Origin of the sequence: Puia sp., assembly GCF_036500295.1 — a bacterium.
Taxonomy (GTDB): domain Bacteria; phylum Bacteroidota; class Bacteroidia; order Chitinophagales; family Chitinophagaceae; genus Puia.
The window spans coordinates 1-97,560 of the sequence record NZ_DASYCH010000094.1 but is presented as its reverse complement, the minus strand read 5'-3'; the positions used below and the strand labels follow the sequence as shown (position 1 = coordinate 97,560).

General features: G+C 56.6%; 80 protein-coding genes and 1 pseudogene. 48 read left to right on the top strand and 33 right to left on the bottom strand.

The window, feature by feature from the left end; all coding sequences use genetic code 11:
* The first annotated feature begins 219 nt into the window (after window positions 1–219).
* Together VGM48_RS18890 and VGM48_RS18885 are read left to right on the top strand one after the other, a co-directional pair.
* On the top strand, window positions 220–1,038 hold the full coding sequence (locus VGM48_RS18890; RefSeq protein WP_331581985.1) for a HipA family kinase: 819 nt from the start codon (window positions 220–222) through the stop codon (window positions 1,036–1,038).
* On the top strand, window positions 1,016–1,399 hold the full coding sequence (locus VGM48_RS18885) for a DUF3037 domain-containing protein (protein WP_331581984.1): 384 nt from the start codon (window positions 1,016–1,018) through the stop codon (window positions 1,397–1,399). Before VGM48_RS18890 ends, VGM48_RS18885 begins: the two co-directional genes overlap by 23 nt.
* A 65-nt stretch (window positions 1,400–1,464) precedes the next feature.
* Here the strand turns inward: VGM48_RS18885 and VGM48_RS18880 are convergent, their stop codons facing one another.
* Window positions 1,465–2,100, bottom strand: a complete 636-nt coding sequence (locus VGM48_RS18880; protein ID WP_331581983.1) for a DUF4412 domain-containing protein — start codon at window positions 2,098–2,100, stop codon at window positions 1,465–1,467.
* 220 nt (window positions 2,101–2,320) lie between these two features.
* Here VGM48_RS18880 and VGM48_RS18875 point away from each other — a divergent pair, with 220 nt between their 5' ends.
* A complete protein-coding gene (locus VGM48_RS18875; protein WP_331581982.1) occupies window positions 2,321–5,173 on the top strand; it encodes a TonB-dependent receptor in 2,853 nt (950 codons plus the stop codon).
* A 29-nt stretch (window positions 5,174–5,202) separates the two neighbouring features.
* Here VGM48_RS18875 and VGM48_RS18870 read toward each other — a convergent pair whose 3' ends face one another.
* A complete protein-coding gene (locus VGM48_RS18870; RefSeq protein WP_331581981.1) occupies window positions 5,203–5,730 on the bottom strand; it encodes a hypothetical protein in 528 nt (175 codons plus the stop codon).
* Window positions 5,731–5,815: 85 nt separating this feature from the next.
* Window positions 5,816–6,229: a nuclear transport factor 2 family protein gene (locus tag VGM48_RS18865; protein WP_331581980.1), complete on the bottom strand. Its 414-nt coding sequence runs from the start codon at window positions 6,227–6,229 to the stop codon at window positions 5,816–5,818.
* A 123-nt stretch (window positions 6,230–6,352) separates the two neighbouring features.
* Between VGM48_RS18865 and VGM48_RS18860 the strand changes: the two genes are divergently transcribed.
* Both VGM48_RS18860 and VGM48_RS18855 read left to right on the top strand, forming a co-directional pair.
* Window positions 6,353–7,762: an amidohydrolase family protein gene (locus VGM48_RS18860; protein WP_331581979.1), complete on the top strand. Its 1,410-nt coding sequence runs from the start codon at window positions 6,353–6,355 to the stop codon at window positions 7,760–7,762.
* Window positions 7,763–7,862: 100 nt separating this feature from the next.
* Complete coding sequence (locus tag VGM48_RS18855; RefSeq protein ID WP_331581978.1) at window positions 7,863–8,936, top strand: alpha/beta fold hydrolase; 1,074 nt, start codon at window positions 7,863–7,865, stop codon at window positions 8,934–8,936.
* Between the two features lie 30 nt (window positions 8,937–8,966).
* On the opposite strand, the gene VGM48_RS18850 is transcribed toward VGM48_RS18855, so the two are convergent.
* Window positions 8,967–9,653: a hypothetical protein gene (locus VGM48_RS18850; RefSeq protein WP_331581977.1), complete on the bottom strand. Its 687-nt coding sequence runs from the start codon at window positions 9,651–9,653 to the stop codon at window positions 8,967–8,969.
* 149 nt (window positions 9,654–9,802) lie between these two features.
* On the opposite strand from VGM48_RS18850, the gene VGM48_RS18845 reads away from it, so the two are divergent.
* Window positions 9,803–11,419: a hypothetical protein gene (locus tag VGM48_RS18845; protein WP_331581976.1), complete on the top strand. Its 1,617-nt coding sequence runs from the start codon at window positions 9,803–9,805 to the stop codon at window positions 11,417–11,419.
* A gap of 4 nt (window positions 11,420–11,423) precedes the next feature.
* Window positions 11,424–12,314, top strand: a complete 891-nt coding sequence (locus VGM48_RS18840) for a YihY/virulence factor BrkB family protein (protein WP_331581975.1) — start codon at window positions 11,424–11,426, stop codon at window positions 12,312–12,314.
* Between the two features lie 25 nt (window positions 12,315–12,339).
* On the opposite strand, the gene VGM48_RS18835 is transcribed toward VGM48_RS18840, so the two are convergent.
* Window positions 12,340–13,320, bottom strand: a complete 981-nt coding sequence (locus tag VGM48_RS18835) for an aldo/keto reductase (protein ID WP_331581974.1) — start codon at window positions 13,318–13,320, stop codon at window positions 12,340–12,342.
* Between the two features lie 115 nt (window positions 13,321–13,435).
* Here VGM48_RS18835 and VGM48_RS18830 point away from each other — a divergent pair, with 115 nt between their 5' ends.
* Complete coding sequence (locus VGM48_RS18830; RefSeq protein ID WP_331581973.1) at window positions 13,436–13,855, top strand: VOC family protein; 420 nt, start codon at window positions 13,436–13,438, stop codon at window positions 13,853–13,855.
* A 3-nt stretch (window positions 13,856–13,858) separates the two neighbouring features.
* Here VGM48_RS18830 and VGM48_RS18825 read toward each other — a convergent pair whose 3' ends face one another.
* Both VGM48_RS18825 and VGM48_RS18820 read right to left on the bottom strand, forming a co-directional pair.
* A complete protein-coding gene (locus VGM48_RS18825) occupies window positions 13,859–16,240 on the bottom strand; it encodes an ABC transporter permease (RefSeq protein WP_331581972.1) in 2,382 nt (793 codons plus the stop codon).
* Window positions 16,241–16,280: 40 nt separating this feature from the next.
* The gene (locus VGM48_RS18820; RefSeq protein WP_331581971.1) at window positions 16,281–18,728 is read right to left on the bottom strand and encodes an ABC transporter permease; all 2,448 of its coding nucleotides are present in this window, start codon (window positions 18,726–18,728) and stop codon (window positions 16,281–16,283) included.
* A 243-nt stretch (window positions 18,729–18,971) separates the two neighbouring features.
* Between VGM48_RS18820 and VGM48_RS25560 the strand changes: the two genes are divergently transcribed.
* Window positions 18,972–19,265, top strand: coding sequence for an antibiotic biosynthesis monooxygenase (locus VGM48_RS25560; protein ID WP_349257098.1), 294 nt, complete (start codon window positions 18,972–18,974; stop codon window positions 19,263–19,265).
* A 27-nt stretch (window positions 19,266–19,292) separates the two neighbouring features.
* On the opposite strand, the gene VGM48_RS18810 is transcribed toward VGM48_RS25560, so the two are convergent.
* The 3 genes and pseudogenes from VGM48_RS18810 to VGM48_RS18805 form a co-directional block, all read right to left on the bottom strand.
* Window positions 19,293–19,739 carry a hypothetical protein gene (locus VGM48_RS18810; protein WP_331581969.1) on the bottom strand — a complete coding sequence of 149 codons (447 nt, stop codon included), beginning with the start codon at window positions 19,737–19,739 and terminating at the stop codon, window positions 19,293–19,295.
* Between the two features lie 34 nt (window positions 19,740–19,773).
* Window positions 19,774–19,830, bottom strand: a pseudogene (locus VGM48_RS25625) (hypothetical protein); the annotation flags it as partial.
* A 115-nt stretch (window positions 19,831–19,945) separates the two neighbouring features.
* Window positions 19,946–20,530: a GNAT family N-acetyltransferase gene (locus VGM48_RS18805; protein ID WP_331581968.1), complete on the bottom strand. Its 585-nt coding sequence runs from the start codon at window positions 20,528–20,530 to the stop codon at window positions 19,946–19,948.
* Window positions 20,531–20,675: 145 nt separating this feature from the next.
* Between VGM48_RS18805 and VGM48_RS18800 the strand changes: the two genes are divergently transcribed.
* The 5 genes from VGM48_RS18800 to VGM48_RS18780 all read left to right on the top strand — a co-directional run bounded on the left by VGM48_RS18800 (window position 20,676) and on the right by VGM48_RS18780 (window position 24,420).
* Window positions 20,676–21,041: a DUF2007 domain-containing protein gene (locus tag VGM48_RS18800; RefSeq protein WP_331581967.1), complete on the top strand. Its 366-nt coding sequence runs from the start codon at window positions 20,676–20,678 to the stop codon at window positions 21,039–21,041.
* A 201-nt stretch (window positions 21,042–21,242) separates the two neighbouring features.
* Entirely contained in the window at window positions 21,243–22,142 is a 900-nt protein-coding gene (locus tag VGM48_RS18795; RefSeq protein ID WP_331581966.1) for a sigma-70 family RNA polymerase sigma factor, read from the top strand.
* Window positions 22,143–22,166: 24 nt separating this feature from the next.
* A complete protein-coding gene (locus VGM48_RS18790; RefSeq protein WP_331581965.1) occupies window positions 22,167–22,640 on the top strand; it encodes a hypothetical protein in 474 nt (157 codons plus the stop codon).
* Window positions 22,641–22,643: 3 nt separating this feature from the next.
* Entirely contained in the window at window positions 22,644–23,294 is a 651-nt protein-coding gene (locus VGM48_RS18785) for an NAD(P)-dependent oxidoreductase (protein ID WP_331581964.1), read from the top strand.
* Window positions 23,295–23,586: 292 nt separating this feature from the next.
* A complete protein-coding gene (locus VGM48_RS18780) occupies window positions 23,587–24,420 on the top strand; it encodes a lytic transglycosylase domain-containing protein (RefSeq protein WP_331581963.1) in 834 nt (277 codons plus the stop codon).
* A 21-nt stretch (window positions 24,421–24,441) separates the two neighbouring features.
* Here VGM48_RS18780 and VGM48_RS18775 read toward each other — a convergent pair whose 3' ends face one another.
* The 4 genes from VGM48_RS18775 to VGM48_RS18760 form a co-directional block, all read right to left on the bottom strand.
* Window positions 24,442–25,743, bottom strand: a complete 1,302-nt coding sequence (locus VGM48_RS18775; RefSeq protein ID WP_331581962.1) for a RagB/SusD family nutrient uptake outer membrane protein — start codon at window positions 25,741–25,743, stop codon at window positions 24,442–24,444.
* 21 nt (window positions 25,744–25,764) lie between these two features.
* Window positions 25,765–28,857, bottom strand: coding sequence for a SusC/RagA family TonB-linked outer membrane protein (locus VGM48_RS18770; protein ID WP_331581961.1), 3,093 nt, complete (start codon window positions 28,855–28,857; stop codon window positions 25,765–25,767).
* Between the two features lie 300 nt (window positions 28,858–29,157).
* Window positions 29,158–31,161, bottom strand: coding sequence for a glycoside hydrolase family 97 protein (locus VGM48_RS18765; RefSeq protein WP_331581960.1), 2,004 nt, complete (start codon window positions 31,159–31,161; stop codon window positions 29,158–29,160).
* Between the two features lie 13 nt (window positions 31,162–31,174).
* Window positions 31,175–33,520, bottom strand: a complete 2,346-nt coding sequence (locus tag VGM48_RS18760) for a M20/M25/M40 family metallo-hydrolase (protein WP_331581958.1) — start codon at window positions 33,518–33,520, stop codon at window positions 31,175–31,177.
* Between the two features lie 164 nt (window positions 33,521–33,684).
* Between VGM48_RS18760 and xth the strand changes: the two genes are divergently transcribed.
* The gene (xth, locus tag VGM48_RS18755; protein ID WP_331581957.1) at window positions 33,685–34,458 is read left to right on the top strand and encodes an exodeoxyribonuclease III; all 774 of its coding nucleotides are present in this window, start codon (window positions 33,685–33,687) and stop codon (window positions 34,456–34,458) included.
* 40 nt (window positions 34,459–34,498) lie between these two features.
* Here the strand turns inward: xth and VGM48_RS18750 are convergent, their stop codons facing one another.
* Together VGM48_RS18750 and VGM48_RS18745 are read right to left on the bottom strand one after the other, a co-directional pair.
* Window positions 34,499–35,749 carry a metallophosphoesterase gene (locus tag VGM48_RS18750; RefSeq protein WP_331581956.1) on the bottom strand — a complete coding sequence of 417 codons (1,251 nt, stop codon included), beginning with the start codon at window positions 35,747–35,749 and terminating at the stop codon, window positions 34,499–34,501.
* A 29-nt stretch (window positions 35,750–35,778) separates the two neighbouring features.
* Window positions 35,779–37,623, bottom strand: a complete 1,845-nt coding sequence (locus tag VGM48_RS18745) for a carboxypeptidase-like regulatory domain-containing protein (RefSeq protein WP_331581955.1) — start codon at window positions 37,621–37,623, stop codon at window positions 35,779–35,781.
* Between the two features lie 385 nt (window positions 37,624–38,008).
* Between VGM48_RS18745 and VGM48_RS18740 the strand changes: the two genes are divergently transcribed.
* Entirely contained in the window at window positions 38,009–39,115 is a 1,107-nt protein-coding gene (locus VGM48_RS18740; protein WP_331581953.1) for an SPFH domain-containing protein, read from the top strand.
* 14 nt (window positions 39,116–39,129) lie between these two features.
* A complete protein-coding gene (locus VGM48_RS18735) occupies window positions 39,130–40,236 on the top strand; it encodes a hypothetical protein (protein WP_331581952.1) in 1,107 nt (368 codons plus the stop codon).
* Window positions 40,237–40,248: 12 nt separating this feature from the next.
* Here VGM48_RS18735 and VGM48_RS18730 read toward each other — a convergent pair whose 3' ends face one another.
* The 6 genes from VGM48_RS18730 to allB are packed head-to-tail and all read right to left on the bottom strand — an operon-like array spanning window position 40,249 to window position 45,906.
* Complete coding sequence (locus VGM48_RS18730) at window positions 40,249–41,682, bottom strand: DUF6986 family protein (protein ID WP_331581950.1); 1,434 nt, start codon at window positions 41,680–41,682, stop codon at window positions 40,249–40,251.
* Between the two features lie 11 nt (window positions 41,683–41,693).
* Complete coding sequence (uraH, locus tag VGM48_RS18725) at window positions 41,694–42,059, bottom strand: hydroxyisourate hydrolase (RefSeq protein WP_331581948.1); 366 nt, start codon at window positions 42,057–42,059, stop codon at window positions 41,694–41,696.
* Window positions 42,056–42,535 (bottom strand): 2-oxo-4-hydroxy-4-carboxy-5-ureidoimidazoline decarboxylase, encoded by a 480-nt coding sequence (gene uraD, locus VGM48_RS18720; protein ID WP_331581986.1) that lies wholly within the window; start codon window positions 42,533–42,535, stop codon window positions 42,056–42,058. Before uraD ends, uraH begins: the two co-directional genes overlap by 4 nt.
* A complete protein-coding gene (gene allE / locus VGM48_RS18715) occupies window positions 42,535–43,275 on the bottom strand; it encodes a (S)-ureidoglycine aminohydrolase (RefSeq protein ID WP_331581947.1) in 741 nt (246 codons plus the stop codon). Before allE ends, uraD begins: the two co-directional genes overlap by 1 nt.
* Window positions 43,241–44,521, bottom strand: coding sequence for an allantoate amidohydrolase (locus VGM48_RS18710; protein ID WP_331581946.1), 1,281 nt, complete (start codon window positions 44,519–44,521; stop codon window positions 43,241–43,243). The genes allE and VGM48_RS18710 overlap by 35 nt, the downstream gene beginning before the upstream one ends.
* Window positions 44,518–45,906 (bottom strand): allantoinase AllB, encoded by a 1,389-nt coding sequence (allB, locus tag VGM48_RS18705; RefSeq protein ID WP_331581945.1) that lies wholly within the window; start codon window positions 45,904–45,906, stop codon window positions 44,518–44,520. Before allB ends, VGM48_RS18710 begins: the two co-directional genes overlap by 4 nt.
* Window positions 45,907–45,944: 38 nt before the next feature.
* On the opposite strand from allB, the gene pucL reads away from it, so the two are divergent.
* Window positions 45,945–46,790 (top strand): factor-independent urate hydroxylase, encoded by an 846-nt coding sequence (gene pucL / locus VGM48_RS18700; protein ID WP_331581944.1) that lies wholly within the window; start codon window positions 45,945–45,947, stop codon window positions 46,788–46,790.
* 22 nt (window positions 46,791–46,812) lie between these two features.
* Here the strand turns inward: pucL and VGM48_RS18695 are convergent, their stop codons facing one another.
* Genes VGM48_RS18695 through VGM48_RS18685 form a run of 3 tightly spaced genes read right to left on the bottom strand, consistent with a single transcriptional unit; the run spans window position 46,813 to window position 51,489 of the window.
* The gene (locus VGM48_RS18695) at window positions 46,813–47,778 is read right to left on the bottom strand and encodes an XdhC family protein (protein WP_331581943.1); all 966 of its coding nucleotides are present in this window, start codon (window positions 47,776–47,778) and stop codon (window positions 46,813–46,815) included.
* Window positions 47,765–50,053, bottom strand: coding sequence for a xanthine dehydrogenase molybdopterin binding subunit (locus tag VGM48_RS18690; RefSeq protein ID WP_331581942.1), 2,289 nt, complete (start codon window positions 50,051–50,053; stop codon window positions 47,765–47,767). The genes VGM48_RS18695 and VGM48_RS18690 overlap by 14 nt, the downstream gene beginning before the upstream one ends.
* Window positions 50,044–51,489: an FAD binding domain-containing protein gene (locus VGM48_RS18685; protein ID WP_331581940.1), complete on the bottom strand. Its 1,446-nt coding sequence runs from the start codon at window positions 51,487–51,489 to the stop codon at window positions 50,044–50,046. Before VGM48_RS18685 ends, VGM48_RS18690 begins: the two co-directional genes overlap by 10 nt.
* A 128-nt stretch (window positions 51,490–51,617) precedes the next feature.
* Here VGM48_RS18685 and VGM48_RS18680 point away from each other — a divergent pair, with 128 nt between their 5' ends.
* Window positions 51,618–54,827, top strand: coding sequence for a TonB-dependent receptor (locus VGM48_RS18680; RefSeq protein ID WP_331581938.1), 3,210 nt, complete (start codon window positions 51,618–51,620; stop codon window positions 54,825–54,827).
* On the opposite strand, the gene VGM48_RS18675 is transcribed toward VGM48_RS18680, so the two are convergent.
* Both VGM48_RS18675 and VGM48_RS18670 read right to left on the bottom strand, forming a co-directional pair.
* The gene (locus VGM48_RS18675) at window positions 54,824–55,438 is read right to left on the bottom strand and encodes a hypothetical protein (protein WP_331581937.1); all 615 of its coding nucleotides are present in this window, start codon (window positions 55,436–55,438) and stop codon (window positions 54,824–54,826) included. The genes VGM48_RS18680 and VGM48_RS18675 overlap by 4 nt on opposite strands.
* Window positions 55,439–55,715: 277 nt before the next feature.
* Complete coding sequence (locus VGM48_RS18670; protein WP_331581936.1) at window positions 55,716–56,060, bottom strand: helix-turn-helix domain-containing protein; 345 nt, start codon at window positions 56,058–56,060, stop codon at window positions 55,716–55,718.
* A gap of 130 nt (window positions 56,061–56,190) precedes the next feature.
* Between VGM48_RS18670 and VGM48_RS18665 the strand changes: the two genes are divergently transcribed.
* Both VGM48_RS18665 and VGM48_RS18660 read left to right on the top strand, forming a co-directional pair.
* Complete coding sequence (locus VGM48_RS18665) at window positions 56,191–56,580, top strand: carboxymuconolactone decarboxylase family protein (RefSeq protein ID WP_331581935.1); 390 nt, start codon at window positions 56,191–56,193, stop codon at window positions 56,578–56,580.
* Complete coding sequence (locus tag VGM48_RS18660; protein WP_331581934.1) at window positions 56,577–57,173, top strand: short chain dehydrogenase; 597 nt, start codon at window positions 56,577–56,579, stop codon at window positions 57,171–57,173. The genes VGM48_RS18665 and VGM48_RS18660 overlap by 4 nt, the downstream gene beginning before the upstream one ends.
* Window positions 57,174–57,184: 11 nt before the next feature.
* Here VGM48_RS18660 and VGM48_RS18655 read toward each other — a convergent pair whose 3' ends face one another.
* Window positions 57,185–57,451: a hypothetical protein gene (locus tag VGM48_RS18655; RefSeq protein WP_331581933.1), complete on the bottom strand. Its 267-nt coding sequence runs from the start codon at window positions 57,449–57,451 to the stop codon at window positions 57,185–57,187.
* A 32-nt stretch (window positions 57,452–57,483) separates the two neighbouring features.
* Window positions 57,484–58,446, bottom strand: a complete 963-nt coding sequence (locus VGM48_RS18650; protein WP_331581932.1) for a hypothetical protein — start codon at window positions 58,444–58,446, stop codon at window positions 57,484–57,486.
* A gap of 271 nt (window positions 58,447–58,717) precedes the next feature.
* Here VGM48_RS18650 and VGM48_RS18645 point away from each other — a divergent pair, with 271 nt between their 5' ends.
* The 17 genes from VGM48_RS18645 (at window position 58,718) to VGM48_RS18565 (ending at window position 81,128) form a co-directional block, all read left to right on the top strand.
* Entirely contained in the window at window positions 58,718–59,206 is a 489-nt protein-coding gene (locus tag VGM48_RS18645) for a GPW/gp25 family protein (protein ID WP_331581931.1), read from the top strand.
* A gap of 97 nt (window positions 59,207–59,303) precedes the next feature.
* The gene (locus tag VGM48_RS18640) at window positions 59,304–61,187 is read left to right on the top strand and encodes a hypothetical protein (RefSeq protein ID WP_331581930.1); all 1,884 of its coding nucleotides are present in this window, start codon (window positions 59,304–59,306) and stop codon (window positions 61,185–61,187) included.
* Entirely contained in the window at window positions 61,174–62,133 is a 960-nt protein-coding gene (locus tag VGM48_RS18635) for a type VI secretion system baseplate subunit TssG (RefSeq protein ID WP_331581929.1), read from the top strand. The genes VGM48_RS18640 and VGM48_RS18635 overlap by 14 nt, the downstream gene beginning before the upstream one ends.
* Before the next feature lie 14 nt (window positions 62,134–62,147).
* Entirely contained in the window at window positions 62,148–63,017 is an 870-nt protein-coding gene (locus VGM48_RS18630; protein WP_331581928.1) for a TssN family type VI secretion system protein, read from the top strand.
* Window positions 62,986–64,179 carry a type VI secretion system baseplate subunit TssK gene (gene tssK, locus VGM48_RS18625; protein ID WP_331581927.1) on the top strand — a complete coding sequence of 398 codons (1,194 nt, stop codon included), beginning with the start codon at window positions 62,986–62,988 and terminating at the stop codon, window positions 64,177–64,179. The genes VGM48_RS18630 and tssK overlap by 32 nt, the downstream gene beginning before the upstream one ends.
* A gap of 79 nt (window positions 64,180–64,258) precedes the next feature.
* The gene (gene tssO / locus VGM48_RS18620; protein ID WP_331581926.1) at window positions 64,259–64,789 is read left to right on the top strand and encodes a type VI secretion system TssO; all 531 of its coding nucleotides are present in this window, start codon (window positions 64,259–64,261) and stop codon (window positions 64,787–64,789) included.
* A gap of 127 nt (window positions 64,790–64,916) precedes the next feature.
* On the top strand, window positions 64,917–65,951 hold the full coding sequence (locus VGM48_RS18615) for a PKD domain-containing protein (RefSeq protein ID WP_331581925.1): 1,035 nt from the start codon (window positions 64,917–64,919) through the stop codon (window positions 65,949–65,951).
* A gap of 2 nt (window positions 65,952–65,953) precedes the next feature.
* Window positions 65,954–68,416, top strand: coding sequence for an ATP-dependent Clp protease ATP-binding subunit (locus VGM48_RS18610; RefSeq protein WP_331581924.1), 2,463 nt, complete (start codon window positions 65,954–65,956; stop codon window positions 68,414–68,416).
* A gap of 10 nt (window positions 68,417–68,426) precedes the next feature.
* The gene (locus VGM48_RS18605; RefSeq protein WP_331581923.1) at window positions 68,427–68,879 is read left to right on the top strand and encodes a hypothetical protein; all 453 of its coding nucleotides are present in this window, start codon (window positions 68,427–68,429) and stop codon (window positions 68,877–68,879) included.
* A 50-nt stretch (window positions 68,880–68,929) separates the two neighbouring features.
* A complete protein-coding gene (locus tag VGM48_RS18600) occupies window positions 68,930–70,306 on the top strand; it encodes a DUF5458 family protein (RefSeq protein ID WP_331581922.1) in 1,377 nt (458 codons plus the stop codon).
* Window positions 70,307–70,635: 329 nt separating this feature from the next.
* Window positions 70,636–71,028 (top strand): type VI secretion system tube protein TssD, encoded by a 393-nt coding sequence (gene tssD / locus VGM48_RS18595; protein ID WP_331581921.1) that lies wholly within the window; start codon window positions 70,636–70,638, stop codon window positions 71,026–71,028.
* Between the two features lie 54 nt (window positions 71,029–71,082).
* A complete protein-coding gene (tssD, locus tag VGM48_RS18590; protein WP_331581920.1) occupies window positions 71,083–71,472 on the top strand; it encodes a type VI secretion system tube protein TssD in 390 nt (129 codons plus the stop codon).
* A gap of 12 nt (window positions 71,473–71,484) precedes the next feature.
* Complete coding sequence (locus tag VGM48_RS18585; protein ID WP_331581919.1) at window positions 71,485–73,302, top strand: type VI secretion system Vgr family protein; 1,818 nt, start codon at window positions 71,485–71,487, stop codon at window positions 73,300–73,302.
* 12 nt (window positions 73,303–73,314) lie between these two features.
* Window positions 73,315–77,436 carry an RHS repeat-associated core domain-containing protein gene (locus tag VGM48_RS18580; protein WP_331581918.1) on the top strand — a complete coding sequence of 1,374 codons (4,122 nt, stop codon included), beginning with the start codon at window positions 73,315–73,317 and terminating at the stop codon, window positions 77,434–77,436.
* A complete protein-coding gene (locus VGM48_RS18575) occupies window positions 77,427–78,038 on the top strand; it encodes a hypothetical protein (protein ID WP_331581917.1) in 612 nt (203 codons plus the stop codon). Before VGM48_RS18580 ends, VGM48_RS18575 begins: the two co-directional genes overlap by 10 nt.
* The gene (locus VGM48_RS18570; protein ID WP_331581916.1) at window positions 78,035–79,408 is read left to right on the top strand and encodes a hypothetical protein; all 1,374 of its coding nucleotides are present in this window, start codon (window positions 78,035–78,037) and stop codon (window positions 79,406–79,408) included. Before VGM48_RS18575 ends, VGM48_RS18570 begins: the two co-directional genes overlap by 4 nt.
* A gap of 19 nt (window positions 79,409–79,427) precedes the next feature.
* Window positions 79,428–81,128, top strand: a complete 1,701-nt coding sequence (locus VGM48_RS18565) for a hypothetical protein (protein ID WP_331581915.1) — start codon at window positions 79,428–79,430, stop codon at window positions 81,126–81,128.
* A gap of 4 nt (window positions 81,129–81,132) precedes the next feature.
* Here VGM48_RS18565 and VGM48_RS18560 read toward each other — a convergent pair whose 3' ends face one another.
* Complete coding sequence (locus tag VGM48_RS18560; RefSeq protein WP_331581914.1) at window positions 81,133–83,073, bottom strand: KUP/HAK/KT family potassium transporter; 1,941 nt, start codon at window positions 83,071–83,073, stop codon at window positions 81,133–81,135.
* A 16-nt stretch (window positions 83,074–83,089) separates the two neighbouring features.
* Window positions 83,090–83,782: an START domain-containing protein gene (locus VGM48_RS18555; RefSeq protein WP_331581913.1), complete on the bottom strand. Its 693-nt coding sequence runs from the start codon at window positions 83,780–83,782 to the stop codon at window positions 83,090–83,092.
* Between the two features lie 73 nt (window positions 83,783–83,855).
* On the opposite strand from VGM48_RS18555, the gene VGM48_RS18550 reads away from it, so the two are divergent.
* The 8 genes from VGM48_RS18550 to VGM48_RS18515 all read left to right on the top strand — a co-directional run bounded on the left by VGM48_RS18550 (window position 83,856) and on the right by VGM48_RS18515 (window position 93,831).
* Window positions 83,856–84,095, top strand: coding sequence for a hypothetical protein (locus VGM48_RS18550; RefSeq protein ID WP_331581912.1), 240 nt, complete (start codon window positions 83,856–83,858; stop codon window positions 84,093–84,095).
* A gap of 62 nt (window positions 84,096–84,157) precedes the next feature.
* A complete protein-coding gene (locus VGM48_RS18545) occupies window positions 84,158–89,131 on the top strand; it encodes a PKD domain-containing protein (protein WP_331581911.1) in 4,974 nt (1,657 codons plus the stop codon).
* A gap of 140 nt (window positions 89,132–89,271) precedes the next feature.
* Complete coding sequence (locus VGM48_RS18540; protein ID WP_331581910.1) at window positions 89,272–89,631, top strand: YciI family protein; 360 nt, start codon at window positions 89,272–89,274, stop codon at window positions 89,629–89,631.
* Entirely contained in the window at window positions 89,631–90,920 is a 1,290-nt protein-coding gene (locus tag VGM48_RS18535) for an RNA polymerase sigma factor (protein WP_331581909.1), read from the top strand. Before VGM48_RS18540 ends, VGM48_RS18535 begins: the two co-directional genes overlap by 1 nt.
* Window positions 90,921–90,973: 53 nt before the next feature.
* Window positions 90,974–91,762: a helix-turn-helix transcriptional regulator gene (locus tag VGM48_RS18530; protein WP_331581908.1), complete on the top strand. Its 789-nt coding sequence runs from the start codon at window positions 90,974–90,976 to the stop codon at window positions 91,760–91,762.
* A 122-nt stretch (window positions 91,763–91,884) separates the two neighbouring features.
* Entirely contained in the window at window positions 91,885–92,442 is a 558-nt protein-coding gene (locus VGM48_RS18525) for a dihydrofolate reductase family protein (protein ID WP_331581907.1), read from the top strand.
* Window positions 92,443–92,533: 91 nt separating this feature from the next.
* Window positions 92,534–92,872, top strand: coding sequence for a hypothetical protein (locus VGM48_RS18520; protein WP_331581906.1), 339 nt, complete (start codon window positions 92,534–92,536; stop codon window positions 92,870–92,872).
* Window positions 92,873–92,928: 56 nt separating this feature from the next.
* Window positions 92,929–93,831: an OmpA/MotB family protein gene (locus VGM48_RS18515; RefSeq protein ID WP_331581905.1), complete on the top strand. Its 903-nt coding sequence runs from the start codon at window positions 92,929–92,931 to the stop codon at window positions 93,829–93,831.
* A gap of 48 nt (window positions 93,832–93,879) precedes the next feature.
* On the opposite strand, the gene VGM48_RS18510 is transcribed toward VGM48_RS18515, so the two are convergent.
* On the bottom strand, window positions 93,880–95,454 hold the full coding sequence (locus VGM48_RS18510; RefSeq protein WP_331581904.1) for a hypothetical protein: 1,575 nt from the start codon (window positions 95,452–95,454) through the stop codon (window positions 93,880–93,882).
* 83 nt (window positions 95,455–95,537) lie between these two features.
* Here VGM48_RS18510 and VGM48_RS18505 point away from each other — a divergent pair, with 83 nt between their 5' ends.
* Complete coding sequence (locus tag VGM48_RS18505) at window positions 95,538–95,750, top strand: hypothetical protein (protein WP_331581902.1); 213 nt, start codon at window positions 95,538–95,540, stop codon at window positions 95,748–95,750.
* An 84-nt stretch (window positions 95,751–95,834) separates the two neighbouring features.
* On the opposite strand, the gene VGM48_RS18500 is transcribed toward VGM48_RS18505, so the two are convergent.
* Entirely contained in the window at window positions 95,835–96,299 is a 465-nt protein-coding gene (locus VGM48_RS18500) for an ankyrin repeat domain-containing protein (protein WP_331581900.1), read from the bottom strand.
* Between the two features lie 519 nt (window positions 96,300–96,818).
* Between VGM48_RS18500 and VGM48_RS18495 the strand changes: the two genes are divergently transcribed.
* A partial coding sequence (locus VGM48_RS18495) for a sulfite exporter TauE/SafE family protein (RefSeq protein WP_331581898.1) occupies window positions 96,819–97,560 on the top strand: 742 nt, incomplete at its 3' end.

The window sequence follows — 97,560 nt, the reverse complement described above, 5'->3', positions numbered from 1 at the left end:
AAAGCATCCGTATTATGTAAAAGACGACGGGAAAAGGGGCGAAAGCTCTTTTAGCTATTTGTTTTGTTTACCGCAAGACAAGGGTAAGGTTGTCCATTTTGAGATTATGTCATTTCATTACGACAAATAGTTTAACGTTTTTTCTCCAACCTATTAAGGCCATTGTGTGGCGTTGACAGCCTTTTTTGACGAAAAAAGCGCTTATCTTGCCGCTTCGTTATGAGCAAGGTTATGCAGGAATTGAGGCAGGTGGCCGTCACACGGTATGTCACCCCGTTGCGGGAAGGCGGTTCGCTGCCGGCTATCGCGGAGGGTGATGACGGGTTTCTTTATGTGCTGAAGTTTCGCGGCGCGGGGCAGGGAGTGAAGTCGCTGATCGCGGAGCTGATCGGCGGGGAGATAGCGCGGCTACTGGGATTGCGGGTGCCGGAGATCGTGTTTGCGTCGCTGGACGCGGCCTTTGGCCGGAGTGAGCCGGATGAGGAGATACAGGATCTGCTGAAGGCCAGCGTGGGGTTGAACCTGGGGCTGCATTATCTGCAGGGGTCGATCACCTTCGATCCGGTGGTCAACCAGGTGGATTCGCTGACGGCTTCGCGGATCGTCTGGCTGGATGCGCTGCTGACGAATGTGGACCGGACGGTGCGCAATACGAATATGCTGGTCTGGAACAAAGAGCTATGGCTGATCGACCATGGTGCGGCGTTATATTTTCATCACAGCTGGGATGGATGGGAGGAGATGGCCGTTCGGCCGTTTGCACCGGTGAAAGATCATGTGTTGTTGCCGATGGCCTCGCGATTGGAGGAAGTGGATGCCGATTTTCGCGCGGTGCTGACGCCCGAGCTGATCAGGCAAGTGGTGGGAATGGTGCCGGATGCGTGGTTGACGACGCGGACGACGGGGACGACGACGGGGACCTGGACGGAGTCGCCGGAGGAAGTCCGGCGGGTGTACAGCGAGTTTTTGATAAGACGTTTACAGCATTCCGCTACATTTATAAACGAAGCCCTGCATGCAAGAAAAGCAATTGTTTGAGTATGCCATCATCCGGGTCATGCCGCGGGTGGACCGGGAGGAGTTCCTCAATGTAGGGGTGATCGTCTATTGCCACGCGTTGCGGTGGCTGGGGATGCGGTATGCGGTGGATGAAGACCGGCTGCGGGCCCTGGACCCCAAGCTGGATATTGCCGAGGTGCTGGCGCATTTGAAGGGGTTTGAGGAGATTGTCGCCGGTTCGAAGGCCGGGGGGCCGATTGGTCAACTGGACAAGGCTTCGCGGTTTCGCTGGCTGACGGCGACGAGGAGTACGATCATCCAGGCTTCGAAAGTGCATCCGGGGTTTTGCGGGGATATGGAAGGGGAGCTGCAGCGGCTTTATCAAACGATGGTATTATAGCCGGGAGGCGAGGATGCCATTGACGCGGGCTATGACGATTTTTGGAAGCTAAAGAGGAATCCGGCTTAGGGCTTGAGGCCGGGGATCTCGAAATAAGACGGAGGAACGGTCTTTACCTGGGCGCTGGTGAGGTTGACGATGACGTCGCCCTGTTTTGACCGGACCACGATGCCGTCGCCGCCGGCGGCTTTCAATTTATCATAGAGGATCGACCCGGCGGGATAATAATCGAATTGGGAGAGGATGATGACAGAGGACGCGCCGAGGTCTTTTGTGATCCAGAGATCGACATCGGTGTTCCTTATTTTTATCGTGAAGTGCTGGCAGCTCCAGGCGTCGATCTTTTCGGGGCCGACGAGGGTGACGGCGATATCTTCTTCCTTTGCTCTATCGTTGTGATCGTTTGTCACGGGGACGAGGTCGGAGGTGACCACTTCGTGATGTCTGGCGCCGACGCGGGTGGCTTTTTTCTTTTCAAAATCAAATAAGATGGGATCCTGTTCCTTTGCATCCTTGATGTTGGCGATGCCCGCCTTCATCGGGTAGATCTTTGCTTCCACCAGGACCCTGGATTTGGCTTCATAGAGCGTGGTGAGGGTCTTATTCTTGATGGTACAGTCATAGGTGAGTACTCCCTCGAATTGCGCGAAAGTTGCTGTAGCGATGCTTGTGATCAAGGCCAGAATGGTTAGCTTTTTCATATATTTGTTTGCCCCTATATTATTTAATGTCTGTGCGCTTTGCGCACGACCGGGCCCCGCCCGGTCCGGCAAGTTAAGGAGTTTCGTCCATCCACCGATAAAGAGTCGCTATTCGCCTGAAATGGCTGCCCGGGGTTAAACTTACGTTTACCTTCGTAGTCAATCCGGCCCCGGAGATAACGGCCATGTGGCCGTGTCCGATGGGGCAATCCTCCAGCTTATGGGCAAGCCAATTTTTTTGATGGCGCTTCTTTTTTTCGCTTATGCCTTTCCCGGATATTCTCAGGTCAGGGTTCGGGGAACGGTTCGCGGTATTGTTGCGGATACGGCCGGCAAATCGCCGATGAGCGATGCGACAGTGAGTATTGCGCCGGAGCGGGACACCTCCGATGCACAGTTTGCGATCACGGATAAACGAGGGGTGTTCTCCTTTAAAGGACTTGATCCGGGTCCGTATCACGTGATCATTACCTTTCAAGGCTACCGGCATATCCGCAAGGATCTTGTGCTCACCGCGGCGAACGCGAACCTGGACTTCGGGACGGTGCTGATGCAGCGGGCACCGGATATCCTGGCGGAGGTGGTGATCCAGCGGCCGCCGATGCAGATAAAAGGGGATTCGATCGAATACAATGCGGAGAGCTTTGCCACCAAGCCCAATGCCGTGGCGGAAGACCAACTGAAGAAACTACCCGGAGTGCAGGTGGATGCGAGCGGGAATATCACGGCGCAGGGTGAAAAGGTGCAGCGGGTGCTGGTGAACGGCAAACGGTTTTTTGGGAACGATCCGAAACTGGCGACCCGCAATATTCCGCCGGAGATCATCGAGAAGTACCAGATCTTCGATGACCTCGACGATCAGAGTAAATTCTCGGGTTTTGACGACGGCACCCGGATCAAGACGATCAATATCGTGACCCGGAGGGACCGGCGCCAGGGATACTTCGGGCGGGCGATCGCGGGAGCGGGTTCGGATCAAACGTATAATGAGAGTGTGGCGGTGCATCATTTCGACAACGAACGACAGGTGTCGTTGCTGGAGGAGGGGAATGATATCAATAAGCAAAATTTTACGGTTCAGGACGTGTTAGGGGGGAGCGGGAGCAGGCGGGGTAGCGGGGGCGGACCGTCGGCTGCGGCCAATCCCAGTGCGGCAGGGATTACGACGGTTTGGGCAGGTGGACTTAACTATAGAGACACCTGGGGGAAGTTTGATGGGTATGGGAGTTATTTTTACAATTTCATGCATGTGTCGACGAATACGTCCAGTCTGACGCAGAAGTTTTTCACCAATGCCGATGACACGTCCAATATCACCAGCCGGACGAGCCCGGCTATTTCCCGCAGCACCAACCAGCGGATCAATTTCAACTTCGAGAATAAGAGTGACAGCGGCAACTCGCTTGTCTTCCGGCCGAATTTCACCTGGCAGCATACGAGTCCGAACAGCAGCAGCGACGCGTCGACGGTGGATCAGGACGGGCGGAAGGTAAGCAGCAGCGTGGGAAATTCGAACAGCAGCAATGACGGGTTCAATATCAATGGGTCAAATCTGACGTTGCGGCATAAGTTCAAGAAACCGTACCGGACCATCTCCCTGGACGTGACCGGAACGGTGAATGTCAATGACGGGAGCGGCTACTATAATTCTGCGAATAATTTTTACAAGCTGGATTCCTTTCAGAACCTGAAACAGTATTATAACGACTCGCTGCATTCGGTGAACCTCTCCCCTACCCTCTCCTATACCGAGCCTTTGTCGAAGCATTCGATCATCGAACTCAACTATAGCCACACCTATAACCGGAGCCGGACGATCAACAACACGTATGATTACAATGCCACCGCGAAGGGGTATACGGCGTTTGACAGCCTGTTCAGCAATTCCTACCGGTTTGAAAGCAATAGCGACCGGTTTAGCTTAAGTTACCGGCTGCAGTATGCGAAGCTGAATGTGAATATCGGTAGCGGGCTGCAATTCATGAACTTCGACAGCAGGAATACGACGAAGGGCATCGAGGTGTCACACAATTTTGTCAATTTCACCCCGACCGTGAACTTCACCTATTCCTTCACCAACCGGCAGCGATTGCGCTTTTACTACACGGGACGGACGGGGACGCCGACGGCCAGTCAGTTGCAACCCCTTACCACGACCAACGACGATATCAACTATACGGTGGGGAATCCCGCGCTCAAGCCGCAGTTCACACACAGCATGCGGATGTTGTATTCCTCCTACAATCCGTCGACGCAGAATGTCGTCTTTGCCACCATCAATGCGAGTACGACGGTGAATGATATTCAAAGCGAGATCGTGCCGAACGACAAGGGCGGGCAGACGACAACCTACGTGAACCTCAACGGGACCTGGAGTGTGGCGGGGTATTTTGATTATGGGTTCTCGCTGAAGCGGCCCAAATCGAATTTGAACCTGATCTCCAATATCAATTATTCCCAGAGTCAGACGCTGGTGGATTCGACGCGGGTGCCGGGTAGTTTCCAGCACGACTATGCACGGAATACGGCGTTGTCGGAGACGGTGTCATGGACAACGAATATCAAGAAGAACTTCGATATGAACCTGAGTTCGGCGTTGAACTATACCATCGCGCGCAACTCGCTGCGGCCGAAATCGGATTTCGATTATTTCTCGGAGGTGGTGAATGCCGAGTTTACGGCTTATACGAACAGCGGCTGGCTGGCGGCGGCGGATTTTACCTATACGTATACCGATAACCATACTCCGGGGTATAATGCGAGTATCCCGTTGTTGAGCCCGTCGATTGCCAAGCAGTTATTTGCCAAGAAGCAGGGAGAGTTGCGACTGACGGTGTTTGATGTGTTGAATCAGAATACGATGGTGAGTAAGCAGGTTTCGTTGAACCAGGTGAGCGATAGCCGGACGACGACGCTGACGAGGTATGTGATGCTGACGTTTACGTATAACCTGAACAATTTCGGGCAGAACCGGCAGCGGCGCGGGCCGGGGATGATGCCGCAGGGCGGAAGGTTCCGGGGTGGCGGCGGAGGTGGTGGGTTTGGCGGAGGGCGCAGAGGGGGAGGGGGATAGAGGTGCGGGGGGGTGCGGGGGGGGTGCGATCAGCGCTTTGTGTTGTCGGTGGTTCGCGTGGGGTAAACGGGATAGCTGCCTCTTTCCATCCAGACGCTGCCGGAGATGGAGAAGGTATGCGCGTCATTTGTGTAGATGAGGCCGCCGCCTACCGCGGCATTGATGCCGAGGCCATAGCCGTTGGAAAAGTTGTTGGCGGGATTGAAGCGTGGCATGCCATAGAGGCTGTTGACACTAAAGATCAGGGGTGTTGCGGAGACGCCGGCAAAGGCGGTGACATTGTTTGTCAGGGGACGGTACAGGGTGAGGCCGAGTGGTGCGGACAGGTAGGAGATGCCGCCGTTGAGAAAGATATATCCCGCGGAGAGACCGGCATAGGGCCGCAGTTGCCATTTCTTGCCGAAGTTGAGGTTGCCCGGCTGGGTATTCAGGGGCAGGGTCTGCCATTGCGGAGAGCCCAACCCCCAGGTGCCGATCGGCAGGTGCGTCTGGGCGCTTGTACCAAGGCTTGCGCCAAGGAAGGTAATCGAGATCAATATCGCCAGGAGTGTCCGCATATCGCCGGGTTGTGTATTAAAGTTACGGATTCCCCGTCGCCGGGGGGCGTTTTTTATGGGTGCTCCGCCCATTTTAATGCCTTTTTTATACCAGTTTCCGGTCTTTTTCGGCGATGGGAAGGTCGTTGATGCTGGCGAAGCGTCTGCGCATGAGTCCGTGCTCATCGAATTCCCACATTTCGTTACCATAACTGCGGTACCACTGGCCGGCCTGATCATGCCATTCGTATTCGAAGCGGACGGCCATGCGGTTCTCGCGAAAGCCCCAGAGTTCTTTCTTTAACCGGTAGTCGAGTTCGGTGGCCCATTTCCTGCGAAGGAAGGCTTTTACTTCCTCCCGGCCATTGATAAACTCGGTTCGGTTGCGCCATTCGGTATCCACGGTATAGGCCAGACAGACCTTTTCGGGGTCGCGGCTATTCCAGGCATCTTCGGCTTTCTGTACTTTTTCGAGGGCCGTTTCGAGTGTGAACGGCGGGAAGGGTGGGCGTTGTTCCATACGAGGATAAACATTAAAGCCAGAGGTATTGTTGACCGCCGGCGCTATGATTTTTGTTAGCGACGGCGGGAACGCCCGATTGATCATAGATTAATTATCTTTAGATGAACCAAGAATACTGCTATGCGGCGATATCTTCTTCTTTGCCTGTTGCCGGTGACGGCGTTTGCACAACATTTTACGGCGGATGTACAAAAGTATATCGATTATCCCGGCGGGACGATCGCGATCACGGATGTGACGGTGATCGACGGGACGGGGGCGGCGCCGAGGGGGCATCAGACGATCGTGATGGAGGGGGGACGGATCAGCGCGGTGGGCGCGGCGGCGAACGTGCGTGTGCCGGCGGGGGCGACGATGATCGCGGGGAGCGGGAAGACGGTGATCCCGGGGCTGGTGATGCTGCACGAACACCTTTACTACACCATACCGATCGACGGATTTTTTAATGTGGCGGAGATGCCGGGGTCGTTTCCGCGGATGTACCTGGCGGGCGGGGTGACGACATCGCGCACGGGGGGCAGCATCGAGCCGCAGACGGATCTGGCGCTGCGCCGGATGATCGGCGAGGGGAAGATGATCGGCCCGGACATGGACATCACGGCGCCGTATATCGAGCGGCCGGGTTTTGATATTCCCTCCATCAATATGATCCGGGATTCGGCGCAGGCCGCGCGGGAAGTGGCGCACTGGGCGGACAAAGGCTGCACTTCCATCAAAATGTATATGCACATCACGCGGGGCGATATGATGGCCACGGTACGCGAGGCGCACCAGCGCGGCATGAAGGTGACCGGGCATCTTTGTACGGTGACCTATCGCGAAGCCGCGGAGATCGGCATCGACGACCTTGAACACGGATTCATGGCCTCCTCCGATTTTGACGAGGGTCGCGTGGCCGATTCCTTTGACTATCCGAAAGCCCACCAGGCGTTGCAGCAGCTGCCGGTGAACAGCCCGAAGATGAAGGAGCTGATCGGGTTGCTGATCCGGAAGAAAGTGGCGGTGACCTCCACCTTGCCGGTATTCGAGCCGTACACGGGACATGAAGTCATCCTCGGCGGCGGCGGCGACGCGGTGCTGCCCGTCGTGTACGACAGGGTGAAAGCGGGTTGGGACCGGGCGCAGGGACATGATTCGCTGTCGGCCGACCTTTTCCGGCGGGAGCAGGCGTGGGAGAAACAGTTTTTCGACGGCGGCGGTCTGCTTGTCGCGGGCACGGATCCGACAGGCGCCGGCCGGACGATCGCGGGATATTCGGACTGGCGCGAGATCGAGTTGCTGGTGGAAGGCGGGTTTTCGATCCCGCAGGCGATACAGGTCTGTACGCTTAATGGCGCCCGTTACCTGGGCCGGGACAAAGAGATCGGGACCGTCGCCGCGGGGAAGCGGGCGGATCTCGTGCTGATCGACGGAGATCTTGGCGCGGATGTGAAGACGATTCGCAAGATGGCGGTGGTGTTCAAGGGCGGGGTCGGGTTCGATACGCAAAAGATCCTGGCGAGCGTAAAAGGGCGCGTAGGGCTGAATTAGCGGGGCTGCGACGACGGGGCACGCGATGAGGCTGCGACGGCGGGGCACGCGATGAGGCTGCGACGGCGGGGGGAGAGACGGCGAATAAATTTTCCTACATATGAGATTGTTTTTTTTGTGGCTGCTGGCAGCGCCGGCGGCGGTGTTTGCGCAGACGAAAGACGTTGCGGACGTACATACCTATGTGATCGGGAATTTCCGAACGGAGAGCGGCGTGGTGCTGCCGAAGGCGATGGTCGTATACGGCACCTATGGACGGCTGAACGCGGCGCACGACAATGCGGTGTTGCTACCTTCGCATTATATGGCGACCCATCGGGGATATGAATGGCTGATCGGCCCGGGTAAGGCGCTGGACACGACGAAGCTGTTCCTGGTGGCCACCGAACTTTTCGGCAATGGCCATTCGTCTTCGCCGAGCAATACGCCGGAGCCTTTCCATGGGCCGCGGTTTCCGGTGATGACGATCCGCGACAATGTGAACGCTGTGGAAGACTTGCTGGTGCGGGGCCTCGGGATACGGCACCTGAAAGCCATTATCGGGTTCAGCATGGGTGCGGAGCAGGCTTTTCAGTGGGCGGTGAGCTATCCCGATTTCGCGGATAAGATCGTGGCGACGTCGGGCACGGCGAAGTGCTGGCCGCATGGCTGGGTAAGACTGGAGGGGCAGATCACGGCGATCACCAACGACCCGGCATTCGCCGGTGGTGATTATACGGCGGAGCCGGAAAAGGGTTTGGAGACGTTTGGGATGGTGTGGGCCGGATGGTTGTATTCGCAGGAGTGGTGGCGGAAAGAGTTGTGGAAGACGACGGCGCCGGCGGGAACGACCTTTGAGATGGTGATGGCGCGGTTTCATCATTTTATCCCGGGGGCGGATGCGAATGATCTGATCCTGCAATGCCGGACGTGGGAGAGACATGATGTGGGCGGGACGCCGGGGTTTGGAGGGGATGTGGTGAAGGCATTGAAGTCGGTACGAGTTCCTTTTTTGTACATGCCGTCGGAGACTGACCTTTATTTTCCGCTAGAAGATGCCCGTTATGAGGCGGGGTTTATGTCAACGGTGGTGTTCAAGCCGATTCCTTCCCTGTGGGGGCATACGGCGGGTGCCGCGAGTAACCCGGCGGATGCGAAATTTCTGAATGAGACGATCGGAAGCTTTTTAAAATAATGGGGGCACGACTTGCGGAGGAGTGGGCGGCTATTGCAGTTTTGCGCCGTGGATGGGGCAGTAGTTCCAGTTGCCTTGCATGGGTTCGTTGTCGACGGGGCAGTATTTGGGCGGCAGGACGGAGGTCAGCGGGAGGGCCCATTTTGCGGTGGCGCCATCCCAGGTAAGCAGGAAGCGGTTGGGTTTGTCGACGTCGAAGGCGGGTTTGCCGTTGCCCGCGGTGCCATCGAAGAGGAATACATGCATGCCGTCACCAAACTGCCCGAGGAGTTTGGCCATGATGGGTTGGAACTGATTGACCATCTTCAGCGCAAGGGGCGAGATGTCCTTGTCGGCAAGCGGCAGATAGACATGCTTCGAGGAGTCGACGAGTTTTAGTGTGGGCCGGATGTCTTCGGCGGATTTGAAGGTCATCCGGGAACCTTCCATCGTATAGTCCACTACACAAAACATCATATAGGGAGACATTTCCCGAACGATGGAGTTGACCTGATCGGGAGCGATCTTCATCTGCTGGCCGACGATCTCCCAGAAACGGGCCGGGATCCAGAGAGACATTTCCTTGTGAGGGACCTCGCCGGTGGATTTCATGCAATCCATGATAAAGTCGTGTGTGGAAGGGATCACGGGAAAGTTGGTGGCTGTGGAGTGAGCAGGCTGCGCCATTGCGGTCATGAGCATGACCAGGCAAAGCAAGGTTGTTAAAAGGGGTTTCATATTCTATTGGTATTGGTCAGGTGGTACGCTAATGTAGGTGAATTCCCTGACAATGCCATGCAGAATAGGACTGTGGCAAATATTGCTCAATTCCGCAGTGGCACAATATTTACCCCTATTCCTATATGCCCATCCGAAAAAGAACCAGATTGCTCCTGCTGTCCGGGCTGGCCGTCCTCGTGCTGCTTGTCGTTGGCTGGCAGGTGTACAAATACTATTTCGTTCAGCGGAAATTAGCCCAGGTCGTGGCCGAAAAGACGAAGGGCCTTTATATTCTACATTACGATCAGCTGGCGTTCGACGAGGTCGCCGGCATGCTCCATGTAAAGAATATCGATATCGAACCCGACACCGCGGTTTATCAACAAATGGTCAGGGAAAACAAGGACCCGCCGCTACTCCTGCGAATACAGGTCGATGCCCTCGATATCGCCCGGGTCAAGACGCCAAAGGCCCTTCTCACCAAAGAGCTGGAAGGGGGAAAGGTGGAAGTGACCCGTGCACGGATCAGGATCATGGTCCAACACTTCAAAAAGGACTCCGCCGTCTACAACCCTACGCCGGACCTGACGAAACAATTGCTGGGCCGGTTGCTGAAAATAGCCATCGACAGCGTAGAGATAAAGGATGCATCGATCGTCGTCGGAAGCCTGGACAGCAGCGAAAACTATTTTCGCGGAAATAATGTATCGCTGTTGCTGGCGCATTTTTTCATCGACAGCAGCGCCCTAAAGGACAGCACTACCCTTCTTTTCTCCCGCGGGCTGACGCTTACCTGTAAAGAGCTCGATCTGCCCTCCGGCAACAAAAAATATACGATCGGAACAGATAGTCTTCGGTTTACCAGCACGGACAACACCCTACGCGTGGCACAGGTAAAGATCAGGCCCCGGCTTTCGGAGACGGCTTTTGCCGCCTCTTTTCCGATCCAAAAGGACAGATATGATTTTTCACTGAAAGACATCGTGCTCCACCATATCGACCGAAAGGCATTATGGCAAAAGGGCATCCGGGCCGATAGCCTCGTCATCGGCGAAAGTGCGTTCCGGATATACCGGGATATCTCGCGCCCACCCGACACTACCAGCAAGGTCGGAAAATATCCACAACAGCTATTGATGCATGTGCCCTTCCCGCTTTCCATCGGTAAGATCATCTTCGCCCACTCCTTCATCGAATACAAAGAAAAGAACGGCAAGAGTAACCGCAGCGGCAGGGTTCAATTCCATGACGCGCGGGCCAGCATTCAAAATGTCACCAACAGACGGGAAGATGTGAAAAACGATCATCGCTGCATTGTGGACTTTCATGCCCGATTCCTGAACAAGGCTCCGATCAACGCAAGGCTCGACCTGCTTCTGAAGGACCCAAAGGGCAGGTTTACCATCGAAGGCGACATCGGCAGCCTCGACGCCCCATCCCTTAATCCACTGACCGAGCCGATGGCGTTGACGAGGCTGGAACGAGGGAAGATAAACCATCTGCGATTCGCCATTCGCGGCACCGATTCCGCCGGCTACGGTCAGGTCACTTTATCCTACGAGGACATCAAGGTCTCGCTATTAAAAAAAGACGAGGGCGACGCCGGATTCGATAAAAAGGACCTTGCCAGCTTTCTCGCTAACCTGGTGGTTAAGAATTCCAGCAAGTCGGGCAAGCCGGCTATGAAAGAAGTTGATTTTCAGCGTATCCTGAACAAGTCGTTCTTCAATCTTATCTGGAAGACCCTGTTCACCGGGATCAAAGAATCGGTAGGAATGAAATAGATCAATGGATATCAAGAAAAACAAATTGACGATCGCGACCTCCGCGTGGCAGGTGCTACCGGCGGCGTGGCAGGTGATACGGGCAGCCTATCAGCTGTTCCGGCAAAACGATCCGCTCCGCATGGCGGCGGCCACTTCTTTTTTCGTCAGTTTTGCCCTGCCGCCCATTCTTTACATCCTCATTGTCGTATTTGGATTTTTGGGCGACGCGCAGACCATCCGTCATGATCTCTTTCAGCAATTGAGCGTCGGGGTGGACAAGAACATCGCATTACAGATACGCGATATCGTTAGGAATATCCACCGGCTGCCTCTAAATTCCGGTATGCGCATAGCAGGATTTATTTTTCTGCTGTTCGTAGCCACCACTCTTTTCGAGATTATCAAGAATTCGATAAACCAGCTGTGGAAGATCCGGCTAAAAGCGCATCAGGGACCCGGCTTCGTCCTCGTCGACCGGCTGCGCTCGGTCGGGATCATTCTCATGGCAGGTATCCTGTTCTCCATCGGCCTGTTGGGCGATGTAGGTGGCTGGCTCCTGCCCTTGCAGGTCAATACCTTTTGGTACCGGCTCATCATGCTGCTGGCCGTGACCATTTGGTTCTTCGTGATCCTGAAATATCTTTCCTATGGCCGGCCCAGCGCAAAAATAGCCTGGGCCGGCGCATCTTTTACAGGTGTCTGCTTTATTGCCGGGCAACTGTTGCTGCAACGCCTTTTGAACTATGACGCCATGAGGGTGATCTATGGCACATCGACCGCCCTGGCGCTGCTGCTGCTGTTCGTATTCTACTGCTCCTTCCTGTTCTATTTCGGAGCCTGCTTCACCTGGGCCCTGGGGCAACATACCGGACGTCCTATCCTACCTTCCCGTCGCGCGGAAACATTGGACTGAGGCCGGCGACCGTTGGAATACACGACTATGAATGACCGAGCACGGGGTGCGGCTGATAGGGTGACTCGAGTTCTTTCACTTCTTCGGGGGTGAGGTGGATGTCGAGGGCGGCGACGGCGTCTTCGAGATGGCCGGGTTTGCTGGCGCCGATGATGGGCGCGGTGATGACCGGTTTGCCGAGGAGCCAGGCGAGCGCGACCTGCGCGTTGGGAATGCCGCGTTTTTCGGCGACGCCGGTCACCTTATTGACAATCTCGAAATCAGCATCCGATTTATAGATACTTTTTGCGAAGGCGTCGGTGGCCGCGCGGTGGGTCTCGTTGCCGCCCATGACGCGCCGGGCGGTGAGCAGGCCGCGGGCGAGCGGTGACCAGGGGATGACGCCGATCTTCTGATCTTCACAGAAGGGCAGCATCTCGCGTTCTTCCTCCCGATAGATCAGATTGTAATGCGGCTGCATGGAGACGAAGCGGGTCCAGCCATGAAGGTCGGCGGTGTATTGCGCCTTTGCGAACTGCCAGGAGTACATCGACGAAGCGCCGATGTAGCGGGCCTTGCCGGCCTTAACAACATCGTGGAGCGCCTCCATCGTCTCTTCGATGGGGGTATTGTAGTCCCAGCGATGGATCTGGTAGAGGTCGACATAGTCTGTACCGAGGCGACGGAGGCTCGCATCGATGGCGCTTAGGATATGCTTGCGCGAGAGGCCTTTGTCATTGGGGCCGGCGCCCATGGGGTTGAAGACCTTGGTAGCGAGGACGACCTCATCGCGGCGGGCGAAGTCTTTGAGGGCGCGGCCGACGACCTCTTCCGAGGCGCCGTCGGCATAGACATCCGCGGTGTCGTAGAAGTTGATGCCGAGTTGGAGCGCTTCTTTTATAAAAGGACGGGATTGTTCTTCGTTGAGGGCCCAGGGCCAGCGTTCTGTAGGTTTGCCGTAGGTCATTGTGCCGAGACAGATGCGGGAAACAGTGAGGCCGGTGTTTCCGAGACGGATGTATTGCATGTGCGTTTTTTTGCAAGGTACGAAGAAGGGGAAAACAGGGGGGACTAAGGAATTTTTGAGCGGGATTTCAGCGGGCGGCTCACATGAAGTATATTTCCTCTCAAATCTTTTGCTTATGGATGCCGTTGATGTGCGGGGGCAGGCACCCCTGCTGAAGGTATACGATATGGGCGTGTCGATCCGCTGGTATTGCGAGGTGCTGGGCTTCGCGCTTGTGGCGACGGGTGGGCCGGAGTCTTTTTTGCATTGGGCGATGGTCCGGCTGAATGACGTCGAGATCATGCTGGAGCCGTACTATCCGGAGGCGGTGCGGCCGCCGGCGCCGGACCCGGTGCGGGTGGATTGTCATGGGGATACGGTGATCTATTTTGGCTGCCGGGAGCTGGACGCGGCGTATGAACGGGTGAAGGCTCATGGGGTTTTGGTTGAGCCGCCGGTGATCACGGGGTATGGGTTTCGGGCTTTGTATCTAAAGGATCCCGATGGGTTTGCGTTGGCGTTTCACTGGCCGTTGGAGGGGAAATCGTTTTTATAGGGCTTATTCACTTCGCAGGGCATGGACCGGATTGGCGAGGGCGGCCTTTACCGCCTGGAAGCTGACAGTGAGCAGGGTGATCAGCAGGGCGCCGAGGCCGGTGGCAGCGAAGATCCACGGCGCGAGGGCGGCATGATAGGTATAGTTCTGAAGCCATCCATGCATGAACCATGCGGCGACAGGGATGGCGATGAGCAGGGAGATGCCGACGAGGACGACGAATTCGCGGGAGAGGAGCTGCCAGAGATTGAGCACGGAGGCGCCGAGGACCTTGCGGACACCGATCTCCTTTGTGCGCTGCTCGGCGACGAAAGAGGCCATGCCGAAGAGGCCGAGACAGGAGATGAAGATGGCGAGGGCGGCGAAGAAGCCGGCGAGCTTGCCGATTCGTTGTTCGTCACCAAATTTCTTTGCGTATTCTTCGTCGGCGAAATGGTAGTTGAAGGGTTGCGTGGGATCATATTGCCTGTAGACTTTGGCGATTGTCGCCAGGGATTGTTTTGCGCCGGCGTTGGGATTGAGCCGGAGGATGGTGGTGCCGCGGGAATAATCATAGATGTAATAGAAAAAAGGCTGGATCGACTGGTAGGGAGATTCGATGACCATATCCTTCACGACGCCGACGACATGATAGGGCCGGTTGAACCAGCGGATGGTTTGGCCGATGGGGTTTTTGAGGCCCATGAAGCGCACGGCGGCTTCGTTGATAATAAAAGCGGCGGTGTCGGTGGGATAGTCGCGGGAGAAGTCGCGGCCCTGCGTCAGTTGCCAGCCGATGGTCTTGCCGTAATCATATGCTACGGCGGAGGTGGGAAAGCTTGTTGTCAACGCGGGGTCCTTGCCTTCCCAGACAAAATCGCTGCTGCCGGCGCCATAGCCGGTAGTAAAACTTTCGCCTTCGGTCATGCCCGTGATGGCCCCAGCCTTTATCAGGTCGTTGCGTACGGCGTCGAGGTGGTCATGAATGCCATCGGAGATCATGGGGATCATGACGAGACCGTTGCTATTATAACCAAGGGGGCGATCCTGTGCATATTGGATCTGTCGAAAGACGACGATCGTGCCGATAATGAGGACTATAGAGACGGTGAATTGCAGTACGGTGAGTACACGGCGGGGAATGGCCGCGGCGGGCCCCGCTTTGAAAACGCCTTTCAACACTTTTACGGGTCGGAAAGAAGAGAGATAGAGCGCGGGGTAACTACCGGCGATCAGGCCGGTGAGGATCGTGAACCCCAGGGATGCAGCCCAGAAAAAAGGTTGGGTCCAGGGCATGATCATCTGCTTGCTCGCTATCTCGTTGAAGAAGGGCAGCAATACACTGACGAGGAGGATGGCGGCCAAAAAGGCTATGCCCGCGGTGAGCAGGGATTCGCTGAGAAATTGGACGATCAACTGACGGCGCAGGGAACCGACTGCTTTGCGGATGCCGACTTCGCGGGCGCGCTTCTCGCTGCGGGCCGTGCTGAGATTCATAAAATTGATACAGGCCAGGAGGAGGACGAAGATGCCAATGATGGTGAAGAGATAAACAAATCTTATGGTTCCACCGACGGTGACGCCATTTTTGAAATCGGAATGAAGCCGCCAGGCGTTCATCGGATGGAGCCAGAACTGCGGATGAGCCAGCGCGTCGGGTCCCGACACGTGTTTTAGTTTAGCGTCTTTGATGCGGGCGGATGCCGTGTGGATATCGACGTTATCATTGAGTACTACGATCGTATTGAAAGCATTCATGCGCCAGGGATTCGGGCGGTGTTCGAAATGCCAGGCGTTATAGAGCAGCTGCCAGGCAGCGATATAGGTAAGATCGGCATAGCTGGTGTTGGCCGGCAGGTCCGCGTATACCCCGGCGACGCGAACCAGCATGTCCTTGTCGATGTGCATGGCCTTGCCTACCGGATCGGCGTCACCGAAGTAAACTTTTGCCACCGAGGCGGAGAGCAGGATGGCGTCGGGGTCTTTCAGGGCGTCGCGGGTGCCATGGATCATCTGCAGGCTGAGAAGATCGGGCAGCCCCGGCTCCCACCAGGCACCGGATTGGATGATGACCTTGTTGTCGATGCTCAGCACGTGACGGCTGGTTCGGGAACCCATGACGACCTGTTTGAAGTTATTGGAATAACGGGTACGAAGTTCGTTAGCGGTGGGGAAGGGAGTCCCTCCGCCGGTGAAGATGGTGCCGTTGCCTGCCATATTCTGCATGACCTGGGCGATGCGGTCGTGCTGGGGGATGGAGTGATCGAAGGAAAGCTCATCCCAGATCCAGAGACCGATAAGCATGGCGACGGCCATCCCGACGGCGAGGCCGGAGATATTGATGATGCCGTGGGCTTTGTTGGCGGTGAGGTTGCGGACGGCAATCCTGAAATAGTTTTTTATCATATGGTTGGGTTGTTCGGTTGGCGTCTTATGGCTGAGCCAGCTACTCGCTGCGGAGCGATTCGATCGGGTTGGAGACTGCGGCTTTTATGGATTGAAAACTGATGGTTATTATGGTGCAGAGAAAGAGGCCGGCGCCGGCGATGAGGAAGGTGCCGATGCCGAGCGGTTGACGATAGGCGAAGTTGTCCAGCCAGCGGCTCATCAGCCAGGCGGAGAGGGGGAAGGCGATGAGGAGAGCGATGCCGATGAGCTTGAGGAAATCGGCCGAGAGGAGGACGACGAGGTTTTGCAAGGAAGCGCCGATCACTTTGCGGATGCCGATCTCTTTGCGCCGGCGTTCGGCGGAGAAGGCGGTGAGGCCGAAGAGTCCCAAACAGGAGATGCCGATCGCAATAGCAGCGAAGTAGCGGGAGAGCAGGGAGAGGCGCTGTTCGTCCTTGTAGAGGGCTTGATAGTCCTCGCTGACGAAACTGTATTCGAAGGGAAGGCCGGGATTGTATTTCTTGTAAAGCGCCGTGATGCCGGCGAGCGTGGCTGTTGTCGCGTTTGCCCGGATGCGGACAACCAGGTTGGCGGGGTTTCTTTCAAACGCGATGAAGAAGGGGCCGATGGGTTTATACAGGGACTCGTAATGAAAATCTTTTACGATGCCGATGATCCGTTTTTTGGCACCCCACATCGTTACGGTCTTGCCGATAGGGTCTTTCAGATGCATGGCGGCGATGGCCGTTTCGTTGAAGATAACCGAGCCTGCGAAGGTTACGGGCGAGGAGGAGCGAGGCGAAGCAGCTCCGACGAATGCACTGGCGGCGGTATCGGCGCCGTAGTCTCTTGACATGCCGCGGCCTTCTTTTAACTGGAGGCCCATGGTCTCCAAAAAGTCATAGCCGGTATATGCGCCGCTGAATTCGACGCGGCCGGTTTTGCCGGGCCAGTCGATGCCGCCGCCCCCACTGTGATTGCCGAGGAGATCGCCTTCCATTTCCGTGGCGCGAACGACGCCGGGAATGGTTCGGAGTTCGGCGAGGAAGGCCTGCTGGGAGCCACCGATGGCGCCTTCATTGGGAAAGTGGATGAGATGATCGCGGTCGTAGCCGAGGTTGTGGGTTTGGATCAGCGACATTTGATTATAGATGACGAGCACCGAAACGATGAAACCCGCGGCGATGGTAAATTGGAAGACAACGAGGCCTTTGCGGATGAGCGAGGAGCGGTTGTTGCCGGGTAAAGTGTTTTTAAAGATGGACATGGGGCTGAATCGGGAGAGGAAGAGCGCGGGATAACTGCCGGCGAGCAGACCGGTGAACAACGTGATCCCGATGATGGCGGCGACCGTTGCAGGAGTTAACCGGAAGGCCAGGGTTTTCCCGGTGATGGCTTCTATTCCGGGGCGAAGGAATGCGATGAGCAGGATGGCGAGCCCCAGGGCCAGTATCGTCATGAGCAACGCCTCCCCGAGGTATTGGAGGATGAGCGTGGTGCGGCGGGCGCCCACGACTTTTTGGATGCCGACCTCTTTTATCCGGGTCAGGGCTTTTGCCGTGCTGAGGTTCATGAAATTGATGCAGGCGATGACCAATACGAAAATGGCGATGAGGGAGAAGAGGCGGACATATTCGATGCGGCCGCCAGCGGGGCGACCATTCTCATACCGGTTGTAGAGATAACGATCTTTTACGCGTTGGGCGATAAGCTGGCCGACCCATTTCCATTCCTGTGAACCGGATTTGAATTTGTTGCGGATGAAGTCTTTTATCTTGTTGTTAAAGGCGTCGGGGTCGACGTCGGGCTTGAGGAGGACGAAGGTAGCGGGGTTGCTGCTGAACCAGCTGATGTCATGGCCGGGCTTTGCTGCATAGATCGAGTGCGGGAAGATACAATCGAAGGATTGGGAGGCGTTATCCGGGGCGTCGGCATAGACCGCGGCGACGGTGAACGTTCCATTCCAGTTCCCGGAGGCACCGCGATCCCAGCTGATCGGTTGACCGAGAGGGTTATTGTCGTGAAAAAGTTTTTTTGCGAGTGTGGCGGAGAGAAGGATATGGTTACCGGGGGCAAAAGCCTGGTCGAGATTGCCCTGGACGAGCCGGCCGCCGAACAGGGAGAAAAAATTCTTTGTGACATAGCCCTCGCGGGCCTTGAGACTGTTGGCTGCCGCGGTGACGATGCCTGTGGCGTTGCCATCGAGGTCGGGGGACTTTACCACGGCAACATCGGCTATCTCCGGAAATTCCGCTTTCAGAGCCGGTGCGAGGAGGTCGGGGGTGTATCCCGTTGTCCATATTTTGCCGTCGTCCTGAGTGCCATTTTGGAGTACCTGATAGAGGCGTGGGTTGAGAAAGGCGTCGACCCTTCTCTCCTCGCCCGTCCACCAGAAGATGGTGATGGCGCTGCCGAGGCCGATGGCGAGACCGGCGAGATTCAAGAGCGTGAACTGACGGTTTTTTACCAGATGACGCCAGGCGATGTTCCAGCAATGTTTCAACATGGACGCGGGTAGTTTTGTTGGGTTTGTTGTTCATAATCGATGCCGGGTTTGCAGCGGGCTGGTTATCAGTCGATTTTCACGCCGGGAGGAACGGATTACTGTTCGGTTCCGAACAGTTTTTGTATCGAATGCGGACCGGCGGTAGCGGTGCGGCCGTTTTGGGTGTTAGCAACTGAGGGCCGGAGATTTGCGTTTGTAACTCTTTATTACAATAAACAGTTATCATTACCACAAACATTTATCATGGTCAAATTTGCACTCCTGGCCCGGCTGGAAGCCAAGGCTGGAAAAGAAAAAGAATTAGCGGATTTTTTGAAGAGCGCATTGCCGTTGGCTGAGGCCGAAACCGGCACGGTCCATTGGTTCGCACTGCAGATCGGCCCTTCGACCTTTGGCATTTTCGATACGTTTGAAACGGAAGAGGGTCGAAAGGCGCATTTGGCGGGGCAGATCGCCGCGGCATTGATGGCCAAGGCGCCGGAGTTGTTGGCGACGCAGCCGGTGATCGAACAGGTTGATCTGCTGGCGGTGAAATAAAAGGCGGGAAGGTTCCCGCCTTGTTGATTATTTGACTAACGCCTTTTGCCTGACTTTTTTTGGGGCTTTTCGAGACTGTCTTATCACTTCTCCGTGCACGGCTATCCGAATCTGAAGCAGGTCTCTACCCAGATCGTGAATAGCATCTTCTATTGCGAGCGCCCGTTCGTGAGAGGGGAACTTATTGCCGGAAGCATATTGCGCCATCAGCGAACGATTAATTCCCAATTTCTGAGCGACAACGGAAAGATTCAGATAGGGTTTTTCGCTAAATACCGCGGTAAGATCGTGTGCCAGTTCAAATTCTATCGTTGCCGGATTCATACCGTGAAAATCCTGCAGGTTTTTTCTGAATTTCTTTTGCAGGGATTCCAGGGATTTGGCGGAATCGACGAGCAGGTCGTCGTTGAGGGTTACGCGCCCCCAGAGGTGCTTGTCGGCGCCTTTTTCGACTATCAACGGGATCTTTTCCATAGACATTTTTTAATTGCTTGTGACTTCCTTTTTGCGTCTTCAAAACCCAGCCATGTTTTTGCAAAAGGCGAATGACCTGGAAGGCATTCATATTTTACATGATTGGATGATGGGGGGAAATGGGAAAAAAATTGGGAGTTTTTTTTAGATTGAGCGCACATAAGAGCGGCTCGCGGGCGAAATCAGGTTGGACTTTGCGGGAGCTATCAGGCCGGAATGGGCTTTTCGAGGACGGCGAGTTCGAGTTTTTGCTTTTGGATGCCGAATTTTTCGCCGGCGTGGAAGGGTTCGATCTCGCCGGTGCGGCGGTAGCCGTGGCGTTCGTACCAGGTGAGGAGTTCGGTGCGGGCGGAGATGACGGTGATGTGAATGTGGGTGCAGCGGTGTTGGCGGGCGTAGTCATCGGCGGCGGCGAGGAATTGTTTGCCGATGCCGGCGTTTTGGTGCGAGGGGAGGACGCTGAGGAGGCCCAGGTATAATCTTTCTTCCTGAGTCTGGAGATAGACACAGCCAAGGAGGGTTCCGTCGGAGCCGGTATATTTGAGAATAAGCGCGCCGGGGTTTTGCAGCAGTTCTTCGATGCCGGCGGCGGTTGTCCGGGCGCCGGACAGGAGATGGGATTCGTTGGTCCAGCCTTGCTCGCCGGCTTCGCCGCGATAGGCGCGGTTGACGAGGGGAACGAGGGCCGCGATGTCGGCGGGGGTTGCGGAAGAAATAATGGGGGATGCGGAAGATTGCGAGCCCGATGCGGAGGCGTTGTTGAGCGAAGAAGCAGAACCGGTGCTGGACATAGATGCGATTTTGGTAAAGATAGAGGGATCGGGCGATTGTTGGTGCCTGGGGATTCGCTGCGGATCGGGCGATCGTTGGCGGACGGGCGATTGTTGGTGATCGGGCGGGTTTTCGTATTTTTGCGGCCACAAAACAGATGAACCCATGGATTCTTCCTTTCTGACCTTTCAACGATTTAATGATCCCGCCGAGGCAGAGGCTATTGCCGAAAAGTTAAAAGAGAACGGTATCGAGTGCCGGATCCTGGACGATTCCGGGCCGGTTTCCGACTCTATCATGCCGGTCAATGCGGTGCCGAGTGTGAGTTTGCTATTGCCGGAGAATGAGTTTGCACGGGCAGAGGGGATCCTCGAAACCTATTTCCAGACTCAGCTGACCGATATCGATCCGGAATACTTCCTTTTTTCTTTTACGGATGCGGAGTTGACGGATGTCGTCGCTAAACCGGATGAATGGGGACCGTTTAATCATGCGCTGGCTAAAAAGATACTTGCCGACCGGGGGAAATGAAAAGTTTCCGGGGACATAAAATCCGGGGGACATAAAAGAAAGGGAGACATTACTGGCTCCCTTTTTTATTCTAGAGAAGGGGCTTTCCGTTATGGTGACCGATTTGAGTAAATAGGATAGCCTTCGGCGGCATCCGTATGTTAGGATCGAAAGTTTGGGGACCCTGTCACAAACAACCTGTGTATTTTGTCTTAATAGAGTATGGAACCCAATGCCAAATTATTTCTCGAGTACAAGGGACTTTTGTTCTCCATCGCATATAATATGCTGGGGAATATCGATGCCGCGGAGGATATCGTCCAGGATGTCTTCCTTAAATGGATAGAAGCCGGTGGCGAATCGGTCCGAAACCGTAAGGCTTTTCTCGTACGGATGGTGACTAATGCCAGTATCAATCAACTGAGCAGCGCGCGGGCCAGGCGAGAGCAATATGTCGGGATCTGGTTGCCCGAACCGCTGGCCGATGCCGGGGCACCGACGGCGATCCCCCGTATCGAGAGCTATCATGCGCTGTCGATCGGGTTGCTGGTCCTGCTGGAGAAGTTAACACCGCAGGAACGGGCTATTTTCCTGCTGAAGGAGGTGTTTTCTTATGACTATGATGAGTTGGCCGAGATCTTCGATAAGACGACCGCGAGCTGCCGGCAGCTTTTTAAGCGGGCAAAGGAGCATCTGGGTAAGGATACACGCCGGTTCACCGCGGATATGCGGGTACACGAGCGGATCCTGCATAATTTCCTGGAAGCCATTTCAGCCGGCAGCATGGATGGGTTGATCCACCTGCTCAAGGAGGATATCCGGTTGTTCGCCGATGGCGCCGGTGCGGTGTTTGTGATCCAACGGCAACGGATCACGGCCTTCCCGAAACCGATCGAAGGCCGGGAGAATATCGGCCGGCTATTACTCACGCTTGTCCCTAAATTTCGCCAGTCCGTCCCGGACTACAATCAACACACCACGCTTGTCAACGGCATGCCTACCCTGCTTGTCTACTCGGGCGACCGGCCCATGAGCCTCGTGGCGCTCGAGACCGAGGGAGACCTGGTGAGAAACATCTACGTACAGACGAATCCCGACAAATTGAAGCATTTCCAGAAATAAAGACCGGAACAAAACCATTCAATCATGAATACTGAGACTTTTATCCAGGTGGACCTTGTTTTGCATATCACAGGTTTTACGATGATGGCCGGGATCATCCTCGCGGAATTGGCCGTTAACCAAAGGGTGAACCGGTATTTGCTTACCGATAAGGCCCGGGCTGCCGGCATCCTGGACAGTGCAGCCGGATTTCCGCGGTTGATCGGGATCGGCGCAGCCTTACTGATCGTGACGGGCATTGCGATGCTTTCCGTGTTCAAGGAGTCCGTTGCGGGCATGCTCTGGTTCAAGATCAAGATGGTGATCGTGTTGCTGATCCTTATCAATGGAGTCGTGGTCCTGCGGCGGAACAGCAATCGCCTGCAAGCGCTTTTGGAGAAGGCCGATCCGCGGGAAGATGCCACCCTCCTGCTGGTCAAACGGCGGCTGGGTGTCGCGCTTGGGATCGAACTGTTGCTGTTCCTCATCGTTTTTTTTCTTAGCATTTTTAGATTTTAGTCTATGGAGGGTACATTTTTAGTCATTGGCGCGGCCGGCGGGATCGGCCAACAGGTTGTGGAGACGGCGTTGTCGCAGGGGTGGCGGGTGATCGCGGTGTTACGGACCCCGGCGAAACTATCGCTTACCCATCCTTTGCTGACGGTTGTAAAAGGCGATGTTCTGCAGCCTGCCACCTATGAAACGTATTTGACCGAGAGCACGGTTGTCCTCTCGGCGATCGGGATCACCCGGGGGGTTTTCCGGGATGAAGCGACCACGCTTTATTCCGAGGGCGCCCGGCAGATCCTTGGAGCCATGCAGCGGCGCGGGGCAAGGAGGGCTTACTTTATTTCGGCTTCGGCCGTGGAGATCAGTCCGGTATTACCCGCGTTTGTGCGATGGGTGGCGAAGCATATCGTGCAAAAGCTGTTGCGACAGATGTATGCCGATCTGCGAATCATGGAAGGCCTTGTAAAAGAGAGCGGCCTTGACTGGACGATCGTGCGCCCGCCGCGGCTGACCGATAAGAAACTAACGGGGAAGTACCGGTATGCGGTGAACAGTTTCCTGCGTAATGCGCTGAGTATCTCGAGGGCGGATGTCGCGCATTTTATGGTTCATCATGCCAGCGACAGGGGGACCTACCAAGGGGTCGTGGAATTGGGTTATTGAGAAATTACGCACGCTATTATTGCAGTGTTGGAAAGAGGTCGCGCCACAAAAGCTTGTGGACGAATACAATGGGCGAACGTCAAATTGACATCGTAATTCTCCCAGGACGAATCCCTGGCTTTTCCGAAGGGCAATGGCTATATTTGCGTCGTCTGTTGCAGTCTTCCGCAAATGAAAAACCCTAATCGTACCGTACCCACGGAAAGACTGCAATTCTTGCCAATATTCTATGTCTCACTATTAAATTGATCCATTCCTGGGGCCGGCATTGTTTTACCCAAAAATTAAAACGATGTTGAAGTCACCAATGCCTGTGTGTTTTTACAGTCTTGCCCTGATCGTAGCAACCCCTACCGCGGCAAACCCTGACCGGCACTCCCATACGGAGTCGTCTACGACGGTGCATTACAATAGCACCAAAAATTCCCATTCTCCAAAGATGGCTTTTGCCGCCCCTGACAAGAAGGGGCTGAAGTTCGTCAATCGTTATATCCGAAACAACGACGAATGCCTGACCGTCGTCAGGGAGCGGAGCGAGCTGCCTTTCAGGTCGATCGATTCCGTGCTGACGCGTTACCGGTTGCCGTTGGAATTGAAATATCTGGCGGTGATCGAGTCGGAGCTCAAGCCGACGGCCGTCTCCCGGGTGGGCGCCAAAGGCACCTGGCAGCTGATGCGGGGCACGGCCCATGAATTGGGGCTGAAGGTAAATCGCCAAACGGATGAACGCAAGGACCTTGTCAAGAGTACGCGGGCTGCCGCCAAATATCTGCGCGATCTGCATCATCAATTCGGGGACTGGCTGCTGGTGCTTGCCGCTTACAATGGCGGACCGGTGCCTGTGATCCGGGCCATGCATAAGGCACACAGCCGGAATTTTTGGGCGCTGCAGCAATATCTGCCCGCCGAATCGCGGATGCATGTGAAGAAATTTATCGCTACCGTCTGGTATTTCGAGCGCGATAACGTGAAGCCACAGGCGCAGGTGACTGCGCTGGTGATTGCCCGCCCGGCAGCGAATGAATCGGCCGACCAAAAGTTCAGCCGACTGATGAGGGAATCGGCCAGTGCGTTGAATTCGTCGAATTCGCTGTTGGAGCCTGCCCATCCGGCAAGTGAAAAATAGTCCGGCGGTTGCCGACGGCGATCAAAAAGTCGGGTCTGCCGGCGTATTGGCATTTCCATTTCGTTCCACAAAGGGAAAGGGCAGGAAGCTGCGTTTGCGTTCGGTGACCGGCCTGCTAAAGCGGCGCTGATCGGCCAGCCGCAGTCCACCCATAAACAGCTCGATACATCTGTGTTTGTAGATCTGGTTCAGCAGGTCGTTCTGCCCGGTATAGGTGACCGGGGTGGAAAGGCCAGCGCCTACTCCGAAGGGATCTTTCGCAGGTTGTTTCAACACGACGCTGTCCAGCCAATTCGCGCCGCTGACCAGGTTGCCCTGCCGGGTATAGCACTCGGCCATGATCAGCATCATTTCTCCCGGAAGATAGACGGGGATCGGGGCATTGGTGGCGTTGAAGAAGCCGCTGATGCGATAGCGTGGGTTGGCACCGATCGCAATATAGAAGGGCTCCCGTTTGTCGCCCGCATCGGGTTGCAACCCGGCGGGCAGACCCATCGCAGAGTCGACGGGCTGATAGATATTGTTCGTCGAGGTAGCCAGGGTGAAGATGGGGTTGGTCACGACGGTGTTGTAGCCAAAAACCGATTTTACCGTTAGATTCACCTGTTGGGCTGCGGCAAGTGCATCCGCATAATTACCGGCGAAGAGGGAATACCGGGCCTTCAACGCGTAGAGCGTGTTGGGGATATCGATGCTGTTGGGGGTATTCACCAGGAAAGAACTGCCGATAGGATTGGCGCCGATCGTTGTCAGTGCGTCGTTGATGACCGTGAGGGCGTTCAAGTAACCCTGGGGTGCAGTTTCGAAGCCGACATTCGACGCACCGAGGGTGTCCGCTATGCCGGTGGGCACCTGATCCCAGAAGGTCGCCAGATCCCCGATGGCCATCGCCTTGAAGACCGAGGCGTAGGCGATGAGTCCGCTGGCATAGTTTTTATCGGTGACGATCTTCGGGGTCTGGGCGAGGACAAGATTCGCGTCATAGATGATCTTGTTGGAGACGCCCCAGAGTCCGGTGACAACGCCGTTTGTATTTTGTACGGCGCCGCCGCCGGTGCCGAGTTGAGCCTCGTCGGTGTTACCGGCGTTAACCACATAGAGCTGGTTGGTCAGGATGCCATCCGCCGTGATGGTATTGTAAACAAGGCCACCCCGGCCGGCCGTATACCAGTTCTGGAGGCCGACGGCCACATCGGTGAGGGCGTTTGGCGAATTGAAAGCCTGGGAGGAGGAAGGGCCCGAGGTGTCCGTATAGTCTTTTTTACAGGAAGCAAGGGCGACCCCGAGCAGGATGGCGATATATGAAAGAGTTCGCTTGTTCATGATTGTTGTTATTTGAGGATTTTAGAATTTGGCACGAAGGGTAGCGCTAAAGGTCCTGGGAATGGGGATGGCGCCGAAATCGATGCCCCTGAGCAGGGTACTCTGGCCAGCGGAATTGATCTCCGGGTCATATCCGTTATAGCTATCCCAGGAAACCAGGTTCCTTCCGCCGAGGCTGAAGCTAAGGTCCTTCAGGCCCTTGATCCCAGTGCCGAAGTCATAACTGAGCGACACTTCCCTAAGCTTTACATAGGAGCCATTGTCTACCCGCCATTGCTGGATGGCATAGATCCCGGCGATATAGCCCCGGGGCAGTTGGCCCAGGTCTTCCTGCTGGGCTACGGTGCCGTTGTCTACCCCCTGGCGTGTCCTGAAGTCCGCGTTGAACACGTCGACCCCGTGGACAGCATCCACCTGTATATGGAGCCCGAGTTTTTTGTACGAGAGATCGGTGGTGATGGTGGAGGTGTATTTTGGGTTCGGATTGCCGATGATCTTTTGCAGGGCGGTGCCGGTGGGCAAGCCGGTAGCCTGGCTGCGTTGGGGGGTATAGCTCAGCGGGCTGTTCTGGATGCCGGATTCCGTCTGGGGGATGCCGGCGGGATTCTTCACTTGCTTACCATCTGCACCGGTGGCGAAGAAGGTGCCGTAGAAGATACCGATCGGCTGTCCGCCGATGATCGCGACGGGGGCGCCGCTGGTGGTGTTGAACAGCAGGAGGGACTGGCCGATGTCGAGCGCCTTGTTCTCGTTGTGGTTATAGATGGCGGTGATATCCCAGGTAAAGTCCTTTGTCTTTACAGGCTCGAAGTTGAGCACGATCTCATAGCCTTTGTTCTCCAGGGCGCCGATATTGTCCGTGAGGCTGGAATAGCCATTGGTCGGGGCGATGAGGCGGCTGATCAGGAGATCATTTACACGTTTACGATAATAGTTAAAGCTCAGGCCGATGCGGTTGCCGAGGAAGGACATGTCCGTACCGAATTCAAGTTCCTTTTGCCTTTCCGGTTTGATGTCGGGGTTTGTGTAGGTGGTCTGGCCTGTGAAAGACGAGGCGCCGATGAAGGCGGAGGCGATGTAGGTATTGAAGCGGCCATAGGCGGGAATGCCCGTCAGGTTACCCGATTCGCCATAGGCTGCCCGAAGTTTGAACAAATCCCACCATTTGGCGATACCCAGGCTTCCCCAGTAGTCGGTGCCGGAAAGAATATAACTGCCGCTGAGTTTTGAATACACCTGGTTTCGCTGGCTGGACCCGAAGACGGAGGAGCCGTCGTTGCGCAGGGCGCCGGTGATAAAGAGCTGATTCCTGTATTTGAAATTCTGCTGGATGAATTCCCCGGAGATGGACAGTTCGGTCCGTTGATCGACGCCGGGGATGGCGGTGCTGGCGCCGCTGACGGTCTGCACATAGGGCGGCAGTCCGCGTCCCTGCTGGAGGGAGTAGTGCATTTTTTGATACTGTTGGGAATAGCCCACCTGGGTAACGGAGCTAAGATTATCGGAGATCTTCCAGTTATAGGTAAGATTGAGATCGTGGTTGATGAGGAAGGACGTGTTTGTGCCGGTGCTCGCGTAGCCATTCTGCGTCGGGTCGAGGCTGGGGCCGCCTCCGAAGAAGGCCAGGCTGACATTGTAGGCGTAGGGCGGGATGAAGGTGGTGCCGTCCTGGTTGTAGTTGTCGATCCCCATGTGGTAATCCACCGTGAGGTTCTTTATCGGGGTGAGGGTGACTCCGGCGCCGGAGATGATCCGATTTGTCTGTTGTTGTTGTCGGAAGTCTTCGATAACGGAGGCGGGGTTTGCACGGCCGCGTTCGCCGACAGCCAGCAGGTTGCCCAAGGCATCCCGTTGCCGAATATTGTAATAGTTGCCGATGATGGTGACGGAATTGGTGGGCGAGAAGAAGCTGTTGCCGTCCGGCTTTTCGTTTGTCTTGTCGTAGATGTAATTCATGGTGACGTTGAAGCTGGCCCAATTGTTCAGCACCTGATCCAGATTTAGGCGGAAGCTATAGCGGGAGAAATTGGTATTGCGGACGATCCCGCCATTGTAGAGATAGGATGCAGAGGTATAGTATTTCGTCTTATCCCTGCCGCCGCTTACGGAAACGGTATTATCGGTGCCCATGGCGGTGCGGAAGATATAGTCCTGGTAATTGTAGCGGGTGACGGGGCTGGTGTTGGTGATCGTGGGCGTAAGGATGGTTTGCGTCTGGGTAGCTGGGGAGCCGCCGAATTTCACGGGGGCGGTGTTGACGGGGAGTTTTTTTCGAAGCTGGTTGAGGTTGGCCGAGGTGGTGAAGTTGACTATGGGGGCTCCGGTGCTGCCTTTTTTTGTGAAGATCTGGACGACGCCGGCGTTTGCGCGGGAGCCGTAGATGGCCGCGGCGGCGGCCCCGTTGAGAACTTCGATGCGTTCGATATCGTTGGGGTTGATGTCCACCAGCCTGTTTTGACCGATGCTGCCCACGAAATTACCGCCGGCATAGGTGGCATCGGTGTTGGTCACGCGCGTGGTGGAATTGTCGACGATGACCCCGTCGATGATATAGAGGGGGTCGGAGGAACCGGAGATGGTGCTGATCCCGCGCAGTTTGACGGAGATGCCGCCCGCGGGGTCGCCGGAATTTTGGGTTACCTGCGCACCGGCGGTCTTGCCTTGCAGGGCGGCGAGGACATTGCCGGTGGAGCCCTTTGTAAGATCGTCCGCCTTTACGCTGCTGATATAGCTTCCGAGTTGTCGCCGGGTGGTTCCGGCGGAGGTGCCGGTGACGACCACTTCATCGAGGCTAAGGGAGGAGGATTCGAGTTGGGCGTCGATGGTGTAGCTGGAGGCATTGCCGACAGTGACCAGCCGATCCAGAGTTTTGTATCCTACGCCGGAGAAGACGAGGACATAACTGCCCGGGTTGAGGGTGGGGCTGAGGGTATATACTCCGTTGTCGCCGGTGGAAGTGCCGGTGTTGGTGCCTTTGACCTGGACGGTAACGGAAGGAAGCGGTTTACCGGCGCCGTCGGTGACGGTTCCGGTGAACCTGACCTGGGCGCCGGCGCTGAGCGCGGCCAGGCAGGTCAGCCCGAAGACACATAGTGTTAGCTGAATTTTCTTCATAAGTCAATGAGTTGAGTTACGTGAATGATAACATGACCTTGATCCCTTTTTTCACATAGAGCCGCAGAGGTTCTGCGTTGGGGATGGGCTCGGAGATAAGGACGTCGGTGGCGTTGACGCGGAGCCCGGTGATAAGGATGTCGATGGGGAATGGACTTGTAAGCTAAAAATAGGCATAAAAACGCATATAATTTATTTATATACTGTTATATTTAGCCTATAGGAGGGCCTGCCCGGAGATTGGGTGGAGAGGGGACTTTCCTTGCTGTATTGTCTTTTGAACGGGTGGATATGCGCGCGCTAGTACGGCCGGATATGCGCAACCCATCCTCCGCCGGGGGCGAGCCGGATACTTAGCTTGTCGCCGCGCTTGAGGCGGATGGTTTCCTTTTTATAGTCGGTTGCGTCGCGACCCGCGTTGACCCCGTCCCGGAAGATCTCGGCCTCGTATGTTCCTTCGGGTAAAAAGGAGCAGTCGATGGTCATTTCGCGGGGTGTCCAGTCGGTCATTGCCCCTACGAACCAGTCCTTCCCTTTCCGCCGGGCGAGCGCGAGATATGCGCCGACCTTTCCATCGAGTGGCACCGTTTCATCAAAGGTGGTGGGGATCTGTGTGATGAAGTCGGTGCATTCCTGTTCCTTTTTATAGATGGTGGGATTGTCCGCGAGCATCTGCAGCGGGGCGTCGAAAACGATGTATTCCGCGAGCTGCTGGCAGCGGGTACCCTTTGCCATGGGGTCGTTGTTGACGGCGCGGAAGGTGGCTTTTGTCGCATTGCGCATGGCGCCGGGGGTATAGTCCATCGGACCGGCCAGCATGCGGATAAACGGGATGCTGACGACATAATGCGGCTGGTCTTCGTCGGCCCATTTGAAGTTTTCGAGGCCGCGTACCCCTTCGTAGCCTATGACGTTGGGCCAGGTGCGGGGGAGGCCGGTGGGTTTGGAGGTACCGTGGTAGTCTACCAGGAGTTTGTATTGCGCCGCTTTTTGCGCGATGGCATAGGTGGAGGCGATGGCGACCTGGTCGTCGCGGTCGATGAAGTCAATTTTGAATCCTTTGACGCCCATGCCTGCATATTTCGGGAAGACCGTATCCATTTGTTTATTGACGGCATACCAGGTGGCCCAGAGGATGACGCCGACGTCCTTTTGTTTGCCGTAGTCGATGATCTGCTGCAGGTCGATAACGGGTCTTATTTTGAGCAGATCGAGATCGTTGGACCAGCCTTCATCCATGATGATATATTGGAGGTGATTGGCGGCGGCGAAGTCGATATAGTATTTGTATGTTTCTGTGTTGATGCCGGCCTTGAAGTCGACGTGGGTGATGTTCCAGTTGTTCCACCAGTCCCAGGCCACCTGGCCGGGTTTGATCCAGGAGATGTCGGTGAGTTTTGACGGCATGGAAAGCTTCTGGACGATATCCTGGTCTAGCAGTTGTTTATCCTGTCGGCTGATAGCGATGACGCGCCAGGGGAAACTGCGGGTGCCGGTGGTCTTTGCGATATAATCGGCGCGGTTGCCGGGAATATAGTTGATGCTTGCGAGCGAGGCGTCGAGGGGATAAGGGGCGTAGACACCGCTGAGACCCCATCGGCCGGAGTCCGATCCCTGCATGCCCCCATGGGTTTCGTTGCCGTGGAGATACATTCCCGGGTAGTCATCGAGGTCGGCTTCGGTGATCACGACCTTTTTATTCTGACCGATATCGACGAGGAGGGGCAGGAAGGCCAGCGAGTCTTTTGGGAACCGGCTTAACGTTATCTCGTGATAGAGGGCTTCGAAGGAGGAGTTGAAATTCTTATCGCGGCGATATTCATGCTGGATCGGAACAAAGGCGTTGTCGTCAGCGGCGAAGTTGAAGTTGGCGTCTTCGTTCTTTACGATCAGCTCGCCTTTTCTTTTTGTGACGAAGCGATAGGCGGCCGCGTCGTTGTAGACGCGAAAGACGAGGCTATAGTCGCCCTTGCAGTTGAGCGTGAGTTCGGTGCATTGGTCGGTTATCGTGGATCGTTTGTAGTTGACGGGGTTAAATTGGGTATTGATGTGCTGGGTTTGGGCCGAGCTGATCTTTGCGTTGGCGCCGAGGGTTTCGCCGGTTTCGAGGTGGAGGGCGATGGTGGAGGGAAGGATGACGGGCTGGCCGTCCTGTTCGGCTGACCATTGGATCTGGCCGGTGGTGGTGATGTGGACGATGAGGGTGCCGTCGGGGGATTTGATGTCATAGACGACGGGGACGGGTTTGTTGGCGAGGAGGGTGCTGGTGAGGAAACAGGCGATCGTCAGGAGAGCTGTGCGCATGGTAGCGAATTATTTAAGGTGCAGCAAAGATAAATCTTTTCGCCACTAGTGTTACGTTGCTGTAATTACCGGGACCGGGGATGATCCCGGGAGGATAGCCCTGGAATCCCGCCAATACGGGCAAGCCGATGGAGCGGCTGAGGGCGTCGACCGAAAACGGTGATCTGGCATTCACGCGGAGTTGGAAGTCGACCCCTTCTTCGGGGATCCCTTTATAATCGAGCCAGTAGTACCCCATTTGGCGGTTATTGTCCGGCGGGGTGTTGGAATGGATATCCTTTTCGAAGACGATATCAACGGGTCGGTTATCGCTTCCGAAGGTAAGGCGGACGGAGTTTGCGCCCGGCGCCTCATAGTGCAGGGTCAGCAGGCGTTGCCCATTGATGCTGGTGTCTTTCCGGATGGTGAGGGTTGGGGCCAGAGTGTTCTCAAGAGGCGCTTCGTTTGTCAGTATCGAGGAGAGCCCGTAAAGGCCACCGGGGAATACGGTAGGGGTAGGCAGGTATTGGGGGTTGGGGAAGAGTTTTTTGTTCCAATGATCGGGTTTTGGCGCCAGGGAGACCCAGCGGGCTTTCCCTTCATCGGCGTTGATGGCGTATAGCAGATTCGTTTTAAACGGTTGTTCCAGGGTGTAGCGGTTGTCCAACAAACCGAGGGTCAGCAGGAGGAGAAAGACGGCGAAGGCGCTGCCCGGAAGAAGCCAGCGGGATTCGCGGAAAACGGCGGCCAGCAAGGGAAGGGCCATTCCCAGCAGAAGGCCGGTAAGGGCAGGGACGGCGGCGGAGGTGGGTTGCAGGTCGAAGGCCACGTAGAACATATAGTAGATAGGGGTCAGCAGGAGGAGGGCGGGGAGCAGCAGGATGAGGGTGAGGAAGGGGGATGGGTTGGTAGGACGGGAGCCGGATTCGGGAGCGCGGCGGAAGAAGGTGAAGGGTGCGGCGCCGAGGAGGACGAGGAGGGGAAGGCAAAGAAAATAGATGGCGGTGGGCATAATGGTGTAGACGCCGTCAAGCAGGGCCACCAGGAAGAACAGCGTTCCCGCGTAAAGGGAGGGCAGTGAAAAGCGACCGAGCAGCCAGCGATAGCCGATTGTAAATAGGGCGATGCCGAGACCCGTGAGGGCGAGGAAAAAACTGCCGGGGTGGTAGGCATTCGAGTAATAGTCTTCATACAAGGGCACGGCCTTACGGATCCCGGCGAGGGTCCAGTCGCTGATAAAATACAGGAGGACGAGCATCAATGGGAAGGCGAGGAAGCCGGAGGCCATGCCGGGAAGACGAATTTGTTTCCCGGTGAAACCGATGCCGAGGCTAACCAGCAACAGCACGTTGACGAGGACGAGAAAGACGAGATTCAGCGATGCGGGGTAATGGACGAACCAGCCGCCGATGATATTGAAAAAGGTGAGATCGGGGGCTTTCGTGTTGCGGATGTCCTGGTTACCGAAATACCGGGCCAGGGCCAGCATGTTGTCGCCTTCTTCCTGGAGGGTGTTGGGATCGAGGTTACGGGGGATATCGGTCATGCTATGATAATGGACGAAGCCATCGATAAAGGCGTTGTTGAGGCCGGCGATGCCGATTGCCTTGAAGGGTGTATAGTCGGTATTGTTGGGGAGGCGTTTGTAGACCTCGTAGTTGAGGGAGGAAGCGTTGTGATGGGCGCCGCTGCGAGCGTAGCCGTCGATGACCCAGCCGTTTTCGGGGTTTGTCTCGGAGAGGAGGTTGGCGCCGGCGGCGCCGCGGGCGTCGAAGTTGAGCATGATGCCGATATCCTTTACGAGGGGGTTTTCCCGGACAAAGGCTTCGGCGCCGAGCAGGCCATCTTCTTCGCTATCGGTGAAGAGGAAGAGGACATCGTTCCTGAGGGGGCGGCCAGCTTTGAGGGCGCGGGCCGTTTCGAGCATGGCGGCGCAACCGGAGCCGTCGTCACCAGAGCCGCCGGCGTTGGGCTGGGAGTCGTAGTGGGCGGTGATGAGTACGGTCCTGCCGCCGGGCGTGCCTTTCAGCCGGGCGATGACATTATAGATATTGGACGCCACTACCCCACCCCGTTGCCTGCTGATGCCGGTAGTATGCTGGATGGAAGTGTCGAGGCCGAGGGCGGCGCAGGTGCTGAGGATATAGTTGCGTGCGGCGAAATTCGCGGCGGTGCCGGTGCTATGGGGAACCGCGATGCGAGAACCATTGTGAGCTCTTGTTATTTCCTGCAGATGAAAATTCGCGTAGGCCTCGGAGAACTCGCTTTCGGTGGGGCTGAGAACCACGCGGGTGGGCGTGGTATCGAGATGGATGCAGAGCCATGCGATGATCAAAAACAAGAGGAGGCAAGTGACCGCAGATAAACGGGTTCTTTTCATAAAATAAGCGTTTTTATTTAAGGCTGCCGCCCGATGACGCCGGTTTCCAGATCGTTTTGGGGGTTGGAGGGTTGACTGACAAATTAGGATATTCCGGCGGGAAATACAAGGGGGCCGGGTCGATGGCCGATAGCTTGTTGTTTTTCTTTGCGTAGCTTTATATCATGAGAATTGCTACCTATAACGTGAATGGCATCGGCGCACGGCTGCCGGTGCTGCTGCGCTGGCTCGGCGAGACGAAGCCGGATATCGTTTGTCTGCAGGAGCTGAAAGCGCCACAGGAGAAATTTCCCGAGCCGGCCATCACGGAGGCCGGTTATCATGCCATCTGGCATGGGCAGAAAAGCTGGAATGGGGTGGCCATCCTTGCGCGCAGTGGGAAACCGCTGGAGGTGCGGCGGGGATTGCCGGGGGATGATGAAGATACTCATAGCCGGTATATCGAAGCCACGGTTGATGGGATCGTCGTCGGATGTTTATATCTGCCGAACGGGAATCCGGCGCCCGGACCCAAGTTTGATTATAAGCTACGCTGGTTCGAACGGCTGACGCTGCATGCGGCTTCGCTGTTTGATTCGGGGAAACCTGTAGTGCTGACCGGCGATTACAATGTGATGCCGACCGAGAAGGATGTCTATAAACCGGAGAGATGGGTCGACGATGCCCTGTTCCGGCCCGAAGTTCGTGCGGCTTTTCACAAGCTGGCGGCGCAGGGATGGACGGATGCGGTGCGGCATTTGCATCCGAACGAGACGATCTATACGTTTTGGGATTACTTCCGGAATGCGTATGCCCGGAATGCGGGGCTGCGGATAGATCATTTTTTGCTGTCGCCGTCCGTGGCGAAGCGGCTGAGGGCTGTGGGCGTGGATAAGGATGTCCGCGGATGGGAGAAATCGAGCGATCATGCGCCCGTTTGGGTGGAGCTTGCGGGTTAGGCCTTGTGGATATTGGGCTTAGCGGGGCAGAACTTGCGGGTTAGGCCTTGCGCTTTAGGGTGATGACGGTGACCTCGGGCCAGATGCCGAGGCGGCCGGAGAAGGCAAGGAAGCCGAAGCCGCGGTTGACGTAGAGATAACGGCCGTGTTGCTCGGCGAGGCCTGCCCAGTCGAGATAACGGTATTGGACCGGGCTCCAGCGCCATTTGTCGGATTCTACGCCGAACTGGGCACCATGGGTGTGGCCGGCGAGCGTAAGATGGATACGGGTGGGATGATAGCGGACCTTTTCTTCCCAGTGGGTGGGATCGTGAGACAGCAGTATCTTGAAGCTGTCGGGGTCAGTCCCTTCGAGGGCTTTGTCGAGATCGCCGATCTGAATAAAACCGCGTCCCCAGTTCTGCACGCCGATGAGGCTGATCTTCTGACCTTCTTTTTCGACGGCAATATTCTCATCCAGCAGGAGACGATAGCCCAGCGTCTGGTGATGCTTCTTCAGCTTTTCGAGGTTGGCGGCTTTTTCTTGTTTGGAGTCCCATTCAATGTAATCTCCGTAATCATGATTGCCGAAGATCGAGTATTGGCCGTAGGGTGCTTTTATGCTGCCGAAGCGGTCGAGCCAGGGTTCTATTTCCCAGGCGGCGTTGTTGACGAGATCGCCGGTGAAGACGAACAGATCGCTGTTTTGCGCCTTTGCCAGGTCGATGCCACGCTGGACGGCGGAGGTATTGTCGAAGCTGCCGGAATGGATATCCGAAAGCTGGGTGATGGTGAAGCCGTCGAAGGCGGGTGGAAGATCGTCGAAATAAAGTGTTTGACGGTGGACCCGGTAGTCATACTTCCCCTTGAGCATGGCATAAAGAAACCCGGTGAAGGGGATGGCGGCGAAGAGGGTTGCCGTTTCGCTGATGAAGTGGCGGCGGGAAGGGATGGCGGGACCGGTGTGATGTTTATTGACCTTGTTGACGATACCAGCGATGCCCCGGCCGAGATCACCCAATAGCAGGATGATGCAGAAGAAGAGTTTGGTGATGATATTGGTGATGAAGAGACTGAGCATCCATTCATGGAACGGTGTCATGCCTTTTGCGCCGCGGAAGCTGGGTATCCCGACGACGAAGGTGAGGGTGACGCCGAGTGAGAGGAAGAGAAAGCCCCATTTGACCCCTTGCCGCAAACGGCGGGATCGCCAGCCTTTTGTCAGCGTCTTTAGGCCGGCAAAGACGTAGGCGTCCATCAGGAAGGTGAGAGCGAGTAAGATGAGCAGGATGTTGATCGGGGCGCGGTGCATTGTTGATGCTTGATCGTCGAAGTTACGGCTTATTGCGCTTCAACATTAAAGCCGACGCCGATGCCGCCGGCCTTTTTCCAATGGGCCTGGCTTGTCGGGCGGCGCCAGGTGGCTGAGTGGAGGAACGATGCCGAGAAGAAGAGCGCGCCGGGTTGGGCGGAAGCCGATGCAGCGGGACCGGGTGCGCCCGGCGCTGCGGCAGGCGGTGCACCCCGGATCAATTCCAGCGAAACAAGAATGTCGCCTTTCAGCACGAGGTTTTGGCGGTTGAGGTCGACGGTATAGTCACCCGTGCGTTTGCCGATGGGTAAAAAAATATTTTGATGCAGGACATTTTGCGGCGTTCCTTTTTCGAGGCTGTAGATATTAAGCCGGAAGAGGGCCGTGTCGACGCGGCTGTCGGAGACGTTGCAGTGAAAGCTTTTTAGTTTTACGGGTTGGCGACCCAGTTTGATCCGGACACCGATCTCGGCGCCGAGGAAGCGAAGCGGGAAGCCGACGCTCATAAACCGGGAGGTGGTGGTATTGCCTAGTTTTCGAGGCTTTCGGGTCCTGCCGATGACGACTACATCGGTGAGCATGGTATTGGTGCGATGCAGTTGGATAATCCCCGGGAGCGCTTTTAGCGGAATGTTTTGCGGCTGATAGCCTACCATCGAGAGGGTCAGGCTGTCGTTTGCCAGGCCGGGATCTATGGGGAGGGTAAAGAGGCCCTGGTCTCCAGTGACCGTGCCGAGATTTTTTCCGGGGATGCCGACATTGACAAAGGCCAGAGGTGCTTTGTCTTCACCGTCGATGATCTTCGCGCTTATAACGGTGCCGTTCTTTGGGGCGGTCCTTACAACGGGGTACGTAGAGTCTGCCGGCAGTTGGAAAGAACGGCCTTTCAGGTAGTGGTCGAACCAGCCGATTGCGAAGGGCAGCCAGGGTTGTTTGCTTTTGGGGGTGAGTACGCGCAAACCGGAAAAGTCCTCGTGGGTCGTGTTGGGATAGCGCAGGTACTTCGTCGGGTGGGGGTTGAAGATGGAGTCGGCCGGGTGGTCGCTCTGTTTGTTATCGCTTTCGAGATAGGCATAGGGGATGTGGAAGTCTTCCCGATGAAAATAAGGGGCGGCTCTTAGCCGGTCGAAATCGCGATCTTCTTCCCTGGAGTCGCCATAGTAGTGCCATTCGGAGCCGTCGAGCGATAGGATGGCGGTCACAGGCATGTGCATGGCGAGGGTTACCGCGGCGGGGCCACCCCAGCTATAGCCGATGATGCCGGTGTGGGTGGTATCGGTGAGCCCGGTTTGCCGGAAATACCGAAGCGCGAATGCTGCATCCGCGACCTGTTCGAGGAGGTCGCCCGGGTCTGTGGTCATATTTCCCGGGTAGCGGCCGACGGAGGTAATGCAGGCGACGATATAGCCGTGTGCGGCGAGGGATTCGAAAAGCGGGATGTCCTCGTAGCTCATGCCGTTATAGGAGCAGAGATAGAGGATGAGCGGAAAAGGTTTGCGGATGGGTTCCGCGCCGTCATAGCTTTGGGTTGGTAGTTGAGTGAGGATGGCGGTATCGGGGATTTTCAAACCTGCGCATAGATATTGGGCCGTTTCGGCTGCCAGGCCGTTATAGGCGGTATCTTTCTGGAAGCGATTTGCCCGTTGTTCCAGCAGTTGGAGAAAGGCTCCGTAGCGGATAGGGGTTGTCGTGACAGCGGCCGCCGGGTACCAACAATCGAGCTCGAGGGGTCGATAATAGAGTCGGTCGCCGGGATGGGCGCCGGGACAGTAGCGGCGGGTGGAATCGGTGAGTGCAATACTGCGATAGCCGACCTGCTGGGCAGAGGAAACCCCGGTTGTCAACAGCAATAAGCCGAAAAAGGCGCCTTTCATTGTCTCCTGAATGCGGCAATGCGGCGAAAGGTTGCCCCGGCCGAACGCCAATTTTGACGAAATTTTGCGTTCCTGTTTTTTTTATGTATATTAGTTTATTATTATTTGTATCGGTCAAGCTCCCCCGGTTGCCTGGCATCTTTGCTGGTGGCTTATGAAAAGTAAAACAATATATTGGATCCCCATTGTCGGCATCTTTGTCAGTCTCGTGAGATATGATCGCGATAATGGCATGGGTGCAGGCTGGGGTTATTATCAAGCAGCTATGCTTGTTATATTTATTTGGATCATGGCGTATCTGCAAACCGCCTAATAATTTTACGATCGGTGGATAATATCTATCTGCTTTCCCTTAATTTCACTCAGCAAGAAAAAATGTTGCATCATGGGACTATTTGATAAGATCAGAAATGAGTTCATCGATATCATCGAGTGGGTGGATACGACCAGCGACACCATTGTTTGGAAATTTCCGCGGTATCAGAATGAGATCAAGATGAACAGCAAGCTTACCGTGCGGGAGTCGCAGTGGGCCGTGTTTTTGAATGAGGGGGCGATTGCGGATGTCTTCCAGCCGGGGATGTATACGTTGTCGACGCAAAATATGCCGATACTGACCACGCTGAAAGGCTGGAAATATGGATTTAACAGTCCTTTTAAGGCGGATGTATTCTTTGTCAGCAGCCGGCAGTTCATCAACCAGAAATGGGGGACGAAGAACCCGATCATGTTGCGGGATGCGGAGTTTGGGCCGATCCGGCTGCGCGCTTTTGGGAGCTTCGCCTTCCGGGTGAAGGACCCGGCGGTGTTCCTGAAAGAGGTGGCGGCCACCAACCCCGAATTCTCGGTGGATAGTATCAATGAGCAGTTGCGGAACCTGGCGGTTTCGCGGGGGATGGATGCGATTGCCGAGGTGAAGATACCGGTGCTTGATCTTGCCGCCAACTACGATGAGGTGAGTGCAAAGATCACCGACAAGATCAAGGGCGAATTCACCGAGTTGGGGCTCGAACTAACGAAATTCCTGATCGAGAATATTTCGCTTCCGCCCGAAGTGGAAGCGGCGCTGGACAAGCGCAGCAGCATGGGGATCGTTGGCAACCTGGGCGCCTATGCGCAGTTCCAGGCGGCCAATGCGATGGAGGAAGCGGCCAAGAACCCCAATGGGGGCGGGCTTGCCGGTGCGGGTATCGGGGCGGGTCTTGGACTGGCTGTGGGCGGACAGATGGGGAATGTGTTTGCCAATAATTCCGTACAGGGGAACGACGGTCCTCCGCCCCTGCCGGGTGCAACGCCGTTCTTTGCGGCGATAGACGGGAAGCAGGCAGGTCCGTATACGATCGAGCAGTTGTCGCAGCTGGCTGGAGCGGGTACGATCAATCCTCAAAGCCAGGTATGGAAGAAAGGAATGGCGGCCTGGGCGGCTGCGAATACTGTTCCCGAGCTGGCTTCTATCTTTAGTAATATGCCTCCGCCATTGCCTAATGCATAAATAACAACTTATTAATGGAACAAACCGTTGCTACGGTAAATACGTTGCAGTGCAGCAGCTGCGGCGCCACTCTTCAGTTTGCCCCCGGCACGCATCATCTGACCTGTCAGTATTGCGGGGCCTCGAACGAGATAAAAGACACGGCAGCCGGCCCGATCGTCCCGATCGATTACCAGGAGTTTGTGGCCGCGATCAACGGCGGCTCGGCGGTGCAGACGGCGCGGGTCGTTGCCTGTAAGAACTGTGGCGCCTCCACTACCCTACCTCCGGAGGTCAACAGCGACAATTGTGTTTTTTGCGCCAGTCCGCTGGTGCTCAGCGAGGCCCAGAATAAGGCCATCGTCCGGCCGCATTATATCCTGCCGTTTCTCGTTCCGCAGAACAAGGCGCTGGAGGATTTCCGCGCCTGGCTCAAGCGGCTTTGGTGGGCGCCATCCGATCTGACCAAGCTGGTGAGCGGCGAGGCAAATCAATTCAAGGGCATCTATATCCCGCACTGGAGCTATGATGCTTCCACGATCTCCGATTATGTGGGCGCGCGTGGAGACTACTACTATATTACCGAGACCTATACGGAACAGGATGACGACGGCAATTCGGTGGAGCGGACGCGGGAGGTGCGCCAGACGGCGTGGACGCAGGTGAGCGGAACGGTGGGTTATGAATTTAACGACGTGCTCATCTCGGCGAGTCATTCGCTGCCGCAGGATGTGGCCAACCGCCTGGAGCCGTGGAAGCTCGGGGAACTGGTTCATTACAACGAGCAATATGTGAGCGGATTCCGGAGCGAACTCTTCCAGGTAGATCCCGAGAAGGGACTCGAAGAAGCCAAGCGGCGGATGGGGCCGGTTATCCGCAAGAGGGTGTGCGCCGATATCGGCGGCGACGAGCAGACGATCGACGGGGTCAATACCACCTACAATAATCTCGGGTTGAAATACCTGATGCTGCCCGCCTGGATCAGCACTTATAAATACAATAACAAGGTCTACCATTTTACGGTTAACGCCTGTACGGGCGAGGTCGTCGGCGAACGGCCCTACAGTGCGGCGAAGATCGCGCTGGCGGTGATCGCGGGGATCGTGTTGCTGATCTTCGTTATTATGATGTACAAGAACTAGTTCCCAAAAGAGCTATGCCTTGCGTCTTCTCCCCCTTATAATGTGGAGGAAGCTGCGGCTGCGGATCTCATCGATGGTGAGGCCCGTGGCCAGGGCTTCTTTTTCTTCGATGGCGCCGCAATTCATCGCTTTGAGGAAGAAATTGAGCAGTCCCTGTCCGGTGGCTGCGTCGTCGAAGATATCGCCGGTGAGGGTCGAGACGGCGCTGCGTTCGACAAAGGCCCGGAGACGATGGATCGCATCTTCGAGGCTGCTCAGGAAGAACGTGTAGGTGGCCGCGTAGCGCATGGGGAGTTGGGCGGGGTTGAGGTCCCAGCCCTGGTAGAAGCCGTTGATCAGCGAATGCATGGTGTGGCCGAAGCCGGTGCGCCAGGCTTTGTGTACGGAGGCGCGGTTTTCCTGTTGTTGTTCGAAGCTGAGATTGTCGCCACGATGTGGCCCGATGGGCATGACATTGGTGGCGCCGTCTGAGAACCAGATGCCGGTGCCGGCCAGGGCCACTTTTGTCATATGGTGGGCGAAGTCGCATACGGGATGTGCCATCGTCTGATAGCGGGCCGTGATCCCGCAGGAGGCGGTATAGTCATAGGTGCCAAAGTGCGCCGCGATGCAGCGGCCTTCGGAAGCCTTGATGATGCGGTAGAGTGGGTTGCGTCCCTCTTCGTCCATGATGATCTGGGTCGCTTCGACCATCGTCTCCATTTTCAGGGTGTTGTCGGGCAGGCTATGGGTTTTTTCCAGCAGGCGAAAGAAGCGGACCAGCGAACTCACCTGTTGCGGGATCGTCACCTTTGGCAGCATGACGATGAAGTTGGGTGGGAGCCTGCCGCCGGTGTGCCGGACCAATTCGGTGAGGAAGAGATCGAGCGTGCGGACGCCGCGGACCTTGAGGTCTTCGGTGAAGGGTTTTATGCGGATGCCGATGAACGGCGAGAGGGTGTTGTCATGGAGTCCCGTGGCGAGTTGTTTTGCCGCGGCGATGGCCGTGGCGTCTTCTTCGTCGTCGGGGCGGTTGCCGAAGCCGTCTTCGAAGTCGATGCGGAAATCCTCTACGGGTTCCGTTTCGAGTTTTTTGATGACCTTATGATAGACCGCCCAGGGCAGCCAGGCTTTTTCTTTGCGGCGCTGGTCTTCGGGCAGGCTTTCGAGTTTCCTGTCGAGGGCGAGCGTCTCTGCCTCGGTATGGGGAAGGAGTTCTGATCCGTCGAGGGAGAGCGCCCGGGCGAATACCGCGAAGTTGGGCGCGTAGGTGTGGAGGCTTTTCAGCGCTGTCTCGCCCATGCGGGGGCAGGTGTCGCTTTTGAACAGGTTGGCGCCGCCATAGACTGTGTGGACCGGCTGGCGGTCGGGCCTGTCGCCGGGATACGACTGCTGGAAGGCGAGGTTGGCGGTGCCGAGGGTGGCGAGGATGCTTTCTTTTTCTTTTTCGTCGATAGACAGCTTCATGGTATTTCGTTTTATGATCCCCGGTAGGTGGAATAGCCGAAGGGGCTTAGCAAGAGGGGGATATGATAGTGGCCGGCGGCGCCGACCTCGAACCGGATCTCGATGAAGGGATAGAGGGTCGGGGTGGATGTGGCGGTGAACCAGGGTTTTGTCTCGAAGCGAAGGCAGTAGATACCGGGGGTAAGATCGAGGGGGGCAGACGCAACGGCGGGTGCTGCGGATGCAGCGGGTGTGGCGGCGGGCCAGTCGCCGATGCGGCCGTCGGGATTTGTGCGGGCGCGGGCGAGTTCGTGGTCGTCGCGGGAGAGGATCACGAGGATGCCCGGGGCGGGGCGGCCGAGGGCGATGTCGAGGATATGGGTGCTGAGGGTGCTCATGCGAGTAGTTTTTGGAGGCGGAGGAGGGTGATCTTTTCCTGTTCGGTCATGGCTATGCGCAGTTCCTCATCGGTCGGGTTGTCCAGCCGGGTGTTGAGGATGCCCAACATTTCGTAGGCGGACTTGCCGGTGGCGCAGACGATAAAAATATAACCGAAGCGTTCTTCGTATCGCTGGTTGTCCGTGGCGAGACGTTGGAGGATATCGGTTGGGGCAGAGGAGGCGCCTGACTGTTCGGCGGCGGCCGTCGCATCCGTTGTCCGGGCGCCGATCTTCGGGTGATGGTGGAAGGCTTCGAGCCAGTCGGCAGGACTGCATTGACGCCAGTTGCGGGCCGCGGCGGCCAGGAGCGACGGCTGGTCTGAGTAGGGAAAACCCGCGAGCATCCGGTCCACCCAGACCTGGCTGCCGCAGCAGTGGCGCAGGGCTGTGGTCTTTGCCGTGGCATCGAGTATATTGAGATTTTCCAGCGTCATCAATACGGGAAGCGGTTGACGTTCTTGTAATAGATATATACGGCAGGTTCTTTGCCCATGGCGGTAAACCACTGCTGGCAGTAGGGAGCCATCCAGATACAATCCCCTTTCTTTACGGGATACCAATCCTGGTCGAGGCGATAGACTCCCTGACCCCGGAGGTAGAGGAGCCCGTGTTCCATGATATGTGTTTCGACCAGCGGCAGGTGGCCGCCGGGGTCGTAGGTGAAGACATTGACCGCCATGTCGAAGCCCAGGTCGTCCGGCAGGAGCACTTGCAGGCGGAGGGCAGGGTCGCCGAGATATTCATTGGCGGGGATGGTCGCTGCGTCGCCGAAGAGCGTATTTGGGACCGGGGCGTCTTCGAGCGGTTCGTAAACCTTGTGGAAGCTGAGCAGTTGCGTCCCGTCGGCGGCGGTGGAGAGATGGTATTCCTGCCATTCGGGGATATAGACATAGTGTCCTGTTGTCAGGTTTTTTTCGATACCGTGGAGAGTTGCCTTTATGGAGCCGCTGACGACATAGAAAAAGGTCTGGTCTTGCCGGGTCTGACCGGTGAGGGTCGCGCCGGGCTGGCAGGTGATGAGCGTTTGGGAGAAGCGGGCGCCCATTTCCTTGCTGATGATGACGTTGACCGTGCAATGCTTCCAGCCCGGGACGTTGCTGTTTATGTAGCCGTCCGGACTGATGAGGGCATGGTTTTTCTTAACGACGGATCGGGTTTGTGCGGAGATCTCCATGGTTGACTATTTCTTCCAAGTTACAAATAAATTTTTCGGCGACGGCGAGGGCTGCCGCGAGGTCTTCGGCTTCGACGTGTTCGGCGGGGTTATGACTGATGCCTTTATAGCAGCGGACGAAGAGCATGGACACCGGGGCCAGGGCCGAGATGGGGACGGCGTCGTGGCCTGCGCCGCTGACCAGGGGCAGGGATTCGATCCCCGCAGCGCGGATCGCCGTGGCGAGAAGGGTGGTCAGCGATGGATCACAGGTGACGGGCGCAGCCGATTGGATGGGGTTCCAGTGCAGCGTCAGGCTACGGTGTTCCGCGATGGTCGTGGCGGCGGCGCGAAGGTGTTTGTGGGCGGATTCCAGGGACGCCTCGTCGGCGCTGCGGATGTCGAGGCTGAGTGTCGTCTCGCCGGGGATCACGTTGGACGCGGCATTGGGGATGGAGAGCTTTCCGACGGTGGCCAGGACGGGAGGACCGGCGTCGGCCGCGGAGTTCCGGGCGAAGTTTTCGACCGTGAGGATGAATTCGGCGGCAGCGCAGAGGGCGTCGTGGCGCATGGATGGGGGTACGGTGCCGGCATGACCGGCTTCCCCGGTGAAGCGAAGTTCCGCGCGGACCTGCCCTGCGATGGCCGTGACGGGGGCGACGGGAATCTTCTTTTCCCAGAGGATGGGTCCCTGTTCGATATGCAGTTCAAAATAGCCGAGCCACTGCTCGGGGGGCAGGGCCTCCGCGGCGAGGCGTGTGGGGTCGCCGCCGATGGCAGTGATAGCCGCGGCGAGGGTCATGCCCTGGTCGTCCCGGCGTTGGAGCGTCGCCGGGTCGAGACTGCCCGCGAGCGTTTTGCTGCCGAGATAGGTTGTATGAAAGCGGGCGCCTTCTTCGTCGCAGAAGGCGATGAGTTCGAGATGGAAGGGGAAGGTCCGGTTTTCGCGGATGAAATGTTCGAGGATGTCGAGTCCTGCGAGGACGCCGAGGGGGCCGTCCCATCGGCCGGCGTTGACCACCGTGTCGAGATGTGAGGCGATGACGAAGGTCTTTGCATTGGGGGTGGCTGAGGGCCAGCGGCCGCGGATATTGCCGATGGCGTCGACGCGGGTGTGCAGACCGGCGTTCTGCATCCATTGCCGGAGGCGGCGGCCCGCTTCGAGGGCGGCAGGGGTGCCATAGCGGCGGGTGATCCCTTTTTCATCCTCGCTGATGGCGGCGAGCTGGTTAATGCGGCTGATGATATGGTTGGCGCGATGGATCATGGCTGGATGGTGGCGGGTGTTTGACGGATGATCTTTCCCTGGACCGGTGAGAAAACACCTTTGTCAAAGACCTGCTCGCCGTGAAGCCAGGTGTGTTCGATCGTTCCGAAGAGGGTTTCGCCGGAGTAGGGTGTTGCTTTATGTTTATGTTGCAAGGTGGATGGGTCGACGGTGAAGGACGTGTCGGGGTTCCAGATGGTGAGGTCGGCGCGGTAGCCGGGCGCGAGTTTGCCGCGGCAGGCCGACTGATGGGTGAGCCGGGCGGGCGCAGCGCTTAGCCAGCAGGCGATGTCCTTTGGGCTGAAGCCGCGTTCGCGGGCTGCGGTCCAGACCACGGGGAGGGATAGTTGCAGGGACGCGATGCCGCCCCAGGCAGCGGGGAGATTACCGGTAGTTAAGTGCTTCAGCTCCGGGGGCGCCGGGCTGTGGTCGGTGGCGATAAAATCGATGACGCCTTCACGGAGGGCTTCCCAGAGCTGGTGGTTGTTGGCGCGATCGCGAATGGGCGGTGCGCATTTGAAGAGGGGATTGCCATCGGGGATGGTCTCCGCAGCGAAATAGAGATAATGCGGCGCGGTCTCCACGGTCAGGGGGAGGCCTTTTTCTTTTGCTTCGCGGATGGGGGCGATGGAAGCCGCCGAGGAGAGATGGACGATATGGACGGGGCAGCGGGTCTCGGCGCAGAGGCGGATCATGAGGGCGATGGCTGCGTCTTCCCATTGATGAGGGCGGGAGGCGAGGTATTGGCGGTAGGACCGCGGGTCGCAGGGGCCGCCCGGATTCGCGGGGGAGTTTGCGGCGGAGGGAGCCGCGGGGGAGTCGAGTTCGCAGTGGACGAGCAGGGGGAGGCCATGCGCGGCGAGGATGGGCATTACTTTTCGTAGCTGTATCTCCGCTACCTTCTGGAATTCATCGATGCCGGAATCGGTGAGAAAAGCTTTGAAGCCGAGGACGCCGCGGGCGATGAGGGGTTCGATCTCCTTTTCGTTGCCGGGCACTACCCCACCCCAATAGCCGCAATCGCAATGCAGCCGACCGGTGGCGGCCGTCATTTTTTGATCGAAGGCTGTGGCCGTCGTGGTGACGGGCGAGGAATTGAGGGGCATGTCCACCAGCAGGGTGAAGCCTCCGGCGACCGCGGAACGGGTGGCGGTGTCGAAGCCTTCCCAATCGGTGCGGCCCGGTTCGTTGATATGCACGTGCGGATCGATGAGCCCGGGCATGACGAGGTTGCCGCCGACATCGACGAGATCGAGGCCCGCGGCCATGGCGAGACCGGGAACGACGCCGGTGATCTGGCCGTCGTCGATGAAAAGCGTGGCTTCCCTGATACCCTCGGGCAGGAGCATGGACTTGCTATGTATGGCGACGCTTCTTGCCGGCATTATCCCTAATTTACCGAAAATATTTTTTATATTGAAGTATGGGAATCCGCCTGGACCAAAATGCATACGGAAAGAATGCGATCCGGCTGTCGAAGATCATCCGGCATCCCGGCCGGCATGAGATCCGCCAGATCGGCGTGGATATATCGTTGCAGGGGGATTTCGATGCGGTACATGTGGAGGGCGACAACAGCAAGGTGTTGCCGACGGATACGATGAAGAATACGGTGTATGCACTTGCAAAATACCGGTTGACGGATTCGATAGAGGAGTTTGGGCTGGTGCTGGCGGATCATTTTCTTGTCCATAACCCGCAGTTGTCGGCCGTGACGATCGATCTGGCGGAAGAATGCTGGGTCCGGATGCATTTCGATGGGACGGCGCATCCGCATGCTTTTGTCAACGGCGGATCGGAGAAACATCTGGCCAGGGTCAGCCGGGATCGGAAGGGGCTTGTCCTTTCGGCGGGGATCGGGGACCTGCTGATCCTGAAGACGACCGATTCGGGTTTTGAAGGATATATCAAAGACGCCTATACGACCTTGAAGGAGACGCCGGACCGGATCCTTTCCACCTTGTGCGAGGTGTATTGGGTCTATGCCGGTGTTCCGGAGGGACCGGCAGCCCTATATCCGGCCATCCGCGAGCAGCTGCTACGGAGCTTTGCCTATCACCAAAGTCTCTCAGTGCAGCACACGCTTTATGCGATGGGAGAAGCCGTGCTGAAGGAATTTTCCATGGTGAAAGAGATCACGCTGAAAATGCCGAACAGGCATCATATCCTTTGCAATTTCCAGCCTTTCGGGCTGGAGAACAACAATGAGGTCTTTATTGCGACCGAAGAGCCGTTCGGGTATATCACGGGAACGGTAGTAAGGGATTAGGGCGCATGGCGGTGGCATCGGTTCACACCGGGTCATGGCGGTGGCGGATGATCTCCGCGGCGATGCTTATGGCGATCTCTTCGGGTGTCTGGCTATGGATATCCAGTCCCGCCGGCGCTCGCATCTTTTGGATCCTTTCTTCGGGGATCCCCTCCAAGCGATAGCCGGTGAGAAGCTTTTCAATTTTTGCCCTGCTGCCGAGGACACCGAAATACCGGAAGTCCTTTTCCCAGAGCGCCCGGATGGCGAGATCATCGGTTCGATAGCCCCGGGTCATTACGACGACGAAACTTCCCGGGCCACCGGGGATGAGTTGGGCAAGCCGGCTGTAGTCGTCGAGCGCGATTTTTTCCTGCACATATTGATTACGTTCGAAAGAGTCGAGCGAATTGCGGTCATCGTAGAGGGTGATATGAAAATCCATCGTTTGCATAAGGCGGGAGAAGGCGAGCGCCACATGGCCGCCGCCGATAATATAGAGGCGATGGGTATAGCCGGTCTTTTCACGATAGACCCAGCTGGTGTCGCTGTTTCTTTGAAAGAAAGTGTTTTGATCGGGCGGCTGGGTGTCGAAGCGCATGCCATCGGGCGAGAATTCGAGGCAGCCGTTTTGTGGATGCGTAAGCAGGCGTTCGATGACGGACCGGTCCTTTTGCTGCAGAACATAGAGCCAGATGGTCTGTTCGCCCGAGCAGATCATGCCGCTTTGATCTTTTGGCGAGTCCTTGTCGTGGACCTGGCGGCGAAGGAGGTTGAGTGGGGTATTTTGGCGGAGATAGTCTTTTGCCAGTTCGATAAATTTATGTTCCATGATGCCGCCGCCGATGGACCCTTCCTTATATCCGGCAAAATCGATCACCAGGAAGAAGCCCTGGCGTCCCGGGCTGCTGCCGATACTTTCCACCACATATAGGATCATTGCCGGAATCTCCTGATTCAGGCAGGCGAGTGCAAAATGCCAGAGGGCCGCTTGCTTAGCCGGCAACATGGGTCGGCTGCTTTTGGTACAGGCCCATCAACGCTTTTTCGGGCGTCAGCGGGGCGTCGAAGGGGATTTGGGCGGTGGGGTTGAAGGCGAGGATCGCGTTGCGGAGGGCGAAATAAGCGCCGATGCCATACATGAGTGGCGGTTCGCCCACGGCTTTACTCCGGAAGACGGCGAGGTTGTCGTGATCCGTGTGGAGAAATTCGAGGGCGATCTCCGCAGGGGCGGAATAGATGTCCGGGACCTTGTAAGCGGAAAGGGTGTTGGAGCGGAGGCGGCCTTTTTCATCGTACACCACTTCTTCCATCGTCATCCAGCCGATGCCCTGGACGACGCCGCCTTCGATCTGGCCGCGATCGATCGTAGGGTTCATGCTGGCGCCTGCGTCGTGGACGAGCTTAACGGCGTCGACAGTATAACGCCCGCGCAGACAGTCCAGCGTGACGATGACGATGGCCGTACCGTATACATGATAGGCGAAGGGATGGCCTTTTTCTTTTGTATAGTCGAAATGGATCTGCGGGGTGGCGTAGTGCGAATGTTCAGACAGGCTGACGCGGCGGATATAGGCCGCCATGATCAGTTGCTTCCAGTGGAGAACTGTCGGTATGCCGTCGATGTGAACGAGCCCGTCGAGGAAGGTAATGGATTCGGGATTGGCTTGCAGTTCGGCGGCGGCGACCGACCGGAGGCGCTGGAGGATCGCAGTGCAGGCCATTTCCACTGCTTTGCCGTTGAGATCCGCGGTGGCGCTGGCGGCGGAGGGCGAGGTGTTGGCGATGCGTTGGGTGCTGGTGGCCTGGATCCGGACGAGCGTGGGGTCGATGGAGAAAACCGTTGCGGCCACCTGGATCATCTTCGAGTTTACTCCCTGGCCCATCTCCACGGCGCCTGTGCTGAGTGAGACGCTGCCGTCTGTGTAGACATGGACCAGCGCCCTGGCCTGGTTGAGGAGCGTCTTTGTAAAAGAGATGCCGAAACAGATGGGCATAAACGCGAGACCTTTTTTGGAGAGCCGGTGCTTGGCGTTGAACTCGCCGATCTCCTCTTGCAGGGTGTCGATGTCGTAGAGCGTTTCGGCCTTTTGCCAGCAGGCGTGGGCTTCGCTGACGGCTTTCTGGCCATAGGGGAACTCATCGCCGGAGCAGATAAGGTTCGCCCGCTGGATCTCTATGGCGGGGATATCCAGCGTCTCGGCTGCCTTTGCGATGGCGGCTTCGATGACGAACATCCCCTGGGGGCCGCCGAAGCCGCGAAAGGCCGTATTGGGAGGCAGATGAGTCCGGCAGCTGTAGGCTGTAGCCCTGACGTTGGGGATATAGTAGGTATTCGTGCAATGGAAGAGCGTCCGTTCGAGCACGGCCGGGGAGAGGTCGGCCGCGGCGCCGGCATTTTGATAGAAGGTGACCTCGTAGGCCCGGATCTTTTGGTCGGCGTCGAGGCCGAGTTTGAAATCGGCGGAATAGGGATGTCGTTTGCCGGTGAACACCATGTCATCGGTGCGCGGTAACGAGTATTTAACCGGTGCCCGCAGGTGGCGGCATGCCAGTGCGCACATAGCGGCCCAGGCGTTGGCCTGGTCTTCCTTGCCGCCGAAGCCGCCTCCGAGGCGGGTCACTTCGACATCGATGGCGTGCATGGCCAGGCCGGTGATCTTGCTGATCACCCGTTGCGTGGCGGTGGGGGCCTGGGTGGAGGAGTAAACCCGGATGGCCTGGTTTTCCTGGGGCAGGGCATAGGAGCCCTGGGTTTCGATGTAAAGATGTTCCTGGCCGTTGGTTTCGGTAGTTGCTTCGATGATATGGACGCAGTCTTGCCAGGCGGCGGTGGTATCGCCGAGGCGGAAGGTCCGTGGGGGGACGATCAGGTCGTTGTTGGCCTGGGCTTCGCGGGGATCGGTGACCACCGGCAAGGGATCGATATCGACTTTTATTTTCGACACGGCATGACGGGCTGCGGCCTCCGATGTGGCGACGACGAAGGCGATGGGCATGCCGCAATAGTGAACATGAGTTTCGGCGAAGAGCGGTTCGTCGGGGATGATGCCGCCGATCTGGTTCTCGCCCGGAATATCTTTATAGGTGAAGATGCGGATGACGTCCGGGCATTGGATCGCTTCATTCAAATGCAATTCCCGGATATTACCGTGGGCGATGGGAGAGCCGAAGGCGACGCCGAACAGCGTTCCGCTGATGAGGGGAATGTCGTCGAGGTAGATGGATTCGCCACGCGTGTGCGCCGGGGCGTCGAGGTGTTTCGTATCGCGTGTCATAGCCATTCCTCCTCCGGCAGATGATGAAACAGGGTGATAAAATGCGCTTTGATGAGCTGGCCGAGCAGGAGTCGTTTGTATTCCGCGGTGCCGCGCACATCGCTGATGGGGCTGATCTCGGTGAGGGCCGAATCGATCGCCGCGTCGACAAGTGCGGCCGAGATCTGATGGCCGGCGAGGAACTGCGAGGTCTTTTGCAGGTAGAGAGGGATGGGCCCTACTCCGCCGGCGGAGCAATGGGCCTGGCGGATCGTGTCGCCGTCGACGGTCAGTTGGATGGCGGTGTTTACGCTTGCGATGTCGAGGCAGGTTCGTTTGCTGACCTTTTCGAAGTTGAACCGCGTGTTGGGTTGAGGAGTTGCGAGGTGCACGGATTCGACGTATTCGCCGGGGCCTTTGTCGAGAGTTTTATAGCTTTTGAAGAATTTATTCAGCGGCAGGACACGGCGGGTCGAGCCATCGCTAAGCGTTATGCGGGCATCGAGGGCGAGGAAGAAGACAGAAAGATCGCCGATGGGTGAGGCGTTGACGAAGTTACCGGCGACGGTAGCAATGTTGCGGATCGGGGTGGAGGAAATGAGTCGGGCATAATGCGGAAAATGCGGAAAGGCCCGGTGGATCAGCGGCGATTCGAGCAGTTGGGTAACGGTGACGCCGCCGCCGATGCGGAGCTCGCCGGCCGACTCGGTTATCTGTTGCAGTGAAGGGTCGATGTTCAGGAATGCGGGGTGAGAACGGACCATTCGCTCGGGTTGCTGAACGTAGAGGTCGGTACCCCCACCGAGGAAGATTGGATTGGATGTGGCACTATCGCGGGCGTCTGTTGCCGGGACGCCGTGGAGGACGCCATTGGGTTCGAGGGCGAGTTGGGCGAGGCGACGGGGAATGCTTGTAAAATAGCCGGGGAGTATTTTTTGGGAGATAGCGAACTCCAGGACGTCGGAGGAAGTCCGGGTCGCTAGCAAGGTGGTCAGCTTTGCGAGCGCACGCTCGATGGATTTGTAGCCGGTGCACCGGCAGATATTGCCGTCGACGGCGGCGATGGCCGCGGCCCGGGTAGGTTCGTTCTCGTTCAGACAGAAGCCGGTCATGGAGACGAGGAAGCCAGGGGTGCAGAAGCCACACTGGCTGGCGCCTTCCTCACAGATGGCCTGCTGGAGGAAATTGAGGTCGCCGCCGTCTTCGCGATTGATCCCTTCGATGGTGACAACGTGTTTGTTGTGAACATTGCCGATGGCGGTGAGACAGGAGGTAGCCGAGCGATAGACGACGCGATCGCCCTTTAATTCGCCAATGAGAACAGTACACGCTCCACAGTCCCCTTCGCGACAACCGATCTTGGTCCCGGTGAGGTGTTCGCGGTAGCGGATGAGATCGAGTAAAAGAGTTGCCGGCGGATCATCCGAACGAATGAATTTATTATTGAGGACGAATTTGACCATGCATGGTTGTTGTATCTGATGCAGCCTCGTATATACAATTTACAAAATATTGACCGCAAAAAGAACAACTGTCGTGTTTTTGGGTTAAATTGAAGTTACACCACATATATAACCAAAACCTTTTCTCGATGAGAAACACCAATCATCTGCAGGGCCGTTTATTGCCCCTACTCCTCCTCATTTTCTTCCACTTTTCTTCGATTGCCCAGGTGACGACCTCCAGTGTCGGCGGAACCGTGACCGATGCATCCGGCAAGCCGCTTCCAGGCGCCACGGTGGAGATCGATTTTCCCGATGCGGGGATCAGACGGCATATCGTATCCGGCAGCGCCGGCAATTTCTTTGTGCCGAACCTTCGGGTGGGCGGGCCGTATACGGTAACGGTAAGTTATACGGGTTTTACTCCTCAGACGGAAAGCAATATCCTTCTCGAGCTGGGTCAGACCCGGACCGTCGATTTCAAACTGGAGTTGTCCACCGCGAATCTCAATGCGGTGACGGTCACCGGCAGGAGCCGGGTCTTCAACGAGAACCGGACCGGGGCATCGGTGAATATCACCAGCCAGCAGATCCAGCGGCTGCCGACCATCTCGCGAAGCGCCGATGACTATACCCGGCTGACGCCGTCGGCCTCCCCAACCTACAATGGCGTTTCCTTTGCGGGCAGGAACGGGCAGTACAACAACTACTCGCTCGACGGCGCGGTTTTCAACAATCCCTTCGGGCTCGATGCGCCGACACCCGGCGGTCAAGCCAGCGCCCAACCTATTTCGCTGGACGCCATTGACCAGATACAGGTGAATATCGCTCCGTACGATGTGACGCAAGCAGGGTTTACCGGTGCGGGGGTCAACACGGTCACCAAGAGCGGAACGAACAAGACCTTTGGAACTATTTACGGCTTCTTCCGCAATCAGGCGTTGACGGGTCATAAAGTGGAAGGCAATTCTTTCAATGTCCCTTCGCTGCACGATTTTCAGGGCGGGGCTTCGCTTGGCGGTGCACTCAAAAAAAACAAACTCTTCTACTTTGTCAATTTCGAGACCCAGCAACGCAGCGACGCGAACAGCGCCTATGTGGCCAATGACGGGACCAATACGGGAGAGATCACGACATCCCGGGTGCTGAAGACCGATCTGGATGCCGTGAGTGCGCTGCTGCGTAATAACTATGGCTATGAGACGGGGCCGTATCAAAACTATACCCAGAAAACGGTCAGCTATAAATGGATCGCGAAGCTGGACTGGGTGATCAACGACCGGAATACGCTGACCTTTACCTATAACGGGCTGAGTGCGTACCAGGAAAAGCCGGCGCACCCCAGCGCGATCAACCGGCGGGGTCCCGACGCGATAACCTTGCAATACGAGAACTCCGGATACCGGATGAACAATCATCTCGAGAATTTCGGCCTGGAGTTGAAGACCAACCTCAACAGTACGGTTTCGAATAACCTACGGGTGATCAATACCGTCTTCCATGATTTCCGCAATCCGAATTCGACGCCTTTCCCCGTGATCAATATCACCAAGAACAATGTCCCCTACATCATTGCGGGGCAAGAGCCGTTCTCCATCCACAATATTTTGAATCAGAATGCGCTGCAGCTGACGGATAATGTCACCGTGGCGTTGGCGGACCATACGCTGACGGTGGGCGCTTCATTTGAGTCGTTCCGGTTTGAGAACAGCTTTAACCTGACGGGTTATGGATTCAATGTGTTCAACCAGGTAGACCTTGCCACGTTTATGATGGGTGGCTATCCGGGGACGGGTAACGCGACCTATGCCAAGAATGCGGCGGCGGCGGATAAATGGACCTGGAGCAATTTCACGGTGGGGCAAGCCGCGTTGTATGCACAGGATGCGTGGAAGCTATCGCCCACCTTCAAACTAACCGTTGGGTTGCGGGTAGACAAGCCGGTGTATTTCTATGGCAGCAAGAATTACTTCGAGAGTCCGATCATGAATACCAATGGAACGTTTAGCGGCGCCTATTCCTATGGGATGCCGACGGTGGCCAATACGGACGACCTGACGTTGTTCGATCCGTTGTCGGGGGCGCCGGTGAAGAACGGAGAAGCCTTTGACAATTCCAAGTTCCCGAAGGCTACGCCGCTTTTCTCGCCGCGGGTGGGTTTCAACTGGAATGTAGACGGCGAGAATAAGATCCAGGTGCGGGGTGGGTCGGGATTGTTTACGGGCCGGTTCCCGTTTGTATGGATGGGTAACCAGATAGCGAATCCGTTTACGGGTTATCTGAACGTAACGGCGCGTAATTTTCATTTTCCGCAGGTCTGGCGGACGAGTGCGGGGGTGGATTATAAATTGGGCGCCACGACGGTGCTGACGCTGGACCTCGGCTATACCAAGGATGTGCAGGCGATGATGGTGCAGGACTATGGGCTGGGGACGCCGACGGGGACTTTGAATTCGGGGACGGCCGATCACCGGGCTGTTTATCTGGCGACGGATAAGGGGAGCGTCGGGACCTATGTGTTTGGGAATAACGGCAAGGGATATTCTTATAATGCGACGGTGCAGGTGACGGAGAATTTGCCGATGGGGCTTTACCTGACGGGTTCGTATAATTATCAGGTGGCGAAGGATGCGAACAGCATCTCGGCGGAGATATCGGGTGATGCGTTTGATCGGAATCCTATCGTCAGCAATCCGAATATCCCGGTGGTGACGCATTCGCTGTATGGGAATACGCACCGGTTTGTGATCGCGGGCATCAAGCGATGGGATTACGAGTGGGGCGGGACGACGGTTTCGCTGTTTGGCAACTGGACGAGTGGAAACCGGTTCTCTTATACGTATGCCGGCGATCTGACCAATAGCAGCGGTGCGGGGATCAACGCGTTGTTATATGTGCCGACGCAGGCGGAGATCCCGAATATGATCTTTACGCCGTATACCGATGTGCATGGAGACGTTCAGGGTGCCGGGGCGCAGCAGCAGGCGTTAGAGGCGTTTATCGGGCAGGACAAGTATCTGAGCAAGCATCGCGGGCAGTATACGGAGCGGAATGGCGGGCAGACGCCCTGGTTCAGCGAGGTGGATATGCGGGTGTTGCAGGACTTCAAGTTGGGCGAGACGCGGCGGATCCAGCTTAGTATGGATGTAGTGAATCTGGGGAATCTGATCAGTAGTAGCTGGGGGGTGAGGAAGTATGCGAGTACGTCTGGGTATTTTCAGCCGATCTCATATGTGGGGAAGAATGGGGCGGGTCAGGCGACGTATCAATTTGATCCGGGGCAGAAGAGTACGTTTACGTCGAGTCCGGATCTGCCGAGCCGGTGGCAGATACAGTTTGGGGTGAGGTATATTTTTTAGGCGCGGAATTGCTGGCGGAGGTATGGGTTGAAGAGTTGGATGGGGCGAGGGAGGAAGTAGCCTTTGATGCATTGGGAGTTGAGGATGCAGAGTTCGATGTGGAGGCGGTCGGTGAAGTTGGCGCCGGTGTAGATGGGGCCGCCCTCGTGGAAGGGGCTGCGGATGGTGTCATAGGGAGGGAGGTTTTGATCTTTGTTGAATTCGTGCATGAATTTGATGACGGCGCAGTCGAGCGCGCGATTTGGGCCATCGTTGACGGGGAGCTTTTCGTTGCTATTTTGTGAGGTCGCCAATAACTCAGCATGGGCCATTTTTACGATCTCAATAGAATTCGGTTCAATCAGGTTCAGGCATCTACCGAGTTCGATGATCGCCCCGACGACGAAGGGGACCTCTATCTTACCGGCGAATTTTTGTTTTTTACGAGCGGCTTCCTCGGCATAGCTCAATGCCCGATAAGGATTTTGTTCCCAAAAATAGATCCCCGGACCAAGCCAATCCCAGGGATTGTTACTCGGCCGCAGCTCATCAGAACCGTTCAGAAGACGAAGACCCAGGTCCCGGTCACAACTATGAAAACCGATGATCTGGAAAGGCTGGTGATAAGTCACTATTTCTTCTTTTTTGTCTTTTTCTTTTTCATTCGGTTATCGGGAAGGATAATACCAGCGTCGATGAGGAATTGGCGTGAGGCTTTCCGGGAACGACGGATTTTTTGACCGAATTGGTGGAGAGCTTTTATGGTAAGTTCGTATTCCTGATCCTGAGTCATATGATAGGTTTTGGTTTGAAATAGCAAAGATATGGAGGTTTCGAATTGAAATGTGGGAGAATTACCAACAAGTTTGGGGAAACGTGCGGGTTTGAACCTCAAGATTATGGGTGAGATCAGGCGGGTTGGAGGAGGTGTTCGGTGCCCCAGGCGGAGAGGAGTTGGATGGCGGGGCGGAGGGTTTCGCCTTTGGGGGAGAGGGAGTATTCGACGCGGGGTGGGACTTCGGGGTAGGCGGTGCGGATGAGGATGTCGTCTTCTTCGAGTTCTTTGAGTTGCCGGGAGAGGACTTTGAGGGCCATGCCGGGGATGGTGCGATGAATTTCGCCGAAGCGGAGGGGGCCATCCATGAGGATGAAGATGATGATGGGTTTCCATTTGCCGCCGATGACATCGATGGTGGCGGTCATGGGACACTGGGTCGCGTCGTGATAGCGCTTTGCTTTTTGCTGTTTTTCCATGCAGTGAAAAAAAATTTTCGCGGGGAGGGGTGCGCGAAAGGCGCGCGGGACAAAATTACGACATATTTGTCACCAGCTGACATTCGGGTAACTACTTGACTTTTATGATCCGATACCGGAATTTTGGGTCATGAAACAGAAAAGTGCAGAATATCAAAAGGGCCTTGCCCTCCTCGAACGCCTCCATGGAGGTCAGTCGGGGGAACAACTTGTCCGGTCGCTGGAAACCGTATGCCCGGACCTTATCGATATGACCCTGGAATGGGCCCTTTCGGGCATCATGGGACGGCCGGGGCTTGACCTGGTGACAAGGGAGCTGCTGCTGGTGGCGAGTTGTGTGACGATCGGCGGTGGCGCGGAGCCGCAGCTGGCGGCGCATATCGATGCCGCGCTGAAGGAGGGTGCAACGAAGGAGCAGGTGCTGGAGACCATCCTGCAAGTGTTATTCTATGCCGGCGGTGTAAAGGTGAGCAATGCGATGCGTCAGGCGGGCGAAGTCTTTAAACAACATTCTTTATGAAAATAATTCTCATCGGCGCCTCGGGCACTATCGGCAGGAGGATCGCCGCGGCCGTAGAAAAAGATCATGAGTTGGTTCGGGTTGGGAGCAAGAGCGGGGATTTCCGGGTAGACATCGGGTCGACGGAGTCGATCGAAAAGCTGTATTGGGATGTGGGGCCGTTTGACACACTGATCAACGCCGCGGGAAGCGGACATTTCGGACCGTTGCATGCGATGACGGCCGAGGATTTTCGCAAGGGGCTTGACAGTAAACTGCTGGGGCAGGTGAACCTGGTGCTTATCGGCCAGCACCATATCCGGCCGAAGGGCAGCTTCACGCTGACGTCGGGTATCCTGGCGGAGGATCCGGTACCCTACGGCGCGAATCTCAGCGCGGTGAACGCGGCGGTGGAGGCTTTTGGCCGGGCGGCGGCGATCGAGTTGGAGAATGGGGTACGCATCAACGTGGTGAGTCCGGGTGTGGTGGAGGATTCGCCGGGTTATTTTCCCTTTTTCCCGGGACATATCCCGGTGCCGATGGAGAAAGTGGCGGCGGCGTATGTGAAGAGCGCCCTGGGGGCGCAGACGGGGCAGGTATTCAAAGTGTATTAGCGGCACCCAGTTTATCGTATACGGATTACCGTTCCTTTAAAGAGCTGTACATGGCCGTCGGCGAATTTCATTTTTACGAAGTAGACATAGGTGCCGGTGGGTGCGGGATGGCCATTGTAGACGCCGTTGCAGCCGAAGGTGCGGTCGCCGGGGGTGAAGGCGCCGGGGAGATTGGCGATGCTGGAATCGGAGAGTCCGGCGCCACCGGCGTGCTGACGGTGAGCGGAATGCTGTTGGATTTGGCAAGACCGCAGGCATCGTCGCTGGCGAGTTTGCACCGGAACGTTGCAAGGAAGTTGTTAAAGATCCCTCAAATCGGCAGGCCGAAGCGGCGCGCGCCGTTGCGGATAAAGGAGTCGGCGTCGTCGCGGCCCTGCGCGCAGATCTGTTCGATCGGTTTGCCGAGCTTTTTTGTGAGGGCGGCGCGGTTGTCGAGGATGATGGGTCCGGCCTTGCCGCCATTGATGACGCGGGTGTCGGGCCGGGCGGTGCAGGAATCGTCGCCGAACATGCCGACCTTTTTGGGGTCGGCGACAAAGTCGCCGCCGATGCCGCCATGCGAGGTATAGAAAAAACTTTCTTCATAGTGCTCGACTTTGTAGCGGGTGGCGGTGTTGCCAAACATCGTGCGTGATCCGACCTCCGGGCTGCGGCGGGCGTGAAAGACGATCTTCACATTGTCGATTGTAGCGCCGTCGAGACAGGGTTCGCGGTCGACCGCATCGTAGAGGCCGAGAAAATAGACCCGCACGACCGGACTGAGCATATGGGCCAGCACGGTAGCGATGAGGCCGCCGCGGCTGTGGCCAACGATGACGATGCGGACCTGATCGACGCTGAGCGGCTGATGCGAGAGCATCGTCGCGTTGACCTGTACCGGGACGCGGGAGGCGGTGTTCGATGCGGGAGGCAGCAGGCCGAACTCGTCGCCGTACTGATCCCGATAATAATCGGTCTGCGTGCAGGCGTTGACGTCGAACATATCGAGGGGATGGATGGGATGGGCCGCATTGCCGCCGAGCTGCCGGGGGAAGAGAACCTGCAGCCGGTGGTTGATAAAGTCCAATGCTTTTTGCAGGATGGGCTCGGAGTCGCGGCCTTCGACGACGTTGTTTGGTCCGTCGAGAAAAAGCTTGTCGACACCCATCGCACCATATTGAAAATCATGCACAAACTTATAGACATGGCTGTTGCTGCCATCGGGCTTGCGCCAGGAGGCGGAGCTGGTGCCGTCGATACCTACGACGATATAGGGTGCTGTGGCGTTGGCCATGGTGCCGGTGATTTTTTTGCGTTTGTATATAAACGTGAGGGAGGAGGGGTGGGAACGATCTAAAGATAGGAATTTTTTGAAACGCGTGCGCGTGTGCATAATTTATTTTGTCTGGCATTATTTTTGTTCCTATTTTGACGTTACAATTCCTTCCTTCGGTGTAGTCGTCAAGACAATTCTCTTTTGACCCTGGCTGCCGACCGGAGCCGCATATTGCGGCTCGACCATAAAGGTCAGACGTATTCAGCTACCACTATATAAATTCAGGGTCATGTCTTCCGGATTTCTTTCGCTTCCCTTGCAATTGGACAAGGTTCCCCAACGGGGTTTGCTTGCGACCTGTTCGGTCCGCGAGTCCATTGCGCATCATATTCATCTTCTTCTTACTACCTCGTTGGGCGAAATGGCCAGCAACGAACGCTTTGGATGCGGGCTCTGGGATACGGACTTCGACAGTCTGTCGAGCCGTAGCCGGCTGAAGGATCAGATCGTACAGGCATTGGATGAAGCCATCCGCTTGCATGAGCCGCGGCTGGAGCGGGTGCGCACGGAACTGCAACTGCATCAGGACGAACTGAACAACGACGGCGTGAGTCGGCGGGATGGGATGAGTAGTGGAAACGGTGGGAGCCGCGGGGATGGGATGAGCCGCCGGATCAAGAATCGATTGGATATAACGGTGTCGGGGGTACTGAAGGGGACGAATGAGACCATCGTCTACCGGGATCATTTTTTTATCAGCCCACTGTCGTATAACTAGGGGCAGGGGCGCGCAAAGTTGCAGGAGGCGCGCAAGAGAGGCAGGCGAGGCAAAGGACGCAGGTGAGGCAAGGTTCATTGATCAACAATCATAACCAATGATCGAATCGAGAGCTACGATAAAAGAAAGGATGTTAAAGGCCGCATCGGCGGTGTGGGGATATTCCGACCGGATCAAGGAGTCGGATTTCGATCCGCTCCTGTCCCTGCTGATGGAAGTGTTTGCGGCCGAACTGGAGAAGATGTCCAACGAGATGAGTATGAGCCGTGAGCGGGTGTTGCAGAAGATGGTGCAGTTGATGGCGCCCGATGTGCTGACGGCGCCGGTGCCTGCTTCCGCCATCCTGTTTGCGCAAAGTATGGATGACCGGCTGTTGCTGGAAGAGCGCGAACAATTTCTTTTGACGCAAGGCGCCGATGCCGCGGAGCTTTGGTTCTCGCCGGCGGGTGCGTATGCGGTTACAGATACCCGGGTGCAATACCTCGCCGCGGGGGACAGGCTATTCCGGTATGCGGGGCCCGGTGAGCGGGAGACCTTCTCTGCATTGGCCAGGCCGCTGGAACCGCACGTGTTGTGGCTGGGACTTGCCGGGGACGCGGGCGCGTTGCCCGGGGCTCAGTTCTATTTTGATTGTTTGGATGCGGGTGCGGCCGTTTTCTATCATCATCTGCCGGAAGCGCGATGGTATTGCGGGGAAGAATTGCTGCGGGTCGGCGCCGGGTATAATCAGCCGGATATCTACGATGATGAGCTGGCGGGCTGGCTGCATGCGCCACATAATATTAGTCTGAGTGTCACGCGGATGGTTAGAAATATCCATCGGCATAGGTTTGTACACGTGGAGGCGGGGGGAAGGCACGCCGAAGCGGGGAACACGGTGGCTGCAGTTGCTGCGGGTAGCGGCGGTGCAGCGGGTGGTGGGAGTGCAGCGGGTGGTGGGAGTGCGGCGGGTGGCGGGAGTGCGGCTCCGGGGTTTGCGGAGGGGTTGAAGCCGGAGAAGATCTTTTGGGTGAGAATTGAATTTCCTGAAAATATCCACGGAGCGCTGCTGCAGAACCTGCATTGCCAGGTCAACTGCTTTCCGGTGGTGAACCGGCAGTTGCATGAGCTGACGTACCGGTTGAAGGACTGGATCAATATTTTGCCGCTGCGGTGTGAGCAGGGGCGGCAATTTCTCGATGTGCATTCGGTGATCGATCAGGATAAAGTTTCTCTTCTGAGAGGAGGGGAAATTCTTTTACGCAAGGGCGGAGTCGGCCGTTTTGACGAGCGCGATGCCCGGGCGGTGACCGAACATCTGTTGCAGTTGTTGCGGGATGAGAGTGCGGCCTTCGCGTTATACAACCGCGATTTTATAACAACTGAAGTAAAACAAATCCAGCAGGTGATCAACCGGCTGAGTCAGGAGTTGGAGAAGGCCGATACGGGCGCCGATGCGGTTCCCTATCTCGAGGTGACCGTTACGGGAGATACGGTGAACCGTCACCTGGTGGTGGGCTACTGGAGCACCCTGGGCAACGCGGCCAACCGGGTGCGCAGCGGCATGCCCTTGCTGGCGTACCGGAACGGCGGGTTGCGACAGGGAAGCATCGTGTTGATGACGAGGCCGCAGGGCGGCAGGGACCGGCTGGCGCCGCATGAGAGCATCCCCGCCTATAAGAGCGCGGTGCTTTCCAGGGACCGGATCATGAGTCCCGAAGACATCCGGCTTTTTTGTATCCATGAGACGGGCGCCCGGGCGCGGTCGGTCACGGTGAAGAAGGGGGTGATGGTGGGCACGGGCCGGCAGGCGGGCTTTTTAAAAACGATCGACGTCCATATCCTGCTGGATGAGCGGGAGTATGCCACGCTGCATCAGGCGGGGACGCTGGATCACTGGACGGCCACGTTGCAGGAGGGATTGGAGCGGCGGTCGATGTCGTTTATGCCGTTTCGGGTCTTTTTTGGAACAGAAGAAACAAAAAAATATGCTGTCGCCTGAACGATTACCGGATGCGATGCTGGATCACGCGCAGGAACTGCGAGCGGAATCACTGCTGGCGCATGTGATCGCGGGTGGTTATCCCCGGGAAGATTTTACGATCGGCACGGGGACATTCTTTGAAAGGGCTTATGCCAATGACGTGACCGATGCGAGCTGGCAGGAAGATGCCTGGCAGGCTTATGCGGCGCTGAGGGGCCGGGTGCGGGTAGAATTGTCGCGGCCGGGATTCTATGACCTGTTACCCGAGGGGCTTTTCTTTCAGCCGGCGGGTGCGGAATACAACAGCAGGATGGGCGTGACCGAGATGGCCGCGCTGCATCGCTGGAACAAGACGCGGGAGAACGGGATTCGAAAATTCTTCCAGCCTTTCGAGCATGCGGGATTTTATCAGCTGCTGCAACTGGAGGAAGAGGAACGGGCTTTACAACAGGGTTTGGAGAAAGGCATGTTGCACCGATATTTCCGCGCCTTCTGGGGCATCCCCGACGAGGTCGACGACCGGGCGGCGGGATTTTTCAACTTGCTGATCCCACATGCTTACCGGATCACGGGTTGTCTGCCGCTGATGCAGGAATGTCTTTCGCTGTTGCTTGGGTTGCCGGTGAAAATAACCATTGCTGAGCCTGGGCTGACATGGATCGGACGGGAGTTGGAGAAGGGATTGGGGGAACAGTCGCTGGGGGACGATACGGTTTGCGGGAACTCGTTCGTGGAGGGATACCCGGTGTATCAATATGCGATCGGTCCCGTCGCCGGAGCAGAGGTGAGTTCTTTTTTGCCGGGCGGCGGCCGGTATGCGGTGATCGAGACCTTCAATCGATTTTTTGTGCCGGCGGAGGCGGATACCGGGATGGAGATCGCGATCGACCGGAGCACGGTGGAGATGCGGCTGGAAGCGGGGCGGGAGCCGGTGCTGGGCTATTCCACTGAATTGACCGAATAAAAAATTCTATTGGTATGACAGAAAGATGGTTATATCCGGAGATGGGTAAATGGATGATGGTGCTGAGCATCGGCACGATCGGCCTTTCCGCGTTGATGGGGATGCTCATCAGCCGGGTGCGCGGCGGCTTCAAGGCCTTTAGCAAGCGCACGATCCTGTACACCCTGTCCTTTGTCCTATTGTTTGCGCTGAGTGGCTTTTGCATTGCGCTGCCCTTTTCGCAATATCTCTTTGCCTTTCTCTTCTACCAGGTACTTTTCCTGGGGATCGGCATCCTGCATCTCTATACGGGCAAGCGCTGGCTGAAATGGATGGGGCCGGGTGCGTTCTGGCCGGAGGTGCTGCATCTGCTGGTGCTGCTGTTGCTGGGGGCGGTGGCGATGATCATGACCTACCGGATCGTCAACCGGGAGGGGTCGGAGATCGCGATATCGACGGCGGGGTTACTGTTTTTGGTTCCTTATTTTGTTTATCAGACCTATTTGAAGAGCGTGGCTATTCCGCCGAAGATCTACAAGGAATGGTATTATCCTGCACATGCGCAGGAGCCGGACCTGGAGGAGGCGAAACTGAAGAACCTGCTGGTGATCAGTTTTGAGTTTCAGAAGCAGATGGAGGACCGTTATTTTACAAACTTCCGGGCGAAGGCGCCGGTGGATATGGAGTTTGGTCAACTCTTTTACTATTTCATCAACGACTATAACGACCGTCATGGCGGTTCGTCCATCCGCTATTCCAACATGCAGGGGGACCTGCATGGCTGGATCTTTTACCGGAAGCCGAAATGGTATCATCTTTCGACGAAGTATATCGACACGGAAAAAACAATTTTCATCAACAACATAAGAGAGAATGACGTCATCATCTGCAATCGGGTCTCCTGAGCTGTATCTGCCCGTCAACTGGGCCGATGGTATGAAGATCAACAAGGATCATTTCCGGGCCGACCAGCGGGCAAACCACTGGCAGCAGGCCATGCATACACGGGCCGGGCTGAGTGCGGTGAGTTATGGGCTTTTCCCGTCGGGTGAGCCGCAGCCGGGACGGCCGGTGGTCGTGACGACCGACAACCAGCAGCGGGTGATGATCCGGCTGATCGGCTGTCAGGCGGTGACCTATGGCGGGCATCTTGTCTTTGTCCGGGAAGGCTCGGTGATGGGGGAAGACGCGCTGACGGCGGAGATCCCCGGGCTGAATATCCCGTATGCGCAGATGGCGACGAGTGACGCAGAATATTTTGTGATGCTGGCCGTAAATCCCTACTCGCGGGTTCCCGCGGGCCGGCCCGATATGACGGAGAGCCAGCTGCGGCCGCCGTTTACCGCGCCGGCTTACCGGCTGGAACTGGTGGACTGCCGCGAGCTTTCCCGGGAGACGCCGGGGGACTTCTTTTTGCCGTTGGGCCGGATCCGGGTCAGCGACGGAAAGGTGTTGCCTGACGAAGAGTATATCCCCCCCTGTACGGCAGTGAACGCCCACCCTACCCTTGCCGAATGGCATGCGGAGCTGGAGTCCTTTTTTGGGATGATGGAAAGTTATGTGTTGCGGATCCAACAGAAGATGGTTCAGAAGGGGCAGCAGAACGAACTGGCGATGCTGGTCGGCGAGCTGTGCGACGCGATGGCCATCTATCTCGCCGGCGAGTATCAACGCGTGCTGCTGGAGTACCGGTCGCAGCCGCCCGTGCGGATGATTGCGGGGATGGCGGCCCTTGCGCGGCTGATGAAGAACCGGCTGGATGTCTATACGGGAATGCCGAAGGACGACCTGCTTAGCTATTTTGCCGAATGGTGCCAGGTGCAGCAGGGCGAGTGGGATGCGACGCTTACGGCGGCGGCTACCCTGCGTTATGATCACGCGGATATCCGCGCGGCGCTGCGGCAGTTGGATGGGTTTATCGCGTTCACCTTACGGCTTTTCGGGAGTCTGGCGGCGCTGGAATATATCGGGAAGAAGCGTGAGGCCGGCATTTTTGTGAAGGAGCACCTGGTGGTGCCGGCGGAAGAGATGCCGGCGGCCAGGAGGAAGAGTTTTTTGGCGGATTAGGGCGATAGGACGCGGGTGAGATCGGAGCGCAATTGAGATCGGCCTGCGGCGTTGAGCAAAAAAATATAACATCTGGTATATGGCACATCTTGTCAATTCGAAGGAACGGGACACGGCCTTTTGGAAATTCCTGGGATTCTTTTTGTTCTCCATGCTGCTGGTGGTAAGCGCGGTGTATTTCGATACGCGCATCCCGGCCAAGGACAATGCGATCCTGCGGGACCAGGTTGGCGCGTACAAGACGCAGGCGCTGGCGCAGGAGAAGTTTGTGCGGAGTATGGATGAGGCGAAGGCGCTGATCGACTCGCTGAGCCGGCCCGGCAGTAATACGGTATACCTGAATCAGCAGATCGCCGGGAAGATCCGGGAGCTGGCGCAGCTGCAATACAAGGACAGCAGCATGTACAGCCGGCTGAATAAAAATGTGCTGGATGTGTTCCTGCGTTACCAGGAGGCGACCAACAAGGCGGCAAGCATCGGGGATCTGCCGCGGCAGCTGGACGATTACCGGCAGAAGTATGAACAGGCGCAAAGGGATCTGGATAATACGCGGCGGGATCTCGATGTGCTGCGGCGGACCAATACGACGGGGCAACAGGGGAGCTTTTAGGGACACAAGGAAATTTACGAGGGAGCCAGCGGGCGGGGGAATCATTCAGAGCAAGAGCCAGCGGGCGGGGGAATCTTTCAGAGCAAGAGCCAGCGGGCGAGGGTTTGACTTTAAAAACCGATACGACATGATCAACAATAAGAACCGATATATCCTGAATAAACGGGTGGATGACCGGGCCATCATTGCGATGATCGTTCCGGCGGTGTTGGCGTTGCTGATCATGGCGTGGCGGTCGACCAACCGGACGGTATGCGTGCCGTTTACGGTTACCGCCCGGAGCGCCCATTATTTTACCGGGGAGGTGGTGCGGTTTGAGAGTAATATCCGGGAGTTTCAGACCCTGCAGTGGGATTTTGGGGACGAGCAGGGCAACGATGCGAAGATCAGTTCGGCGGTGCACAGCTATGATGCGCCGGGCGATTATACGGTGGCGTTGACGGTGAACGGGGAGTGTACGGAGTATGCGCGGGTGACGATCCTGGCGGCGCCGGCGGTGGCCAATCCCCGGCTGGCCGTGACCTTTGTCGCGCCACAGTCCGCGGAGGTGGGTAAGCCGGTGCTCTTTTCGGATACGACGGTGGGCGCCACGCGATGGGAATGGCGGTTTGGCGAGACGGCGACGGTGGATGCGACGGACCGGAGTCCCAAATACACTTACAGTACGCCGGGGCTGAAGACGGTGACGGTGGTGATCAATAACGATGAGCGGCAGATGGGGATTGCGAAGATCTATGTGAATCCGCCGGCCACGCCGAAGCGCCGGGACCGGCCCGAACGGCAGGTCATGGTTGCCGCCAACAAGCCGGCGCCGGGAGCGCCGCCGGCAACGGATTCGGTGAAGAAGGAGGAGCCGCCGCTCGTGAAGGCGCCGGAGATCAGCAACGAGCAATTCGAGGCGCAGCTGCGGGCGGTGGCCAACAAGCAGAAGACTGCGGACAGCTTCTCGCCTTATTTTGGCGGCAACCTGAATGTGGAGGCCAATCTGAATGGGAAGATGATGCCGTTTACCGAGCTGTGCAATAAATTCAGTTCGTTGAAAAGTGAGAAGAAGATCAAGAAGCTGTCGGTGCAGCTGGTGAAGAACGACAAGACGAATTGTATCATCGCCCTGTTTGTGAATTTAAAAGAGAAAGAAGGATTATTCAGTAAAATATTCTGATGATGAGTGCTGTAGCAACGATGGATGTCCGGCTGAGCGCCGGTTCGGAAAAAGCGTTTACGATCGCTGAGGCGCTGGCGAAGGAAAATATGCATTCGGCGGTAGGCGCGGCGCATCTGTTGAAGGCATTGCTGCATGCCGATGTCGGCCTGGAGCCGAGGCTCTGGCAGATGGACCAGGACGTGTATTATATCGCCGACTGGGCGGATACGCGGATCGAAGGATATCGGAAGGCGGTGGCGCCGAAGCCGGTGTTGCGGCCGGATGCGGAGGTGACGGGGGTGTTGGAGGAGGCGGATCGCGTGAGGGGGCTGTTGGATAAAGAAGAGGTTCAGCCGATGGATCTGCTTATCGCGTTGAGCACGCCGGGGGTGGGATTCTCGTTCGAGCAATTGAAGACTTTCCCGCTGACGCGGGATTTGTTGCTGCGCCCGGTGGACCCGGTGAAGGAATTGATGCCGCAGCGGCCGACGGATGGCGGTTTGGGGGCAGGTGGGGCCAGGGCCGCGGGCGGACAGGCGTTGTTGAATTATTGCCGGGATGTTCTTGTCAAGGCGGCGCAGGGAAAGATCGATCCGATCGTGGGCCGGGAGCAGGAGTTGCGGCGGATGGCGGAGATCCTTAGCCGGCGGAGCAAGCCCAATGTGTTACTGATCGGGGAACCGGGTGTGGGCAAGTCGGCGCTGGCGGATGGATTTGCGCTGGCGATCCATGAGGGGCGGGTGCCGGAGTTTTTGCGGGGGGCAAGGCTTTTTGAACTGGATAATGGCGCGCTGGTAGCGGGCGCTTCTTATAAGGGGGAGGTGGAAGAGCGGCTGAAGGCCATCCTGGCGGAGTTGCGGGATTTTGACAAGGCTATCCTGTTTATCGACGAGATCCATATGCTGCTGGACAAAGGCGGCGCGGCGGCGGGTGCGGCGAACCTGCTGAAACCCGAATTGGCGCGGGGGACGATCACCCTGATGGGCGCCACTACCGGAGAAGAATACCGGAAGTATATCGAGAAAGACGAGGCGTTTGCGCGGCGGTTCGAAGCGTTGTTGGTCGCCGAGCCGAATACGGAGAACGCATTTCGGATGATGAAGGCGGTGTTGCCGCGTTATGAGCAGCATCACGGGCTGACGGCAGATGACGAGGTGCTTCGGGAGGCGGTGCGGCTGGCGAAGCGGTATATCCAGGGGCGGAAGCTGCCGGATGCGGCGATCGACCTGGTGGATCAGGCGATGGCTTCGCTGCGGCTCGCGGTGGATATGGGGGAAGAAGGGTATCGGCGGATGGAGGAAGAGTTTAATTCCATTAAAGGTGATCTGCACTGGCACTACCAGCAACTGAAGAGCGCGACGAGCCCGGTCATCTGGGCGGAGGTGGCGCCCGAAGAAGATGTGGCCGAGATGGCGGAAGAAGAGCGGGTTCGGGCGGAGCTGGCGGCGGTGTATACGCGGATGCGCGGGTTGTTGCCGCTGACGCGGACGGGGCTGCAGCCGCAGGATATTGCGTCGATGGTGGCGGATAAGACCGGCATTCCCGTTGGAAAACTGCAGACCCAGGAACGGGACCGGTTGTTGTTGCTGCCGCAACTGCTGCGACAACGCGTGGTGGGACAGGATCAGGCGATACAGGCGATGGGTGAAGCCATCCTGGAATCGCGGTCGGGGTTGAGCAAGCCCGGGCAGCCGATCGGCAGTTTCTTCTTCCTCGGACCTACGGGAACGGGTAAGACGGAGTTGGCGAAGGCATTGGCGGGTCTGTTGTTCCAGGATGAGAAGATGATGATCCGGTTCGATATGTCGGAATTCAAGGAGGAGCATTCGGCGGCCCTGCTGTATGGTGCGCCGCCGGGATATGTGGGATATGAAGAGGGCGGGTTGCTGGTGAACCGGATCCGGCAGCAGCCCTATGCGGTGGTGTTGTTTGACGAGATAGAAAAAGCGCATTCTTCCGTGTTCGATATTTTCCTGCAGATTATGGACGAGGGCAGGCTGCATGACAAGCTGGGCCGGGAGGGAGATTTCAGCAATGCGGTGATCATCTTCACGAGCAATCTCGCCAGCCGTTTTGTGACGGAGGCTTTTGCCCGCGGGGCGGCGCCGACGCATGGCGAGCTGCTGGAGAAAATGGCGGGACATTTCCGGCCGGAATTTTTGGGCCGGCTGACGGAGATCGTGCCTTTTGGGCCGATGCGGGCGGAGATGATGGAGGCGATCTTCGCCATCCAGATGAAGGGATTGCATTCGTTGCTGGCGGGTCAGGGTATTTCCCTCACCGTGACGGACGCGGCGGCGCGCCTCGTTGCGGAGCGGGGATTTTCGCCGGAGTATGGGGCAAGGCCGCTGGCGGGGGTGATCCGGGGTCAGGTGCGGCGGCCGTTGTCGCGGATGATCGTGAGCGGGAAACTTGCTGCGGGGGACCGGGTGCGACTGGATGTCGATGAAAATGGAACATTGAACTATTTTATTCATACTTAAACTTTGATCTATGGCTATTGAACCGTATGGCATTGGCGGGGTGGAGGTGAAAACCGACGCTTTTGAAGCCTTTGCCGATATCCCGCAAAACCGCGTCCTGCTGGCTGAGAAGCTGACCAAGGACCCGCCCGTGAAGCCCGAAATCGTAACCGGGCTGACGGACATCGAATCCGTATTTGAACACTTTGGGCCCGAAGTCGAAATGGAATTTGAGACGGAGGAAGGCATGCTTCGCCGGGAGACCCTGCGTTTTGGGGGGCTGGAGGATTTCGGGGTTAAGGGGATCACGGCCCAGAGTCCCTATCTCAACGAGCTGGACTGGAAACAGCAGCAGTATCATAAGATGATCCGGCAATTGAAGACGAACAAGCTGCTGAAGCAGGCGCTCGCCAACAAGGATACGAAAGATGCGCTGATCCGTAGCCTGCAGGCGCTGGTGGCGGAATTGAAGGCGACGCAGTGAGTGGCCGGCGGGTGCGATCCATTTATTTTAAAAATCATTAAATCTAATTTATGTCAGCAGAACAAATCAAAACGGCCGAAGAGCCCGTCGTCTCCATCCGGGAAGCGGCGCCGTCACCGGAAGCGCTGGAGTCGCCATTGCAGGGTCTTGCCCGGTTCGGGGGGTTCGATCTTCTGGAATCCGCGATCGATGATGTCCAAAACCTCAATCCTTCGCGCAAGGCCCGGCGGAAGATCTTCCTGGAAGAGCCTTCGAAGAAGGACGAGCGCGCGCTACTGCAAAAGACCCTTGAATGGTGGCTCGAAGTGTTGCAAAGCAACGAGGAGGTGACGGATATGGTCGGGTTCAGCAACGAGAAGGCGGTGTCGGCCGGCCAGACGCTGACAAAGAACCTGAAGATGGCCGTCGGCGAGACGGAGGAACTTGAACGGAGTTATCGCAGTGTGGCGCTGTTCTTTAAGAATACCGAGAGTCTGAAGATCAAGAATATTTCCATCATCAACGCCGAGCCGGATCAACTGAAGGACCTGGACAATACGCGGTTTATCGATACGATCAGGGTGGAGCTGATCAATCATTACGACCGGCTCGATCTCCGTAACAACTATAGCCTGCTGATCCTTCCGGGTTATCTGGGGTCGAACAAGGTACTTGAGAAATGGGCGAAGATCGCCTATGAGAATAAGGTGATGCTGATCACCGACTTCGAGCACCTGGATTCGCCGGATGATGTGATGGAATTGTTCGACGCCGCCAACCTGACGGGGGGCGATCCTTACCGGAGCAATGTGATCATGACCTGTAACTGGCTGGTGGGCCGGGGGAAGCTGGATGAGATCGGCGAGGAAGATCATCTTTATGTCCCGCCTGCCGCGGCGCTTGGCGGCCGCATCTATCAGACCCTGATGTCGCAGGTGACGGCGGGGAAGAAATACGGCGGGCTGAATGAGGTTGATGGCGTGAGGTTCGATCTGAAGAAGAGTGAGATTGCGAGTCTCGAGAAGCTGGGGCTGGTGCCGATGGTAAAGGAGTATGGGAAGGTGATGGCTTTTTCGGCCAAGACCCTTTTCAACGGCGACAACCTGGGGTTGCAGACGTATAGCGTAGTGCGGGTGTTCGACTATGTGGCCAAGGTGATGATGGATTTCCTGAACCGGCGGGCGTTCGAGAATTTCAATGCGAGCACGCGGAAGGAGTTGATGGGGCAGATCGTTAAATTCCTGGACAGTGTAACGGGACCGGGTAAGCTGATCGAGAATTTTGCGATCATGCGGTTTGAGCAGGACCCGCTGCAAAAGGACAAGATCCATCTCGATATCCATCTGAAACCTTATTTCCCTGCGAAGACCTTCCTGATCAAGCTGGAGGGGCAGCGCGGCGAGGATACGGAGAAGACGGAGTGGGCGTCGACTTACGAGCAGGAGTGAGCGCAACCATACGCGATTGAGATACGAGAGCGCGATATTATTTTTGCGATAATGTGGAAAACTTCGGGCATGCATTTTTTCCGCTAAAGTTTTTTGTTGCTAACATTGTAGCACTTACTCTCATTCGTCATCCATCCTTTGCAAGACCAGTTCCCTTTAATTATTTCTACAATAACCCCCAAGACGTAGTCCCCTTCCATCTGATTGGCATAGTAGCCTGCGTGAGTTCTATTGTTTGAACGTGCCGTAACCGGCGTGCGGATCTCTATTGTTTTTTATTTACTGGTCTTTATACCATTTCATTTTTTAACCATTAAAATGTAAACGTCATGTCATTTAAGGCAAAGCTTAATGTGGGCGGAAAGGACGTCAACGTCCTAAGTTGTAATTATTCTTTGAAGCAGGAGACCGATGCTACCGGCCGGCCTTCTTCGATTACCCGTGGGGGTAAGATCAACCTGATAGTGGAATCTACAGGGGACACCACCTTCTTCGAGTGGATGACCAACAATTTCGAGCGCAAGGATGGGACGATCACCTTTGTCAAGCGCGACTCCGACGCGACGATGAAGCAGTTGAAGTTCACGGAGGCCTATGTGGTCGATTACCGGGAGAATTTCGATGCAACCGGCGACAACCCCGTTACGGAGAGCTTTACGCTGAGCGCCAGGGTCATCTCTGTCGGCAGCGGATCGCACACAAACGAATGGGTTAAAATGTAAGACTTATCGAGGGGCAGGCCCGTAAGCCTGCCCTTCTCATCAAAACCTTGTTTTATGTCATTTCTGGCCAAGCTAATGATCGACGGTGAAGAAGCAAATATCCTGTATTGCAACTTCCGTTTTTCCCAGGTGACGGACACCACCGGCCGGCCTTCATCGATCCCGCAGGGGGGCACTGTCAGCCTCACTGTGGAGAGTACGGGGAAGGTCGACCTTTTCGATTGGATGATCAGCCCGACGCAGAAGAAGAGCGGGTCGATCACTTTTTTCCGGCGGGACACGATGAGCAAACTAAAGACCCTGGAGTTCACGGATGCGCATTGCGTGGACTACAACGAGGTATATCAGCATGATGGGGAGTATCCTATGCAGATAGGGGTGGTCCTTAGTGCAAAAGAACTGAAACTCAACGGATCGAATTTTAAAAACAACTGGCCGGAGTAAAGGGAGGGAAATATGGCACAATTAGTCAATACTACCATCAGCATTGCCGGCAGTCCCATCACGACCTTTTCCTCCTTTCAGCTGACGCAGGGGATCTTTTCGCATCATGCGTTCAGGCTGGTATGCCCTGCGGAGGCCATCGACGGCAATACCGGGAGCATCTTCAACAAATCCAAAGAATGGATGGGCGCCAATCTGACGGCGCAGATCAATTCGGTCGGGATGAGCGGACAGCTGCGTTTCAGCGGGATCGTCACCCAGGTGGAGACGTCCCGTTTCAACAGTTATAACGGGGATATCATCATCACCGGCTATAGTCCCACCATCATTCTCGACAACGGCCCCCACTGCAAGAGCTGGGAGAAGAAGGCCGTGAAGAACATTGCCCAGGATGTGCTCAAGCACTTCCCACAAAACTTATTGAATCCAACCGTGTCGCCCACGTACCCGGAGACGTTGTCTTATTATGTTCAATATAAAGAGACGGCGTGGCAGTTTCTTTTCCGGATGTGCGCGACTTATGGAGAATGGCTTTTTTACGATGGCCGGGGCCTGATCGTCGGCACCCCACCCGGCGGTGCGACCACGGCGCTGACTTTTGGCAGCAACCTGAGCCGGTTTACCATGGCCTTACAGGTGCGGCCCGCCGCCCTGCAGATGATGGCCTATGACTATATGAATCATCAGGTGTATTCCAGTAGCCCGACGGGGATCGATGGAAAGGCGGGGCTTAACGATCTGGGGAAGACGGCGCTGCAGGCCAGCCAGACGGTCTATGCCGCGACACCGAAGGTGTGGAACAATCACTTTCTGACGAATAAAAAACAGCTGGATGATGTCGTCAATATCCAGTCCGCGATGCAGAGCAGCAACCATGTCCGGTTCAACGGAGCCAGCGGGCATCCGGGTGTCGTGGTTGGCGGGCCGGTGAGTGTGCAGGGAACGAATGCTTTTAGTCAAAGCAGCGAAAGTTATGGCGACTATACCGTCATCTCGGTGAATCACTATGCAGATGGACAGGGTAACTATAATAATGATTTTGTGGCGGTCCCGGCGAGTATCAAGATGCCCCCGGTGGCAACCCCTATGGCGCCGCCCTGTGAGGCACAGAGTGCGCTGGTGACGGATAACCACGATCCCAGGGGATTGGGCCGCGTGCGAGTGAAATTTTACTGGATGAACGGCGCCGAGAAGACCCCGTGGATCCGGGTGACGAGTCCGCATGGCGGGGGCGGCAAGGGGATGTTCTTTATCCCGGAGGTCGGGGAAGAAGTGATCGCGGGATTCGAGGGAGACAGTGCGGTGAAGCCCTACGTGATCGGAACCGTCTATCATGGAGCGGCGAGTACCAGCTTCAGCAACGGCGGGAATGACGTGAAGGCGCTGCAGACCCGCAGCGGCAACAAGGTAGTCATGAATGATGCCGCGGGGAGCGTCTTCGTCGAAGACAAGGATGGCAACAGCGTGCTGATCGACGGGGCGGGGAATATCACCGTGAAGGCCAATAAGACGGTGCTGATCGATGCCACCGACGAGATCACTTTCAAGACCAAGAAGATAACGATGCTGGCGGAGAACGAGATCTATATGGAGTCGAAGAAACTGGACGGGCAACTGTCCGAGACGGCGTCGCTGTATGGGAAGAACCAGGTCACGATGCAGTCGGATACGCTGATCAGCCTCGAGTCGCAGAACAAGGTAGAGGCGACGGCCAATACGGAGGTGAATCTAAGCAGCCAGAGCAAGATCGGCGTCAATTCCACGCATGTGGAAGTCAACGGGAATGCCGCGACGAATATCCGTGGCGGAATGGTCAACCTGAACACCTAATCATAACGGTCTATGTACGTTGCCAACACACATTTAAAACCGGTTATCGGGATCGATATTCACTTCGTGAACCTGCCGTTCCCCTTCGTACCCCTTCCCCACCCTTATATCGGTCTTGTGATCGATCCCTTCGATTATATCCCTTTTATCGGGGCTACGGTAAAGGTCAACGGCGTGCCCCGCGGTAACACCGACACCATGGGGATGATCATTACCTTCATGCATATCCCCGAAGGCGCCGGATTCACCCTCGCCCCCATCATCGGTCACAACAGCCAGAATTTCTTCGGTAGCAAGAAGGTCATGGTGGATGGCGCGCCCATGAGCGGCGCCGGCTACGTCCTGATGACCTGTAACGATATCGGGATCCCTCTGAGCTTCCGGCCGGGCCGGAAATTCATTCCCATCCCCTCCTTATATCTGCCGACTTCCTTTTGCATCCCGCTGCAATGGGGGCAGCCTGTGAACGTTGGTGGGCCGCTGGTGCCGAATTTCAGCCTGATGGCGCTGCTGAAAGCCTTTGTTTTCGGGTCTTTCCTGAAAGTGCTGGGAAAGGTGGCCGGAAAATTACTGAAAAAGCTTGGCAGCAAATTATCGGGGAAGACCGGGCTTAGCGGCAAGCTGAAAGGGAAGTTGTGCAAGATGGGTTTTGAACCGGTGGACCTTGTGACGGGCCGCGTGAACTATAGCGGCGTCGATTTTGAGATACCCGGGCCTATCTCCATCCAATGGACGAGGGAATGGGACAGCGACGCCACCCGTGACGGGATGCTTGGCCATGGGACCCATTTGTGTTATGACCGGTGGATCGAGTTGTTTCCCGAAGAGGGTGCATTGGCATTGTCGCTTGCCGACGGCCGGGTGGCCGCGTTTCCCTTGCTTCAACCGGGAGAGGAATATTACCACCGGGCTGAAAAGCTGATGCTCCGCCGGAAGGAGAACGGACATTTCTTCCTGGATGATTTTGGGGCCGGGCTTTATTTTCATTTCAATCATGTGGCGGGCGCCAATATCTTTCGGCTATCGTTTATCGAAAATTACAGTGGGTACCGGATCCAATTTCATTATTCCGGCAGCGGACAATCCTTACAGGCGATGACGGACAGTGCGGGAAGAAGGCTGCTCCTGCATTATGACAAGAACCGGCACATTATCCGGGTGGAGGTTCGGCATAAAGACATCGCACAGACCCTGGTAAGCTATGCCTATAACGAAGAAGGCGATCTGACGGGCATCACGGATGCGATCGGGCAGACCACGCAAATCCTCTATCAGGATCACCTGATGGTACAGAAGACCGACCGGAACGGAGTGTCCTTTTACTGGGAATACGATCAGCGGCGGCGGTGTACCCATACCTGGGGGGACGGCGGCCTGCTGGAGGGCCGGCTCGACTTCGGAGAGGGATATACTGCCGTGGTGAACGGCCTGGGCGAGAATACCACCTATTGGTACGATGAGAATAACCTTTGCGTACAGGAGACGGACCACTATGGCAATCACCGGGCCACGGAATATACGGATGACTTTGAGCTCTACCGGGAGATCGATGAGCTGGGCAATATCACCGGGTATGTCTATGATGACCGGGCCCTGGTGAAGGAAAAAATATTTCCGGATAACTCCAGCCTGCAATTCCATTACAACGAGTTCAACCAGATCAAACTTATAATCGGCCCCGACGGAAACAGTGAATCCTATGGATATGACCCGGAACGCCGGCTGCGATTTATCAATTACCCCAACGGGAAGACCATCGGCTATGAATACAATGACATGGGACAGCTGGCGGCCGTGATCGAGAATGGCCGGCAGAAGACGGCTTTCGAATATGATGCCGATGAGAACCTGATCGAGGTGCTGTTGCCCACCGGAGCTACGGCGAAATGGAAGTATGATGCGTTGGGCCGCTGCCTGCAGACGGTAAACCCCGAAGGTCAGCTGAGACATTATGATTATGATGCCCTGGGACGGCTTCATCAACTGTACCTGCCCGATGGCAATACCATCGCGCTTGAGTACAATGCCTATGAGGAAGTCACCGGCGCTGTCGCCAACAATGGCCGGGTGGAGTTTGAATATACCCCGCTCGGCAGGCTGAAGAAGCGGAAGCAGAACCATACCGAGCTTAATTTCCTCTACGATAACCAGGAGCGGCTGAAAGCGGTGGTAAACGAGGCGGGAAAACACTATCGGTTTGGCTACAACAAACGGGGAGAGATTGTCAGCGAGACCGGTTTTGACGGCCTACAACGGCAATACGACAGAGACCTGGCAGGCAAAGTGACCCGGGTGGAAAGGCCGGGAAGACATCATACCACCTACGAATATGACAGATCCGGCAGGATCACCCGGATCGAGCGCGATGACGGCAGCTGGGAAATCTTTCGTTATGACCGGAACGGCAGCCTGATCGAGGCGACCAATGAGCATAGCACGGTGAAGCTTATCCGTAACAAGACGGGCGGGGTCGAGACCGAATGGCAGGGCAGCTATGCCGTGAAGAGCAGTTATGATAAATATGGTGACCGGATCGGGATCAGCAGTAGCCTGGGCGTCACTATCGGGATGCAACGGGATGGAACGGGCCTGCCGGTCAGCTTGAATGCGGGTGGTGGGCCGGGGTCCGAATGGCATTGCCGTTTGCGATACAACCGGGCCGGGCGGGAGGTCGAAAGGTTGTTGCCGGGCGGTATCAAAAGCGAATGGATGTACGATCCTGCCGGGAGGCCCGGCGAGCGGAAGGTTACCCGCAATGGAGTGCGACAAAGCTGGAAGAAATATACCTGGGAAGCAGGAGACCGGCTCACCCGGATCTTTGATGCCCTGTCACAAGCCTCGAGCGTCTTCAGACAGGATGTAGCCGGCAACCTGGTGTTTGCACAATATGCGGATAGCGATATCGTCTACCGGGCGACGGACGATACCGGCAATATCTACGAGACCCGGGACAGGTCCGACCGTAAATACAGCACTTCGGGCGCCCTGCTGGAAAGCCGGGGAAAGACCTATAGATACGATGAAGAAGGCAACCTGGTCAGCCGGACGGAGAAAACGACGGGAAAGACCTGGCGCTACCGGTGGCTTGGGGGTGGGTTGCTGGGCAAGGTGGAAAGGCCGGATGGAAAAACCGTTTGCTTCAAGTATGATGCGTTGGGCCGGAGGATCGAGAAGACCTATGATGGCCAGGTAACCCGTTTTTTGTGGAATGGGAATGTCCTGCTGCACGAATGGACTTACCCCGAAAAAGAGCGGCCCAGGATCCTCATCGACGAACGGGGCGGGATCCGGCCCGATCGGGAGGAGCCCACCCACGATCTTATCAGTTGGATCTTCGATGCGGACAGCTTTATACCGGCCGCCAAAATAGCGGGGGGGAAGGCGTATAGCATCATCAGTGACTATCTCGGCACGCCGCAGGAAATGTATGACGATTCCGGGAAGAAAGTTTGGGAAGCCGCGTTGGATATTTATGGAAGAGTCCGAACTTTAGCGGGTGAGCGGGGCGATGTGCCGTTCCGTTACCAGGGACAATACGAGGATACCGAGACCGGTTTGTACTATAACCGATTCAGATATTACAGCCCCGGGGACGGTGTTTATATCAGCCAGGATCCCATCGGACTTAACGGCGGACTGGTATCCTACGGATATGTGCGGAACCCGAATGAACAGATCGATCCGCTGGGATTGATGCCCTGGGGGGGATTTATGAACGGCGCGAATGCTGATATCTCGAACGGGACGGTGACGGAGAACTTTGCGAGCAGCGCCTCGGGACATGCCGAAATAAACGGGTTGAACTCTTTTGCCGACAGGGGACTATTGGATGGAAAAGATATCACCCTCAGTAATGTGAACGGTCAATTCAATCCGGGAGGCACCAAGCCGGTAGGCGTCTGTACGAACTGCAGGGCCGATATGTTCAAGATCCTGGATGAAGGCGGCGCGAAAAGCGTCACCTTTCCGATGACCAAGGGGAACAAAGTAGGGGATGCCATCAAGATCCCCGCGGAAAAGTTCGCGGTTGTCCGCGCCGAACTGGTGAAGGTCAGGGATGGCGGGAAGGCTTTTGGACCAAGATCGGACGAAGCCTGGGAAGTATTGGAAAAACATAATATTCTATGCCGGTAAAACTTATTAAACCAACAACATCGGTCTTTTCGTATGACGCAAAAGGGGGGCAGTTATGTGTGGTCTCGGAACTGAAGTTCTATTTCAACAAGGGCACCCATGAATTTGAGCTGGACCAGAACCCGCACGGAGAACCCAACCTTACGAAGATGAACAACCTTCGGCTGAGCGCCGATGCCGCGGAAATGGAATTCGATGCCGTCTATCGTGGCAAGAACACCTCCTTTAAACTTTCGAGCGAATACCCTGTCGATAAGATCCTTTATCAAACGATGGCCGGTATCGCGGGTTCGGGGTTTGCCTTCAGGGATGATGAGCACGACTCGGTGGAGCTGATCTTCGAAAAGGGCGCGCTATCGAGGGTCCAAATGCATAAGTACATCGATATTCAATTGGCGGCTTCCCTGCGGATCATCCGGGAAGAGGGCGGCTTTTTTCTGATCAAACAAAAGCCTTATGCCAAGATCCCATTGAACAGTGTTGGCGCCGACGATAAGAGCATTGTCAGCAAGGCCGATTCGGAAACCTTCCGGTATTCCGTCGATGTGCAGGAATATACCTGGGACATCCTGAAACGGCTGATCAATGGAAATGAGCCATGATACATCCTCACAATCCGATAATGCAGCGGCTGGGAGAAATGGCCCGGCTATGGCAGCAAAACGTGGGGCCGGAGCACCGGCTGGTCCGGTGGATGCTGAAGCCGGAGGAGAGCCGCATGTATGAAGGGTTCTGCCGGTTGGAGGCATCGCCGCACGGGGCGCTGGATAATCTTTTTGTATTTTTTTATACGCCGTTCGAGTCGGCTGAGAAATACAGCCATGCGCTGATGCGCAACTGGCTGCAGGAGTATGATGAAAATGGGGAGCAGCGGAAGGTGTTGGCCGAAGCGGGTGTCACGGGCGAATGGACTGTGGAGCGTTTTCGAAGGGCTGTCGCTGGAGAGCGGTATGAGGAGTGTGACGCATTGCTTTTGCAAATGATCCGGGGATACCGGGAATGGCTGGGCATGCCTGTTTCGGAGTTTGTACTGGCCTTGTTGCCGAAAGAGATGCCTTCCCCCGCCGGATTTAATCTATGGCTGCATCGCTGGATGAAGCAGGATCTTCCCGACGGGGTGCAATTACTACTATTCGATCATGTCCAGGGCAATTACCTGGGCGCCACTTTTGAGGAATACAGAGAGCACAGTTGTACGCTGTTGCATGATCTGCGCATGGAGCGGGCCGTCCGGGAGATCGCCACGGCCGGTGCGGCCACCGACCCGCAGGCCGCCTTCCGGGAATGTCTTTTCGAGATGGGCGCGGCCGCAACGGCAAAGGACCGGCCGCGATTGGAGGATTGGGGGGAGAAGGCGCTTGTCCTCGGAAAGAAGAGCGGGGATGATCTCCTGCTGGCCACGGCTTATCTTTCTTATGCGGGGATGTTGTTCGCCTTCAGAGCCCACGAGAAGATAGAGAGCTTGCTGGATGGGGGTGTCATCGTCTGCCGGCGGGGTATCGACCAACCCATTGAAGCGATGCGATCCCTGCTGTTGCAATATTATGCTTACCGGGGTTCGCATTGTCAGCTGCAGCGGCGGCGAAAAGAGGCGTTGGACTGGTTTATGCGGATGGGTGCGCTGGCGGAAGACTTTGGTTACTGGTCGCAGGCTTTGTCTGCCTATTATAAGGCTTTTGTTTTTGCGCGATACAAGCATTTCCATGAGCAGAAGGCCGCCGCGGTGGGCCGGGCGATGGCCTTGACGGAACGGCTGAGCGGCGATGAGATCGTGACGGGCGAGTATCCGTTCATGGCTCTTGCCTTTGTGCAGATGGGGGATCCGGAAAAGGATGGGTTGCGGCTTGTGGTGGAGGAAAAGATGGCGGATGTTTTTGGGGAGGGATGGCGAGAGACGGTGGAGGAGTTGGAAAAGAACTATACCCGTCAAAAGTTGCGGCAAGTGGAGGCGGAGTCGATGGTGGAAGAATAATCCGTAACTTTAGATCAGTATGAAAAAGGTATCGTCTGGGACACAGTCGATGTTTTTTATGCTGGGATTCCTGATGCTTGTATCCTGCAAAGAGCGGAATGCAGCGCCCTCCAGGGAGGCCATCGATTCCATCCATCTTATAAGGGGGAAGGTGATTTCCTGCGGTCTTCCCGGTAAACAGTTCGGCTCGGTGGAGTTCGACAATTCCTGCGGAAAGAAGGTGCAGGCCCAATTCAACCTCGCCATCGAGATGCTGCATTCCTTTGAATATGAGGAAGCCGAAAAGGTCTTTTCAAAAATAATCGATGAAAACCCGACCTGCGCCATGGCTTACTGGGGAGTCGCCATGTGTAACTATCATCCGCTTTGGACAGCCCCGTCCGAAGCCGAATATAAAAAGGGGGCGAAGGCCCTCGAAATAGCCCAGGCCCTCCCCCAAAAATCCAAAAGAGAAGCGGAATATATCGATGCGATGGCGCTGTTGTACAAGGGCTGGGACAAAGTGGACCTGCATACCCGGAGCATCGATCATGAAAAGGCGATGGAAAAACTGTACTCCGCCTATCCGGAGGATAAGGAGGCGGCGGTATTTTTTGCGTTGGCGCTCGATGCGGCGGCGGACCCTGCCGATAAATCTTTTGTGAATCAAAGGAAGGCCGGAGCCCTTTTGAACACGCTTTATCCCAATGAACCGGACCATCCGGGGATCGCGCATTATATCATTCATACCTACGACTATCCCGAGCTGGCGGCGCTGGCCCTGCCGGCCGCCAGGAAATATGCGGCCATCGCGCCATCATCCGCGCATGCGACGCATATGCCGTCGCATATTTTTACCCGCCTGGGATTGTGGGATGAATGCATCGCCTCCAACCGGGCGTCGGTTGCCGCCGCCCAATGCTATGCGGAGACGGCGGGGTTCAAGGGACACTGGGACGAAGAGCTGCATGGGTTGGATTATCTTGTCTATGCGCTGCTGCAAAAGGGAGAGAACCGGCTTGCGCGGGAACAATGCGAATACCTTACCACCATCCATGACGTGTACCCGGCGAACTTTAAAGTTGCCTATGCCTTTGCCGCCATTCCCGCGCGGTATGCACTCGAAAATAAGCTGTGGAAGGAAGCGGCTACTCTTTCCCTGCAGCCGGTTGGGTTTCGCTGGGAAAAGTTTCCCTGGCAAAAGGCGATCCATCACTTCGCCCGGCTGATGGGGGCGGCGAATAGCGGGGATACCGGTGCGGCCCGGGGGGAATACCGGGAGTTGCAGCAATTGCATGAACAGTTGATCAACGAGAAAGATGTTTATAAGGCCAACCAGGTGTTGATCCAGCTGAAAACGGGGGAGGCCTGGATTGCGTATCGGGAGGGGAGGCATGTGGAGGCGTATGACAACATGAAAATGGCCGCCGAACTCGAGGATGCGACGGAAAAGCATCCGGTGACTCCCGGGGAGGTCCTGCCGGCGAGGGAATTACTGGGCGATCTGCTTTTGCAGATGAATCGTCCGGGTGAAGCGTTGGAGGCCTATGAGCTGGACCTGGGCCGGCATCCTAAACGATTCAACGGGCTTTGCGGTGCGGGGTTGGCGGCGAAGCGGGCGGGCAATCCGGAAAAGGCTTGCCGATATTATGGGCAGTTGTTGGGGATGGTGGATCCCGGCAGGGCGGAGCGGCCGGAGTTGGCGGCCATCCGGCGGGATTACAAAAACGGATGTCGGTAGGGGGTTAATGGGGTTTCCGGTCGATGCGTTTGAGGGTGATCTTGCTGACGGGGGTGATGACGAGGGGGACTTTTTCGATGACGGCCTGGTCGGTGTCGATACCGTAGGCGCTGCTGTCGGAGCGGGCGAGGTGGAGGAGGCTGAAGTAGGCGTTGAGGATGAAGTTGTCGCGGGCGGAGAATTCGTTGTCGTAGGAGAGGAAACGTTCCATGATGATAAACTTGAAATCTTTGGGGCGGCCGGCCATGGGTATCTCGCCGGCGGCGGCCATTTCTTCGGCGACCTTGCGAAGCATGATGCCGATGCGGGGCTGGACGCGGAAGCCGAGGTGGAAGTTGACGCGGATGACCTTGCCGGGGACGAGGGCTTCGACGTCATACTCTACGGTGTAGGGGTCGTCCGCCCGTTCAAAATTTACAAACCAATAGAGATCGGCGCGTTTTGGCGGGTTGTCGAAGATAGAATCGATGATCCGCGTTTCTATTTCGTGGCGGGAAGCGCGGGTGAGATAGACGAGATGCTTCGAGTATTTCGGGAGTTGGGTATCATGACTGAGCTTTTCCAGGTCAGGAAGCAGGGGCATGAGGCTGGCGAACTTCAGGAGCCGGATGGTGATCTTGCGGGCGTTGTACCAGGTGTACATCGTGCCGATGAGGCCGAGTTCGAAGACGAGGAAGAAGAGCCGCTTGAGGAGTTTTACGGCGTTGGCCACGAAGAAGGAGGTTTCCACCAGCAGGAAAACAGTTACGATGGCGCCGACGATCCAGAACGGCCATTTCTTGATGTATCGCAGGAAGTAGAAGACGAGGACGGTGGTCATGAGCATCGCCACGGTGATGGAGAAGCCATAGGCGGCCGTCATGGCCTCACTCGTTCGAAAATAAAGTACAACGAGCGCGCAGCCGGTGAAGAGGATCCAGTTGATGGTGGGTATATAGATCTGCCCGCGGATTTCCGTGGGGTATTTCACCTTGATGCGTGGCCAGAAACCGAGACTGATCGCCTCGCTGATGAGGGTGAACGATCCGCTGATGAGGGCCTGGCTTGCGATGATGGAGGCGACGGTGGCGATGATGACGCTGACGAGGAGGAAGTGGTCCGGTACGATGGCGAAGAAGGGGTTGATGCCGTCGAGGCCGGGTTTACCGCGGAGCAGCACCCAGGCGCCCTGACCGAGATAATTGAGTACCAGCGAGAGTTTGACGTAGGTCCAGCTGACATAGATGTTGGGGCGGCCACAGTGGCCCAGATCGGAATAAAGTGCTTCCGCGCCCGTGGTACAGAGAAAGATCGCGCCGAGCAGCCAGAAGCCGTGAGGGTGGTCGATGAGGAGACGAAGTCCATAGAAGGGGTTGAGGGCGGCGAAGATCTCCGGGTACTGGATGATCTGGCGGATACCTGCAAAAGAGAGCATGCCGAACCAAAGGAACATGATGGGGCCGAAGGAGCCGCCGACGACCTTTGTGCCGAAACGCTGGAAGATAAAGAGCAGGAGCAGGATGACCAGCACGATCTCCATCACGAGGTTGTTGCCGGGGACGATATGTGCCGCGAGGGCCGGGACCATATTGAGCCCTTCGATGGCGGAGGTAACGGTGATGGGTGGGGTAATGATGCCGTCGGCCAGGAGGGTGCCCGCGCCGATGATGGCGGGATAGACCAGCCATTTGCCATAGCGGCGGACCAGGGCGTATAAGGAGAATACGCCGCCTTCACCATGGTTGTCCGCGCGGATGGTGATGATCACATATTTGAACGTCGTTTGGAGGGTGAGGGTCCAGAAGATGCAGGAGATGGCCCCGAAGACGAGCGCTTTGTCTATCTGTCCGCCCTCGTTGAAGATGGTTTGGAGCGTATAGAGCGGGGAGGTCCCGATGTCCCCGTAGATGATGCCGAGGGCGATCAAGAAGCCCGCGGTGGATGCCCGTTGGAAGTTGACCTGCATACCCAAAGGTACGGGATTAGTCGACGATGAAGGGTAGCTTGCAGTGGGCGTATTCGGGTTTATTGAGCTGGGCCTTCAGGTTTTCGAAGGATTCGAGGGGGCCCTTGGTGACGAAGAGATTGAAGAGCCAGGCGGGGATATCGCCGCCGGGGTCGGTGCGCAGCGTATACTCTACCCTGATATGCTCGCGGCCCACGGGTGTGAGGAGCCATTTTCCTTCGGAGCGCTTTACGCGAACGATCTCCTTTTTTTCCGGGACATAGTCGGTGAGGGTCGGGCCGTTGATGGTGACGATCCTGGTGGCGGGATCCTGCGTGGTGATGAGGCGGGCGATGAAATCGCGGTTGCTCATGGGCCAGGGGAGCTTTACTTCGGAGTAATAGATGAGTTCGGACGGGGAGACCTGCTTGAGGAGGACGGCCGATTTGGTAGCATATACCCATTCCGGGGCGGTTTTTACGTCGAGGAGGACGGAAACGAGCCGGGAAAGGGTGCTTTGCAAAATTAATTCAACTTTAATGGCTTTGTATTTGCTATCGGGGTAGGTTCGGGTATAGACTTTGATATCCTTTCTCTCCGTTCGCAGTTGCCAGTCGGGCTGGGCGGAGGCGAAGAGGGTAGCCGCCACGAGGGCAAAAAGCAGGAGTGTCCGGGGAAACGGGATACTCCGGGAAGGCGATAAGGAGCGGTAGGTCAGCGAGGTGGTCATAGGTGTTAGAACAACCCGGGTGTTCGGATGGTTTGGCCCAAAAATAAATAAAATTGACAGTAACCGCCTGAATATGACAATACACAAATGGAGTATCGCCGGCTGGGCCGCTTTTCTGCTGATCTTTTCCGCCTGCCAGGGCGACAAGAAGGACGCTCCCCCGACGGCAAAACCGCAAACTTCTACCGAGCTGACGCTTGGGCCGAGGAGCACCACCATCTACAACGATTTTCCCGCCACGATCGAGGGCATCGAGGTCGTCCAACTACGGCCGATGGTGGATGGAGGTAAGACGAGAAACAAGGGAATGTAAATTTCCGCCGGCTGCGATTTGAATGCGGTTGCATAGCCGAGATTCGCGGTCAACCTTGTATTATGAAAAAACATCTACCCCTACTCTTCGCGGCATTACTATGTCTGCAGTTGCCCCTTTTTTCACAAACCCTGGTCGGTAACCAACATATCGATCGATTTCCCAGAGATGTATTCAGCGACTCCACCTACGGCCTTGTCTGGCTGCCGGCTTCGTATGCGTCGAATCCCGGCAAGTCCTATCCGCTGATCATTTTTCTGCATGGCGCAGGGGAAACCGGCACGGGTACGGCGGGACTGAGCAACCTCCTCAACCAGGGGTTGCCCAAGCTGATCGCCAACGGGTTCCAGCCGAAGGCCGTGAATCCAAAGGATGGGCAGACCTATGAATTTATCGTGGTGTCGCCGCAGGCGTCATCCTGGTCTTATAATTATGACCAGGTGCATTTTATCCTGCCGAACGTGCTGAGCAAATACCGGGTTGATACGACCCGCATGTATCTGACGGGGCTCTCCGCGGGAGGGGATGGGGTGTTTACGGTAGCGGGCAGCGGCGACAGCAATTTTATCCGGCGGATCGCGGCGGTGGCGACCTATAGCAGTGCGGGGATCGATGGCGCCAACGGGTTGAGTGACGCGCAGGTGGTGCACAATCTCCAATACGCCTCCAAGCTATATGGACTGGCCTTTTGGAATGTCATCGGCGACGGGGATAGTTTTCTCGGGATCAATGTCGCCTATCACGACAGTCTGAATTTACAAAATCCGAGTGCGGCGGATAAGCTGACGGTTATCTCTGGATATGGCCACGGGCCCTGGGATGTTTTTTATGATACGGTCTACCGGCCGATCCTGAACAGCTATACGCATACAGCCAACTGTGACAACGGCTGTGCGTCGATAACGGCGCCGGCGCTCACCAACCATGGCAGCGCTGTCCCGGGCAGCGGTGTTACGCAGGACAGTCTGAACCTTTATGAGTGGCTGTTGCTGCATACCCGGGGCGCTTCTCCCCTACCCTCCGCCAGTGCGGGTTCCAACCAGATCATCACGCTGCCCACTTCTTCGGTGACCCTGACGGGCAGCGGATCGGCGGGCAGTGGACATACCATCAGTTCGTATGCCTGGACGAAGGTCAGCGGCGGATCGGCCACGATCACTTCGCCCTCCTCCGCGACGACGACGGTGACGGGGCTTGGCGGCGGGACCTATGTCTTCCGGCTGACGGTGACCAATGATGCTTCGGCGACGTCGACGAGTGATGTGACGATCACCGTGAATCTGTCGGGCTGTACCTATGCACCGCCAACGGTTAGCGCGGATTCGAACCAGACGATAACATCCCCCAGGGATTCGGCTTCGCTGACCTCGACCAATAGCCTTTCCTGTGCTACGCTGACCTCGACTACGTGGAGCAAGTTCAAGGTACCGGGACAGGCGAAGAGCCGGCTGGGGATCCTTGGGAGTTCGACCAGCGCCGGCGGCGGGGCGGACAATTTCGACAGCAGCTATGCCGGGCGGCTGAAGGCCTTCTATATTGCCAACGGGATTGTCGACTCGGTGGTCGATCTGGCGCAGTTCGGGTACAATCCTTATCAGGCGATGCCGACGGGTTATGTTCCGCCTTCGGATGTGACCACGAAGCTGAGCCCGGCGGATGTGCCGGACCCGGCCAGTAATATTACCGCCTTGCTGGCGCATCATCCGACGCATGTGCTGATCAATTTCCCGACCAACGGGTTTGACGTGCTGACGATGCCGGAGATCATGTTCCCATTGCAATACCTCGCCGATACGCTGACGCATCTTGGCATCGTCTGGTATATCACGACGACCCAGCCGAGGAGCGATGAAGCCTTTAACACCACGGCAAAGCAGCAATTCCTGCAGGTGGTTCGGGACAGCATCCTCAACCGGTTTGGTTCGCATGTGATCGATTTCTATGACAATATGGTGCAACCGGGCACTACCTATAGGATCCCGGCCTATGATGCGGGTGACAGTATCCACTTCAACAACCTGGGCCATCTGCAACTCTTCAGACAGGTGGTGGGAATGAATATGTTCCAGAATGTGGCGACTTCGGCGGCGACGATCACGACGCCTTCGGCGGCCAATACGACGGTGAAGCATTTACCGGTGGGCGCCAATGTATTCGAGGTGACGGTACTTGACAGTCATCAGCAGAAGAACAGCGCGATCGTGACGGTGACGGTGGATTCTTCTTCGGGTGGGTCGGGCGGCGGCACCGGACCCTATCCCGCCTGCGGATCGCGGCACCGGTGGGAGATCACGCCCAACGGCGATACGGCATTCTGGGCAGCCAATGGCGGCACGACGGATATTTCGCAGTTCCAGCCCGGAGATACGCTAGCCTTTCCTTCGCTGAATTCCTTTGGCGCCTACTGGACCTATATCACGCTGGACGGGTTCAAGGGCAATCCCTCATGTCCGCTGGTGATGATCAATGAAGGCGGTCAGACATGGGTACGGGGAAATACGATCACGATCAGTAATTCGAGTTATGTGAAGCTGACGGGGAACGGCGCATCGGGTGTGCATTATGGCTGGCAGATCACGGGTACCGATCCGAGTCTGCGGCCGCAGGGCCCTTTCGGCATCTCGGTCACCGGCCGGAGCAAGAATGTAGAGATCGACAGCGTCAGCATCCATAATATCGGGCTGGGGATACAGGTACAGACCGACCCGGATTGCGCGGATTCGCTCAACTATCCGAATTGGGTGCTGGACAGTGTGTTCATCCATGACAACCGGATCGTGGGTATCTGGAACGAGGGAATGTATATCGGTAATACGTCGCCCGACAACGCGTCATACGATCTGCGACCGGTGGATTGCAACGGCGTGACGCGTTATCCGATACCGATGAAGAACGGCTATACCAAGATCTGGAACAACTACGTGGACAGTACGGGCCGGGGCGGCATCCAGCTGGCCAATGCGGACAGCGGGGTGAGTGAGATCGCCTACAATACGGTGAAGCATAGTGGGATGAATGGGGATGATGCACAGGGCACGGGGATCAGCGTGGGGTTGTATACCCATGCCTATATCCATGATAATACGATCTCCGACACCTATACCTGGGCTATCGCGTCCATCGGGGCCTGCGGGACGAATAAGCCGGTGCGGATCGAGAATAATCATACAGACAGTTCGGGCTTTTTACGGGCCTATAACCTGTCGACGTCCGAGGCGGAGTCGATAAATCCCGCTACCGAGCCGGTGTATGACAATGCGCTGACCTGGCCCTACGCCATCTGGGTGGATACGCGGCAGCGGGTCTATACGACGGATAACCCGGCGGGAACGGCCGTACAAGGACAGGACAGCACGCAGTTTTGGATCAAGAACAATGTGATCGGCCGGTTCAAGTGTTATACTTCGACGACCGATAATACCTCGGCGATCCAGATCGAGGACCATTCGACGGGGCTGCAGTCGACCGGCAACTTTATCTGCGGCAATACGAGCCCTGTCGGGGAGAGTATCGTGGTGTATACGGGTAATGCGGGTCACACGGTTTTCTATTCGACGACTTGTGGTGAGGCGCCGGTGGCGAGTGCCGGTACGGATCAGACGATCACCCTGCCGCAGGACAGCACGGTGTTGGATGGGCGGGGCAGCACGGGATCGGTCAGCAGCTGGTTGTGGACGGTTGTCAGCGGGCCGAATGCGCCGACGCTGGTGACGCCGACCAATGATACGACGCGGGTGAGCGGGCTTATCCAGGGTGTCTATATTTTTAAATTGTCGTTGAATGGCGGCGCCGATACCGCGCGGGTCACGGTGACCGTCAACGCGGCGGGTACGACGGTGGGCCGGCAGTTGGTGGACAGCTTCCCGGCGGATGAGTGGGGGGATCGCGAGTATGGGCTGACCTGGCTGCCGCCGACCTATGCGGGTAATCCCGGGAAGCGGTATCCGTTGATCATCTCCCTCCATAGTTATCAGCAGTCCGGCAGTGGACGCAGTTCGGTCAGCAAGCTGACGACGGCGGGATTGCCTTCGGTGATCGCGGGCGGATGGAACCCGTATGCCGTGGCCCCGGGTACGGATTCGGGTTACGAGTTTGTGGTGGTTTCGCCGCAGGACGCCAACTTCACGCCTAACTATAATTCGCTGAAGTATATCCTGCCCGATGTCCTGGCGCGTTACCGGATCGATACCACGCGGATCTACTTTACGGGCTTTGCGGCCGGCGGAGATGGCGTGTTCACCTGTCTGGGCAGCGGCGACAGCAGCTTTATCAAGAAGATTGCGGCGGCGGCCACCTCGAGTTCGTTTGGGGTGGATGGGGTGAACGGATTGACCGATGTGCAGGTAGAGGCCCAGCTGCGGCATACGAGTAAGAACTTTGGCGTCCGGGTGTGGACGGTTTCGGGTGATGGAGATGGCTTGTTGGGCGTACAGATCAGGTATCATGACAGCGTCAATGTTCTGAGTCCGACGCCGGCAGATAAGCTGACGCTGATCGGCGGGCCGGATACGACCTGGAACCTGGTGTATGATACGACCTACCGGCCGGTTGGTAACTATTATGGTCATACGGCCAATTGTGATAATGGCTGTCCGGCGATCACGACCTCGGCGGGGGCTATCAGTTCGTTGCGGGGCAGTGGAAGGACGCAGGACAGTCTGAATGTGTTCGAGTGGTTCCTGCTGTCGAGGAAAGTTGGGAATGGGCCGTTTCAGAGTGGGGTTGTGGTATCCGCGGCCAGCGGTTTTGGCGCCCGGTTTGATAGTGCGGGCGTAGCGGCTGAGTTTGTGCGGGTGTATCCGAACCCCGTGGTTGGCGGCAGCGTGACGGTGTCTGCGCAGAATGACTACCAGGGCAAGGTGATCGTCACGGTACTGGATGCGAGTGGCCGGGTGTTGCAGGAGAATGTGCTGGAAAAGACCGGGGCGATGTTGCAGCAATCGGTTTCCCTGCCCGGGGTGACGAGAGGGGTGTATCTGCTGAAGGTGCAGATGGCGGGGAGAGCCGCGGTGTTGTTTAAGTTGTTGAAAGATTAGTTTTTATTTGTTAGTTTGTAGCGCCCCCATTCGGGGGCGCTTTTTTTTGCGGGGGGCGATTAAAAAAAAATTGTTTGCTTTGTCCTACCCATTTGCAGCCGGTTGTCTATAGGGTATTAATAACCAAAAAAATGTTTGTTATGAAAGAGTTTGCATTGATCTTCCGCGTAGAAAACAATCCCGGGGCTTCTTTGTCACCTGCCGAGATGCAGCAACGGATGACGACCTGGATGAATTGGATGGGGGGCATTGCGGCGAAGGACCGGCTTGTGAGCAATGGGAACCGGTTGGGGGTGAAGGGGTCGAAGTGGGTTGGCGCGAATGGGGTGGTTTCGGATGGGCCGTATACGGAGGTGAAGGAATTTATCAATGGGTATGTTATCGTCCGGGGGGAGACACCCGAGGAGGCGGCGGAGATGGCTAAGGGATGTCCGATCCTGTTTGCGCCCGGCGGGTCGGTGGAAGTGCGGCCGCTGGTGGCGCCGGATAATGCGGAATAATGGAAGACAGGGAATTGATACCGCGGTTATACCGGCAGGAGTACAGTAGGATGGTGTCCCTCCTCTGCGCCCGTTTTGGTTTTGACCAGATGGACGCGGCGGAGGACATCGTCTCTGAAACCTTTTTGTCCGCGGCGGAGAGCTGGGGGATGAAGGGGATTCCCGACAACCCCGTTGCCTGGCTGTATGCCGTTGCGCGCAACAATGCGTTCAATGGGTTGAAGCATGAGCGGGTGGTGCGGGATTGGGCAAGAGATGAGCTGAGGCGAAATTCGGGGGGAGAGGGGGTGGAACCGGAATGGGATGTTTCGGCGCAGGGGATCGTCGACAGTCAGCTGCGGATGATGTTTGCCGTTTGCCACCCGGTGATCCCGGTGGAGGCGCAGGTTTCGCTGGCGTTGCGGGTGCTTTGCGGATTTACCATCGACGAGATCGCGCAGGCGTTGCTGACGACGAGGGCTACGGTCAACAAGCGGCTCTACCGGGCGAAGGAACGGTTGCGGGAGGAGGGGGTGCAGTTGGAGATGCCGGCGGGTCCGGGGCTTGCTTCGCGGCTGGATGCGGTTTTGATGACGCTTTACTTGCTTTTTAATGAAGGATATTATTCCGCGAATCCGTCGATGGTTTTGAGGAAGGACCTCTGCCTGGAGGCGATGCGGCTTTGTTTTTTGCTGACGGGGGAGGGCACCGGTGCGGGGGTGAAGGGGGATGCAGACGGGAGCGGCCGGGCAGGCAGGGTGGTACGGGCCGATGTGTATGCGTTGCTTGCGCTGATGTGTTTTCAGGCTTCGCGGTTTGAAGCTCGATTCGACGATGCAGGGGGACTGGTGTTGTATGAGCAGCAGGACAGCAGCCGTTGGGATATGGAGTTGATCGAACGCGGGAATTATTTCTTTGACCGGGCCTGTGAGCGGGGGTTGGAGTCGCGGTATCATTATGAGGCGGCGATCGCCTGGTGGCATACGCATCCCGCGGACAGCAAGGAGAAGTGGGAGAATATCCTGATGCTTTATAACCGGCTTTTGATGGAGGTGTATTTGCCGGTGGCGGCGCTGAACCGGGCCTATGCCTATTCGCGGGTATATGGGAAGGCGGCGGCGATCGCGGAGACGGAGGGGCTGGGGCTGGAGGGGAATTTGTTTTATCACAGTTTGCTGGGGGAGCTTTATAGCGGGATCGATGCCGGCGCCGCCGTGGCGCATTTCGAGCGGGCTCTGGCGCTGGCGGGAACGGAGGCAGAGAAGGCGGTGATTGCGGGGAAACTGGAGGCTTGCCGCTCCGAGGAATAAAAGTGTTCGAGACCGGGGCTACACACCGCGGAGGATGTATTGTATATTTACTTATGATCTTACGGGAGTTTTTGCCACCGCCGATGCTGGCGGATGTTGTGAGCGGCATTACGGTGTTGCAGGTGGAGCATTTGTCCGGAGAATGGGATGTTCCGCTGGTGGCGAAGGCGATGCCATCGATCGTCTATCAGTGTTCTGGCGGCAGCGCGAGGTTGGTGTTATATGGACAGAACGTGGCGCCAATCCTTGTTCGGGCGGCAGGTCACCTGACCCTGATCGCCTGGTTTCTAAAGCCGCACCGGCTTGGACCTTTGTTTGGGTTGCGGGCTGATGAGGTGACGGATCTTTGTATGGGGTTGGAGGATTGGCCGCATGCGCGGAAGGTTGGGTTGATGGAGCGATTGGGATTGGCGGGGGAGTTGGGATCGGCTGCGTTGAATGAGCGGTTGCGGTTGATGGAGGAGTTTGTGGTTGGGCTTTGCGCGGTGGCGCGGGAGGGAAATGTGGTAGCGGGTTATGCGACGCAGGTTATTGCCGCGAATAATGGATGGGGGGCGTTGAGGTCGCTGCAGGAGGAGTTGCGGGTGACGGAGCGAAGTTTGCAGCGGCTTTTTGCCGAGCATGTAGGGGTGTCGCCGAAAGCATACAGCCGGATCTGCCAGTTTCAGCCGGCGTTCCGGCAGTTGTCGATGGGGGAGTTTTCGCGGCTGAGTGATATTGCTTATGATAATGGGTATGCAGACCAGAGCCATCTGATCCGGGTGTTTCGCCAGTTTACGGGTTGTACGCCGAAGGAATATCTGGCGCGGACGACTGCGTTTTTGGCGGGGTTAAAAGGATAGAAAATGGTGGCTGCGGGGAAGCTGGCGGCGTGCCGCGAGGAGTTGGCCGGCTGAGATTGTCGGTTTTGTTCTATTTTCCGGATAGACCTCGGGCTATCTTGTGCTTATAAAACTAAAATTATATGAGCAAGCTGGTAGCTTCGGCCTGGATGACGCTGGATGGCGTCTTTGATGCCGCACTTATGCCCCATTGGTTCTTTCCCTTTGACAGCAAGAGCCGGCAGGCGGCGATCCGCGAGTCTGTGATGGGATCGGACGTCCTTTTGATGGGACGCACGACGTACGAAATGCTGATGCCCTACTGGTCAAAATTGCCTGATGGCGAGATGGACGGGGTGGCGGGGAAATTGAATCATTCACCGAAGTTTGTGGTCTCTACGCGGCTGGCATCGGCGCCCTGGGCGAATTCGACGATCATCCGGGAGGATGTGGTGGAGGCTGTACGCCGGTTGAAAGCCGGGTCCGGTGGGGAGATACGGATCGAGGGGAGCGGCATACTGGCGAATTCGCTGCTGCGGGCCGGGCTTGTCGACGAGGTCCGGCTACTGGTACATCCCTTTATAATGGGGGCCGGGAAGCGGTATTTTGAAGCGGGAATCCCGGCGATGGGATTGAATCTGATAAGCAGTAAATCCCTCGACAAGAGCGTGTTACAACTTGTCTACGGGACGGGGGCGTGAGAAAATAACCGTTTCCAGCGCAATAAAGCGTATCATTGCATATCTATTCGCCTATATTAATGGGCCGGGTACACCCAAAAAACGTATAAATATGAATGAAGGAAGGTCGGTTGCGCTGTGGACGAAATATTTGCCCGCCATCAGAATCCTGCTGAAAAAGGCCATAAATGAAGCGCAGCAGATCACCTTGAGTAAGATAGAGCTTCAATCCATCGACAACAGAAAGAATCCCAATTTTTCCTTTAACCTGGACATCCTGAACGGGAAGGTGGAAAACAGCATCAGTCTTCCCCCGATGGGAAAAGACCTTTTTGCGGTGCTGAATGCCGACCCGGTGATGAGGAAGTTCCTGCAGGATAAGAAAGTGACGATCCAGATGACCCGGTCCTCGGTGCTGACGTTCAAAATGGAGCTGACGGAGGTATCCTAAGGCGGGGTTGGCAAAAAAGGGAAATATGTAGTAATTTGGGGGCGATAAACCCTTTTATGCGACCGACCCATACTTACCTCGTTGTCTTTTTACCTACCGTAGTCCTCTTCAACAGCTGTGTCAGCTCGGGAAAATTTAAGGCTATGGAGACCCATGCGCAGAAAAGCGACTCGCTTTATGCCTGGACGATGCAGACGCTGAAAACCTGCCAGACCTCCAATGCCGATCTCACCCAACAGAAGAAGGATATCCAATCACAAATGACCAGCCTGAACGGGCTGCTCACCGCCACGCAGGATAACAACACCTCTTTACGGAAACAGCTACTGGATCTGTCCACGCTTAGCAGCGCGCAGGCCGAGAGCATCAAGCGCAGTCTCGATAATATCGGGGCGAAAGACATCTATATCCAGCAGTTGCGGGCTGCGATCTCCCATCGTGACTCGGTGAACCTTGCCGTGGTGCTCCAGTTAAAGGCGGCGCTTGGCGGCTATGGCGAGGATGCGGCGATCAAGATCGAGAAGGGGACGGTCTATGTCGATCTTTCCGAAAAACTGCTGTTCAACAGTGACAGCGACAGCTACAAAATAGATGATAAGGCAAAGCAGGTGCTGGGCCGGCTGGCGAGGGTCTTGAACGATCAACCCGATGTCGAGTTTACGGTGCTGGCTCATACCGAAAGCGTGGTGCATCCGCAGGAGGTACTTGTCGACGACTGGGATCTTAGTGTTAAGCGTTCGACATCGGTGATCCGCATATTGCAAACGGACTTTTCCATCTCGCCGCTGCGGATGACGGCCGCGGGGCGGAGTGAATATCCCGGGATGGCGCCGACGGACACGCCGGAAGGGCGTGCGGCCAATCGCCGGACGCGGGTGGTGATCCATCCGCAGCTGGACCCGCTGTTGCGGTTGCTGGAGCACAAGCAGGATGAGACCGTAGCTGGAAGCCTGCCGTGAGAGGCGGGTAATTACCTAATCTTTTTTGGCACCAAGGACTGCTTCGGGTCAGCGTTGGACCCTGGCGGATTCGCGGATGGCGCGGCCGGCGGCGGCGAGGTTGTCGAGGCGCATTTCAGAATATTTACGGGAAAGGATGACCCCGTCGGCGCCGCCTTTGAAGGCGCTTAGGGTTGCCTGGTAGGTGTCGTCGGGGGAGGCTTTCCGGCTTTTCGCCCCGGTGGGGATATTGACATCGATCCCCGGGAGGATGCGGCACTTCCCTCCTACCCCGGCTTTGGCCCGTTGGGTTTCCCGGAAGACATAGTCGGGGGAGAGTCCGGCAGCGGCGAGCGTTTCTATCGGCGCTTCGTTGGCGTAGTTGAGCAGGCGGTTGTTAAGCTGCATGAGTTCGCCCGGCGGGACGTCGCGGAACACTGTTTGGCTGATGTTGCGGATGAAATTGACATAGCGTTCGCCGCCGCAGTTGTTATACACCACGACCTTGAGGAAGTCGGCGAGTTCGGCCAGCTGCGCATAGTCGCGGGTGGCGCGGTAGAGGGGATTGAAAGAGTTGGTATGTTCGATGTGGAAGCCGACCTCGAGGTCCTTGCGAATGGACTTGACGGAGGTGTAAATATCTTTTAGGATCTGGTGTTTGCCGGTGTCGAAAAGCTGGTTATAGGCCATGATCTCGGGATAGCGGAGCAGGAGGCGTTCGAATTCGACATAATAGCCGTCGGAGGGGCGTTGGTCGTTCAATGCTTTTTGTACGAAGCGATCGAGTTGGGCATAGCCCTCCTTTGCGCGTTGGAAATCGATGCCGTGGGCTTTGGCCGCTCGCTCGTGATGCGGGCAGAAGCAGGTGACGCGGGCCGAATCGATGGCTTGGGCATGGCTTACGCCGATGGCATTCAGCAGTGGGCCGTTGCGTTCGTTGAACAGCAGAACGCCGTCGATGTCGTAGGAGGAGCAGAGGTCGCGGGCCACGGAGGTCCAAAACTCCCGGACGTCGGGGTTGAAGAAACATAAGGCCCCGCTTTTCCGGCCCTGGAGATCGATCTCATGCATCTCCGCGACAAAGGGCATATCGGCGGGATAGCTGAACCCGTCCTGGATCGAGCAGATGGTCTTCATGCCGCGGCGTTTCGCCTTTGGCAGTACCTCGGCGAGGATATCGAAATTACCCAGATCCGGCGCCTTGAGGCGTTCCCCTTTTATTGCGGTGTTTGTATAGAATTTTGCATGGGGTGTGGCATAATTGCCACCATGGAAATAGTTTTTATCGGTGGCGTCGACGCCATGGCCGGGAAAGTCTTTTCCAGGCGTTCGACCGATGATTCCGCGGTCGTAGGTAAAGGTGCTAAGATAGAGGGTGTTGACCGCGCCTTTTTCCTGGAGGATGTCGAGGACTTTGTCGGTGCCTTCGTCGACGAAGCAGTCGGGGCCTATCTGGATGCCGCTGGTGGTATTGGGTGGGGCTGATGAGTTTGCGGGGGATGAGTTGGGGGCTGACGGGTTTGCGGATGTGCTTGCGGGGGATGAGTTTGCGCGCGTTTCGCTGCCGGTAGCCAGCGGGCCGATAGCGGCGAGGGCGGCCAGGTGGGCGCCGTTGCGCAGGAAGCTTCGTCTTGATTGGGGCATCGCCGAAATTTTGGACAATTTATAGAATATGGGGGAACTGGCTGGCATGAGATTTCCATAGCGGTAAAAAAAGGGAAATACATATGTCATGGAGTAATGGGAGTTATCCGGCGGCCTATCGGAATCAACCGGTAAGGCTTCGCCAGAAAGCCGTTGAGATCGCAAATAATCTGATGGTAAATGGGGTAGATGAGGGCAGCGCTATCCGGGAGGCCTTAGAAAGGGCAAGGGAGTTTTTCCTTACACAGCATGCCCGGAGGAAAAGCGTGGATACCGATCTGCCGGCGTGGCCGTAGGTTGGGTGTTGGTCTCAGCGTTTATGTTGATAATAAAAGAACCCGCGGGCAAAGGCGCCGCGGGTTTTTATTTGAAGGGAGGGGTTATTTTAACGAACGCAGGTAGGCTGCTACGTCGGAATGCTTATTCTTTTCGGCGTAGGTCAGCGGGGTCTCGCCATCGGCGGGGGTATAGTCGCCGTTATACTTATAATTGACATTTGCACCTTTCGACACGAGTATCTTCACCATTTCGAGGCGGCCGTATTTTGCGGCATGCATCAGGGGCGGAACATAACCGCTACAGCTTTTATTGACATCTGCGCCCATGGCGATCAGCAGGTTGAAGCATTTCACCGCGTTGTGGCGAATGGCCTGGGAGAGCGGGCTGTATTGCCAGGAGCCTTCCTGGTAGCAGTTGCTGACATTATCCTTTGTTACCAGCGTGGCCAGTTTTGCGGAGTCATCGGCCTTTAATGCGTCGTTTATGCCGGCGGGCATTTCCTGCGCAAAAAGGAGTTGGGCCATCGCGCAAAGGGCCGAGATCATCAGTAGTCGTATTGCTTTCATGGTGGGCTTGTTTGTGAGGTAATTACGCCATGGCGGGATTTTCAACCCCTTATGGCGTAAATAAAAACCCGCGGGCAAAGGCGCCGCGGGTTTTTACCGGAAAGCCCTATCCTATGCCACATTTTACAAGCCTATTCGCCCGGACAGGCTGCATTATCCGGAATCTTCCGGGAGCGACAACTTCGCGTATAAGTTTGATGTGCTCCTGCAATCCAACAATAAAAAGTTTGCATCTCCAACACGGAGACATCCAGCAATAGTTTTCCGATAGGTCTTATCCCGGGACCCGGCATCACGGTGTTGAACGTTGCCGTTGCGGCGACAGCCAATAAGCACTTTCGGACAGAGCTGGAAGAGTTCGATCTCCACGATAGAGAGATCTAGAGCGGAGAGACCGCCTATGGGTTGATCGGGATCCAGTCCCACGACTTTGCTCCGCTGCGGCTTAACATTACCGGTAATTGAGTGGGCCGGGAGATAATAATGCATTGAATACGATAGCGGCTTAATTTTGCCGCTATGCATCCGGCTACCGCTATTCTCCTTTTCGTCGTCGGCCTGCTGGCAGGGGCCATCAATGCCGCAGCCGGAGGTGGCAGCTTTATTACTTTTCCTGCGTTGGTTTATAGCGGAGTGCCCCCGATCCAGGCTAATGCTTCGAGCACGGTGGCGCTTTTTCCCGGCAGTCTGGCCAGCGCCTGGAAGTTCCGGGAATATATCCAACCGTTTCCCGGGGTTTCGATGACATGGATGGTCATATTGACCCTTGCCGGGGGGTGTGCCGGGGCGCTTCTGTTGTTATATACTCCTTCCGCCAGTTTTAATACTCTTGTTCCCTGGCTTCTGCTGACCGGTTCGCTGGCCTTTGCGTTTGGCCGGCAGTTGGGTAACCGGCTTCGCCGGAAGATGCGTATCGGTCCGGGGTTGATCCTGGGCGGGCAGTTTCTGCTGGGGATCTACGGAGGTTATTTCGGGGGCGCCGTCGGGATCATGATGATGGCGGTTTGGGCCCTCTTTGGCGTATCGGATATCAAGGTGATCAACGCTAACAAAACACTATTTGTGGGCATCGCCAATTCGATCGCGGTGGTGCTGTTCATCATCGCGGGAAAAGTGGCCTGGCTGCCCACGGTTATCATGATGACGGCGACCATTGCCGGCGGCTACCTGGGAGCCTGGTATACGCGGCGGGTCGATCCGGCCAAATTACGGATGGGTATTGTGATCTTCAATTTTGCGATCACGCTCGTCTTTTTTATCA

Coding starts and splice junctions, on each gene's coding strand:
- VGM48_RS18890 (WP_331581985.1), top strand. CDS start 220: ATGAGCAAGGTTATGCAGGAATTGAGGCAGGTGGCCGTCACACGGTAT.
- VGM48_RS18885 (WP_331581984.1), top strand. CDS start 1,016: ATGCAAGAAAAGCAATTGTTTGAGTATGCCATCATCCGGGTCATGCCG.
- VGM48_RS18880 (WP_331581983.1), bottom strand. CDS start 2,100: ATGAAAAAGCTAACCATTCTGGCCTTGATCACAAGCATCGCTACAGCA.
- VGM48_RS18875 (WP_331581982.1), top strand. CDS start 2,321: ATGGGCAAGCCAATTTTTTTGATGGCGCTTCTTTTTTTCGCTTATGCC.
- VGM48_RS18870 (WP_331581981.1), bottom strand. CDS start 5,730: ATGCGGACACTCCTGGCGATATTGATCTCGATTACCTTCCTTGGCGCA.
- VGM48_RS18865 (WP_331581980.1), bottom strand. CDS start 6,229: ATGGAACAACGCCCACCCTTCCCGCCGTTCACACTCGAAACGGCCCTC.
- VGM48_RS18860 (WP_331581979.1), top strand. CDS start 6,353: ATGCGGCGATATCTTCTTCTTTGCCTGTTGCCGGTGACGGCGTTTGCA.
- VGM48_RS18855 (WP_331581978.1), top strand. CDS start 7,863: ATGAGATTGTTTTTTTTGTGGCTGCTGGCAGCGCCGGCGGCGGTGTTT.
- VGM48_RS18850 (WP_331581977.1), bottom strand. CDS start 9,653: ATGAAACCCCTTTTAACAACCTTGCTTTGCCTGGTCATGCTCATGACC.
- VGM48_RS18840 (WP_331581975.1), top strand. CDS start 11,424: ATGGATATCAAGAAAAACAAATTGACGATCGCGACCTCCGCGTGGCAG.
- VGM48_RS18835 (WP_331581974.1), bottom strand. CDS start 13,320: ATGCAATACATCCGTCTCGGAAACACCGGCCTCACTGTTTCCCGCATC.
- VGM48_RS18830 (WP_331581973.1), top strand. CDS start 13,436: ATGGATGCCGTTGATGTGCGGGGGCAGGCACCCCTGCTGAAGGTATAC.
- VGM48_RS18825 (WP_331581972.1), bottom strand. CDS start 16,240: ATGATAAAAAACTATTTCAGGATTGCCGTCCGCAACCTCACCGCCAAC.
- VGM48_RS18820 (WP_331581971.1), bottom strand. CDS start 18,728: ATGTTGAAACATTGCTGGAACATCGCCTGGCGTCATCTGGTAAAAAAC.
- VGM48_RS25560 (WP_349257098.1), top strand. CDS start 18,972: ATGGTCAAATTTGCACTCCTGGCCCGGCTGGAAGCCAAGGCTGGAAAA.
- VGM48_RS18810 (WP_331581969.1), bottom strand. CDS start 19,739: ATGGAAAAGATCCCGTTGATAGTCGAAAAAGGCGCCGACAAGCACCTC.
- VGM48_RS18805 (WP_331581968.1), bottom strand. CDS start 20,530: ATGTCCAGCACCGGTTCTGCTTCTTCGCTCAACAACGCCTCCGCATCG.
- VGM48_RS18800 (WP_331581967.1), top strand. CDS start 20,676: ATGGATTCTTCCTTTCTGACCTTTCAACGATTTAATGATCCCGCCGAG.
- VGM48_RS18795 (WP_331581966.1), top strand. CDS start 21,243: ATGGAACCCAATGCCAAATTATTTCTCGAGTACAAGGGACTTTTGTTC.
- VGM48_RS18790 (WP_331581965.1), top strand. CDS start 22,167: ATGAATACTGAGACTTTTATCCAGGTGGACCTTGTTTTGCATATCACA.
- VGM48_RS18785 (WP_331581964.1), top strand. CDS start 22,644: ATGGAGGGTACATTTTTAGTCATTGGCGCGGCCGGCGGGATCGGCCAA.
- VGM48_RS18780 (WP_331581963.1), top strand. CDS start 23,587: ATGTTGAAGTCACCAATGCCTGTGTGTTTTTACAGTCTTGCCCTGATC.
- VGM48_RS18775 (WP_331581962.1), bottom strand. CDS start 25,743: ATGAACAAGCGAACTCTTTCATATATCGCCATCCTGCTCGGGGTCGCC.
- VGM48_RS18770 (WP_331581961.1), bottom strand. CDS start 28,857: ATGAAGAAAATTCAGCTAACACTATGTGTCTTCGGGCTGACCTGCCTG.
- VGM48_RS18765 (WP_331581960.1), bottom strand. CDS start 31,161: ATGCGCACAGCTCTCCTGACGATCGCCTGTTTCCTCACCAGCACCCTC.
- VGM48_RS18760 (WP_331581958.1), bottom strand. CDS start 33,520: ATGAAAAGAACCCGTTTATCTGCGGTCACTTGCCTCCTCTTGTTTTTG.
- xth (WP_331581957.1), top strand. CDS start 33,685: ATGAGAATTGCTACCTATAACGTGAATGGCATCGGCGCACGGCTGCCG.
- VGM48_RS18750 (WP_331581956.1), bottom strand. CDS start 35,749: ATGCACCGCGCCCCGATCAACATCCTGCTCATCTTACTCGCTCTCACC.
- VGM48_RS18745 (WP_331581955.1), bottom strand. CDS start 37,623: ATGAAAGGCGCCTTTTTCGGCTTATTGCTGTTGACAACCGGGGTTTCC.
- VGM48_RS18740 (WP_331581953.1), top strand. CDS start 38,009: ATGGGACTATTTGATAAGATCAGAAATGAGTTCATCGATATCATCGAG.
- VGM48_RS18735 (WP_331581952.1), top strand. CDS start 39,130: ATGGAACAAACCGTTGCTACGGTAAATACGTTGCAGTGCAGCAGCTGC.
- VGM48_RS18730 (WP_331581950.1), bottom strand. CDS start 41,682: ATGAAGCTGTCTATCGACGAAAAAGAAAAAGAAAGCATCCTCGCCACC.
- uraH (WP_331581948.1), bottom strand. CDS start 42,059: ATGAGCACCCTCAGCACCCATATCCTCGACATCGCCCTCGGCCGCCCC.
- uraD (WP_331581986.1), bottom strand. CDS start 42,535: ATGACGCTGGAAAATCTCAATATACTCGATGCCACGGCAAAGACCACA.
- allE (WP_331581947.1), bottom strand. CDS start 43,275: ATGGAGATCTCCGCACAAACCCGATCCGTCGTTAAGAAAAACCATGCC.
- VGM48_RS18710 (WP_331581946.1), bottom strand. CDS start 44,521: ATGATCCATCGCGCCAACCATATCATCAGCCGCATTAACCAGCTCGCC.
- allB (WP_331581945.1), bottom strand. CDS start 45,906: ATGCCGGCAAGAAGCGTCGCCATACATAGCAAGTCCATGCTCCTGCCC.
- pucL (WP_331581944.1), top strand. CDS start 45,945: ATGGGAATCCGCCTGGACCAAAATGCATACGGAAAGAATGCGATCCGG.
- VGM48_RS18695 (WP_331581943.1), bottom strand. CDS start 47,778: ATGTTGCCGGCTAAGCAAGCGGCCCTCTGGCATTTTGCACTCGCCTGC.
- VGM48_RS18690 (WP_331581942.1), bottom strand. CDS start 50,053: ATGGCTATGACACGCGATACGAAACACCTCGACGCCCCGGCGCACACG.
- VGM48_RS18685 (WP_331581940.1), bottom strand. CDS start 51,489: ATGGTCAAATTCGTCCTCAATAATAAATTCATTCGTTCGGATGATCCG.
- VGM48_RS18680 (WP_331581938.1), top strand. CDS start 51,618: ATGAGAAACACCAATCATCTGCAGGGCCGTTTATTGCCCCTACTCCTC.
- VGM48_RS18670 (WP_331581936.1), bottom strand. CDS start 56,060: ATGGAAAAACAGCAAAAAGCAAAGCGCTATCACGACGCGACCCAGTGT.
- VGM48_RS18665 (WP_331581935.1), top strand. CDS start 56,191: ATGAAACAGAAAAGTGCAGAATATCAAAAGGGCCTTGCCCTCCTCGAA.
- VGM48_RS18660 (WP_331581934.1), top strand. CDS start 56,577: ATGAAAATAATTCTCATCGGCGCCTCGGGCACTATCGGCAGGAGGATC.
- VGM48_RS18650 (WP_331581932.1), bottom strand. CDS start 58,446: ATGGCCAACGCCACAGCACCCTATATCGTCGTAGGTATCGACGGCACC.
- VGM48_RS18645 (WP_331581931.1), top strand. CDS start 58,718: ATGTCTTCCGGATTTCTTTCGCTTCCCTTGCAATTGGACAAGGTTCCC.
- VGM48_RS18640 (WP_331581930.1), top strand. CDS start 59,304: ATGATCGAATCGAGAGCTACGATAAAAGAAAGGATGTTAAAGGCCGCA.
- VGM48_RS18635 (WP_331581929.1), top strand. CDS start 61,174: ATGCTGTCGCCTGAACGATTACCGGATGCGATGCTGGATCACGCGCAG.
- VGM48_RS18630 (WP_331581928.1), top strand. CDS start 62,148: ATGACAGAAAGATGGTTATATCCGGAGATGGGTAAATGGATGATGGTG.
- tssK (WP_331581927.1), top strand. CDS start 62,986: ATGACGTCATCATCTGCAATCGGGTCTCCTGAGCTGTATCTGCCCGTC.
- tssO (WP_331581926.1), top strand. CDS start 64,259: ATGGCACATCTTGTCAATTCGAAGGAACGGGACACGGCCTTTTGGAAA.
- VGM48_RS18615 (WP_331581925.1), top strand. CDS start 64,917: ATGATCAACAATAAGAACCGATATATCCTGAATAAACGGGTGGATGAC.
- VGM48_RS18610 (WP_331581924.1), top strand. CDS start 65,954: ATGAGTGCTGTAGCAACGATGGATGTCCGGCTGAGCGCCGGTTCGGAA.
- VGM48_RS18605 (WP_331581923.1), top strand. CDS start 68,427: ATGGCTATTGAACCGTATGGCATTGGCGGGGTGGAGGTGAAAACCGAC.
- VGM48_RS18600 (WP_331581922.1), top strand. CDS start 68,930: ATGTCAGCAGAACAAATCAAAACGGCCGAAGAGCCCGTCGTCTCCATC.
- tssD (WP_331581921.1), top strand. CDS start 70,636: ATGTCATTTAAGGCAAAGCTTAATGTGGGCGGAAAGGACGTCAACGTC.
- tssD (WP_331581920.1), top strand. CDS start 71,083: ATGTCATTTCTGGCCAAGCTAATGATCGACGGTGAAGAAGCAAATATC.
- VGM48_RS18585 (WP_331581919.1), top strand. CDS start 71,485: ATGGCACAATTAGTCAATACTACCATCAGCATTGCCGGCAGTCCCATC.
- VGM48_RS18580 (WP_331581918.1), top strand. CDS start 73,315: ATGTACGTTGCCAACACACATTTAAAACCGGTTATCGGGATCGATATT.
- VGM48_RS18575 (WP_331581917.1), top strand. CDS start 77,427: ATGCCGGTAAAACTTATTAAACCAACAACATCGGTCTTTTCGTATGAC.
- VGM48_RS18570 (WP_331581916.1), top strand. CDS start 78,035: ATGATACATCCTCACAATCCGATAATGCAGCGGCTGGGAGAAATGGCC.
- VGM48_RS18565 (WP_331581915.1), top strand. CDS start 79,428: ATGAAAAAGGTATCGTCTGGGACACAGTCGATGTTTTTTATGCTGGGA.
- VGM48_RS18560 (WP_331581914.1), bottom strand. CDS start 83,073: ATGCAGGTCAACTTCCAACGGGCATCCACCGCGGGCTTCTTGATCGCC.
- VGM48_RS18555 (WP_331581913.1), bottom strand. CDS start 83,782: ATGACCACCTCGCTGACCTACCGCTCCTTATCGCCTTCCCGGAGTATC.
- VGM48_RS18550 (WP_331581912.1), top strand. CDS start 83,856: ATGACAATACACAAATGGAGTATCGCCGGCTGGGCCGCTTTTCTGCTG.
- VGM48_RS18545 (WP_331581911.1), top strand. CDS start 84,158: ATGAAAAAACATCTACCCCTACTCTTCGCGGCATTACTATGTCTGCAG.
- VGM48_RS18540 (WP_331581910.1), top strand. CDS start 89,272: ATGAAAGAGTTTGCATTGATCTTCCGCGTAGAAAACAATCCCGGGGCT.
- VGM48_RS18535 (WP_331581909.1), top strand. CDS start 89,631: ATGGAAGACAGGGAATTGATACCGCGGTTATACCGGCAGGAGTACAGT.
- VGM48_RS18530 (WP_331581908.1), top strand. CDS start 90,974: ATGATCTTACGGGAGTTTTTGCCACCGCCGATGCTGGCGGATGTTGTG.
- VGM48_RS18525 (WP_331581907.1), top strand. CDS start 91,885: ATGAGCAAGCTGGTAGCTTCGGCCTGGATGACGCTGGATGGCGTCTTT.
- VGM48_RS18520 (WP_331581906.1), top strand. CDS start 92,534: ATGAATGAAGGAAGGTCGGTTGCGCTGTGGACGAAATATTTGCCCGCC.
- VGM48_RS18515 (WP_331581905.1), top strand. CDS start 92,929: ATGCGACCGACCCATACTTACCTCGTTGTCTTTTTACCTACCGTAGTC.
- VGM48_RS18510 (WP_331581904.1), bottom strand. CDS start 95,454: ATGCCCCAATCAAGACGAAGCTTCCTGCGCAACGGCGCCCACCTGGCC.
- VGM48_RS18505 (WP_331581902.1), top strand. CDS start 95,538: ATGTCATGGAGTAATGGGAGTTATCCGGCGGCCTATCGGAATCAACCG.
- VGM48_RS18500 (WP_331581900.1), bottom strand. CDS start 96,299: ATGAAAGCAATACGACTACTGATGATCTCGGCCCTTTGCGCGATGGCC.